114 protein-coding genes and 2 tRNA genes (2 of these 116 cut by a window edge) are annotated in these 111,921 nt (G+C 60.5%); 45 read left to right on the top strand and 71 right to left on the bottom strand.

What is annotated here, in order from left to right; genetic code table 11:
• Both LVY75_13685 and LVY75_13680 read left to right on the top strand, forming a co-directional pair.
• Nucleotides 1-378, top strand: the 3' end of a protein-coding gene (locus LVY75_13685) for a PA0069 family radical SAM protein (GenBank protein XAZ24265.1). It extends 780 nt beyond the left edge of the window; only the last 378 of its 1,158 coding nucleotides appear in the window; its start codon lies off the left edge, out of view; its stop codon occupies nt 376-378.
• 281 nt (nt 379-659) lie between these two features.
• Nucleotides 660-1,352 (top strand): ribonuclease HII, encoded by a 693-nt coding sequence (locus LVY75_13680; GenBank protein XAZ24264.1) that lies wholly within the window; start codon nt 660-662, stop codon nt 1,350-1,352.
• Between the two features lie 142 nt (nt 1,353-1,494).
• On the opposite strand, the gene LVY75_13675 is transcribed toward LVY75_13680, so the two are convergent.
• From LVY75_13675 to LVY75_13635, 9 genes are all read right to left on the bottom strand, one after another.
• Complete coding sequence (locus LVY75_13675; protein XAZ24263.1) at nt 1,495-1,986, bottom strand: F0F1 ATP synthase subunit B; 492 nt, start codon at nt 1,984-1,986, stop codon at nt 1,495-1,497.
• Nucleotides 1,987-1,989: 3 nt separating this feature from the next.
• Nucleotides 1,990-2,610 carry a F0F1 ATP synthase subunit B gene (locus LVY75_13670; protein XAZ24262.1) on the bottom strand — a complete coding sequence of 207 codons (621 nt, stop codon included), beginning with the start codon at nt 2,608-2,610 and terminating at the stop codon, nt 1,990-1,992.
• 78 nt (nt 2,611-2,688) lie between these two features.
• On the bottom strand, nt 2,689-2,916 hold the full coding sequence (locus tag LVY75_13665) for a F0F1 ATP synthase subunit C (protein XAZ24261.1): 228 nt from the start codon (nt 2,914-2,916) through the stop codon (nt 2,689-2,691).
• A 67-nt stretch (nt 2,917-2,983) separates the two neighbouring features.
• Nucleotides 2,984-3,736 (bottom strand): F0F1 ATP synthase subunit A, encoded by a 753-nt coding sequence (locus LVY75_13660; GenBank protein XAZ24260.1) that lies wholly within the window; start codon nt 3,734-3,736, stop codon nt 2,984-2,986.
• Nucleotides 3,737-3,796: 60 nt separating this feature from the next.
• Nucleotides 3,797-4,135 carry an AtpZ/AtpI family protein gene (locus tag LVY75_13655; protein ID XAZ24259.1) on the bottom strand — a complete coding sequence of 113 codons (339 nt, stop codon included), beginning with the start codon at nt 4,133-4,135 and terminating at the stop codon, nt 3,797-3,799.
• Between the two features lie 283 nt (nt 4,136-4,418).
• Entirely contained in the window at nt 4,419-5,597 is a 1,179-nt protein-coding gene (locus LVY75_13650) for a cell wall hydrolase (GenBank protein ID XAZ24258.1), read from the bottom strand.
• Nucleotides 5,598-5,966: 369 nt separating this feature from the next.
• Nucleotides 5,967-7,865 carry a potassium transporter Kup gene (locus LVY75_13645; GenBank protein XAZ24257.1) on the bottom strand — a complete coding sequence of 633 codons (1,899 nt, stop codon included), beginning with the start codon at nt 7,863-7,865 and terminating at the stop codon, nt 5,967-5,969.
• Between the two features lie 18 nt (nt 7,866-7,883).
• The gene (locus LVY75_13640; protein ID XAZ24256.1) at nt 7,884-8,861 is read right to left on the bottom strand and encodes a magnesium transporter CorA family protein; all 978 of its coding nucleotides are present in this window, start codon (nt 8,859-8,861) and stop codon (nt 7,884-7,886) included.
• 404 nt (nt 8,862-9,265) lie between these two features.
• Complete coding sequence (locus LVY75_13635) at nt 9,266-10,414, bottom strand: Mrp/NBP35 family ATP-binding protein (GenBank protein XAZ24255.1); 1,149 nt, start codon at nt 10,412-10,414, stop codon at nt 9,266-9,268.
• Between the two features lie 149 nt (nt 10,415-10,563).
• Here LVY75_13635 and LVY75_13630 point away from each other — a divergent pair, with 149 nt between their 5' ends.
• Nucleotides 10,564-10,956, top strand: a complete 393-nt coding sequence (locus LVY75_13630; GenBank protein ID XAZ24254.1) for a hypothetical protein — start codon at nt 10,564-10,566, stop codon at nt 10,954-10,956.
• A gap of 23 nt (nt 10,957-10,979) precedes the next feature.
• Here the strand turns inward: LVY75_13630 and LVY75_13625 are convergent, their stop codons facing one another.
• Both LVY75_13625 and LVY75_13620 read right to left on the bottom strand, forming a co-directional pair.
• Complete coding sequence (locus LVY75_13625) at nt 10,980-11,711, bottom strand: LuxR family transcriptional regulator (protein XAZ24253.1); 732 nt, start codon at nt 11,709-11,711, stop codon at nt 10,980-10,982.
• A 260-nt stretch (nt 11,712-11,971) separates the two neighbouring features.
• Nucleotides 11,972-12,787, bottom strand: a complete 816-nt coding sequence (locus tag LVY75_13620; protein ID XAZ24252.1) for an IclR family transcriptional regulator — start codon at nt 12,785-12,787, stop codon at nt 11,972-11,974.
• 112 nt (nt 12,788-12,899) lie between these two features.
• On the opposite strand from LVY75_13620, the gene LVY75_13615 reads away from it, so the two are divergent.
• From LVY75_13615 to LVY75_13595, 5 genes are all read left to right on the top strand, one after another.
• Nucleotides 12,900-13,661, top strand: a complete 762-nt coding sequence (locus LVY75_13615) for an SDR family oxidoreductase (GenBank protein XAZ25715.1) — start codon at nt 12,900-12,902, stop codon at nt 13,659-13,661.
• Nucleotides 13,661-14,578: a 2-dehydro-3-deoxygalactonokinase gene (locus LVY75_13610; GenBank protein ID XAZ24251.1), complete on the top strand. Its 918-nt coding sequence runs from the start codon at nt 13,661-13,663 to the stop codon at nt 14,576-14,578. Before LVY75_13615 ends, LVY75_13610 begins: the two co-directional genes overlap by 1 nt.
• A gap of 31 nt (nt 14,579-14,609) precedes the next feature.
• Entirely contained in the window at nt 14,610-15,242 is a 633-nt protein-coding gene (locus LVY75_13605) for a 2-dehydro-3-deoxy-6-phosphogalactonate aldolase (protein XAZ24250.1), read from the top strand.
• 4 nt (nt 15,243-15,246) lie between these two features.
• Nucleotides 15,247-16,134 (top strand): SMP-30/gluconolactonase/LRE family protein, encoded by an 888-nt coding sequence (locus LVY75_13600; GenBank protein XAZ24249.1) that lies wholly within the window; start codon nt 15,247-15,249, stop codon nt 16,132-16,134.
• A 224-nt stretch (nt 16,135-16,358) separates the two neighbouring features.
• Nucleotides 16,359-16,988 (top strand): PRC-barrel domain-containing protein, encoded by a 630-nt coding sequence (locus LVY75_13595; protein ID XAZ24248.1) that lies wholly within the window; start codon nt 16,359-16,361, stop codon nt 16,986-16,988.
• 61 nt (nt 16,989-17,049) lie between these two features.
• On the opposite strand, the gene LVY75_13590 is transcribed toward LVY75_13595, so the two are convergent.
• Together LVY75_13590 and LVY75_13585 are read right to left on the bottom strand one after the other, a co-directional pair.
• Nucleotides 17,050-18,417: an EAL domain-containing protein gene (locus LVY75_13590; protein XAZ25714.1), complete on the bottom strand. Its 1,368-nt coding sequence runs from the start codon at nt 18,415-18,417 to the stop codon at nt 17,050-17,052.
• A 128-nt stretch (nt 18,418-18,545) separates the two neighbouring features.
• Complete coding sequence (locus tag LVY75_13585; protein XAZ24247.1) at nt 18,546-20,258, bottom strand: response regulator; 1,713 nt, start codon at nt 20,256-20,258, stop codon at nt 18,546-18,548.
• A 183-nt stretch (nt 20,259-20,441) separates the two neighbouring features.
• On the opposite strand from LVY75_13585, the gene mutL reads away from it, so the two are divergent.
• Together mutL and LVY75_13575 are read left to right on the top strand one after the other, a co-directional pair.
• Complete coding sequence (gene mutL / locus LVY75_13580; protein ID XAZ24246.1) at nt 20,442-22,259, top strand: DNA mismatch repair endonuclease MutL; 1,818 nt, start codon at nt 20,442-20,444, stop codon at nt 22,257-22,259.
• Nucleotides 22,260-22,326: 67 nt separating this feature from the next.
• Nucleotides 22,327-22,554, top strand: coding sequence for a DUF2093 domain-containing protein (locus tag LVY75_13575; protein ID XAZ24245.1), 228 nt, complete (start codon nt 22,327-22,329; stop codon nt 22,552-22,554).
• Here the strand turns inward: LVY75_13575 and lpxK are convergent.
• The 6 genes from lpxK to LVY75_13545 all read right to left on the bottom strand — a co-directional run bounded on the left by lpxK (nt 22,551) and on the right by LVY75_13545 (nt 28,399).
• Nucleotides 22,551-23,594, bottom strand: a complete 1,044-nt coding sequence (lpxK, locus tag LVY75_13570) for a tetraacyldisaccharide 4'-kinase (GenBank protein XAZ24244.1) — start codon at nt 23,592-23,594, stop codon at nt 22,551-22,553. The two genes, LVY75_13575 and lpxK, sit on opposite strands and share 4 nt — an antisense overlap.
• 104 nt (nt 23,595-23,698) lie before the next feature.
• The gene (locus LVY75_13565; protein XAZ24243.1) at nt 23,699-24,421 is read right to left on the bottom strand and encodes an HAD family hydrolase; all 723 of its coding nucleotides are present in this window, start codon (nt 24,419-24,421) and stop codon (nt 23,699-23,701) included.
• A 9-nt stretch (nt 24,422-24,430) separates the two neighbouring features.
• Nucleotides 24,431-25,750, bottom strand: a complete 1,320-nt coding sequence (gene waaA / locus LVY75_13560) for a lipid IV(A) 3-deoxy-D-manno-octulosonic acid transferase (GenBank protein XAZ24242.1) — start codon at nt 25,748-25,750, stop codon at nt 24,431-24,433.
• Between the two features lie 166 nt (nt 25,751-25,916).
• On the bottom strand, nt 25,917-26,165 hold the full coding sequence (locus tag LVY75_13555) for a DUF4170 domain-containing protein (protein XAZ24241.1): 249 nt from the start codon (nt 26,163-26,165) through the stop codon (nt 25,917-25,919).
• 61 nt (nt 26,166-26,226) lie between these two features.
• Complete coding sequence (locus LVY75_13550) at nt 26,227-27,033, bottom strand: 3'(2'),5'-bisphosphate nucleotidase CysQ (protein XAZ24240.1); 807 nt, start codon at nt 27,031-27,033, stop codon at nt 26,227-26,229.
• A gap of 16 nt (nt 27,034-27,049) precedes the next feature.
• Nucleotides 27,050-28,399: a TldD/PmbA family protein gene (locus LVY75_13545; protein XAZ24239.1), complete on the bottom strand. Its 1,350-nt coding sequence runs from the start codon at nt 28,397-28,399 to the stop codon at nt 27,050-27,052.
• Between the two features lie 114 nt (nt 28,400-28,513).
• Between LVY75_13545 and LVY75_13540 the strand changes: the two genes are divergently transcribed.
• Both LVY75_13540 and LVY75_13535 read left to right on the top strand, forming a co-directional pair.
• The gene (locus tag LVY75_13540) at nt 28,514-30,325 is read left to right on the top strand and encodes a monovalent cation:proton antiporter-2 (CPA2) family protein (GenBank protein ID XAZ24238.1); all 1,812 of its coding nucleotides are present in this window, start codon (nt 28,514-28,516) and stop codon (nt 30,323-30,325) included.
• A gap of 68 nt (nt 30,326-30,393) precedes the next feature.
• Nucleotides 30,394-30,783 carry a hypothetical protein gene (locus LVY75_13535; protein ID XAZ24237.1) on the top strand — a complete coding sequence of 130 codons (390 nt, stop codon included), beginning with the start codon at nt 30,394-30,396 and terminating at the stop codon, nt 30,781-30,783.
• Between the two features lie 31 nt (nt 30,784-30,814).
• Here LVY75_13535 and LVY75_13530 read toward each other — a convergent pair whose 3' ends face one another.
• Genes LVY75_13530 through LVY75_13520 form a run of 3 tightly spaced genes read right to left on the bottom strand, consistent with a single transcriptional unit; the run spans nt 30,815 to nt 34,370 of the window.
• The gene (locus tag LVY75_13530) at nt 30,815-31,696 is read right to left on the bottom strand and encodes a patatin-like phospholipase family protein (GenBank protein XAZ24236.1); all 882 of its coding nucleotides are present in this window, start codon (nt 31,694-31,696) and stop codon (nt 30,815-30,817) included.
• A gap of 21 nt (nt 31,697-31,717) precedes the next feature.
• On the bottom strand, nt 31,718-32,278 hold the full coding sequence (gene rsmD, locus LVY75_13525; protein XAZ24235.1) for a 16S rRNA (guanine(966)-N(2))-methyltransferase RsmD: 561 nt from the start codon (nt 32,276-32,278) through the stop codon (nt 31,718-31,720).
• Nucleotides 32,259-34,370 (bottom strand): pseudouridine synthase, encoded by a 2,112-nt coding sequence (locus LVY75_13520; GenBank protein ID XAZ24234.1) that lies wholly within the window; start codon nt 34,368-34,370, stop codon nt 32,259-32,261. Before LVY75_13520 ends, rsmD begins: the two co-directional genes overlap by 20 nt.
• A gap of 90 nt (nt 34,371-34,460) precedes the next feature.
• Here LVY75_13520 and LVY75_13515 point away from each other — a divergent pair, with 90 nt between their 5' ends.
• Nucleotides 34,461-34,898, top strand: a complete 438-nt coding sequence (locus tag LVY75_13515) for a nucleoside deaminase (protein XAZ24233.1) — start codon at nt 34,461-34,463, stop codon at nt 34,896-34,898.
• 63 nt (nt 34,899-34,961) lie between these two features.
• On the opposite strand, the gene LVY75_13510 is transcribed toward LVY75_13515, so the two are convergent.
• Both LVY75_13510 and ileS read right to left on the bottom strand, forming a co-directional pair.
• Nucleotides 34,962-35,591, bottom strand: a complete 630-nt coding sequence (locus tag LVY75_13510) for a hypothetical protein (GenBank protein XAZ24232.1) — start codon at nt 35,589-35,591, stop codon at nt 34,962-34,964.
• A gap of 131 nt (nt 35,592-35,722) precedes the next feature.
• The gene (gene ileS / locus LVY75_13505; protein XAZ24231.1) at nt 35,723-38,629 is read right to left on the bottom strand and encodes an isoleucine--tRNA ligase; all 2,907 of its coding nucleotides are present in this window, start codon (nt 38,627-38,629) and stop codon (nt 35,723-35,725) included.
• A gap of 473 nt (nt 38,630-39,102) precedes the next feature.
• Here ileS and LVY75_13500 point away from each other — a divergent pair, with 473 nt between their 5' ends.
• Nucleotides 39,103-40,317, top strand: coding sequence for an MFS transporter (locus LVY75_13500; protein ID XAZ24230.1), 1,215 nt, complete (start codon nt 39,103-39,105; stop codon nt 40,315-40,317).
• A gap of 49 nt (nt 40,318-40,366) precedes the next feature.
• On the opposite strand, the gene LVY75_13495 is transcribed toward LVY75_13500, so the two are convergent.
• The 4 genes from LVY75_13495 to LVY75_13480 all read right to left on the bottom strand — a co-directional run bounded on the left by LVY75_13495 (nt 40,367) and on the right by LVY75_13480 (nt 43,262).
• Nucleotides 40,367-41,350, bottom strand: a complete 984-nt coding sequence (locus LVY75_13495; GenBank protein ID XAZ24229.1) for a bifunctional riboflavin kinase/FAD synthetase — start codon at nt 41,348-41,350, stop codon at nt 40,367-40,369.
• Nucleotides 41,351-41,364: 14 nt separating this feature from the next.
• Nucleotides 41,365-42,213: a TIGR01459 family HAD-type hydrolase gene (locus tag LVY75_13490; protein XAZ24228.1), complete on the bottom strand. Its 849-nt coding sequence runs from the start codon at nt 42,211-42,213 to the stop codon at nt 41,365-41,367.
• A 229-nt stretch (nt 42,214-42,442) separates the two neighbouring features.
• Entirely contained in the window at nt 42,443-42,931 is a 489-nt protein-coding gene (locus tag LVY75_13485; GenBank protein ID XAZ25713.1) for an SRPBCC family protein, read from the bottom strand.
• Nucleotides 42,906-43,262, bottom strand: coding sequence for a metalloregulator ArsR/SmtB family transcription factor (locus tag LVY75_13480; GenBank protein XAZ24227.1), 357 nt, complete (start codon nt 43,260-43,262; stop codon nt 42,906-42,908). Before LVY75_13480 ends, LVY75_13485 begins: the two co-directional genes overlap by 26 nt.
• A gap of 147 nt (nt 43,263-43,409) precedes the next feature.
• Here LVY75_13480 and LVY75_13475 point away from each other — a divergent pair, with 147 nt between their 5' ends.
• The 4 genes from LVY75_13475 to LVY75_13460 all read left to right on the top strand — a co-directional run bounded on the left by LVY75_13475 (nt 43,410) and on the right by LVY75_13460 (nt 47,599).
• A complete protein-coding gene (locus tag LVY75_13475) occupies nt 43,410-44,051 on the top strand; it encodes a dihydrofolate reductase family protein (GenBank protein ID XAZ24226.1) in 642 nt (213 codons plus the stop codon).
• 451 nt (nt 44,052-44,502) lie between these two features.
• Entirely contained in the window at nt 44,503-44,799 is a 297-nt protein-coding gene (gene groES / locus LVY75_13470) for a co-chaperone GroES (GenBank protein XAZ24225.1), read from the top strand.
• A gap of 56 nt (nt 44,800-44,855) precedes the next feature.
• Nucleotides 44,856-46,493, top strand: a complete 1,638-nt coding sequence (gene groL, locus LVY75_13465) for a chaperonin GroEL (protein XAZ24224.1) — start codon at nt 44,856-44,858, stop codon at nt 46,491-46,493.
• Nucleotides 46,494-47,152: 659 nt separating this feature from the next.
• Nucleotides 47,153-47,599, top strand: coding sequence for a hypothetical protein (locus LVY75_13460; protein XAZ24223.1), 447 nt, complete (start codon nt 47,153-47,155; stop codon nt 47,597-47,599).
• Between the two features lie 111 nt (nt 47,600-47,710).
• Here LVY75_13460 and LVY75_13455 read toward each other — a convergent pair whose 3' ends face one another.
• Nucleotides 47,711-48,421, bottom strand: coding sequence for a glutathione binding-like protein (locus tag LVY75_13455; GenBank protein ID XAZ24222.1), 711 nt, complete (start codon nt 48,419-48,421; stop codon nt 47,711-47,713).
• Between the two features lie 203 nt (nt 48,422-48,624).
• Here LVY75_13455 and LVY75_13450 point away from each other — a divergent pair, with 203 nt between their 5' ends.
• A complete protein-coding gene (locus LVY75_13450) occupies nt 48,625-49,074 on the top strand; it encodes a DoxX family protein (GenBank protein ID XAZ24221.1) in 450 nt (149 codons plus the stop codon).
• 72 nt (nt 49,075-49,146) lie between these two features.
• On the opposite strand, the gene hisG is transcribed toward LVY75_13450, so the two are convergent.
• Genes hisG through hisS form a run of 3 tightly spaced genes read right to left on the bottom strand, consistent with a single transcriptional unit; the run spans nt 49,147 to nt 52,476 of the window.
• Complete coding sequence (hisG, locus tag LVY75_13445; GenBank protein ID XAZ24220.1) at nt 49,147-49,842, bottom strand: ATP phosphoribosyltransferase; 696 nt, start codon at nt 49,840-49,842, stop codon at nt 49,147-49,149.
• Nucleotides 49,839-50,960 carry an ATP phosphoribosyltransferase regulatory subunit gene (locus LVY75_13440; protein XAZ24219.1) on the bottom strand — a complete coding sequence of 374 codons (1,122 nt, stop codon included), beginning with the start codon at nt 50,958-50,960 and terminating at the stop codon, nt 49,839-49,841. Before LVY75_13440 ends, hisG begins: the two co-directional genes overlap by 4 nt.
• 1 nt (nt 50,961) lies before the next feature.
• Nucleotides 50,962-52,476 carry a histidine--tRNA ligase gene (gene hisS, locus LVY75_13435; protein XAZ24218.1) on the bottom strand — a complete coding sequence of 505 codons (1,515 nt, stop codon included), beginning with the start codon at nt 52,474-52,476 and terminating at the stop codon, nt 50,962-50,964.
• 134 nt (nt 52,477-52,610) lie between these two features.
• On the opposite strand from hisS, the gene LVY75_13430 reads away from it, so the two are divergent.
• From LVY75_13430 to LVY75_13420, 3 genes are all read left to right on the top strand, one after another.
• Nucleotides 52,611-53,366: a hypothetical protein gene (locus LVY75_13430; protein ID XAZ24217.1), complete on the top strand. Its 756-nt coding sequence runs from the start codon at nt 52,611-52,613 to the stop codon at nt 53,364-53,366.
• A gap of 44 nt (nt 53,367-53,410) precedes the next feature.
• Nucleotides 53,411-53,794: a hypothetical protein gene (locus LVY75_13425; GenBank protein XAZ24216.1), complete on the top strand. Its 384-nt coding sequence runs from the start codon at nt 53,411-53,413 to the stop codon at nt 53,792-53,794.
• Between the two features lie 70 nt (nt 53,795-53,864).
• Nucleotides 53,865-54,224, top strand: coding sequence for a DUF305 domain-containing protein (locus LVY75_13420; protein XAZ24215.1), 360 nt, complete (start codon nt 53,865-53,867; stop codon nt 54,222-54,224).
• 62 nt (nt 54,225-54,286) lie between these two features.
• On the opposite strand, the gene LVY75_13415 is transcribed toward LVY75_13420, so the two are convergent.
• Entirely contained in the window at nt 54,287-55,336 is a 1,050-nt protein-coding gene (locus tag LVY75_13415; protein ID XAZ24214.1) for an aldo/keto reductase, read from the bottom strand.
• A 255-nt stretch (nt 55,337-55,591) separates the two neighbouring features.
• On the opposite strand from LVY75_13415, the gene LVY75_13410 reads away from it, so the two are divergent.
• On the top strand, nt 55,592-56,296 hold the full coding sequence (locus LVY75_13410) for an HAD family hydrolase (protein XAZ24213.1): 705 nt from the start codon (nt 55,592-55,594) through the stop codon (nt 56,294-56,296).
• A 17-nt stretch (nt 56,297-56,313) separates the two neighbouring features.
• Here the strand turns inward: LVY75_13410 and LVY75_13405 are convergent, their stop codons facing one another.
• Both LVY75_13405 and LVY75_13400 read right to left on the bottom strand, forming a co-directional pair.
• Nucleotides 56,314-56,811: a hypothetical protein gene (locus LVY75_13405; GenBank protein XAZ24212.1), complete on the bottom strand. Its 498-nt coding sequence runs from the start codon at nt 56,809-56,811 to the stop codon at nt 56,314-56,316.
• Nucleotides 56,808-57,437: a DNA-3-methyladenine glycosylase I gene (locus tag LVY75_13400; protein XAZ24211.1), complete on the bottom strand. Its 630-nt coding sequence runs from the start codon at nt 57,435-57,437 to the stop codon at nt 56,808-56,810. The genes LVY75_13405 and LVY75_13400 overlap by 4 nt, the downstream gene beginning before the upstream one ends.
• Nucleotides 57,438-57,647: 210 nt before the next feature.
• On the opposite strand from LVY75_13400, the gene LVY75_13395 reads away from it, so the two are divergent.
• The 3 genes from LVY75_13395 to LVY75_13385 all read left to right on the top strand — a co-directional run bounded on the left by LVY75_13395 (nt 57,648) and on the right by LVY75_13385 (nt 60,039).
• On the top strand, nt 57,648-58,400 hold the full coding sequence (locus tag LVY75_13395) for a L,D-transpeptidase (protein ID XAZ24210.1): 753 nt from the start codon (nt 57,648-57,650) through the stop codon (nt 58,398-58,400).
• Between the two features lie 136 nt (nt 58,401-58,536).
• The gene (locus LVY75_13390; GenBank protein ID XAZ24209.1) at nt 58,537-59,208 is read left to right on the top strand and encodes a L,D-transpeptidase; all 672 of its coding nucleotides are present in this window, start codon (nt 58,537-58,539) and stop codon (nt 59,206-59,208) included.
• A 120-nt stretch (nt 59,209-59,328) separates the two neighbouring features.
• The gene (locus tag LVY75_13385; protein XAZ24208.1) at nt 59,329-60,039 is read left to right on the top strand and encodes a porin family protein; all 711 of its coding nucleotides are present in this window, start codon (nt 59,329-59,331) and stop codon (nt 60,037-60,039) included.
• A 69-nt stretch (nt 60,040-60,108) separates the two neighbouring features.
• Here the strand turns inward: LVY75_13385 and LVY75_13380 are convergent, their stop codons facing one another.
• The 4 genes from LVY75_13380 to LVY75_13365 are packed head-to-tail and all read right to left on the bottom strand — an operon-like array spanning nt 60,109 to nt 64,554.
• Entirely contained in the window at nt 60,109-60,549 is a 441-nt protein-coding gene (locus tag LVY75_13380) for a hypothetical protein (protein XAZ24207.1), read from the bottom strand.
• Between the two features lie 51 nt (nt 60,550-60,600).
• Nucleotides 60,601-61,911 (bottom strand): glycolate oxidase subunit GlcF, encoded by a 1,311-nt coding sequence (gene glcF, locus LVY75_13375; GenBank protein ID XAZ24206.1) that lies wholly within the window; start codon nt 61,909-61,911, stop codon nt 60,601-60,603.
• 1 nt (nt 61,912) lies between these two features.
• Nucleotides 61,913-63,118, bottom strand: coding sequence for an FAD-binding protein (locus LVY75_13370; protein ID XAZ24205.1), 1,206 nt, complete (start codon nt 63,116-63,118; stop codon nt 61,913-61,915).
• A complete protein-coding gene (locus LVY75_13365; protein XAZ24204.1) occupies nt 63,115-64,554 on the bottom strand; it encodes an FAD-binding protein in 1,440 nt (479 codons plus the stop codon). The genes LVY75_13370 and LVY75_13365 overlap by 4 nt, the downstream gene beginning before the upstream one ends.
• Nucleotides 64,555-64,690: 136 nt before the next feature.
• Between LVY75_13365 and LVY75_13360 the strand changes: the two genes are divergently transcribed.
• A complete protein-coding gene (locus LVY75_13360; protein ID XAZ24203.1) occupies nt 64,691-65,587 on the top strand; it encodes a LysR family transcriptional regulator in 897 nt (298 codons plus the stop codon).
• Nucleotides 65,588-65,596: 9 nt separating this feature from the next.
• Here LVY75_13360 and LVY75_13355 read toward each other — a convergent pair whose 3' ends face one another.
• Entirely contained in the window at nt 65,597-66,448 is an 852-nt protein-coding gene (locus tag LVY75_13355) for a LysR family transcriptional regulator (protein XAZ24202.1), read from the bottom strand.
• A gap of 103 nt (nt 66,449-66,551) precedes the next feature.
• Between LVY75_13355 and LVY75_13350 the strand changes: the two genes are divergently transcribed.
• Nucleotides 66,552-67,538, top strand: coding sequence for a zinc-dependent alcohol dehydrogenase family protein (locus LVY75_13350; GenBank protein ID XAZ24201.1), 987 nt, complete (start codon nt 66,552-66,554; stop codon nt 67,536-67,538).
• A 112-nt stretch (nt 67,539-67,650) separates the two neighbouring features.
• On the opposite strand, the gene LVY75_13345 is transcribed toward LVY75_13350, so the two are convergent.
• Together LVY75_13345 and LVY75_13340 are read right to left on the bottom strand one after the other, a co-directional pair.
• Nucleotides 67,651-68,808 carry an adenosylhomocysteinase gene (locus tag LVY75_13345; GenBank protein ID XAZ24200.1) on the bottom strand — a complete coding sequence of 386 codons (1,158 nt, stop codon included), beginning with the start codon at nt 68,806-68,808 and terminating at the stop codon, nt 67,651-67,653.
• A 90-nt stretch (nt 68,809-68,898) separates the two neighbouring features.
• Complete coding sequence (locus tag LVY75_13340; protein ID XAZ24199.1) at nt 68,899-69,777, bottom strand: LysR substrate-binding domain-containing protein; 879 nt, start codon at nt 69,775-69,777, stop codon at nt 68,899-68,901.
• A gap of 267 nt (nt 69,778-70,044) precedes the next feature.
• Here LVY75_13340 and LVY75_13335 point away from each other — a divergent pair, with 267 nt between their 5' ends.
• From LVY75_13335 to LVY75_13315, 5 genes are all read left to right on the top strand, one after another.
• Complete coding sequence (locus LVY75_13335; GenBank protein ID XAZ24198.1) at nt 70,045-70,557, top strand: NUDIX hydrolase; 513 nt, start codon at nt 70,045-70,047, stop codon at nt 70,555-70,557.
• 62 nt (nt 70,558-70,619) lie between these two features.
• Nucleotides 70,620-72,116, top strand: coding sequence for an inorganic phosphate transporter (locus LVY75_13330; GenBank protein ID XAZ24197.1), 1,497 nt, complete (start codon nt 70,620-70,622; stop codon nt 72,114-72,116).
• A 14-nt stretch (nt 72,117-72,130) separates the two neighbouring features.
• Entirely contained in the window at nt 72,131-72,868 is a 738-nt protein-coding gene (locus tag LVY75_13325) for a 16S rRNA (uracil(1498)-N(3))-methyltransferase (protein ID XAZ24196.1), read from the top strand.
• Between the two features lie 141 nt (nt 72,869-73,009).
• A complete protein-coding gene (locus LVY75_13320) occupies nt 73,010-74,383 on the top strand; it encodes a glutamate--cysteine ligase (GenBank protein XAZ24195.1) in 1,374 nt (457 codons plus the stop codon).
• A 95-nt stretch (nt 74,384-74,478) separates the two neighbouring features.
• Nucleotides 74,479-75,369, top strand: a complete 891-nt coding sequence (locus LVY75_13315; protein ID XAZ24194.1) for a DUF937 domain-containing protein — start codon at nt 74,479-74,481, stop codon at nt 75,367-75,369.
• 86 nt (nt 75,370-75,455) lie between these two features.
• On the opposite strand, the gene LVY75_13310 is transcribed toward LVY75_13315, so the two are convergent.
• Nucleotides 75,456-75,755 (bottom strand): DUF1127 domain-containing protein, encoded by a 300-nt coding sequence (locus LVY75_13310; protein XAZ24193.1) that lies wholly within the window; start codon nt 75,753-75,755, stop codon nt 75,456-75,458.
• A gap of 206 nt (nt 75,756-75,961) precedes the next feature.
• Between LVY75_13310 and LVY75_13305 the strand changes: the two genes are divergently transcribed.
• Nucleotides 75,962-76,921 (top strand): LysR substrate-binding domain-containing protein, encoded by a 960-nt coding sequence (locus LVY75_13305; protein ID XAZ24192.1) that lies wholly within the window; start codon nt 75,962-75,964, stop codon nt 76,919-76,921.
• A 5-nt stretch (nt 76,922-76,926) separates the two neighbouring features.
• Here LVY75_13305 and LVY75_13300 read toward each other — a convergent pair whose 3' ends face one another.
• The 4 genes from LVY75_13300 to LVY75_13285 all read right to left on the bottom strand — a co-directional run bounded on the left by LVY75_13300 (nt 76,927) and on the right by LVY75_13285 (nt 80,091).
• Nucleotides 76,927-77,568: a TetR family transcriptional regulator gene (locus tag LVY75_13300; protein ID XAZ24191.1), complete on the bottom strand. Its 642-nt coding sequence runs from the start codon at nt 77,566-77,568 to the stop codon at nt 76,927-76,929.
• A 258-nt stretch (nt 77,569-77,826) separates the two neighbouring features.
• Nucleotides 77,827-78,702, bottom strand: coding sequence for a dienelactone hydrolase family protein (locus LVY75_13295; protein ID XAZ24190.1), 876 nt, complete (start codon nt 78,700-78,702; stop codon nt 77,827-77,829).
• Nucleotides 78,703-78,818: 116 nt separating this feature from the next.
• Nucleotides 78,819-79,235: an MAPEG family protein gene (locus LVY75_13290; GenBank protein XAZ24189.1), complete on the bottom strand. Its 417-nt coding sequence runs from the start codon at nt 79,233-79,235 to the stop codon at nt 78,819-78,821.
• 100 nt (nt 79,236-79,335) lie between these two features.
• On the bottom strand, nt 79,336-80,091 hold the full coding sequence (locus tag LVY75_13285) for an SDR family oxidoreductase (protein ID XAZ24188.1): 756 nt from the start codon (nt 80,089-80,091) through the stop codon (nt 79,336-79,338).
• Between the two features lie 100 nt (nt 80,092-80,191).
• On the opposite strand from LVY75_13285, the gene LVY75_13280 reads away from it, so the two are divergent.
• A complete protein-coding gene (locus tag LVY75_13280; GenBank protein ID XAZ24187.1) occupies nt 80,192-81,106 on the top strand; it encodes a LysR family transcriptional regulator in 915 nt (304 codons plus the stop codon).
• 3 nt (nt 81,107-81,109) lie between these two features.
• On the opposite strand, the gene LVY75_13275 is transcribed toward LVY75_13280, so the two are convergent.
• The 3 genes from LVY75_13275 to LVY75_13265 all read right to left on the bottom strand — a co-directional run bounded on the left by LVY75_13275 (nt 81,110) and on the right by LVY75_13265 (nt 84,362).
• Nucleotides 81,110-81,658, bottom strand: coding sequence for a hypothetical protein (locus LVY75_13275; protein XAZ24186.1), 549 nt, complete (start codon nt 81,656-81,658; stop codon nt 81,110-81,112).
• A gap of 2 nt (nt 81,659-81,660) precedes the next feature.
• On the bottom strand, nt 81,661-83,145 hold the full coding sequence (gene guaB / locus LVY75_13270; GenBank protein XAZ24185.1) for an IMP dehydrogenase: 1,485 nt from the start codon (nt 83,143-83,145) through the stop codon (nt 81,661-81,663).
• Between the two features lie 224 nt (nt 83,146-83,369).
• Nucleotides 83,370-84,362, bottom strand: a complete 993-nt coding sequence (locus LVY75_13265; GenBank protein ID XAZ24184.1) for an MBL fold metallo-hydrolase — start codon at nt 84,360-84,362, stop codon at nt 83,370-83,372.
• A gap of 253 nt (nt 84,363-84,615) precedes the next feature.
• Here LVY75_13265 and LVY75_13260 point away from each other — a divergent pair, with 253 nt between their 5' ends.
• Nucleotides 84,616-86,034 carry a DHA2 family efflux MFS transporter permease subunit gene (locus LVY75_13260; protein ID XAZ24183.1) on the top strand — a complete coding sequence of 473 codons (1,419 nt, stop codon included), beginning with the start codon at nt 84,616-84,618 and terminating at the stop codon, nt 86,032-86,034.
• On the opposite strand, the gene LVY75_13255 is transcribed toward LVY75_13260, so the two are convergent.
• The 3 genes from LVY75_13255 to LVY75_13245 are packed head-to-tail and all read right to left on the bottom strand — an operon-like array spanning nt 86,027 to nt 88,756.
• On the bottom strand, nt 86,027-86,425 hold the full coding sequence (locus LVY75_13255) for a VOC family protein (GenBank protein ID XAZ24182.1): 399 nt from the start codon (nt 86,423-86,425) through the stop codon (nt 86,027-86,029). The genes LVY75_13260 and LVY75_13255 overlap by 8 nt on opposite strands.
• Nucleotides 86,426-86,480: 55 nt before the next feature.
• The gene (locus LVY75_13250; protein XAZ24181.1) at nt 86,481-87,200 is read right to left on the bottom strand and encodes an RlmE family RNA methyltransferase; all 720 of its coding nucleotides are present in this window, start codon (nt 87,198-87,200) and stop codon (nt 86,481-86,483) included.
• Nucleotides 87,201-87,202: 2 nt separating this feature from the next.
• Complete coding sequence (locus tag LVY75_13245; GenBank protein ID XAZ24180.1) at nt 87,203-88,756, bottom strand: Ppx/GppA family phosphatase; 1,554 nt, start codon at nt 88,754-88,756, stop codon at nt 87,203-87,205.
• A 245-nt stretch (nt 88,757-89,001) separates the two neighbouring features.
• Between LVY75_13245 and LVY75_13240 the strand changes: the two genes are divergently transcribed.
• The 3 genes from LVY75_13240 (at nt 89,002) to LVY75_13230 (ending at nt 90,647) form a co-directional block, all read left to right on the top strand.
• A tRNA-Gln gene (locus LVY75_13240) sits at nt 89,002-89,075 on the top strand.
• Between the two features lie 134 nt (nt 89,076-89,209).
• Nucleotides 89,210-89,767: a hypothetical protein gene (locus LVY75_13235; GenBank protein ID XAZ24179.1), complete on the top strand. Its 558-nt coding sequence runs from the start codon at nt 89,210-89,212 to the stop codon at nt 89,765-89,767.
• Between the two features lie 232 nt (nt 89,768-89,999).
• Nucleotides 90,000-90,647 (top strand): hypothetical protein, encoded by a 648-nt coding sequence (locus LVY75_13230; GenBank protein XAZ24178.1) that lies wholly within the window; start codon nt 90,000-90,002, stop codon nt 90,645-90,647.
• Nucleotides 90,648-90,678: 31 nt separating this feature from the next.
• Here LVY75_13230 and LVY75_13225 read toward each other — a convergent pair whose 3' ends face one another.
• The 3 genes from LVY75_13225 to LVY75_13215 are packed head-to-tail and all read right to left on the bottom strand — an operon-like array spanning nt 90,679 to nt 92,662.
• Nucleotides 90,679-91,473 (bottom strand): anti-sigma factor, encoded by a 795-nt coding sequence (locus LVY75_13225; GenBank protein XAZ24177.1) that lies wholly within the window; start codon nt 91,471-91,473, stop codon nt 90,679-90,681.
• Nucleotides 91,474-92,076: an RNA polymerase sigma factor gene (locus LVY75_13220; GenBank protein XAZ24176.1), complete on the bottom strand. Its 603-nt coding sequence runs from the start codon at nt 92,074-92,076 to the stop codon at nt 91,474-91,476.
• A gap of 49 nt (nt 92,077-92,125) precedes the next feature.
• Complete coding sequence (locus LVY75_13215; protein ID XAZ24175.1) at nt 92,126-92,662, bottom strand: tetratricopeptide repeat protein; 537 nt, start codon at nt 92,660-92,662, stop codon at nt 92,126-92,128.
• Between the two features lie 174 nt (nt 92,663-92,836).
• Between LVY75_13215 and LVY75_13210 the strand changes: the two genes are divergently transcribed.
• The 3 genes from LVY75_13210 (at nt 92,837) to LVY75_13200 (ending at nt 95,713) form a co-directional block, all read left to right on the top strand.
• The gene (locus LVY75_13210; protein ID XAZ24174.1) at nt 92,837-93,889 is read left to right on the top strand and encodes a type III polyketide synthase; all 1,053 of its coding nucleotides are present in this window, start codon (nt 92,837-92,839) and stop codon (nt 93,887-93,889) included.
• Nucleotides 93,886-94,389, top strand: coding sequence for a hypothetical protein (locus LVY75_13205; GenBank protein XAZ24173.1), 504 nt, complete (start codon nt 93,886-93,888; stop codon nt 94,387-94,389). The genes LVY75_13210 and LVY75_13205 overlap by 4 nt, the downstream gene beginning before the upstream one ends.
• 76 nt (nt 94,390-94,465) lie before the next feature.
• Nucleotides 94,466-95,713, top strand: coding sequence for an FAD-binding oxidoreductase (locus LVY75_13200; GenBank protein ID XAZ24172.1), 1,248 nt, complete (start codon nt 94,466-94,468; stop codon nt 95,711-95,713).
• Here the strand turns inward: LVY75_13200 and LVY75_13195 are convergent.
• The 10 genes from LVY75_13195 to LVY75_13150 form a co-directional block, all read right to left on the bottom strand.
• The gene (locus tag LVY75_13195) at nt 95,703-96,239 is read right to left on the bottom strand and encodes a gluconokinase (GenBank protein XAZ24171.1); all 537 of its coding nucleotides are present in this window, start codon (nt 96,237-96,239) and stop codon (nt 95,703-95,705) included. The two genes, LVY75_13200 and LVY75_13195, sit on opposite strands and share 11 nt — an antisense overlap.
• A gap of 42 nt (nt 96,240-96,281) precedes the next feature.
• On the bottom strand, nt 96,282-97,124 hold the full coding sequence (locus LVY75_13190) for a dipeptide ABC transporter ATP-binding protein (protein ID XAZ24170.1): 843 nt from the start codon (nt 97,122-97,124) through the stop codon (nt 96,282-96,284).
• Nucleotides 97,124-97,975 (bottom strand): ABC transporter ATP-binding protein, encoded by an 852-nt coding sequence (locus tag LVY75_13185; protein ID XAZ24169.1) that lies wholly within the window; start codon nt 97,973-97,975, stop codon nt 97,124-97,126. The genes LVY75_13190 and LVY75_13185 overlap by 1 nt, the downstream gene beginning before the upstream one ends.
• A 1-nt stretch (nt 97,976) precedes the next feature.
• The gene (locus LVY75_13180) at nt 97,977-98,867 is read right to left on the bottom strand and encodes an ABC transporter permease subunit (GenBank protein ID XAZ24168.1); all 891 of its coding nucleotides are present in this window, start codon (nt 98,865-98,867) and stop codon (nt 97,977-97,979) included.
• A 9-nt stretch (nt 98,868-98,876) separates the two neighbouring features.
• Nucleotides 98,877-99,881, bottom strand: a complete 1,005-nt coding sequence (locus LVY75_13175) for an ABC transporter permease subunit (protein XAZ24167.1) — start codon at nt 99,879-99,881, stop codon at nt 98,877-98,879.
• 85 nt (nt 99,882-99,966) lie between these two features.
• Complete coding sequence (locus LVY75_13170; GenBank protein XAZ24166.1) at nt 99,967-101,562, bottom strand: ABC transporter substrate-binding protein; 1,596 nt, start codon at nt 101,560-101,562, stop codon at nt 99,967-99,969.
• A 349-nt stretch (nt 101,563-101,911) separates the two neighbouring features.
• Entirely contained in the window at nt 101,912-102,385 is a 474-nt protein-coding gene (rirA, locus tag LVY75_13165; GenBank protein ID XAZ24165.1) for an iron-responsive transcriptional regulator RirA, read from the bottom strand.
• Nucleotides 102,386-102,496: 111 nt separating this feature from the next.
• On the bottom strand, nt 102,497-103,552 hold the full coding sequence (locus LVY75_13160; protein XAZ24164.1) for a M48 family metallopeptidase: 1,056 nt from the start codon (nt 103,550-103,552) through the stop codon (nt 102,497-102,499).
• Entirely contained in the window at nt 103,542-104,600 is a 1,059-nt protein-coding gene (locus tag LVY75_13155; GenBank protein ID XAZ24163.1) for a DUF898 family protein, read from the bottom strand. Before LVY75_13155 ends, LVY75_13160 begins: the two co-directional genes overlap by 11 nt.
• Nucleotides 104,601-104,766: 166 nt before the next feature.
• A complete protein-coding gene (locus LVY75_13150) occupies nt 104,767-106,263 on the bottom strand; it encodes a CoA-acylating methylmalonate-semialdehyde dehydrogenase (protein XAZ24162.1) in 1,497 nt (498 codons plus the stop codon).
• A gap of 172 nt (nt 106,264-106,435) precedes the next feature.
• Here LVY75_13150 and LVY75_13145 point away from each other — a divergent pair, with 172 nt between their 5' ends.
• On the top strand, nt 106,436-106,750 hold the full coding sequence (locus LVY75_13145; GenBank protein XAZ24161.1) for an antibiotic biosynthesis monooxygenase: 315 nt from the start codon (nt 106,436-106,438) through the stop codon (nt 106,748-106,750).
• On the top strand, nt 106,747-107,628 hold the full coding sequence (locus tag LVY75_13140) for a LysR family transcriptional regulator (GenBank protein XAZ24160.1): 882 nt from the start codon (nt 106,747-106,749) through the stop codon (nt 107,626-107,628). Before LVY75_13145 ends, LVY75_13140 begins: the two co-directional genes overlap by 4 nt.
• Nucleotides 107,629-107,641: 13 nt before the next feature.
• Here the strand turns inward: LVY75_13140 and LVY75_13135 are convergent, their stop codons facing one another.
• From LVY75_13135 to LVY75_13115, 5 genes are all read right to left on the bottom strand, one after another.
• Nucleotides 107,642-107,800: a hypothetical protein gene (locus LVY75_13135; protein ID XAZ24159.1), complete on the bottom strand. Its 159-nt coding sequence runs from the start codon at nt 107,798-107,800 to the stop codon at nt 107,642-107,644.
• 30 nt (nt 107,801-107,830) lie between these two features.
• Nucleotides 107,831-108,268, bottom strand: a complete 438-nt coding sequence (locus LVY75_13130; protein XAZ24158.1) for a DUF4174 domain-containing protein — start codon at nt 108,266-108,268, stop codon at nt 107,831-107,833.
• Between the two features lie 111 nt (nt 108,269-108,379).
• A complete protein-coding gene (locus LVY75_13125) occupies nt 108,380-108,619 on the bottom strand; it encodes a helix-turn-helix domain-containing protein (protein ID XAZ25712.1) in 240 nt (79 codons plus the stop codon).
• A gap of 224 nt (nt 108,620-108,843) precedes the next feature.
• A tRNA-His gene (locus LVY75_13120) sits at nt 108,844-108,920 on the bottom strand.
• A 131-nt stretch (nt 108,921-109,051) separates the two neighbouring features.
• Nucleotides 109,052-109,501 (bottom strand): phasin, encoded by a 450-nt coding sequence (locus tag LVY75_13115; GenBank protein ID XAZ24157.1) that lies wholly within the window; start codon nt 109,499-109,501, stop codon nt 109,052-109,054.
• A 215-nt stretch (nt 109,502-109,716) separates the two neighbouring features.
• On the opposite strand from LVY75_13115, the gene LVY75_13110 reads away from it, so the two are divergent.
• A protein-coding gene (locus tag LVY75_13110; protein ID XAZ24156.1) for a PAS domain S-box protein crosses the window boundary here: on the top strand, nt 109,717-111,921 show its 5' portion. 1,518 nt of this gene lie beyond the right edge of the window; 2,205 of the gene's 3,723 nt are visible here — the first part of the coding sequence; it begins with the start codon at nt 109,717-109,719; its stop codon lies off the right edge, out of view.

The raw sequence follows: 111,921 nt of genomic DNA, 5'->3' as shown, positions 1-111,921 counted from the left end.
CCAATCATCCCCGCGCTCAACGATCATGAGCTGGAACGCATTCTCGATGCCGCCAAAACGGCAGGAGCGGAAGAAGCAAGTTATGTATTGCTGCGGCTGCCATTGGAAGTAAGCCCCCTGTTCCGCGACTGGCTGCTGCAGAACTATCCTGACCGCTACCGTCATGTCATGTCGCTGGTACGTTCGATGCGTGGGGGCAAGGATTATGACGCGGAGTTCGGCAAGCGCATGAAAGGCGCCGGACCCTACGCGTGGCAGATCGCCCGACGCTTCGAGATGGCGGCGAAGCGGCTGGAATTGACCCGTCGAAGCCTTGCCTTGCGCGACGATCTCTTCGTGCCGCCGAATGGAAGCGGCGTGCAACTTTCGTTGCTGTGACTTGATATTTTCGTGCAATTCCGAAAACGCAAAACCCCGATGCACTTTTGCTGGAATTGCTTTGTTTGTTTACGCAATTCCGGACGTAAAGCTGCGACGCACTGTTGCTGGAATTGCTGATGAGCTTGCGTAAGGCGTGAAGAAGACCTGCCCTGCGTCTTCTGTCTTGCGCAATTCCTGCGGATGGCCCTGACCGCACCATCTGCCGGACCGCCCCCGGCCGTCGCCGCCCTGATCCGGGGGCTTGCAGGAAATCGGGTTGGCGTGCGAGGTTCAACCGCATGAAACGTCGCACGTCACCCGATTCTCCTCTGCTCTTTGAAGAGGTCCCCCTCGTGCCGGATTTCCGGCTGGAGCTGAAGGCTCGCAAGGCCGGCCACTGGCCCGTCGCGGGCGCCGATGAGGCCGGACGCGGGCCACTGGCGGGCCCTGTCGTTGCTGCAGCCGTGATCCTCGATCCCAAGCGCATTCCTGAAGGTCTCAACGATTCCAAACAGCTTTCGGCGCAGAAGCGCGAGGAGCTGTTCGTCCAAATTCTTGCGACCGCCACGGTTTCCATCGCCTCTTCCAGCTCCACCCGCATCGACGAAACCGATATCCGCAAGGCAAGCCTCGACGCGATGCGCCGCGCGATCTGCGGCCTTTCCGTACCGGCAAGTTATGTGCTGACGGATGGGCTGGATGTGCCAGTTGGGCTCGACTGCCCCGGGCAGGCTGTGGTGAAGGGCGACGCCCGATCCGTTTCGATCGCCGCCGCGTCCATCGTGGCGAAGGTGACGCGCGACCGGATGATGGCGCGCGCGCATCTTGTGTTTCCCGAATATGGTTTTGCCGCCCATGCGGGATATGGCACCGCGCAGCATCGCTCCGGTATCGAGAAGCATGGGCCGTGCTCGCTGCACCGGATGACCTTCCGGCCGCTGCGCAAGGATGGCGTAGAGATTGAAGCGAACGGCGAGATGCTCGGCGAGTAGCCGCGGTCGTGACTCGCATCTCAGTACCGCTCGGTAGTTCGAGACCGCCATCGCCGGCATGCGCATCACGCCAGACAACCGACACAGATAAAACAAAAAGCCCCGCCGAAGCGGGGCTTTTCCAATTCTATCGAGCTGCGGCTCAGTTCAGGCGGGTCTTCACTTCGCCGACGGCCTGACCGAAGAGTTCGGACTGAACCTTGCCATCGGCCTGTTTGCCGATAACGGCTTCGGCGGCTGCGATGGCGAGATCGACTGCGGCAGAGCGAACGGCCTTCATCGCATCGACTTCGGCCTGCTTGATCTTCTGCTCGGAAAGAGCCGTGCGGTTGGCGACGAATTCTTCCGTCTTCTTCTTGGCTTCAGCGGTCAGCATTTCGGCTTCGCGCTCGGCAGCCGCCACGATGTGGGCAGCTTCGGCTTCAGCTTCCTTGCGCTTGCGCTGATATTCGGCGAGCAGGTGCTGGGCTTCCTCGCGCAGACGCTTGGCTTCTGCCAGCTCGTTGCGGATCTGATCGGCACGGTCGTCCAGCGACTTTGCCATCATGCCCGGAACCTTCAGGTAAACCATCAGGGCCAGGAAGATGACGAGGCCGACAAGGGCGAAGAAAGTTGCATCAAGAGCAAATTCCATCGATCAAGCCTCCTTCTCGGCTGCTGCGACGGCAGCGGCAACGTCAGTCTTGGCAGCGGAGCCGCCGATAAGCTGTTCAACCACAGCAGACGCGGTTTCCTCGGCGATGGCGCCGACATCGGCGAAAGCCTTTGCCTTCACATCGGCGATGCGGGCCTCGGCAGCCTTCAGCTTTTCGGTCAGGCTTGCCTCAACGGCGCGGCGGTCTTCCTCGGCCTTGACCTTGGCGGCATCACGAGCAGCAGTGCCGATCGAATTCGCCTTGGTGCGGGCAGCGGCAAGTTCGCCTTCATAGGTTGCGACGGCGGCGTCGGCTTCAGCCTTCAGGCGGCCGGCCTCCTCGACATCCTGCGAAATGCGGTTGTGACGCTGCTCGATGATGGCGCCGATGCGCGGTGCGATGACCTTTTGCATGAGCAGGTAGAAAATGACAAACGTGATCACCAGCCACAGAAGCTGGGATGCATAGGTCGACGAATCGAAAGGCGGGAAAGGCCCACGCGCGTGCTCGCCTTCGGCGACGCCGGTCTCGGTATGAACCTCGCCGGCAGCCGGAGCGGCATGCGCATCCGTCGCGGTTCCCGCCGGTGCCTCTTCAGCGTAGGCCGGGGTCACAAAGTACATGCTCACCTCCAGGTGTACTGCAAATGCAAAGGATCACGGCTCGCTGTTCGCAGGCCGTGATCCATCAATCCACCGATATTAGACGGCGAAGAGCAGAAGGAGAGCAACGAGCAGCGAGAAGATGCCCAGAGCTTCCGTAACGGCGAAGCCGAATACCAGACGGCCGAACTGGCTGTCAGCTGCAGACGGATTGCGCAGAGCGCCGGAGAGGTAGCTGCCGAAGATATTGCCGAGGCCGAGAGCCGTACCGGCCATACCAAAGCAAGCCAGGCCTGCACCGATGAACTTTGCTGCTTCCGCTTCCATGTTGAACTCCTTTGAAATGGTTGTTGCGGCGAATGACTGACGCCCTTTGACGTCGATGTCGTTATCCTTAGTGCCCGCCCGGATGGATCGCGTCATTGAGGTACATGCAAGTCAGTACCGCAAAGACGTAAGCCTGGAGGAAGGCGACGAGGAACTCGAGACCGGTCAGGGCGACGGTCATGATGAGAGGAAGAACGGCTCCGCCGACACCGACTGCACCGAGGGCTCCAAGCGAGGCGACGAAGCCTGCGAACACCTTCAGCGTAATGTGACCAGCGAGCATGTTTGCGAAAAGACGAACCGACAACGAAATCGGACGGGACAGGAAGGAAATGATTTCGATCGAGACAACCAGCGGCAACAGAATGCCCGGCACGCCCGAGGGCACGAAGACATTAAAGAAGTGGAAGCCGTGCTTATAGAAGCCGTAGACGAGAACCGTGCCGATGACGAGGATCGCCAGCGCGAAAGTGACGATGATCTGGCTGGTAATCGTGAAGAAATACGGGAACATGCCGAGCAGGTTTGCCGTCAGTACGAACATAAAGAGCGAGAAGACCAGCGGGAAGAACTTCATCCCCTTGGTGCCCGCCCCTTCCTTCAGCATGCCGGCGATGAACTCATAGGACATTTCGGCAAGCGACTGCGAACGGCCGGGAATAATGGCGCGGCTCGTGGTCGAGAAGTAGAGGAAACCAGCAGCGACAGCAGCCGAAGCCACCATGAAGAGAGATGCGTTGGTGAACGAGAAATCAATCCCGCCGATCTCGATCGGCACAATCTTGAAGATCTGGAACTGATGAGTCGGATCGTTTGACACCGGTTGCTCTCTCTCTTTGATCCGCCGGAAGGCGAAAATTGCACTGGACCAGAACGGCCCTTATTTCTCAGGTGTTCTGCGATCCAGGGGTTGGGAAACCTTCCCCGCGGCGCGCAGTACATTCAGTACGCCGGCACAGAATCCAAGAAGCAGAAGAACAATCAGCCCCCAAGGCGTCGTGCCAACAAAATGGTCGAAGAGCCAGCCGAGTACAGCACCAACAACAATGGCGGAAATGAATTCACTCGAGAGCTTCATCGCCTGTGCATAACCTTTACGGCTCTGCTCGGCGCTGGCCTCCCGCGCTTCTTCCTTCCTGTCATCGACACGCTTGGAGGCGAGTTCCGCTTCCAGCTGCCGACGGCGCTGCTCAAGACTTTCTTCGCGGTCATCCGCCATCGTGCTCTCCTCCGCTCCCGTCGCCCGCAATCCCGCTACCCCGGTTTTCCGAACCACGGACGCAAAGGTTAAAGAACCTTCCGGCCCGTTCTGAAGTCGCGCGCAACATAGTTTTAGGGATTAGCATAGTCAAGGCGTAGACAGCCCGTGTCCAGCCATAAAATAACCGCAAAGAATCAAATATTTAAGCGGAATCTGGCCACCTGCGCCCGATTTCATCCAAAGAATCCGTCTTCGAACGGTGCCGGTCTGCGTAAAATCCGCAATCAGCAGCCCTTTTGCCTCAGCTCCAACCGCCGCCGTAAGTCCGGTAGAAGACATGCATGCCGATGCGGCCTACCTTTTCCATGGTTCTGGCCCAATCGGGCCGGACGTAGACGGCATGGTAATGCGTGGCCGAACCAACCTGCGGCAGCCAGATCTTGCCGGCGGTCACGGCCATGGCAACGTCGCGGGCAACGCGCCAGTGATATTGTGAATTCACGCGGTCCTTGATGTTGTCGCAGGCGAAGGAAAACTGGCAGCGGTTGCGCCAGTCCTCGTTCTGGTAGACGACGCCGCAAATGGTCTTCGGATAGGCCGGGTTACGGACGCGGTTGAGGATGACCTGCGCGACCGCCGCCTGCCCCTTCACGGATTCGCCGCGCGCTTCGAAATAGATGCCCGAAGCCAGGCACTGCTGCTCACTGGCGGAGAAGACGCTTGGCGGCAGGATGCTGGCGGCCCAGGCATGGTCCTTTGGACCGATCTGCGGCACGAAGCGGCCTTCATCCTTGTCGGTCAGGATCGAATCGAAGGGGGACTGACGGGAATAATCCGGTGCGGCAGGTGCATAGGCTGTCGCCAATACGTCGGCCTTGTTGCTGGTCACGAGGCTTGCCAGCATTTCCGGTACGGCAGTGTCCTGCTGTTGCACCGGCTGTGTCTTGTAGAAGGCAGTCGCGATCTCGATCTCCTTGCCCCTGATCGCCGGCTTGACGAAGGCGGACTTGTCCTTGAGATCGAAGACCGGGCGGAAAAGGAGTTTCGTGCGCTCTAAGATGGACCCGGCGGAGAAATCCTTCGGCGGCTGCACTCTTTCAACGGCAACGACGCGGCCCTTCTTGGCATTGCGATTGACGCGATCCTCGTCCGGGATGCCCTCGTTGCCTTTTTTGCCCGAAACGAAGGCGACCTTTCTGCCGTCCGGCAGCACCATGCCGGCGCCTGACGGGATCGAACCGGTGACCGCAGGATCGGCAAAGGCGAGTTCCGCCTGGTGAATGGAGCCTGCCGGCGAATTGGTCAGAACCATGCGCCAGCTTTCGCCATCATTATCGAGACCGGCGAGCATGGTGGCAAGATCGGCATGAGAAGCGACGCTCGGAAAGATCAGCCATCCGGCCACGCCGAAAATCGCGGGAGAGACCCAGTTCTGGGGCAAGAGACGCAGCTTGCTGCGAGAACGACCATTTCGACGCAACGCGGACTCCAGGCATGGGACGCAGGAACAGTCCCAAGAAAATCTCGCATTAACCTTGATAGCTGGTTAACGACCCGTGCCGGAATATGACCATGAGGATTCTTGCATATGCTAAAGCTCTTGGGATTTTAGGGGGATGGGTGTTCGACCCGGCGAAAAGTCCCCTCCCCGACCCCTCCACAGGGTGGGAAGGGCTTAACCCGGAGAGAGCGCCTTGCCGCTTTCGAAAGGCTGAACACGTCGAAAACGTCCGCGGCAGCTTAAGCCCCTCCCCCTTGTGGGGAGGGGTTTGGGGCGGGGTCTTTGCAAGCTCATGAAAGAGCGCCGGCGCTGGATAAAGAGAGCGACGAAACCGCCCTCTCGACCCCATCAAATTATGACGTGCGAGCCCAGTTCCACCACACGGTTGGCCGGCAGGCGGAAATAGTCGGAGGGATTGGCGGCAGCGTTGGCGAGCGCGATGTAGAGGCGGTCCTGCCAGTAGGGCATGCCGGACTTCGCATCAGGCACCAGCTTGCGGCGGCCGAGATAGAAGGAGGTCGTCATGATGTCGAACTTCAGGCCGGTCTTGCGCAAGGCCGCCAGCGCCTGGGAGACATTCTGTGATTCCATGAAGCCGAAGAGCAGTTCCACGCGCGAAAAGCGTTCGGATATCTGCTCGACCTTGTAGCGCTCCTGCGGCGAGACGCGCGGCTTGTTGACCGTGCGGATCGTCAGGATGACGTTGCGATCATGGAGCACATGATTGTGCTTGAGATTGTGCAGCAATGCGGCGGGTGCCGAGTCCGGATCGCTGGTCAGGAAGATTGCGGTGCCCGGAACATGGGCCGGCGAATGCTCGCTCTTGCGCTCGATGGAGCTTACGAAAGAGGCAAGCGGAATATCCGTATGGCGGGTCTTTTCCGTCAGGATCGCCGTGCCGCGACGCCAGGTCCACATGATGACGGTGAAGGCCGTGGCAATCATGATCGGAATGTAACCGCCGTCATGAATCTTCAGAAGGTTGGCGCCGAAGAAGATCAGCTCGAGAATGACCAGCGGCAGCAGCGCGATGATGGCAACAGGAAGCGACCAGTTCCAGCGGGCGCGGACGAATTCGAAGGCCATGATCGAGGTGACGACCATCGCGCCGGTGACAGAGATGCCGTAGGCGGTGGCCAGTGCATCCGAAGTCTTGAAGCCGAGCACGAGGAAGATAACGCCGAAGAACAGCACCGCGTTGACCGAAGGCACGAAGATCTGCCCGGTATTGGTCTCGGACGTGAAGAGGATTTCCATGCGCGGCAGGAAGCCGAGGTTGATGCCCTGGCGCACGAGCGAGAAGGCACCGGTGATGACGGCCTGGCTGGCGATGATGGTGGCGGCAGTCGCAAGGATGACGACCGGCAGCAGCGCCCATTGCGGGTACATAAGGTAGAAGGGATCGGACATCGTCATCGGATTGCCGAGAACGAGCGCGCCCTGCCCCAGATAATTCAGCGTCAACGACGGGAAAACCAGCAGGAACCAGGCCCACTGGATCGGGCGACGACCGAAATGGCCGAGGTCCGCGTAAAGCGCTTCCGCACCGGTGACGGTCAGGAAGACGGCGCCAAGGACCACAATGCCGTAGAAGCCCTCATGCAGCAGGAAGCTGACGGCATAATAGGGGTTGAAGGCGGCGAGAATGCCGTAATCGTCCGAAATATGGGCAATGCCGGCGGCGGCCATAACCAGGAACCAGAGCGCCGTGATCGGGCCGAAGAAGCGTGCGACCGCGCCCGTGCCGTGAGATTGCACGACGAAAAGAAGCGCCAGGATCGCCACCGATATCGGCACGATATATTCCGACAGCCGCGGCGTGACCAGCTTGATGCCTTCGACCGCCGACAGGACTGACAGTGCCGGCGTGATCATGGCGTCGCCAAGGAAGAGTGCCGCACCCATCAGGCCGAGCAGCATGAGCAGCGCAGTGTGGCCATTGGCGGTCTTCATCAGGAGGGCCAGCAGCGACAGCGTGCCGCCTTCGCCGTCGTTGTCGGCGCGCAGCAGGAAGAGCACGTATTTGATGGTGACGATGATGGTCAGCGCCCAGATCATCAGTGAAATAAGGCTGATGACCTCGAAACGGGTGAGACCATCGTGAGCGACGGGCTTCAGCGCTTCGCGAAACGCGTAAAGCGGGCTCGTGCCGATATCCCCGTAAACGACACCTACGGAGCCTAGCGCAAGATAAAAGAGCTTGCGCGGCGTAAGGTCGCGTTCTTGAGAATGGCTTTCTTCAGACATGAAGCAATTACAGGCTCCTCAGAGCCAGCCTTTCCAGCGGAAAAAGAAGAAGGGAACGACGGCGGAGATCACCATGAGGCCGAGCGAGTAAGGATAACCCGCAGCCAGGTGCAATTCCGGCATGTATTCGAAATTCATGCCATAGATGGAGGCGACCAGCGTCGGCGGCAAGAACACGACCGAAGCAATGGAAAAAATCTTGATGATGGCATTCTGCTCGATGTTGATGAGGCCAAGCGAGGCGTCGAGCAGGAAGGTGATGTTGCCGGCGACGAAGGACGCGTGCTCCGAAAGGGACTGGATGTCGCGCGAGATCGTTCGGCAGAGTTCCTTGGTCTCCTGATCGTGCTGCACGACCGGGATCGTATAGAAGAAGGTGAGAAGGCGCGAGAGCGAACCGAGACTGTCGCGCAGCTTGCTGATCATCCGGTGATGGCCGGCAATGTCCTTCAGCTTTTCTTCCAGATAGTTCGAAGGCTTACGCACCTTCTTGGCGCGATCACCGAAGACGTGGACGGAGAGGATGTCCAGGCGGGACACCGACATTTCCAGAACTTCGGCGGTGCGATCGACAATCGTTTCCAGGAGCTTGGCAAGCAGAGCGCCGCCGCTGCGCCACTGCTCGGGTATGCGGTGCAGGGCGGCGATAAAGAGGGCGAAGGATTTCGGATGGGCGTAGCGTATGGTCACCAGCTTGTCGCCGGCAAGGATGAAGGCGACATCCGTCAGGGTGGGTGCTTCCGTTTCCGCTTTCCAGATCAGCGAAGCGGTCATGTATACGGCATTGCCTTCGACGTAGAGGCGGGCTGACGGCTCAATCGCCCTGAGGTCGTCCCGGGTCGGCACTTCGATGCCAAGGATCTTTTCGACATGCAGTTCTTCCTCGCGAGTCGGCTCGATCATGTCGATCCATACCATATCCGCCGGTAATTCCGGAGGATTGGCAAGATCACGGATCTCGACCGACTTGCAGTTGGAACAGTATGCTGTGATCACAGCCCGCATCTCCGGCGCCAGCGGCGCCCAACCGGTGTAACCATTTTTGTCGAAAGCCCTACCATGCCGTTGCGGGCGCGATGGCGCCTAGACGCACTCGCCATCGACCGAGACGGAAGGGGATAAAGAACGTTCATACAGCTCCGGTCATATCCGGCCTTTTCGGCCGGGTCGCTCCACCGCATCGCAGTCACCAATCCGTCGATCGACAAGCCAACTCCGAACATGCAGAGAGGCCGGAAACTTCATAAAGCAGCGGCCATACAGAGCATTTGCAGACGCGCCATCATGACGCCGGCGCGCATATGAAGCAAAGCCAGGAAATAATCAAGACATGTTACGTGAACTGCGCCGTTTCATCTCATTTCGCCCACAATTCGGGGTGATCGGCGCGTGATTCGTTTTTATTCGAATACGATCGCAGGCGCCTCACGCTGCGGCTTCTCGCCGACCTGCTCCCAGACCTTAGCAGCGATGGCGCGATAGATACCGGCGACGATGCCGTTCGGATCTGAGGCGACGAGCGGCGTTCCGGCATCGGACGTCTCGCGGATATTCATCGTCAGCGGCACTTCGCCGAGGAAGGGCACGCCAATGCGCTCAGCCTCCCTGCGGGCGCCGCCATGGCCGAAGATATCATAGCGAGTGCCGGTATCGGGCGCGACGAAATAGCTCATGTTCTCGACGATGCCGAGGACCGGCACTTCGACCTTGCGGAACATGTTGAGGCCCTTGCGGGCATCGATCAACGCGAGATCCTGCGGCGTTGAAACAATCACGGCGCCGGCGAGCGGCACCTGCTGGGCCATGGTGAGCTGGGCGTCGCCAGTGCCGGGCGGCATATCGACGACGAGAACATCGAGTTCGCCCCAGGCGACTTCACGCAGCATCTGCAGGAGAGCGGACTGAACCATCGGCCCGCGCCAGATCATTGCCGTTTCCTCATCGACGAGGAAACCCATGGACATGACCTTGAGGCCGTAATTTTCCATGGGATTGATGATGCGGCCGTCGATCTGGGTCGGCCGGCCGGAGATCTTCAGAAGCCGCGGCATGGAGGGGCCGTAGATATCGGCATCGAGAATGCCCACACGAAGACCATTGGCCTGCAGGCCGAGCGCCAGATTGACCGCCGTCGTCGACTTGCCAACGCCGCCCTTGCCCGATGCGACGGCAATGATGGCGCCGATGCCGGGAACGCCGATCTTGGCAGTGCGCGGCGGCTGTGGGGCATGGGCGTGGCCGTGATGGCTATGGTCAGCCTGCGCAGCGGGACGCGCAGCAGGCGCACTGGCGGCTGCCTTCTTATCTGCCGTCAGGGCCACGAGCGCACCCTTCACACCCGGCATTTCCTTGATGACACGCTCGGCAGCAAGCCGCAGCGGCTCCAGTTCCTTGGCACGTTCGGCAGGCACGGTGATGGAGAAATAGACCTTGCCATCGGAAATGAAGACGTCGGAAACCATGCCGAGTTCGACGATATTGTGCTCCAGATCCGGTCCGCGCACGGTCTTCAGCGTTTCCAGAACCTGTTCCTTGGTGACCTCGGTCATTCCGCCCTCACTGCTTCTACCTCTTCAGTAAATAGTGGAGGCTGACAGCTTCGCCAAACGAAATCGGGCAGCAGACATAACTTGCATCACGGATAGGCAATGCGTTCTCTCTCCGCTGCGGCCATCAAGTCCGCCGGGCTTTCGCCCTGATGGCCGCAACGGACTCCCCGAGAACCGACGCAATTCGAGGCGAACTAGCGCAAGCGGAGAAAAAGACCAGAAAAAATTTTAACGAAATCGTCCGTTTTCGGAACAGAGCAACAGGCGGTTGCCCAAACGCAACAACCACCGCCGATATCGGAACGCCGGGAGAAAAGCGGCGCGATATCAGACGGCGGCGTGTCGGTCGCGCCATTGAGCTGGCGCTGTTTCAAAGTCCCCTCTGGACCTCTGCCGATAACAATGCAGGAAGCGTGCCAAATGCTGAATTTGCGGAAAAGGATGGCAATCGTCAGTTCTGGCTCGCCTGTGAAGGGCCTGGCGCTCAGATATTGAGCAGCCTGGAGTCGACTGACGTAATTTTGGGCTGCAAGCCCTGCTAAACCGGCCTTACTAAATCAGGGCCTTACTTGATGAGGCCGATGCGCAGCGCCTTGGCGACAGCCTGCGTGCGGTTGACCGTATCCAGCTTCTTCGTTGCTCGGTTCAGGTAGTGATTGACCGTATGTTCCGAGAGATCGAGGATTTCGGCAATCTCCGCACTGGTCTTGCCGGCGGCGGTCCAGTTCAGGCAATCGATCTCGCGATCCGTCAGCGTGTCGGTTATGCGCGTATCGAGATTGCGGATTTCCGCCAGCCGATCGAAGACATGGATCGCGATATAGCTCAGTTCCCGCATCTCTACCGCGGTGAAGGGCTCGCGGTCACCGGCGAAAGAGACAGCACCCCGCGCACCTGATGGTTCGTGCGTCGGGAAATAGCCGCAGCGCACCATCTTGAAGCGTTCGAAAAGAGTCGCAACGATGCCTGCCTTGCCGTCATCGCGCGACCAGTTGGCGCGCGACGTGTCATGGAAGAACGGCAGCGTCGACGTTCGCAGCCGCCGCAGGACGGGGCTGTTCACCATCAGTCCTTCCTGATCGTAGATCGACAGCAATTCAGCGGGCCAGCTGGTGATGATCGTATTGGCCTGAAGGTCGAAGGAGGTAATCGGCGGCAGGTTCAAAACCATAAAGGCGCGGCTGCGATAGGCCTCCGTCACCCGCTTCATGAAGCGAAAAATGTCAAACTGGGTTTTTAGCCCGGCGACCTCCTGGACGTAGGCGTCTTCCACCGAAGTTTGCGGTAAACTTGCCATCAGATTTTTTCGCCTCCGAACCGGGCTTTGGGTAAACCGCTGGCAGCCTGTGTGGAAAAGAGGCAGGTACAGGGTGGGTTACACAACGCCCGTCAGATCAATAGGTTCAGCCTCGGCGTGCAGCGCGTTCGGCCGGTGAATTGTCGATGATTTCGCGGACGACCCCAGTTGGCGTGATTCGCCGTCAAATCTCAATAACACACACATCATAAGCATGCTATGTATCCGACGTCCAGCAATTGACTATGGTCAAGCCCGTTTCAACGCCTTGGCCCGAGGCGGATGCGCATTTCATCCATGATTTTCCGCGCCGTCACCTGAACCGGAACGGCCCATTCCTGGAGAAGTTCCATCGACAGGCGGTAAGCGGGACCGGTAACCGAGACCCCGCCGATGAAGGAGCGGTCGTCCGACCAGATCGGGGCCGCGACACAGCGGATGCCGGCCTCATGTTCCTCGCGATCGAAAGCATGACCGGCGGCAGCGATTTCGCCGATCTCCGCCAGCAGGCTCTCGGCATTCACATGCGTCGCCGAGGTAAAGCGGTTGAAATGCAGACCAGGCAGGAGTGCATCGATCTTCTCCGGCGGCAAAAGCGAAAGGGCGGCCTTGCCGACGCCGGTGCAGTAACAGGGCGAGGCATTGCCGATCTGTGAATACATGCGCACCGGCTGGTGCCCTTCGACCTTGTCGAGATAAATAATGGAGGAGCCGCGCAGCACGCCGAGATGGACGGTCTCGCCGGTCTCGCGGTGAAGGGCGGCGAGGTGCGGCGCGGCAATCAGGCGAAATTCGTTGCGCGCCCAGCTTCGTGAGGCGAAGTCGAGCAGCCGCAGACCCGGCGCGTAACGCCCTTCAGCATCGAGCTCGAGAAGCCCTTCTACGACGAGATGCCCGAGCTGCCGGTGCAGCGTACCGCGCGGCTGATCGGCACGTGCGAGAATATCGGTGAAGCGCAAGGGAGCGTCGGCATGGGTGACGAGATCAAGCAGCACCATGAGCTTGCCGAGCGTGCCGGTATCACGCGGCGCGCCCTTGTCATCTACATGCGCCATGCTGTCGCCGCTGGAGCTCATTGCCTTTACTACCCTTGACAGGAAAGCCAGCCTATTCGAATAATTCCATATAGTCAAATTAAGTTCCAAATAATGGAATTAGCGACATACGGGAGGAGAGACGGTGAGCGCTATGTCTGCACAATTTCCTGAATTCAGGGATCGCACGGTGCTGATCAGCGGCGGCGGCTCCGGGATCGGGGCCGCCCTCGTCGAGGGTTTCGCAAGACAGGGTGCAAAGGTTTCCTTCCTCGACATCGCCGAGGCGGAAAGCCGGGCACTGGCGGAGCGGCTTTCAAAAGAGAATGCGCACCCTGTCAACTTCTACCATACCGATCTGCGCGATATCGATGCGATCAGGCGCGCGGTCGACGCTGTCGTTGCAACATCCGGGCCGATCCGGGTACTTGTCAACAATGCGGCCTGGGACGACCGGCACGAATTCGATGATGTGACCGAGGACTATTGGGACAATAACCAGGCGGTCAATCTGCGCCATGTCTTCTTCACCTCACAGGCAGCAGCCGCGTCGATGCGGGCAGCCGGCGGCGGAGCGATCATCAACATGTCGTCGATTGCCTTCAAGCTGAACATGGGCGTCTTTCCTGCCTATGCCGCCGCCAAGGCGGCAGTCGTCGGCCTGACAAAGAGCATGGCCGGAAGGCTTGGCCCAGAGAATATACGCGTCAACTGCATTCTGCCAGGCATGGTGGTGACCGAGCGGCAGATGAAACTATGGCTGACGGAGGAAAGCATTGCCCGCTCCGTGCAGGAGCAATGCCTGAAGACCCCATTGAAGCCGGACGCGATCGTCGGTCCGGCTCTGTTTCTTGCATCCGACTGCGCAGCCGGCATGACCGCGCAGTCCCTTATCGTCGATGGAGGCGTTCTCTGATGGCAAATCCCGCTTATGTCGCGGTGGACTGGGGCACCAGCAGCTTCCGGCTCTGGCTTATCGATGCCGGTGGCGCCGTTCTCGCCGAGCGCCGCAGCGGCGAAGGCATGACGACCGCCGCCAAAACCGGCTTTTCCCAGGTTCTTGAAGGGCATCTCGCAGCCGTGGAAGCGCCTGATAACCTGCCGGTCATCGTCTGCGGTATGGCAGGCGCACGGCAGGGCTGGGTGGAGGCGGGTTATATCGACGTGCCCGCTTCGCTCGCTTCGATCCTGTCGGGCGCAGTTTCCGTGCCCGGCGAAAGCCGCGACGTGCGCATTCTGCCGGGCCTTGCACAGCGTGATGCGGCGACGCCGGATGTCATGCGCGGGGAGGAAACGCAGCTTCTCGGGGCACTCGGGCCTACGAGCCGCGGCACCCAGGCCGTCTGCATGCCGGGCACACATTCCAAATGGGTGCATGTCAGTGACGCCAAGGTCACCGGTTTTTCCACGTTCATGACGGGCGAACTTTTCGACGCCATTACCAAACATACGATCCTCATGCATGCGGTCGCCGGCGCCGAGGACCAGCCCGCCGATAACGCGGCCTTCGAGACGGCGGTTGCTGCCGCTTTCAAGCAGCCTGCCCTCGCGTCAAACCTGATTTTCACGGCCCGTTCCGGCCAGCTTCTGCACGGTATTTCAGCTGCCGCCGCCCAAGCCAAACTCTCCGGGACGCTGATCGGCCTCGAAATCGCCGGCGCGCTGCAGGACGCCGGCAAGGATACTCCCGTTACCCTCGTCGCGTCCGGACGCCTGCAGGCGCTCTACGAGCAGGCCTTCCATACGCTCTCCCTTTCCTTCACCGCCATCGACGCCGATGCCGCCGTTCGCGGCGGGCTTTCGGCCGCTGCCCAAGCCATCTGGCCGAATTGAGCCATCTCGGCGAACTGAGAAAGATATTCTGATGAACCGTGTCCCCTTCCCCAAGATGAAGCGTCCCCTGATTGCCATTCTGCGCGGCATCAAGCCCGAGGAAACCGAAGCCGTGGTCGGCGCGCTGATCGAAAATGGTCTGACGGCGATCGAGATCCCGCTGAATTCGCCGGAGCCATTCAAGTCCATTGAAATCGCCGCCAAGATGGCGCCGGCGGATGTGCTGATCGGCGCCGGCACCGTGCTGACGACAGAAGCCGTCGACAGCCTGCATGCCGCCGGCGGCAAACTGCTGGTCACACCGAATGTTGAGCCCGACGTCATCATCCGCGCCCGCGACTACGGCATGGTGACCATGCCGGGCGTCTTTACCCCGACTGAAGCGCTACAGGCGGCCCGCGCAGGTGCGACCGGCCTCAAGTTCTTCCCTGCAAGCGTTCTGGGGCCGTCCGGCATCACCGCAATCCGCGCCATCCTGCCGCCGGAATTGGTGATTGCTGCGGTCGGCGGCGTGTCGGACAAGAACTTTTCCGACTATACCAAAGCGGGCATTTTGGCTTTCGGTCTCGGCACCAGCATTTACAAGCCCGGAATGACCGATGCAGAGGTTGCCGAGCGCGCCAAGGCGACCATCTTAGCCTATGACGCAGCCATAGGAGCATAGTCATATGACTGATATTTATGAATTCGAGGGCAAAACACTTTGCAATACCAATTCGGTTCTCGGTGAAGGCCCCACTTACGATCCCGTTTCCAATTCCGTCTGGTGGTTCAATATTCTCGGCAAGGAACTGCACGAGCTCAATCTTTCGACAGACGAGAAGAAGGTACATCCGCTGCCTGTCATGGCGAGCGTTCTGGCCCGCGTCGATTCTGGCCGCCAGTTGCTGGCGACCGAGGAAGGGCTGTTCGTGCGGGATATCGCGAGCGGCAAGCTGACCTTCTATGCGGCGCTGGAAAACGACAAGCCGGAAAACCGCTCCAACGACGGGCGCACGCACCCCTCAGGCGCGTTGTGGATCAGCACGATGAGCAAGCGTGCCGAAAACCAGGCCGGCGCGATCTATCATGTTGCTGCGGGCAAGGTGACGAAGATCTTCAGCGGCATCAGCATTCCAAACTCCATCTGCTTTTCGCCCGATGGTACGATCGGCTACTTTACCGACACCCGGATCAGCCGCCTGATGCGGGTCATGGTCGATCCGCAGACCGGCCTACCGTCCGGTGAACCGATCGTCATGGTCGACAGCATGGACGAACCCGGCGGGCTCGACGGTTCAGTCTGCGATGCCGACGGCTATATCTGGAACGCGCGCTGGGGTGCCGGTGTCGTCGATCGCTACAGCCCGGATGGCCTGCGCATAGCTCGCTACAAGGTGCCGGCAGCGCAACCTTCCTGCCCGGCCTTCATCGGCGCCAATGCCGACCGGCTTGTCGTTACGACCGCCTGGGAAGGCCTGGATGAGGATGCCCGCTCCGCCCAGCCAAGCGCAGGCGCGCTGCTTGAGCTCGGCATCACGGTAAAGGGCGTTTTCGATCCTGCCTATGTGATCTGAACAGCGAAGCCCGCAATTTATAAAGGCGCTCCTTGCGGGGCGCCTTTTGTTTTTTTGGGGGTTTTTCCGGTCAAGGTTCCGTGAAAACTGTAAAATTTTCCGTGTCTTCGTCCGGAACCAATAAGCTGATCGGTCATTTCATTCTTGAACCGGCGCGGCAGGTATTCCTGAAAAAGAGGCCCTTTCGCGCCAGGGATCACTCAAGAAACGAAGGTAGGTTCGAAATGACACGCAAACTTCTGACGACCGTTGCCGCTGGCGCATTGTTTGCCACGGCTTTCGCACCGGCAGCATTTTCGCAGACAGCTCCCCAGCCGGCTAACCCTGCTGCTCCGGCGCAGTCTGCACCCGCTGAGCCGGCCGCTCCGGCACCGGCAGAACCAGTCAAGCCGATGGCACCTGCAGGTGATGCCGCACAGGCTCCGGCCCCGGCCGCGAGCACGGACACGGCCCAGGCAGGTGGCGACAGCTATCTGACGCAGCAGGCTCCGGACCAGATCAGTGCCAACACGTATATTGGCCAGTCGGTTTATAACGGCAACAATGAGAGCATCGGCAGCGTCAACGACCTGATCATGAAGAAGGATGGCGGGCTTGTTGCCGCCATTATCGGTGTCGGCGGCTTCCTGGGGATCGGTGAAAAGAATGTCGCCGTTCCCATGAATAAGATCACCGTCGCGCAGAATACGCAGGACGGCTCCGTCAAGCTGACGACGACGGAAACTGCCGAATCCCTCAAGGCGGCACCGGAGTTCAAGACACTTGCCATGCAGTCAGCCGAAAAGGCTCCGGCAGCTACCGGCACGGCCATGCCGACGGACAATACGTCGACAGGTTCGACAACCAACAAGTAATCCGTACGGAGAGTAGAGCGTAGGTGATGGCGTCCCATGGGGCGCCATTGCTTTTTTGCCCCTATGCGCTGACGCGATCCTGTGCGCTCGTTTCGTAATAGTAGTTCTCGTGGAGAAAGCGCAGCGTGGCGATGCCATCGGCCGGCCGGCCGAAATGATAGCCCTGCCCCATGCCGCAGCCGAGCGTACGCAGCTTGACCGCTTCGGAATAATCCTCAATCCCTTCGGCCACGACTTCCAGCTCAAGGCCTTCACACATCGCAAGGATCGCCTTGATGATGTGTTCGGAAGCGCGGTCGGAATTGATGCGCGAGACAAAGGCGCGGTCGATCTTGATCTTGTCGAAGATAAAATCGCGCAGGCGCCCGAGGCTCGACTGGCCGGTACCGAAATCGTCGAGTGAGATGCGCACGCCGGCTGCCCTGAGATCGGAAATGATCCGGTGCGCCGTGTCGGCAGAACTCATGACAGCGGTCTCGGTAATTTCCAGTTCGAGGCGATGCGGGTCGAAGCCCACTCGGCCGAGGATAGACAGGATGGAGGTGCTCGTGCCCGGATCCATCAGCTGGGCGGACGACAGATTAAAGGACAGGAACAGTTCGCGCGGCCAGGAAAGGGCCGCTTCCGCAGCCTTGCGCAAGAGCGCTTCCGACAGGGCGTCGATGAAGCCTCGCTCTTCGGCGAGCGGCACGAAGACGCCGGGCGAGACGAAGCCGAGGTCGGGATCGTTCCAGCGGGCAAGTGCCTCGAAGCCCACCACCTGATTGTTGGCGAGCGAGACGATCGGCTGGAAATGCACGTCGATCGCGTCCGATATGATGGCATTTCGAAGCGCCTGTTCGAGCTGGGTCGCCCGCTTCATTTCCTGCGCGATCTCGCGGGAATAGACGGTGATCTGCCCGCGCCCGCGACGCTTGGAACGATAGAGTGCGGTTTCCGCACTTTTCAAAAGCTCTTCGCAGTCTTCGCCGGCAAATGGATAGATCGCAAAGCCGAAAGAGGCGGAAAGGCGCACATTGCGGTCGCCGAGATCATAGGGGGCCGAGAGCACCTCACGGATCATCTGTCCGAATTTCTCCGCGCTCGCACGCTCGAAAATCAGCGGCAGAACGAAGGCGAACTCGTCGCCATCATGACGAGTGACCAAGGCACCATCCGGAATGCAGGCCTTGAGGCGATGGGCGACCTGACACAGGATTTCGTCACCGGCAGCAGAACCGAAGAGATCGTTGATGGGCTTGAAACTGTCGAGATTGGCGATACCGATGGTGAAGGGCGCCGGATCGCTGGCCCGCTCGGCCGAAATCTGCATCACCTTATCGCGCATGCGATTGCGGTTGCCCAATCCCGTCAGCGGATCGGTATAGGCCATCGCCTGTAGCTCATTCTGACTAACGGCCATGAATGGTATTTCCGGCGACACCATCAATCCAAACCCGAGATTTTCCTCCACACCCTGGTGAAGAATGACGGCCAAGTCTTAACAATTCGATAGTAAATCGAGCAGAATACAACCCCAAGCATTCCCAAAATCTGGGGAGTTGACCGGCCTGTTGTTTAGATTTGAGCTTTGATTGGCTCGTTCATCAGATGCTTCTGAAATACCGTTTCAAGGATGTCAGGGCTTACCGGTTTCATGATGACGTCATCCATGCCGGCATTGGCGCATTCTGCACGATCGCGTTCGAAGGCTTGCGTCAGCACCCCAATAATCGGCGTTCGCGTGCCCTGTCCCTCTTCCATCTGGCGAATGAGGCGCGAGGCTTCAAACCCGTTGAAGACCGGAAGCGAAATATCCATCAGCACGATCTGCGGCCGATATTCTGCCCAGAGACGAACGACCTCTTCGCCGGTCGCTGCGATCCGATGGCGGTAACCGAGTCCTTCTAGGATCTGCGTGAAGACGATCTGGTTGATGTCGTTATCCTCGGCGACGAGAACCTGAAGACCTACGTTTTCTTCGGTCGTGGTAATTTCCCAGTCACCCTCCGTGCCGCCGCGTCCGTTGCGGTTGAAGTGGCGGGCAATCTGGAAGGTCAGTTCGTTGGCGATCTGAAAGCCATCCATGACGAGAGTGGGAATGCCGTACTGTTCACCAAGCTCCAGACAGCGCAAGCCCATCTGGTTGTCGATGATCAGAAGATCGAGCGAGATTCCCGAAGAGCTGGCAATCTCGAGGAAACGCTCCTCCTCATCCTCGCCGCGGACCGAGCAGGATTCGAAGCCGTATTTGGCGAGCGTGCGCAGTGCGGCAGTCTCGGCAGCGAGATCCGACGTGACGACGAGGATCTTTCGGCCGGAGAAATTTTCCGGAACGATCGCCTCCATCGCTGCCGGCTCGCGGCGCTGCGATGCGTTCGGCACCGGCACATAGGCACGGCGGTAGGTCTGGTTGCTGGACGTGGTGATCTCGGAGGCCCGATGGAATTCGTCGAGATCGTCGCCGTCGCGCGGCAGGTCCTGCATGGTCGAGACGAGGAAATAACGTCCGGGCTTGCCGATCCTGTGCTTGCGGCTGACGATGTCGCGCTCGGTGCCGTCGCGGGCGATCTGGCGCTGGCGGGAGACCGACATTTCGCCGGTTTCCAGCACGTGGCGGTCGCTTTCCTCGAAGCGCTTGGCAATGTCAGGCGAAAACAGATCACCGCTCTTGCGGCCGAGAACCTCGTCGGCCGTCGTCTGGTATTTTTCGCAGAAAGCCTTGTTGACGGCGACATAGGCGAGGTTGCGATCCTTGACGAAGAGCGGGAACGGCAGGTGGTCGAGAATGTCCTCGGTCAGCTGCACGCGCTCAAGATCGTACCGCCACTGTTCCTCGCGCTTACGCACCTCGGAAATATCGGAAATAACGGTCACGCCGTAACCGCTCGGCAGGCGGCGCTTGAGGAAGCGCACCCAGCGGTCGGCACCGTGGCGCTCGACGGATTCAAAACGTTCGCGCCAATGGGAGGCGATGCGCTGGGATAACCAGTCCTCGCGGCTGAGCAAACCCGGCTGCCGCTCGAGGGTCTGCTCGCGAATGCCGGTATCGTAGACCGCACCCAGGAAATCACGAAGGCGGGCGCCCGGGCGCAGCACGTCCTCCGACACTGGAAAGAACTCCAGGACCTGACGGCTGGCAAAGAGAAGAAGATCGTTTCGGTCATAGATGACGAATGCAGCAGAAAGACTGTCGCAAACCGCATCGAAAAGCACCGCCTGAAGATCAGCTTCAGGCGGCAGTGCGTCACTCACAGATGATGTGTCCGCCTTTTCGAAGCCGGCACTCATTCATTCACATCCCACATCTGTCCGATTTTCGCAGTCTCGGAGGTATATGAATAAAATGCCGTTTTTGTCTTAAAGGCCGCTTAACAGTAACGACCCCCAAATTTGGGGGAGAGGTCTTGAGTCATTGTCTACAGCTCGATGAAACCCCTTCCCTCCGGGCCGCGAATCCTCGAAAATAAGCCCATGGCCATCAGACAGCTCTCCGAAACGCTCATCAACCAGATCGCTGCCGGCGAAGTCATCGAACGTCCGGCAAGTGCTGCCAAGGAGCTGATCGAAAACGCGCTCGATGCAGGCGCGACCCGTATCGAAATCGCAACCGCCGGCGGCGGCAAGGCGCTGCTGCGCGTCAGCGACAACGGTTCCGGCATGGACGTCACCGATCTTGAACTTGCCGTCAAGCGACACTGCACATCGAAGATATCGGATACGCTCGACGATATCCGAACGCTCGGGTTCCGGGGCGAGGCATTGCCGTCCATCGGTTCGGTGGCGCGGCTCAGCATCGCAAGCCGCAAACGTGACAGCACGGCGGGCAACGAAATTTCCGTTGCCGGAGGCAAGATCGTGCATCTGCGCCCGGCAGCCGCCAATCCGGGAACAATCGTCGAAGTGCGCGATCTGTTCTTCGCGACGCCGGCGCGGCTGAAATTCCTGAAGACGGAGAAGGCGGAAGCGGCGGCCATCACCGAGATCGTCAAACGCATGGCGATCGCCTTTCCGGGCGTGCGTTTTGTGCTCTCTGGCCCCGATCGCTCAACGCTGGAATTTCCGGCAACCGGCGAGGATCATCTGGCGCGCATGGCGCAGGTGCTCGGAAAGGAATTCCGTGACAATGCCATCGCCCTGGATGCCGAGCGCGAAGACGTGCAACTGACCGGCTTTGCCGGCGTGCCGACCTTCAATCGGGGCAATTCGGCTCATCAATATGCGTTCGTCAATGGCCGCCCGGTGCAGGACAAACTCATCCTCTCGGCGATCCGCGGGGCCTATGCCGAAACGATTCCCTCCGGCCGTTATCCCGTCGCAGTGCTGTCTATCACGCTCGATCCGGCGCTTGTGGACGTCAATGTGCATCCGGCGAAATCCGACGTCCGCTTCCGCGATCCGGGACTGGTGCGCGGGCTGATCGTCGGCGCAATCCGCGAAGCGCTTGCGCGTGACGGCAGCCGCGCCGCAACGACGGGCGCAAGCGACATGCTGCGCGCCTTCCGGCCTGGCTTCCAGGCGGCGCCGCAGCGACCGCAGGCACCTTGGTCGGCGGCAACCTCCCCATCCCGGCCTTATCAGCCGGCCACCGGTCTCAGCGAAAGACCGCAAGCCTCCTTCGATGGGCTTGCCCATCCGACGGCGCGTTCAGAGCCGGTTTTCGATCCCACCGCGCAAGTGCCGGCAGCAGCTGCGAGCGAACCGGCGGTACGCTATCCGCTCGGAGCCGCGCGGGCGCAGGTCCACGAAAACTATATCATTGCGCAGACAGACAACGGCATCGTCATCGTCGATCAACACGCTGCCCATGAGCGGCTGGTCTTCGAGGCCATGCGCAAGGCGCTGCATTCGAAGCGGCTGCCGTCGCAGGTCTTGCTGATCCCCGAGATCGTCGACATTCCCGAAGAGGATTGCGACCGGCTGATGGTGCATGCGGCGGAATTTTCCGAACTTGGCCTTGCGATCGAGCGCTTCGGCCCGGGCGCCATTGCCGTGCGCGAAACGCCAGCGATGCTCGGCGAGGTCGATGCGTCTGGGCTGATCCGGCAGCTTGCCGACGAGATCGCCGAATGGGATACAGCCTCCGGCCTCTCGGCCAAGCTCGAATATGTGGCGGCAACAATGGCTTGCCATGGCTCGGTGCGATCAGGACGGCGGCTACGGCCTGAAGAAATGAACGCGCTGCTGCGCCAAATGGAAGTGACCCCAGGCTCCGGCCAATGCAATCACGGGCGTCCCACCTATATCGAACTCAAGCTTGCCGATATCGAGCGACTATTCGGCCGGAGCTGAAAAAGCTGGCAAAAGGACGTTTCGGGGAGTATGGCAGACAGATGACAGACTGCGGGGAATGGAGCGCATGAACTTGTTCGAAGGATACGGAAACCGCGAGGCGAAGATCCGTTATCTGGACGGCGATTTCCAGATTCTGTCGCCCGGTTCCTATGTCGTCTGCGCACTGACAGGCAAACAGATCCCGCTCGATGAACTTCGCTACTGGAGCGTGGCGCGGCAGGAACCCTATGCCGATGTCGCCACCGCGCTTGAAGCCGACAAACGCGCCGGCATTCTGCCGAACCAGCGCTAGGCTTTCTTTTTCGCTTCCCTGAGCCGCCGCTGGCGGCAGGCTTCAAAGGCGCGATCGATAATGAGCCCGGGCGCAAGTGGATCTGTAAACGCCATCTCCACCTCTACTACGCGGCAGCGGGCCGCGAGCTGTGCCGCCTTGCCGTGATGGCCGGCGAGCCTGACAAAATCTTTAGAGGTGGTGACGATCGTCAGATTCTGCTGGTCTGCTGTCATCAGAAGACCGTCGATCTCTTCCTCGCTCAAATGCTCGTGATCGCCGAAGGAAGTCGCGACCTCGATGCTCGCACCAAGCGAACGGACGGTGCGAAAGAATTTTTCCGGATCGGCAATACCCGCAAAGGCGAGCACTTTGAGGCCCTCCAGATAATTCTCTCCGGACACTTTCAGCCGGGCGGTGAAATAGGGTTTGGCAGCGCGCGCTGCGATCCGGACGATGCGGTCGGCCGCATTGCCTTCTCCGACCTTCAGAAGGGCGGTCGCCTCGCGCAGTTGCAGACGGATCGGCGCGCGCACCGGGCCGCCCGGCACTATATGGCCGTTGCCAAGGCCGCGTGTCGCATCGATTACCAGAAGCGCATAGTCGATTGCGAGGCGCGCGCTCTGGAAACCGTCATCCATGATTATGAAATCGGCGCCCTCTTCGACCAGCCTTGCCGCACCCTCGACACGCCTGCGGGAGATTACCGTCAGTGCTTCCTGAGCCAGCAGAAGCGGCTCGTCGCCGACAGCGACTGCACGGTGATGAGAGGGATCGACGACGGTGGTGACATCGAGCGAGCCGCCATGGCCGCGACTTAGAAAACCAGGCTTGAGACCCTTTGCTTTGGCAGCACGGGCAATGGCGATTGCCGTCGGCGTCTTGCCAGCTCCGCCGACCGTGAAATTTCCGACGCAAATGACCGGGATCGGCACTGAAGCGCGGCTCGCATGGACCATGCGGTAGCCCGCCACGCGGCCATAAAGGAAAGAAAGGGGCGACAGAGCCCATGCCTGCCAACCTGCCCGCCTCCACCAGAAAGGCGGTGCTTCGGATATCATGATGCCGTCCGTTTCCCTTGCCCTCACCCCCCGTGGCGAGGTCTCACATAATCGACCGGGCGGATTGAGAAGCCAAAACGCGTGAAAATGCAAGTCTTTGGGTGTCAGGCCGGCTGCAGGTCCGGCAGCAGGGCCTCGATATGCGTGATGTCGTCGAAGACATGGTCGGCGGAGGCCGAGAGGGATTCCCGCGACCCTGTGCCAGTCAAAACCGCAATCGTCAGGCCGGTTTTCGCGTTCCTGCCCATATGGAGATCGTGGTTGTTATCCCCGACCATGGCGACCTCTTCCGGCTGAAGGCCCGTTGCCGCGCAGAAGCCGAGCACCATGCCCGGCTCCGGCTTGCTGCCGAAGCCGCTGTCATAACCGGCGATGTAATCGACAAATTCAGAGATGCCGAAACGCTGGGCGGTCTGGCGGATCGAACGCTCATTGTCGCTGGAGGCAATGCCAAGCTTGAAGCCGCGCCCGTGCAGCCGCCCGAAGAAGGCGGCAAGGTCCGTCACCGGCACGGAAAATTCGGCGGCATTGGCAAAGAGATTGTCGAGCTTGATCGTCAGCTCGATCATATCGACCTTCGAGCCGGCAGCAACGAGCCCTTCGGCGATCTGGCGGGTATTGCCGGCAGCAAGCAGGCTGTCTGGAATGATATGGCCGGTGACCGGGTCCATGCCGCATTCGGCAAGAAGGTGGTCGGCAAGAACAGCGTCATCTTCGGCGGCGATCCGGGCAAGCTCACGGTTCACCGGCAACCAGCTTTCGTCGTAGTCGAGCAGCGTGCCGTCCTTGTCGAAGAGGATGCCCCTGATCTTCGTCTGCGCCGACATGGCTGCTCCTCAGGCTTGCGCCACGGCCTTCGGCAGAAGGCGCGCCTTCACCGTCAGCGGATTGATATAGGGCTCCAGCCCCTTCAACGTGGCGCTCAACGCACCGCGCATTTCATGCACGGCGGCGATGCCGGCCTGGATCATCTTGCCGCGCGCCTCGTCATTGGTCAGCAGATAATGCACGCCCTTCGCCAGCATCTCGGTATCGCGCACCATGCGGGCACTGCCGCTACGAGCGAGCTTCTGATAGGCCTCGCGGAAATTCTGGACATTGCCGCCCGACAGGATGGCGCAGCCGAGCATGGCCGGCTCCAGCGGGTTCTGGCCGCCCTCGGCAAAGAGCGAGCGGCCGACGAAAGCGACTTCCGTCAGACGAAGATAAAGGCCCATTTCGCCGATCGTGTCGCCCAGGAAGATATCGACGTCGGGGGTCAGGACATCGTCCCGCGTGCGGCGGGCGACCTTCAGACCCTGCTTTACAAGGGCTGCCTCGATCTCGTCAGCGCGCTCGGGGTGGCGCGGGACGATGATGGTCAGCTGTTTGTCGCGATCGCGCAGGGCACGATGGACGATACCGGCGGCATTTTCTTCACCGTCGAAAGTGGAGATCGCCGCCCATGTCTTGCGGTCGCCGATCTGCTTCTTGTAGCGAGCGAAAACAGCGCTGTCATATGGCGGTGCATCCGTATCGACCTTCAGGTTGCCCGACGTGATGACCGGCACGGCGCCGAGATCGCGGAAACGTTCGGCATCGACATCCGACTGTGCAATGACGAGCGCGAGATTTTCGAAGAGTGCTTCGGCAAGCGAGGGCCGTCGCCGCCAGCGGGTGAATGAGCGATCCGACATCCTGGCATTGACGAGGATCTGCGGGATGCGGCGATGGCCGAGTTCAAGCACCGTCGCGGGCCAGATCTCGGATTCGGCGATGATGGCGCAATCCGGCTGCCAGTAATCGAGAAAGCGGCCGACGGCGGGCTTCAGGTCGAGCGGCACATATTGATGGATCGCATCATTGCCGAGGCGCTCGGCGGCAAGCCTTGCCGAGGTGATGGTACCTGTCGTCAGGATGACATGGATGTCGCGGCGGCGGATTTCACGGATCAGGGGAATGACGGCGTTGGTTTCGCCGACACTTGCCGCGTGAAACCAGACGAGCGGGCCCTGCGGGCGATTGGCGCTCGCATAGCCGAAACGCTCCAGCCGGCGAGCGCGGTCTTCCTTGCCCTTGGCGGTGCGATAGGTGATGTAGAGGCCGACGACCGGCGACGCCACAGTTCCCGCCAGACGGTACGCGTTCAGACCGATCCGCGCCATCCGAGAGCTCATTCAGCAGACCTCCGATCCATGCAGACCGACATCAATTCAATTCCCTAATTATCGTTGCGGCCGCCATGACCGATCAATTTGTTCAGAATGCGTCGAACGAGGGCGAGAACCGATGCACGAAGGCCTCCGCTGTGGACAGCGGAGGACAAGCCGATTGCTGCGCGGGTCACTTGCTCCCGGTCGTATCCTGCGGATCGAGCAAACGATGCATGTGGACGATGAAATAGCGCATATGCGCATTGTCGACCGTCTGCTGCGCCTTCGACTTCCAGGCCGTCAGTGCCGTGGCATAGTCGGGGAAAATACCGACAATATCGAGATCCTTCAGATCACGAAACTGGATGCCATCGAGGTTTTCGAGTTCGCCACCGAAGACGAGGTGCAGGAGCTGCTTTTTACCGCCGGAGTCCGTCATTTTTATTCTCTTTCTGCCTATTCTCCTCCGGCCCCTCATCTGAGGGATTTTGACGGAAACGTCAACCGTCTCTTAGCTGAGTGAACAAGTCCAGATATTCGCGGAGACGCGGGACCGGTGAAGCGCAGAGCGCATCGTGGTTGACTTTCTCTCTATTATAGGTTGTCGGATGCCCCGAAAGGTCGACAAGACCGCCACCGGCACGCTCGAGGATAAGGTCGGCTGCCGCAATATCCCAGTCATGGGCATTGCGCCCGACAAACGTCGTGTCCAACCGGCCATCGGCCACCATCGCGATGCGGTAGGCGAGTGAGGGGATATATTTGACTCGCTCGCTGCGGTCGCGAACCGCCGCCGGCAAGACCCTGAACAGCTCCTCGCTGACGGCAAGCTGGCTGAGATCGGCTTCGCCGCGCGTAGAGACGGAAATCGGTTCGCCGTTCTTCAGCGCCGCACCACCCTCCACTGCCTCGTAAAGTTCATCGAGCGCCGGCGCGTAAAGGACGCCGGCAACGGGGCGGCCGCGATGGACGATGCCGACGCTGACGCACCAGAGATCCTTGCCGGCGAGGAAAGCCCGGGTGCCATCGATCGGATCCACGATGAACAGCGTCTCGTATTCCAGTCGGCCTGCGTCGTCGTCAGTCTCTTCCGACAGCCAGCCATAGGCCGGCCGTGCGCTGCGCAAGATGGCTTCGAGCCTTTCATTCGCGGCGAAATCGGCGGCACTGACGGGAGAGCGATCCTCGTTCTTCCACCAGACCTCCGGCGACTTGTTGAAATAACCGAGTGCAACGGCGCCGGCCTGTCTTGCAGCATCAGCGATCAACGCGAGATCGCTCTGCCAGCGGTTTTCAGGGTCGCTCATCGTATAGATCCGTTTGTCAGCGGCCGGCAAGCGTCATGCCTTCAATCGCGAAAGTCGGAGCCGCCACACCGAACTTGCGATCGATGTCGTTGGCAAGCGTCAGCCGCATGAACATGTCCTTGAGGTTCGAAGCGATCGTCACTTCCGATACCGCGAAGGTGAGCTCGCCATTCTCGATCCAGAAGCCTGTCGCGCCGCGGCTGTATTCGCCGGTGATCATGTTGACGCCCTGGCCGATCAGTTCGGTGACGTAGAAACCGTTGCCGACGCTGCGGATCAGCTCTTCCGGCGAGATGTCGCCAGGCTCCAGCGCAAGATTGGTCGAGGCCGGCGTGACCGAGGTGCCGCCACGGACGCCGCGGCCGTTGGTCTCGAAACCGCCGATCTCGTTTGCGGTGGAGGTGGAGAGGAACCAGTGCTTGAGCACACCGTCCTCGATCATGACCAGCTTCTCGCCGGAGACGCCTTCGCCATCGAAGGGACGCGAGGACGGGCCGCGCACGATCAGCGGATCGTCCGTGATCGAGAGGCCGGATTTCAGCACCTGCTGGCCCATCTTGTCGCGAAGGAAGCTCGTCTTGCGGGCAACCGAGGCGCCGTTGATGGCACCGGCAATATGGCCAACGAAACCCCGCGCGATGCGCGGATCGAAGATGACGGTGATGTCCTTGCCTGTCGGCACCTGGCGCGGATTGATGCGCTTGATGGTGCGCTCGCCGGCCCGGCGGCCGATTTCGGCGGGATCGTCGAGCTCGGCATAGTAAAGGCGGCTGTCGAAATCGTAGTCGCGTTCCATGCCAGTACCTTCGCCGGCGATGACGCTGACGGAATTGCCGAAGCGCGAGGCCATGTAGCTGCCTTCGAAACCGTGCGACGTGGCAAGCACCAGCCCGCCCATGCCGGCCGAAGCGCCGGCACCCGAAGAGTTGGTGACGCCTTTGACCGCAAGGGCAGCGGCTTCGGCCGCAAGGGCCGCCTCGCGCAGCTGGTCGGCGCCGACCTCGGTCGTATCGAGAAGCTGCAGGTCGGGATAGGTCTTTGCGAGCCTGTTCTCATCGGCCAGGCAGGCGAACGGGTCTTCCGGCGAGACCTTGGCCATGGCGACGGCGCGTTCGGCCAGCGCCGTAAGGTCGAAGCCCGGATTGGCGGAAACGCTTGCCACGCGCTTGCCGACGAAGACTCGAAGCGAAAAATCGTCGCTCTCGGAGGACTCGGTGCCTTCGACCTTGCCGAGGCGAACGCTGACGGATTGGGCGCGCGAGCGGACGACGACGGCGTCGGCGGCGTCAGCGCCTGCCTTTTTCGCCAGATCGATCAGTTGACTTGCGCGGGAAAGAAGTGTCGAGGAATCGATTTCAGAGGACATGATTTGGCCTTTCCTTCCCGTTCCATTTATTGTGCACTCCTGAAAGCATCAAGGCCGTGGATGCCGATTCTTTTCCTGGCTGCCTGCTTGCCCCGCCATCGAAAGAAATGAAGCATGTCCGCACCCAACGCGCTTTTCACGGAAACCATCCTGCTGCTCGGCGGCGCGGTCGTCGCTGCGCCGATCTTCAAGAAGCTTGGGCTCGGCACGGTTCTCGGTTATCTGGCGGCCGGCATCGTCATCGGCCCGATCTTCCACGGCATCACGGATGGTGAGCAGATCCTCGATGTTGCCGAACTCGGCGTCGTCTTCCTGCTCTTCATCATCGGGCTTGAATTGAAGCCCACCCGCCTCTGGCAGATGCGGCGCGATATCTTCGGCCTCGGCACGGCGCAGGTGGCGGTGACGGGTCTGGCACTGACGGCACTCGCATGGGTCTCCGGCGCCCTCGACTGGCGCGGCAGCATCGTCGCGGGCTTCGGCCTGGCGCTCTCCTCAACCGCCTTCGCCATGCAGATCCTCGAAGGCGATGGAGATGTGAACACTCGCTACGGGCAGCGCTCCTTCTCCATGCTGCTCTTTCAGGATCTGGCGATCGTGCCACTTCTGGCAGTCGTCACCATTCTCGATGGAAACAAGGGCAGCGGCAATCCACTGGTCGATTTCGCTATCTCGGTGGCCGCCGTCGGCGCGATGATCATCATGGGCCGATACCTGCTGACACCCCTCTTCCAGATCATTGCGCGCACCGGCGCGCGCGAAGCGATGATCGCGGCCGCGCTTTTCGTCGTCATGGGATCGGCGAGCCTGATGCAGCTCGCCGGGCTTTCGATGGCGATGGGCGCTTTCCTCTCCGGCGTCATGCTGGCGGAATCCTCCTACCGGCACGAGCTGGAAGCCGATATCGAACCCTTCCGCGGCGTGCTTCTCGCTATCTTTTTCATTGCCGTCGGACTGTCGCTGCAGCTTCAGGTCCTGCTCGACAACGTGATCTTCATCATCATTGCCGTGCCTATCATCATGGCCGTGAAAGCGCTCATCATCTATGCGCTCTGCCGCGCGACACGCTCCTCGCACAACGATGCCGTTCGCATCGCCTTCCTGCTGCCGCAAGGCGGTGAATTCGGCTTCGTCCTCTTCACCACGGCCGCCGTCGCGGGGCTTATGTCCAGCAGCACGGCTTCGCTGCTGGTGGCGATCGTCACCCTTTCCATGGCGCTGACGCCGCTCGGCGCCGCGCTTTCCAAGCGGATGCTTTCGGGAGAGGAGCATGAGGAGCTCGACGAGGATTTCGAGGGTGCGGGTGCCGACGTGCTGATGGTCGGTTTCTCGCGTTTCGGCCAGATCGCCGCGCAGATCCTGCTTGCCGGCGGCCGGAGCGTGACCGTCATCGACTTCTCCGCCGACCGCATCCGGCAGGCATCCTCCTTCGGTTTCCGCATTTATTTCGGCGACGGCACCCGCAAGGACGTGCTGCGTTCGGCCGGCATCGACCGGGCCAAGATCGTGCTCGTCTGTACCCAAAAGAAGGAGATCACCGACAAGGTGATCGAGCTGATCCAGGCCGACTACCCGCAGACGACGCTTTTCGTGCGCTCCTATGACCGCATCCACTCGATCGAACTGCGCAACAAAGGCGTCGACTACGAACTGCGCGAAACGCTGGAATCCGGTCTGCTCTTCGGCCGACGCACTCTGGAAGCGCTCGGTGTGTCCGAAGTCGCGGCCTATGAGATCGGCGAGGACATCCGCAAGCGCGACGAGGCGCGACTGGTGCTGCAAGTATCCGAGGGGTTGCAGGCGGGACGGGATCTGCTGTTTTCGACACCGATCCATCCGGAACCGTTGGTCAAGCCGAAGCGGGCAGCCGATCCTTACAAAGGCGATCCGCTGGCAAATTCGGCCGATGTAACAGCGGATGCTTAGTTTCTTCGCAATTTCGAACCCAATTGCGCTATCGCTTTTTGCGCCAATATCTCTTGGATAACACGCTTATGAACGCGAGAATTCGAGCAAAAAGAATACTGAAGAATACCAAGCGATATGAATCCATGCCATCGCCTATCCAGCAGCAAAGGGAGGAATTTGGCCTCTTGATAGGAGTATATTCCAATCCAAGCCCAATCGAAGACAGGATATTTATAGCGGACAAGGGCCTGTTCTGGGGTGATGGCGAAGAGGGGAGGTCATTTCTATACACTGAAGTAAAGTCGGTGTCCGCTTCAGAAGGACAACATAGCGTTGAGATTGTTATCTTGACCAACCAGGATAGAGAGTTGCGAATCCCGGTCTATGGCCGGGACGGAAAATACTCTGACTGCATGGTGATGCTTCGCTTCGTCGATAGAATTACTGAGGATGCGAAGAAATATCCACACGAGTGACCCGCCCACCGATAGCCTTAGTCACGATAACCTACCGTTTCAGTCGCGCCTCGATCTCCCGGTCGAGGGCATATTTCAGCTCGTCCTTCACGCCTACTGACATGGCAAGCACGTCGCGCGCCTTCAGGAAATCCATGACGCCGGTGCGGCCAACGATGGGCCGCAGGAAGATATGTGGCCGCATGAGCTTCAGCTTCAGGGAAATCGCCGCCTGCATCATAAGCTGGCCGGACCCGAAAATGCTTTCCATGCGGTTCGGAATGTGAGTGCCGTCGCCTTCGGGCGCGCCGACGACGTCGATGCCGATGACGATATCGGCAAGGTCCATCAGGCATTCATAAGGAACGGGATTAGCGATGCCGCCATCGATCATGACCCGCCCATGCAGCCGGACCGGCATGAAGACGGCCGGAATGGCCGATGACGCGGCGAGCGCCGGGAAGAGCTCGCCATGTTCGGCAATGACCTCGGCCTGGCCGTAATAATCCGTGGTGATCACCTTCATCGGGACCAGCAGATCCTCGAATTTCTGCGGAAGCTCCGATGGGAGGAAGGCTTTCAGAATACGTTCAAGATTGAACTGGCCGATGCGGATGCCCTTGGCGACGGCGTCGCGCACGGTTGTCGGCCTCAGGCCCCAGATGCGGCTGACGACGGCAGCCTTGTTGCCCACGGTTGCCAGCGCATGTTCGCGGATTTCAGCACCCGACATGCCGGCCGCCATGCCGGCGCCCATGATGGCGCCGATGGAGGACCCTGATATTGCTACCGGGCGGATGCCGAGTTCATCCAGCGTTTCGATGATGTGGATGTGGGAGAGGCCGCGGGCACCGCCCCCACCGAAGGCGACGGCAACCGTCGGCAGATCGCTGATCGCAGGCGATTTCGGACTGATGATTTCCGCCTGCGGCACGATCTGCTCCCAACGTGCCGGCTACTGCGGCTGATACCGGAAGAAATGCACTCTTGTATCGCCGAATATCCGGCTTTCGAGGAAAACATAGGAAGGATGCACCGAAACGGCAACATCGGCGCGTTCTTCCAGAACGGTAATCGCGCCAGGCTTGAGCCAGCCGCCGTCGGCAGCAGCCGCAAGCGCCTTCTCACCCAGCCCCTTGCCATAAGGCGGATCGGCAAACAGCATGTCAAAAGGCTCGAGATTGCCGACGCTGCCGAGATCGGTCGCGTCACGGCGCAACATGCGCGTCCTGCCATGCAGGCCGAGCGCATCGATATTTTCCCAGAGGAGCGCCCTGCCCTCGACGCTGTTTTCGACGAATAGCGCGTGACGACAACCGCGCGAGACGGCCTCGAGACCGACTGCGCCCGTACCGGCGAAAAGATCGAGTATCCGGGTGCCATCTATGCATTCCGGATAGGCATGGCTCAGAATGTTGAACAGGCTCTCGCGCGTCCGGTCCGCAGTCGGCCGGATATCGCTGGATTTTGGTACGGCTAGCGGCCGTCCGCGAAACTCACCGCCGACGATCCGCACCGCGCGTCATTCCCTTGCCTTTCGCACCACCTCTGGACGGCCCGCCGGAAGGCTTGCCGCCGCCATCGGGCCGATCGCCCTTCGGCTTGCCCGAGAAATTCTTTGCTCCACGCGGCTTATCGCCGAAGGGCTTGTCGCCCGAGGATCTTTCGCCACGAGGACGTTCCGAACGACCTTCGCCGCCGAAGCTGCGGGCCGGACGCGAGGAGCGTTCGCCGCCCTCTTCACGAGCGCGGAAGGGAGGTGGACCTTCTTCACCCTCTGCCCTGGGACGGCGTTCGCCGCGAGGCTTCGCACCGAAAGGCTTGTCGCCACGCGGGCGTTCCGAGCGACCTTCGCCGCCGAAGCTGCGGGCCGGACGCGAGGAGCGATCGCCGCCCTCCTCACGCGAGCGGAAAGGACGTGCACCTTCTTCACCCTCTGCCCTCGGACGGCGCTCACCGCGGGGCTTGGCACCGAAGGGCTTGTCTCCACGCGGACGGTCGGAGCGGCTTTCGCCGCCGAAACTGCGGGCCGGACGCGACGAGCGTTCGCTATCCTCACGCGGACGATCACGGAAGGAACGCGGACGCTCCTCCCCATCCGTGCGCGGACGACGCTCACCGCGGGGCTTGTCTCCAAATGGCTTGTCACCGCGCGGACGCTCGGAGCGACCCTCACCGCCAAAGCCTCGGGCCGAGCGCGGACGATCGCCACCCTCACCACGCGGCGGGCGATCGCCGAAAGAGCGCTTGCGGCCGAAACCTTCGTCCTCGTCGCGCTTGCGGGGCTGCTCCTCGCTGGAACGGATCCACTCGCCATCCTCTTCGTGGACGCGATTGATCTGCGGGCGCGGACGATCCGGGCCGCGATCGAAGCGTTGTTCCTTCGCCGGGGAAGCCGTCTCGCCGCGACGACGCGCGGTCTGGGCATTCTTGGCAGCCTTTGCCGCCGCCTTCTCGCCGAGCGGACGCGCGCCGGGCGCCATCCAGACATTGGCGTTGCGACGGGTACCGAGCGCCGGGCGCTTCGGTTTGTCATCGTCGCCACGGCGATCGTCACGACGGTCATCCCGCCTGTCGTCTCGCCTGTCATCACGCTTGGTGTCGAGGCGGCTCAGCGCACGTTCGCGCTTGTCTTCGTCGCGGCGCGGGCGTTCGCGGCGCTCGGGCGCCGGTTCCTCGGCCTCTTCGGCGGCAACGGCGGGCGCATTGTAGAGCGGCGCATCGAAATTCGCCTTGGCGTCTTCAATCAGGCGCGGGCCGAGCTGGTCGCGCAGCGTGCGGCCGCGCACCTCAATCACATGCCCTTCGGGCAGATCGCCGAGCTGGAAGGGGCCGTAGGAAATACGGATCAGGCGGTTGACCTCGAGGCCGAGCGCGCCGAGCACATTCTTGATTTCGCGGTTCTTGCCTTCACGCAGGCCCATGGTGATCCAGACGTTGGATCCTTGGGTGCGATCAAGCGTGGCTTCGATCGAGCCGTAGAGAACGCCATCGACGGCAATGCCGTCCTTCAGCTTGTCGAGTGCATCCTGATCGATGTCGCCATGAGCGCGCACGCGGTAGCGGCGCAGCCAGCCGGTGGTCGGCAGTTCCAGGGCGCGGGCGAGGCCGCCGTCGTTGGTCAGCAGCAGCAGACCTTCGGTATTGATGTCGAGACGGCCGATCGACATGACGCGCGGAAGCTCTTCCGGCAGATTATCGAAGACGGTCGGGCGCCCCTCAGGATCGGCATTGGTCGTTACCAAGCCCTGGGGCTTGTGGTAGAGCCAGAGGCGCGTGCGCTCGATGCCGCGGATCGGCACGCCGTCCACTTCGATCTTATCTTCGAGCGTGACGTTGACGACGGGCGTGTCGAGGAGCTTGCCGTTCAGGGTGACGCGGCCATCCATGATCATGCGTTCGATGTCGCGGCGGGAGGCGACGCCGGCGCGCGCCATCACCTTGGAAATGCGTTCCGCCTTGGCGTCGCTGTCCGCTTCATTGGCTACCACTTTCGCGGAAGCTGCCTTCGATGGCTTGCCGATACCGGCCTTCGGGCCGCCTTTCGGCCGCGCGTCGCGCGCAGGGGGCCGTGCGCCCGGGCGTTTTGGCTTGTCTTTGGGTGTCATTTGCTGTTTGCCTGCCTTTTGCGCCTGTCTATCAGGTCATGCACCTGCGGTTAAGTGGAAATTCTCGCGAACGTGAAGACAAATCGATTTATGGAAATGGCGTTAAAGGAAGCGCGCGCTGCGGGAGATCGCGGCGAAGTGCCGATCGGCGCCGTCGTCGTCGTCGATGGCGTGGCAGTCGCGAGCTCCGGAAACCGTACGCGCGAACTCAACGATGTGACCGCGCACGCCGAGATCGCTGCGATCCGCATGGCTTCGGACAGGCTCGGCCAGGAACGGCTTGCCGGCGCTGATCTCTATGTGACGCTGGAGCCCTGCACCATGTGCGCGGCGGCTATTTCCTTTGCCCGTATCCGCCGGCTCTATTACGGCGCGGAAGATCCGAAGGGCGGCGCGGTCGACAATGGTGTGCGCTTCTATACCCAGCCGACCTGTCATCATGCACCGGAAGTCTACTCCGGCTTCAACGAGACGGAATCGGCGGATATGCTGAGGGCATTCTTTTCGGAGAGACGAGACACGCAATAGTGCCGGTCGCAAGCGCCGCTATGCTGACGCCAGGCAGTTGATCGACGCTACGCCGCTAAAGTCCTACTGAAGGATCTGCCACCACTTTGTGCCGCTATTGGCGACGGCTGCATCCTTCTTGCGCTGCTTCGCCTTCTTCTGTTCCGGCGTGCCGAGATCGTCGAGCTTTGCCGGATCTTCGACAGCGCGATATTCGGTCGGCGGATCGGAAATGTAGCGGCGCTGGTCGATATAGGCGCCCTTCTGCAGGGCGCGCGCTTCGCGATAGGCTTTGGTCTGGGCTTCCGTCGTCTGGCGCCCGCCCTCGATGGCGGAGCTGGCGAGCGGCGAACGATAGCTCGGATTATCCGAGTTCTCGTCGGCTTCCTTGACGAGGCGCGTACGGGCTTCTTCCGGGGATTCAACCCACTGCGGATTGTCCTTGTTGGCAACAGTTTCCTGCGGCTGAACGAGGGTTTCCTTCTGGTCCTTCGCGGGCATGACGAGCGTCGGACGCGGCGTATATTTCACGCCGGCATTTTTCGGGCCGGCGCCGGTCAGCGAAACCGACTGGCCGAGGTCGTCGGCAAGCTGCTCCATGGCGGTCTTGTCGGTGCCGTAAGTCGGGCTGCTGGCGCAGCCGGACATTGTGGAGCTCGCCGCCAGAACAACAGACAGGCAGGCGCCCAAACGGAACCAATGCGTCGCTAACATGAAAACCCTTCCCGCATGCCGGAATCAGTACTGCCCACCGGACAATCGTCCCCCTGACGCAAAAATCCGGCCATTTTCAGGCAGCTTTTACCGGATGAACACCATAAAGGCAATTCACCCGGCAAATATCTTCAGACCTGGGTGCCGAGTTCGCGCAATGCGGCCGCATCGCGCGCCGAAACATCCGGGTAGTCAGGATCGGAACCGACATCGGTGGTGATGCGCCAGGAACGGGCGCATTTCACCCCTTCGGCAAGCTTCGGAACGACAGCGACTTCAGGCACTTCCGGCAGGCGGAAGGCATCAGCCGGGCCGGCGTCCGCCTCGATTGTGATACCGGAGGTGATGCAGACTTCGCTGAAATCCTGTCCTTCGAGCGCCTTGCGCAATTCCGCATCGGCAACATGGACCACAGGTGCCGCTTCCAGCGACGAGCCAATGCGCTTGTCCTTGCGCTCGATTTCGAGCGCGCCGGTCACGACGCTGCGGATCGCGCGGATCTTCTTCCACTTTTCGGCCAGCGCCTCGTTGCGCCATTCCGTGGCGACCGGGGCAAACTGCTCCAGGTGCACAGAGACGGCTGAAGGATTGCGCGAGAGCCATGCCTCTTCCGTCGTGAAGGGCAGCATCGGCGCAAGCCAGGTCACCATGCAATCGAAGATCGTGCGGATGACATAGAGGGCCGAACGGCGGCGAAGGCTGGAGGGCGCGTCGCAATAGAGCGCATCCTTGCGGACGTCGAAGTAGAAGGCCGAAAGCTCGACATTGGCGAAGTCGATGAGCGCGCGGGCAATCTTCTTGAAGTCGAAGGCGTCGTAGTTTTCGCGCACGAGCTGGTCGAGCTCGGAGAGACGGTGCAGCATCAGCTGCTCCAGCTCCGGCAGATCGGCGAGCGCGATGACCTCGCCCTTGTCGTGGGCCAGCGTGCCGAGCATCCAACGGATCGTGTTGCGCAGCTTGCGATAGGCGTCGACATTGGTCTGGATGATCGTCTTGCCGACGCGCAGGTCGTCCGCATAGTCCGACGTCATGACCCAGAGGCGCAGGATATCGGCGCCGGCATCCTTCATGACTTCTTGAGGTGCGGTGACGTTGCCCTTCGACTTCGACATCTTCTCGCCCTTCTCGTCCATGGTGAAGCCATGGGTGAGGACGGCGTCGTATGGCGCCCGGCCGCGCGTCGCCGCCGATTCCAGGAGCGAGGAGTGGAACCAGCCGCGATGCTGGTCCGAACCTTCGAGATAGAGATCGGCCGGCCATTTCAGGTCGGGACGGTCTTCCAGCGTGAAGGTATGGGTGGACCCCGAGTCGAACCAGACATCGAGAATGTCCATGACCTGCGACCACTTGGCCGGATCATGCTCGTTGCCGAGGAAACGCTCCTTGGCGCCTTCGGCAAACCAGGCGTCGGCGCCTTCGGCGTCGAAAGCGTCAAGGATGCGCTGGTTGACGGCATCGTCCTGCAGCACCTGGCCCTGTTCATCGACGAAGACGCAGATCGGCACGCCCCAGGCGCGCTGACGAGAAAGTACCCAATCCGGGCGCTGCTCGATCATGGCGCGCAGGCGGTTCTGGCCGGCAGCCGGCACGAAACGGGTGTCGTCGATCGCCTTCAGCGCACGGGTGCGCAGCGTCGTACCATCTGCCAGCGTCTTGTCCATATAGACGAACCACTGCGGCGTGTTGCGGAAGATGACCGGCTTCTTGGAACGCCAGGAATGCGGATACTGGTGCTTCAGGCGACCGCGGGCAAAGAGCGCGTTGCGCTCGATCAGCGCCTTGATGACGCGGTCGTTAGCATCACCCTTCTTGCCGTTGTCGTCGATGACGCGGGCGCCTTCGAAGCCGGGCGCGTCGGCGGTGTAGAAGCCGCCATCGTCGACCGGGAACGGGATCTTGGTTTCGATGCCGCGCGCCTCGATCTCGCGGCCATGCGCCATCCAGACATCAAAGTCTTCGCGGCCGTGGCTCGGTGCGGTGTGCACAAAGCCGGTACCGGCATCGTCGGTGACGTGATCGCCATCGAGCAACGGCACCAAAAACTCGTAGCCGCCTTCGAGGCCCTTAAGCGGATGAGCGCAGGCGGCGCCGGCGAGATCTGCAGCAGTGACGTCGGCGAGACGCTTGTACTGCAGCTTTGCCTTGGCGAAGGATTCCTCAGCGAGATTATCGGCAAAGATCAGCTTTTCGCCCGGGCGCGGACCAAAATCGTTCTCGGCGGCCGTGACTTCATAGAGGCCGTAGGCAACGCGCGAGGAATAGGCGATCGCCCGATTGCCGGGGATCGTCCAGGGCGTGGTTGTCCAGATGACGACGAAAGCGTCCTTGAGGACGTCGGAGCCCTTCACCACCGGGAATTTCACCCAGATCGTGTCGCTCTCATAGTCATGATACTCGACTTCGGCTTCCGCGAGCGCCGTGCGCTCGACGACCGACCACATGATCGGCTTGGAGCCGCGGTAGAGTTGGCCGCTCTTGGCGATCTTCAGCAGTTCGCCTGCGATACGGCTTTCCGCGTGGAAGTTCATCGTCAGGTACGGGTTTTCGAAATCGCCAACGATGCCGAGGCGCTGGAATTCGCCACCCTGGATGGCGATCCACTTTTCGGCATAGGCGCGGCATTCGCGGCGGAATTCGATCATCGCCGACGGCTCGGTCAGGTCAGGCTTGGCCTTGCCCTTGGCGCGATAGTTCTCTTCCTCGATCTTCCATTCGATCGGCAGGCCGTGGCAGTCCCAGCCGGGAACGTAGTTGGAGTCGTAACCGCGCATCTGGAAGGAGCGGGTGATGACATCCTTGAGGATCTTGTTCAGCGCGTGGCCGATATGGATGTTGCCATTGGCATAGGGCGGGCCGTCGTGCAGGACGAACTTTTCGCGGCCGGCGGCGGATGCGCGCAGCTTCTTGTAAAGATCCATCTTCTGCCAGCGCGCAACGAGCTCCGGCTCCTTCTGCGGCAGGCCGGCGCGCATCGGGAAATCCGTTTCGGGCAGGTAGAGGGTCTTCGAGTAATCGATCTTTTCGGCTGTTTCGGTCATGTGTGACAATCGCTTCTGGCGGCCCGAAAAGGGCACGCGGACATGAAATCTGTGGTGACGGAAAGCGCTCGCTCAGCTCAAGCGCCAAAAACCCGGACCTTCCGGCAACTTAGCGTGCGCGGAAGACCGGGCCGATAATTCGTATCGAATGCGCCAGCCGGAATTTACTCATCGCGCCGGTTCATAGGCGCTTTTAGGCGGAAAAGGAAGAGGGATTTCAGAGCCGCGACCTCACGGAAAGCTGCAAGGGGAATGCTTCGCCCCAACCGAATTCAGGAACGACACTCAGGCTCTCGCAGTTGCCTGCGCCGGTCGGCAAGTGCCGGAAACAGGCGGGAGCTGCAATATTGTTGTTCCCGAGGCAAAAAACCCAACACCCCGTGTCGATTTCCCGATTGCCCGAACGTCTTTGACTTGCGGGCATCAGAAATCCATCATGCCGATCAAACCCGCTCGCAAGGAGTGATGAGGATATGAGCAGTTCCTATCGTTGGGTTATCGTCGCGGCCGGCGCACTGATGACGTGCGTTGCGCTCGGCGCCATGTTTTCTCTCGCAATCTTCCAGCAACCGATCGCCGATGCGACGGGTTGGTCGCATGCCGGTATCGCCAGCGCCATGACGCTCAATTTCATCGTCATGGGCATCGGCGGCTTCTTCTGGGGTGCGGCCAGCGACAGGTTCGGGCCACGCCCGGTGGTGCTGATCGGCGCCGTCATCCTTGGGCTGGCGCTGATGCTTGCCAGCCGCGCGGAAACGCTGCTGCAGTTCCAGCTGACCTATGGCGTGCTCGTCGGCCTCTCGGCCAGCGCCTTCTTCGCGCCGATGATCGCTGCGACGACAGAGTGGTTCGACGAGAACCGCGGCCTTGCCGTCTCGCTGGTTTCGGCAGGCATGGGTGTTGCTCCGATGACGATCTCGCCATTCGCGCGCTGGCTGATTACAGCCTATGAATGGCGCCCGGCGATGATGATCATCGGCATCGGCGCGCTGATCCTGATGATCCCGGCGGCACTTCTCGTGCGCCGTCGCCCGTCGCCGCCTCAGGATATGCATGAGGCCATGGTATCTGCGGATGGCGGCGCTCCCAATCTCTGGAAGGTTTTCCGCTCGCCGCAATTCATCGTTCTCGGACTGACCTTCTTTGCCTGCTGCGCGGCCCATTCCGGACCGATCTTCCATATGGTGAGCTACGCGACACTCTGCGGCGTCGCGCCGATGGCTGCCGTCAGCATCTACAGTGTCGAGGGCCTAGCCGGCCTTGGCGGACGCCTGCTCTATGGCACGCTGGCGGACCGGATCGGCGTGAAGCCGGTCATCATCGCAGGACTGCTGGTGCAGGCCGCCGCCCTTGCCACCTATCTTGCCGTCAGCAAGCTCGGGGAATTCTATGCGCTCGCCGTCATCTTCGGCAGCGCCTATGGCGGGGTGATGCCGCTCTATGCGTTGCTGGCGCGTGAATATTTCGGCCCGCGCATCATCGGCACCGTCTTCGGCGCGGCAACGATGCTCTCCAGCATCGGCATGGCATTCGGCCCGCTGATCGGCGGCTGGATCTACGACACCTATGCCAACTATTCGTGGCTGTTCATCGGCTCCGCCCTGGTCGGGCTCGGTGCGGCAGCGATTGCGCTCGCGTTCCCGCCGCTACCCCGGCAGAAGGCACAGCCTGCGCTTGGCACTGCCTGACGGTTCTTCGTTTTTACGCAAAACGCTCAAGCAGTTTTGCTGGAATTGCTCAGCCGAAACAGAGCTTCCGGTCGAGCTCGCCGAGCGGCCTCACACCTGCGAGAAGAGCCCTCGCCTCCTCCTCGTCGCGCTTGATCTGCGCGACGAGCGGATCCAGCCCGTCAAACTTCAATTCGGGGCGCAGATAGCCGAAGAAGGAGACTGAACAGGTCTGGCCATAGAGATCGCCGCTGAAATCAAAAAGGTAGGTTTCGAGCAGCGGCGCACCATTTTCCGTCACCGTCGGGCGGCGGCCGTAGCTTGCCACTGCATCGTAGAGCCTGCCGCTTTCGGGGCGGAAGCGGACGGCATAAATGCCGGCTGCAAGTTCCGCCTCCGGCGGCAACTGCATGTTGGCGGTCGGGAAGCCGAGCTGGCGGCCGAGCTTTTCGCCATCGATCACCTTCGCCTGCACCGTATAGTGATAGCCGAGCATGGCGGCGACCGAGGAGACATCGCCTTCCTTCAGCAGTGCGCGGACATGGCTCGATGAGACGACATCGGTGTTCTCATCGCGGAAGGCGTCGATCAGGGTGACGCCAAAGCCATATTTGTTGCCGGCATCCATCAGGAAGGCAGGGCCGCCTTCCCGGCCGCGGCCGAAGTGGAAGTCGAAGCCCGTCACAACTTCGGAAGCGCCGAGCCAGTCCTTCAATATGGAGTGGATGAAATCCTCGGCCGAGCGCTGCGAGAATTCGTAATCGAAGGGGTATTCAATGACAGCGTTGAAGCCCAGCTCTTCCAGGATACGGGCCTTGAAGGGCGCCGGTGTCAGGCGGAAGACCGGTGCATCCGGCTTGAAGACAGTGCGCGGATGCGGCTCGAAGGTCAGCACCAGAGCGGGAATACCGCGCTGCCGTGCAATATCGAGAGCCCGGTTCAGCACCGACTGATGGCCGCGGTGGACACCATCAAAATTGCCGATGGCAATGACGCCGCCCTTCAGATGTTCGGGCAGCGGCTCGCGGGTTTCGTTACGGTGGAACACGGTCATCGGCTTCAATTCTCTTATGCGAGGCGCGGCATCCACCACTTGGGGGCAGCTTTTTCCCGTTCGAGATAGGCGTGCAGGATCGCTTCGTCGGTCTCGCCGTTCAGCGTATATTCCTTAGCGTGGATACCGCCGCTGATGTAGAGAAGATCGAGGCCATAATTCAAGGCGCCGCGAACATCGGTCGGCATGCCGTCGCCGATCGCCAGCACACGATCGATCGGAAATTCGCCGTGCACTTCGCGGGCGGCGGCAAGGGTCGCCTCATAGATCGGCCGGTGCGGCTTGCCGGCGATGCGGGTGGAACCGCCGAGCTGCTCATAATAGGCAGCCATCGCGCCGGCGCAGGGAATGATGCGGTGGCCGCGCTCGACGACGAGATCGGGATTGGCGCAGATCATCGGCACGTTGCGGGCTTTGAAGTCCAGCAGCATGTCGGTGTAGTCCTCGGGCTTCTGCGTTTCGTCGTCGAAGAAACCGGTGCAGACGACCGACGTGGCCTCACCGGCCGCCGCACGCTCGATATCGAGGCCTTCCAGGATCGGATTGTCGCGCTCGGGACCAAGCAGGAAAACTTCACGCGGTCCTTCGGCAATCAGCGCGCGGGTGACATCACCAGAGGTGACGATGCGGTCATAGGCGTCGTCGGGCACTCCGATCTGGCGCAACTGCTCGACGACCTGCCAGGAGACGCGAGGCGAATTGGTGATGAGAACGACCGTCAGACCGGCAGCGCGAGCGGCCTGCAGCGCCTCGCCCGCTTTCGGAAACGGATCGACGCCGTTATGCACGACACCCCAGACATCACAGAGCACCGCGTCATATTGATCGGTGATCTCGGAGAAGTTCGCAATCCGCTTTGCCATTCCGCTTTCCTGCTTCGCTTTCGATCCCCGGTGACATTGCAAAGGCAGGCTTCATTGGCAAGGCATTTCCGCAGCGACGTGACAGATACAGCCAATGGCGGCTTTCGGCACGACTTGGCTTTTCGCTGACCCCACCGAAACATGTTCATTCGTTGAAGGTGAGCCTGGCATGCCGGCTTCGGCGCATCGTCGAAACCGGCAAGGCATATTACAGGCACCTCTGATGACATCAGCCGTCCAGCCAGGCGGCAAGGCCCTCGAGCGTCTGCAGCCCGTATTCCACCGCGCCGAAACCGATGACCACCTGACGCCGCTTGGCACTGGGGTGGAGCTGGCGCAGGGTCAACACGGTCTTGCCGTCGGCCTGCTCATCAAAGGTCACGGTAACGCGGAAACGGTCGGGGTCATCAGGATCGGGCGTGCCGTAATCCATGACGATCCGCTCGTTCGGCACGATCTCCAGAAAGCGCATGAGGTTCGCGAAACGATGCTCCTTGCCCTCGAACATGCCCACCATATCGAAGCGCCAGATCCCGCCCTCGCGGATATCGGCCTCGTGGCTCTCGATGCTGAGGCCGGTCGGGCCGTACCATTTGGCCAGTGCCTTTGGATCCATCCAGGCGGCAAAGACCTTGTCGCGTGGGTGATTCAGCAGCTTGACCAGCACGATTTCGCGATCGAGCGACCAGGTCTCAAACGGGTTTGCCATGTCCTTCATCATCCTCTTGCGTCTCGTCCAAATAGGCTTCCAGCCGATCCAGCCGCTCGGTCCAGCGCCGGCGCTCCGCTTCCATCCAGTCCGCCGCCTCGTCGAAGCGCGCCTGCACCAGCCTGCACCAGCGGCTGCGCCCGCGCTTCTCGCTGGCGATCAGCCCGCAATCCTCCAGCACCTTGAGATGCTGGGCGAAGGAGGGCAGCGCCATGTCGAAAGGCTCGGCCAGGACGCTGACCGGTACCTCGCCGGCAGCCAGGCGCGAGACGACCGCGCGGCGGGTCGGGTCGCTGAGAGCGTGAAAGGCAAGGTCGAGCGGTGTCGAGTGGTAGGGCATGTGGCCTATTAGAACGTCACCGATTGCCAGTCAAGGACAATAAGGTACTTGCCTTAGTGTTCGGCCCTCGATACAAAGGCACATGCCTTAGTGTCTGACCTACAGATGGAGGCTGTCATGGTGCAACCACTCGCAAGGAGAACAACAGTGGTAGTTCGTGTCGATCTCATGATCTCGCTCGATGGTTTCGCGACAACGACGGACCAGACGCCGGAAGTCCCGTTCGGAGAGGACTGGTCGCGTCTCGTCGGCTCATATGTAGCAACCCGCACCTTCCGCGAGCGCGTATTCAAGGATACCAGCGGGGCTGGGACGACAGGCATCGACGACGACTACGCGAAGGCGTATTTCGAAAATGTGGGGGCCGAGATCATGGGCGCCGGCATGTTCGGTCTCCACAATTTCCCCGACGATCCGGACTGGCGCGGCTGGTGGGGTGACGAGCCGCCGTTCCAGTGTCCGGTTTTCGTCCTCACCCACAAGCCACGCCCCTCCCTGGAGATGGCTGGCGGGACAATTTTCCATTTCCTCGCCACTACACCTGCCGATGCGCTACAGCGGGCTGTCAGTGTGGCGGGCGGCAAAGACGTGCGGGTTGGCGGCGGTGCTACCGTTGTTCGCGACTTCCTCAAGGCGGGCCTTGTCGATCGCCTTCATGTCGCTATCGCTCCGATCCTGCTCGGGCGCGGCATACGCCTGTGGGACGATCTGCGCGGCCTGGAAGCCGGCTGCACGGTGACGTCGGAAACCGCGCCGAGTGGCACCATCCACCTCACCTTCCAACGCTAGGCATTTTCTTGCGACTGGGGCGACCATGGCCGCGCACAGCGGTCATGATGTCGGCTTCCGTGCAGACCCTGACAATCTGCCTTGCCTGTCCAACCCGAGGCAAATGTCGACTTCCGCTGTAAAGCGGTCAACCTTGGAAGCAGGCGGGCAACGATATCGCCACGCATTGGCCAGATGATGCGTGGCGAGTTGGCCGGCCCGCCAGCCGCACCCCATGTTCGCCCGGGCAGGCAAGGCTCGGAAAGGCAGGCTGTGGCAAAGGCTCGGCGCCACGCGGGACAAATCCTGCATGTCTCCACAATTCCGGCACAAAAATCCGTGAAGGCTCTTCTTGACTCCTTCTGGAGCCATCCCTAAATGCACGGCGCTAGCACTCACGGGAGTTGAGTGCTAACATCCACCTTGTGGGCCACCCCGGTCCGCGAATGTCATTTGATCGAGGGATTAGACAATGGCAAGCACCAATTTCCGCCCGCTTCACGATCGCGTCGTTGTCCGTCGCGTTGAATCCGAAGAGAAGACCAAGGGCGGCATCATCATCCCGGATACCGCTAAGGAAAAGCCGCAGGAAGGCGAAATCGTCGCTGTCGGCTCCGGCGCTCGTGACGAGTCCGGCAAGGTCGTAGCACTCGACGTCAAGGCTGGCGATCGCGTTCTGTTCGGCAAGTGGTCGGGCACCGAAGTCAAGATCAACGGCGAAGACCTTCTGATCATGAAGGAAGCCGACATCATGGGCATCATCGGCTAATCAGCCGGTTGTCTTTCATCCGATATCGCTGACACCCCTTTTCAGGAGTTCTCAAAATGGCAGCTAAAGAAGTAAAGTTCGGCCGCGGCGCGCGCGAAAAGTTGCTGCGCGGCGTCGATATCCTCGCTGACGCAGTGAAGGTCACGCTTGGTCCGAAGGGCCGTAACGTCGTTATCGACAAGTCCTTCGGCGCTCCGCGCATCACCAAGGACGGTGTTTCGGTCGCCAAGGAAATCGAACTCGAAGACAAGTTCGAAAACATGGGCGCCCAGATGGTCCGCGAAGTTGCTTCGAAGACCAACGACGTCGCCGGCGACGGCACCACGACTGCAACGGTTCTCGCACAGGCCATCGTTCGCGAAGGCGCTAAGGCAGTTGCTGCCGGCATGAACCCGATGGACCTGAAGCGCGGTATCGACCTCGCTGTTGCTGAAGTCGTCAAGGATCTCCAGGCCAAGGCCAAGAAGATCAACACTTCGGAAGAAGTTGCCCAGGTCGGCACGATCTCCGCAAACGGCGAAAAGCAGATCGGTCTCGACATTGCTGAAGCAATGCAGAAGGTCGGCAACGAAGGCGTCATCACCGTCGAAGAAGCCAAGACCGCTGAAACCGAACTCGAAGTCGTCGAAGGCATGCAGTTCGACCGCGGCTACCTGAGCCCGTACTTCGTCACTAACCCGGAAAAGATGGTTGCTGACCTCGAAGACGCCTTCATCCTCCTGCACGAAAAGAAGCTTTCGAACCTGCAGTCCATGCTCCCGGTTCTCGAAGCTGTCGTTCAGACCGGCAAGCCGCTCCTCATCATCGCTGAAGACGTCGAAGGCGAAGCTCTTGCTACGCTCGTCGTCAACAAGCTGCGCGGCGGCCTGAAGATTGCTGCTGTCAAGGCTCCGGGCTTCGGCGATCGTCGCAAGGCCATGCTGGAAGACATCGCTATCCTCACGGGCGGCACTGTCATCTCCGAAGACCTCGGCATCAAGCTTGAGTCTGTCACGCTCGACATGCTCGGCCGCACCAAGAAGGTCTCGATCTCCAAGGAAAACACCACGATCGTCGACGGCGCTGGCGCCAAGTCCGACATCGAAGGCCGTGTTGCCCAGATCAAGGCCCAGATCGAAGAAACCACCTCCGACTACGATCGCGAAAAGCTGCAGGAACGTCTTGCCAAGCTCGCTGGCGGCGTTGCCGTTATCCGCGTCGGCGGTTCGACGGAAGTCGAAGTGAAGGAAAAGAAGGACCGCATCGACGACGCTCTCAACGCGACGCGCGCTGCTGTTCAGGAAGGTATCGTACCGGGCGGCGGCGTCGCTCTGCTGCGTTCTTCCACGAAGATCACCGCAAAGGGCGAAAACGACGACCAGGAAGCTGGTATCAACATCGTTCGCCGCGCCCTGCAGGCTCTGGTTCGCCAGATCGCTGAAAACGCAGGTGACGAAGCTTCGATCGTTGTCGGCAAGATCCTCGACAAGAATGAAGACAACTACGGCTACAACGCCCAGACTGGCGAATATGGCGACCTGATCCAGCTCGGCATCGTCGACCCGGTCAAGGTTGTCCGTACGGCTCTGCAGAACGCAGCTTCGGTTGCTTCGCTGCTGATCACCACGGAAGCCATGATCGCCGAGCTGCCGAAGAAGGACGCTCCGGCAATGCCGGGCGGCATGGGCGGCATGGGCGGTATGGACATGATGTGATAGGCGTAAGCCGTCACTGACATCCATTCCGGTCTCCGGAATAGAGAGGGCGGTCTTCGGGCCGCCCTTTTTTTGCCGATTCGAAAAATACCTGCGGCTCAAACCCTTAGGCTGGCTCCTGAGGCCTCTTCTTTGGCCCGAAGCTTTCGCGAGGCTTGCGCGCCGCGCATTTTCCCCTTCAGCGCAATTCGGTTTCCAAGCTGTCTAATTTACGGAAGCTGCATGCTATGGTGTGTGTGAAACCGTTTCCACAACGCATAAATGAGACTTTTGACCACAAAATTAGCGGATAACGCGCAGTCCGGGTGAAAATCCAATCATAACGTCAGCCTAACGCCCCGGAAAAAGCCGTTGCCGTTTGCGCAAAAGTTCCTATAAATCCGCGCTGCAATTGACGTTCGCACCGGAAGAATTCTCGCAACAGACGAGACCGGATACGCCAAAGGCCACGCGTGAACATTCGGGCTTTCGAAGGTCTCCGCGAACATACGAGATGACATCTTGCGGGGAAATATTCGAGCGGCGACCGTCAGAGGCGCAGCCGACTAACTGTTTCCGCAGGATGAAAGCACAGGCATGACGCCTGGTGCTACGTGATCCTGTTTCTTTGTGTTTGCCGAGCGTGTGGCAGGGGAGCCGCACCTGAACTGGGGAACGCCTTGTTTAAGATCGCCAAAGCCAATGCTGCCGCACCATTGCTGCCCGGCTCGCTGGATTACAACAATCACAACCACGACATGTTGGCACAGTTCTCGGTCTCCGAAAGCTGGATCGGAGACTTTTCGACGGGCGTGATAAAGCTCGGAGAGTGGAGCGCAATGCTGCACGGTCTCTCGGCCCAGGAATGTGGCCTGTTGAGCCTGGTGCGCTGTTACGACGCCAAGGATCGCAACCACGTCCTGCAACTCTTCGAACAGGCGGCAACGCTTTCCTCATCCTTCTGCTTCTCGACGACCATCATCATGCCGAACGGCTTCCGCCAGCCGCTTTTCTGCATGGGTGAATCCAATGGACTGGAAGAAAAGTACAGTGGCAGCATGGTCGGGGTTTTCATCTTCCCGCGTTTCAAGCTGGAAGGCGCCAGCCAGATCACCAGCCGGCAATAATCGTCCGAACGGCTCGAGGTAAAAAGGCCGGTCTCACGACCGGCTTTCCTGTTACTTCGCTCAATTCCGGTCGTGAAACCGCTGCACGATTTTACTGGAATTGCCTCGTGATCAGGCCGGCTTCACCGGGATGTTCAGCCCCTTCTCGCTTGCAGGGCGGGCGATGCAGCGCTGCAGCCAGTCCATGACGGCGGGGAATTTCGCGTAGTCCAGGACCTCGCGGCCACCATAAAAAATGTCGGCGCCGCGGATCCACGGGAAGGTAGTGATGTCGGCGATCGTGTACTCGTCGCCCATTATCCACTGGCGGCCCTTCAGGCGGCTTTCCAGCACGCCGAGCAGGCGCTTCGCTTCATCGCGGTAGCGCTCCACCGGGTAGGAATTGTTAGCGACCTTGTCGGCGGCGAATTTATGGAAATGACCGAACTGACCGAACATCGGGCCGATGCCTGCCATCTGGAAAAAGACCCACTGGATTGTTTCATAGCGGCCTGCGGCATCGCCCGGGATCAGCTTGCCGGTCTTTTCCGCCAGATAGAGCAGGATAGCGCCGGATTCGAAGAGACCGATCGGCTTTCCGTCCGGGCCATTGGGATCGATGATCGCAGGAATGCGGCCGTTCGGATTGAGCGAAACGAATTCCGCAGTCTTCTGATCCGTCGTTGCGAAAGAAACATAATGGGGCTCATACGGCAGAGCGAGTTCCTCCAGCGCCACGGAGATCTTCACGCCGTTCGGCGTCTGAAGGGAGTAGAGCTGGATAATATCGGGGTTTTTCGCAGGCCAGCGGCTGGTGATCGGAAATGCGGAAAGATCTGCCATGGGTTTCTCCTTGGGTAGGGCGGCGACCATAGAAGATGGTCGCCATGCAAGGCAAGCCGCCCCATCGTTTCATATTAGTGAACAAACCGTCCGCTAGTGTTTATCTTTCCCTGACACCGAAAAAAGGCGAAATAGGTTGCATCCGAGGTCAACACGGTGCCGGGGCATCAAGACCTCAAGAGCCATTCAACGGAGCAACGTCCATGTCGAATACGAACAACGCCCTCATCCTTCTCGTCCGCATTCTTCTGTCCTTCATGTTCATCTTCGCCGGCTTCGGCAAGGTCACCGATCCTGCAGCCACCGCCGGCATGGTCATGGGTGCCGGCCTTCCGGCCGCAACCGCGCTGACCTATCTCGCCGGCCTCTTCGAACTCGTCATGGGTATTTCCGTGCTCATCGGCTATCAGGTTCGTTACACGGGCTGGCTGATCGCTGCCTTCTGTGTGTTCACCGGCATCGTCTTCCACCTGCCGACTGTCAATGTTCCTGACTTCCCGGCTGCTGCGAACGGCTGGATCAACAGCCTGAACTTCGTGAACTTCCTGAAGAACGTCACGCTTGCCGGCGCCTACATCATGCTCGCCACCAATGGCGCTGGCGCCTACTCGGTCGACGCTCGCCGCGGCCCGCAGGCGGTCGCTGCCCGCTAATTTCATACCCTCCCAAGCATGCAAAACCCGCCGTCGAAAGACGGCGGGTTTTCTATGTCACCAAGTTCGGTCTCAGAGAACCGAGCGTACGGCCTCGACGATTGCCGTCACCGTGGGCGTATCGGCATGGGCATCTTTGCGGGCACGCACAAGGCAGGCTTCCGAGCGCAGGATGACACCGTCGGACAGCACCTTAAGATGGTTGGCGCGCAGCGTCGATCCAGTCGAGGTGATATCGACGATGATATCCGCCGAGCCGGATGCCGGCGCGCCTTCGGTGGCGCCCAGGCTTTCCACAATGCGATAAAGCTGGATGCCGTGCTGGCTGGAGAAGAACTGCTGGGTCAGGCGCCAGTATTTCGTGGCGATTGCCAGGCGCCGGCCATGACGGGCGCGAAAATCGGCGGCGACGTCGACAAGATCGGCCATCGTATCGACATCCAGCCAGATTTCCGGCACGGCAACGACGACATCGGCATGGCCAAAGCCGAGCCGGGCGCAGAATTCCACCCTCTTGTCGGCCTCCGCCAATCCCTCGCGCACGAGATCTTCGCCGGTCACGCCGAAATCGATCGAGCCATTGCCGAGTTCACGCGAAATCTCAGAAGCCGACAGGAAGGCGATTTCCACATCGTCCCAGCCTTCGACGCGGCCGCGATAGGAGCGGTCATTGCCGACGGCATAGATTTTCAGGCCGGCACGCTCGAAGATCGCGGAGCAGTCGTCCTTCATGCGGCCCTTGGAGGGAAGCGCAATGGTGATCGTCATGCGGCTGCCCTTTCGGTTTCGATACGGTCGAGCCAGAGGGAGAAGCCGACGGCGGGAATGCGGTCCTTCGCGCCGAGGAAGGTCATCAGCCTGTCGAAACGGCCGCCACCGGCGAGAACCGCCGGGGAATCTTCCGCCGTCACTTCGAAGACGAGGCCGGTATAATAATCGAGCGGGCGGCCGAAAGCGGCACGGTATTCGATGAGCGAGAGATCGACGCCGGCATTGGAGAGTGCTGCCACACGGCCATCGAAACGCGCCAGCGCATTGCCTAGCTTCAGCCCCGCCGCATCGGCGAAATGCGAGAGTGCCGCAGACGCGTTGACGAGCGGTACGTTGAGCGAAAGAAACTGCTCCAGAACCTGGAAGGCCGCGTCATCCAGTCGGGTCTCGGAGAGAACGAGCTTTTCCTTGAGCCGCCGGGCAATTTCCTGCGGCGAGCGGCTGGCATTTGTGGAATAGCCGGTCGCCTGCATCGTCTCGTCGATATAGGCAATCAGCGCCGCCTCATCCTCGAGACCGACCAATTGCGCGATCTTGTCATTAAGACCGGTCACGAATTGCGGGCTGACGAGGCTCGCCAGCAGGCTCTCAAGCTGGGTCATGTTGCCGAAGGCATGGATCAGGCGCTTCTGCCAGCCGAGCGGCAGGCCGAGCGCCTGTACCACGGCCTCGAACACTGCCTGATCGCCGATGGTGACGGAGAGCGGCCGGCCGGGCAGCAGGCGCGAGAGGATGCCGACAGCATCACCGATCGCGCGGGCGTCGGCGCTGGCGATGTTGATATCGCCAAGGTCTTCGATGCCAGCCTGATAGAATTCGTTGCTGCCGTCACGTCGCTGGCGGAAGACCTCTCCGAGATAGGAGTAGCGCTTCGGCGTACCCGTGGCGCTTTCGATATGGCGCAGGCAGACGGGAATGGTGAATTCCGGGCGCAGGCAGAGGCTGGCGCCGGTTTCGCTTTCCGTCATGAAGATACGCCGGCGAAGATCTTCGCCGGCGATATCGAGAAAGGGTTCGGCCGGCTGGATGACCGGCGTGTCGATGCGTTCCGCCTTGCGGGCGGAAAACTCGTCCAGAAGCTCGCCGGAGAAATCAGGAAGGTTGATAAGGGCCATATCAGCCCGCCCTCTTCCGGTCCTCCGCCTGGGCGGCGAGGATTTCCTTCACCTTGGCGATGAGGTCGGCTTCCGCAACGGTTTCCTGCGCGACACGCGCTTCGCGCCAAGTCGTGTTGTCCTCGATCTCGCCCGACAGGCGCTTGCCCTCGATCAGGTCCTTGATCTGCACAACACCCTGCGCACGCTCGTCGCCACCCTGGATGATGGCGATCGGGCAGCCGCGGCGGTCGGCGTATTTCAGCTGGTTGCCGAACTTCTTCCAGTTGCCCTGGAACATTTCGGCGCGGATACCGGCGGCGCGAAGTTCCTGCGTGAAGCGCTGGTAGCGGCCCATGGCCTCGACATCGCCATCCATCACGGTGACGAGAACAGGCTCGATAATGTCCTGCTGGCCGAGTTTGCCGAGGTTCTTCAGCGCCGTCATCAGGCGCGAGACGCCGATGGAAAAGCCGGTTGCCGGAACCGGCTGGCCCATGAAGCGGGAGACGAGACCGTCATAACGGCCGCCGCCGCCGACGGAACCGAAGACGACCTTCTCGCCCTTTTCGTTGGTGACGTCGAAGAGCAGTTCGGCCTCATAGACCGGACCGGTATAATATTCGAGGCCGCGCACGACGGAGGGATCGATCTTGATACGGTCCGACTGATAACCGGCGCTGGTGACGAGCGCGCCGATAAAATTCAGCTCCTCGACGCCTTCGACACCCTTGCTTGTGCCGGCGACCAGCTCGGCGAGCTGGGCCGCACTTTCGGCATAATCCTTGATGCCGACGAAGAAGAGAACCTTCTCGATCTGGCTCTGGTCGAGGCCCGCACCCTTGGTGAAGTCGCCTGACTCATCCTTGCGGCCGGGGCCGAGAAGCAGGGCCACACCTTCGGGGCCGAATTTGTCGAGCTTATCGATGGCGCGCAGCACGTTGAGGCGCTGGCCGGCCTTGTCGTCGCCGCCGAGGCCGATCGCTTCCAGCACGCCGTCCAGAACCTTGCGGTTGTTGACGCGGATGACATAGTCGCCGCGTTTGATGCCGAGGGCTTCCAGCGTATCGGACATCATCATGCACATTTCGGCATCGGCCTGGACGCCCGGTGCGCCGACTGTATCGGCATCGAACTGCATGAACTGGCGGAAACGGCCCGGACCCGGCTTCTCGTTGCGGAAGACGTAACCGGCACGATAGGTGCGGTAGGGAAGCTGGATCTCGTTGAAATTCTCGGCGACATGGCGGGCAAGCGGCGCCGTCAGGTCGTAGCGCAGCGACATCCACTGCTCGTCATCATCCTGCAGCGAGAAGACGCCCTCGTTCGGGCGGTCGCTGTCGGGCAGGAACTTGCCGAGCGCATCGGTATATTCAAGCAGCGGCGTTTCGACCGGATCGAAACCATAATGCTCGTAGACCTCGCGGATCTTCGCAGTCATTTCGTTGACGGCGCGGAGATCGGCTGCGGAGCGGTCGACAAAGCCGCGCGGAAGGCGGGCCTTGAGCTTTTGCGGTTTCTTCTGCTTGTCGTTCATTTCGGGGGATTTCCACATATGTGACAGTGGCGGTTTCCTAGCGGATTGGGCGGGGAGCGGCAAGGGCAAGGGCCTTGATCTGGCGCCCAGAATCGATGGATCGATGCGGAAAGACCTGTCGTCAGGATATCGCCATGATCGCGGAAGCGCTTCAATATCTCGCCACAGCAGCGCTTACGGGCAGCGCGCACCGCCGCTTCGTGCGCTATTCAGTCAATCTCTGGTCGCGCGCTGGCCGCTGCAGCCGGGATTGGGCAGCCCATGAGGCCAACAGCAAGGAGGCCATTTCCACCGCGATATCAGGCCTCACGCAGCAGCGGACCGCTGTCGTGCTCGGCTCCGGATTGCTCCGAGACGTGCCGATCGAGCAACTGGCCGCGAGCTTCGATACGGTGGTTCTCGTCGACCTCGTGCATCTGGCGTCCGTGCGCCTGCGGCTGAAGGGCAAGCGCTATCGGAACGTGCGGCTGATCGAACGCGACCTCTCGGGCTATGATGACCTGGAGGCAGGGCGAAAGCCCGAGCCGCTCGGCTTCCTCAGAAGCGTGCCCTATCTCGATTTCGTCGTGTCCGCCAACCTGCTCTCGCAGATCGGGCGGGGCGTCAAACGGCGATACGAGGCCGAAGCCTCTCCCGGAATGCCGGCGGATACAGTGGAACGACTGATCGCGGCCCATATTCATGGACTGGCCGACCTGCCCTGCCGGACCTGTCTGGTCACCGATATCTCCTACGCCGTCATCGATCGCACCGGCAAGGTGCATGAGGAAGCCGATCTGCTGCACGGCGCTAAGCCACCTCAAGGGAAAGCCGGCTGGGACTGGCCCGTCGCGCCATTCGGCGAGGAGAGCCGCGACTACCAGATCGTGCACAAGGTCATTGCCGCCTGATCAGGCCGCTTGGCTTTTCGCCTGCAGCTGCCTATGTTTCTCCCATGCGCGCTTTCGCCCTCATAACGATGTTCTTCGGCTGGCTGGTCTACAGCACCATGTCCGCATGGGCGGGTTGCCCGACCTGCGCGTCGATGAACATGGCGGTTCAGGCCGAAATCGGCGCGGCGCATCTCCACACCGATGGCATGGACATGGGCGGCATGATGTCGAAGAGCGACATGGCCGCCAAAAACAATTCCGCAAAAGATCCTTGCGCCACGGGTGCCGCCCATATGCCGCTCTGCGCCGCCTGCATGGTGATGCCGCCGGCCTATTTCATTGCCGATGACGGCAAGGCGGCTTTTGCCTATCCGGCTCCGGCGCTCGACCGGGCATTGAGGGACAACAGGCCCGCGCCTCAGGCGCCGCCTCCCCGCTTGATCTGACCAATACTTTGCAGAAAGGCAGCTGCTGGCTGTCACCGGAACCTATTGTCAGACAGAGGAAGGAATACTCATGTCTCTGAAAATTATCACCCTTTCCGCACTCGTCGCCTTGGCGGCGCCGGCCTTTGCCGAAGATATGTCAACGATGGACATGTCCAAGCACATGGGTGGCCATGGTCCATCCAGCCAGGCCTTCACAGAGGCCAATGACAGGATGCACAAGGACATGACGATCAAACTGAGCGGCGATACCGATGTGGATTTCGTCCGCAGCATGATCCCGCACCATCAGGGCGCGATCGACATGGCGAAGATCGAGCTGCAATACGGAAAGGATCCCGAGATCCGCAAGCTCGCCGAAGACGTCATCAAGGCACAGGAGGCAGAAATCGCCGAAATGAACGCCTGGCTGAAGAAGCACGCCAAGTAAGCGCGCGAGGAATGCGAGGGCCGCCGTCGGAAGCGGCGGCCCTTTTGTTCCGGCCTGTTTTATTAGGCCTTGGGCTCGAAATCGACCGGCCGGCGGCCGGCGGCCTGGCGGGAAAGCATCCAGCCCGGATATTCCGAAGCGAGCGCGCTGACCTCGTCGAGGCGCTTGATGTCCTCACCATCGAGCTTCAGCTTGACGGCTGCGAGGTTCTGGTCGAGTTGGTCGACACGCTTGGCGCCGATGATCACGGTCGTCACGAAGGGCTTGGCAAGAATATAGGCAAGCGCCACGGTGGCGACACTCACGCCATGCTTTTGAGCGATTTCGCGCATGACGGCGACACAGGCCCAGGCCCGGTCCTTGTCGACAGGCGGAAAATCGAAATTGGCGCGGCGTCCTTCGCCATTGCCCGGTGCGCCCGGACCATATTTGCCCGAGAGGAGGCCGCCGGCGAGCGGCGACCAGACCATGAGGCCGAGCTTTTCTTCCTGCAGCAGCGGCACGATATCGCGTTCGAGGTCGCGGCCCGCAATCGAATAATAGGCCTGGACGGTTTCGAAACGCGCATAATCCTTGCGCTCGGAAATGCCGAGCGCCTTGGCGATGCGCCAAGCCTGCCAGTTGGACACGCCGACGTAACGCACAAGCCCACGGGACACGAGATCGTCGAGAGCGCGCAATGTCTCGTCGATCGGGGTAACCGGATCGGTGGCATGGATCTGGTAGAGATCGATATGGTCCGTCTGCAAGCGCTTCAGGCTCGCCTCGACGGAATCCATGATGTGGCCGCGCGAGGCGCCACGATCGTTCGGCTTGTCGCCCATGACGCCATAGACCTTGGTGGCGATGACGACATCCTTGCGCGGAACACCGAGGTTCTTCAGCGCCTGGCCGAGCAGCCGCTCGGATTCACCGAAGGAATAGACGTCTGCGGTGTCAATGAAATTGACGCCTGCATCCAGCGAACGCTGGACGATCTCATCGGCCGCCTTCTGGTCAACATCGGCTATGGCGCCCCAGGGGGTCCCTTCCTTGGCCTCCCCGAATGTCATGGTGCCAAGGCAGATTTCAGATACGAAAAGTCCTGTATTTCCGAGTTGATTGTAACGCATGTCGAGAAATTCCCTTGTGTCTGCCGCGATAGGGGCTTGCGGACTGCTGAACTCTATTTTTGATTATTGGCCTGCGCGCAGCAGGAACAGCCGGGGCTGGCTGCAAGGTGAGGCATTTTTCATCTAGGTCGCCGACCCGCGTTTTTCAACGGAGCCCGGCTCTGTCCAGCGCTGCGGCTACGCCCTTGTCTCGACACAGGCGAGGAATAAATTGCTTCTCGTATTTCTAGAGGGCGCATTTCAAGAGGTGCGCATATGACCGCCCGACCATTGACGACGATCGGCTTCGATGCCGACGACACACTCTGGCAGAACGAACATTATTACAGGCTGACGGAAGAGCATTTTACCAGACTTCTTGCCGATTTCGCCGACGGCGTGAAGATTTCCGAACGGCTTCTCGAGGCGGAGAAACGCAACCTTGCCCATTACGGCTTCGGCATCAAAGGCTTCACGCTATCGATGATCGAGACGGCGATCGAGGTCACCGAAGGCAAGGTGCCGTCGAGCGTGATTGCCAAGATCCTCGATACCGGGCGCGACCTTCTGTCCCATCCGGTCGAAACCCTGCCGCATGTGCGCGATACGCTGGAAACGCTCGCCGGAAAATATCTGCTGGTCTTGATCACCAAGGGCGACCTCTTCGACCAGGAGCGCAAGCTCGCCCAGTCCGGGCTTGGCGATTATTTCGATGCTGTCGAGATCGTCTCAGACAAGACGGCTGTCACCTATCGGCGCATCTTTTCCAAGGTCGGCGATGGGCCGGAGCGAGCGATGATGGTCGGCAATTCGCTGAAGTCCGATATCGTCCCGGCCATCGCCGCCGGCAGCTACGGGGTCTTCGTTCCGCACGAACTGACCTGGGTGCTCGAGCATATCGAGGAACCGAAAGAAGCGCCGCGCTTCCGCAAGATCGTCCATCTTGGCGAACTGCACGGGCTGATCGACGGTCTCGGCTGAAGCAGCTTTTGCTTTAACTACTTTCGTTTCGGAAAGAGCGACGGCTGCTCCGGCTGTTCGGTCGCCGGCTTGGCCGGTTGCGGGGCGGCCGCGAGCGGCTCGATCAGAATGCTGTAAGGCGCGCCCAGCCCGCGCCGCGGCGAAACCTTGGAATAGTAGGGACGCAGCAGCCACGTGGCGTTTTCCTTGACCGTCGTCTCATAGCTGGTGCCATCCTCGTCCGTGCCGAAGAAGGCCTCGTCATCGGGCTTCGACAGGTCGAAGATCGCCAGAAAAGCAAATTTGCTTTTCGTCTCGAAGCTGATCTTCACATGCTGGCCGGCACGCACCGGAAGAGTATAGACATCGCTATTGCCGAACTTGGTCCAGCCCTTCAGCTGCATGGTTACGGCCGGGAACTGCAGCTTTTCCAGCTTCTCGCCGGGATCGAGTTGCGGCGTCTGCGCAAGGGCAGCCGGAGCGAAGAGAAAAAGCGCTGCGGCAAGGGTGGCAATTGACTTGATCGGCGATTTCATGGGCGCACCAATGCTGCGCGCATCGCCTCCACTTCGGCGCGGCAGAAGCAGCCTTCGAGATGATCGTTAACGAGACCCATTGCCTGCATGAAAGCATAAACTGTGGTCGGTCCAACAAAGGTCCAGCCGCGCTTCTTCAAATCCTTGGATATCCTGACAGACGTCGCCGTTGTCGGATTGGCAACGATATGTTCCCGATCAACCACGGCTGGCCGATCTTCTGCGCGCGGCTCGTAACTCCAGAAATAGCGGGCCAGAGAGCCGAATTCGCCTCTGAGATCAATCGCACGCCGCGCGTTGTTGATCGTGGAGACGATCTTGCCGCGGTGACGGATGATGCCGGCATCGGCAAGGCAGCGGGCGATATCCTCGTCGCCGAAGCGTGCCACTTTCTCGAAATCGAAACCGGCGAAGGCAGCGCGGAAATTTTCCCGTTTGCGCAGGATCGTCAGCCAGGAAAGACCGGACTGGAAACCTTCGAGACAGATCTTCTCGAAGAGCCTGATGTCATCGGTCACAGGCCTGCCCCATTCCTGATCGTGGTAACGCAGATAGTCAGGGAGATTCGCGTGCCAATGGCAGCGGCTCTTGCCATCCTCGCCGATGATGATGCCGGTTTCGCTCATGCTTTTATCTCTTTTTGCGGCTTCGAATCCGGCTTTACCATTTGCAAACCTTCTTTCCAAACCGAACGATAACCCTGACGAAAAGTTTATCCGGTCCTTCGTCTTTTAATGAATCCACATTTACCATTCGCTGGCTGACGCGGTGGCAGCATGACCGCAGGCGGACAATTTCGCCAGCGCATTTTCGGTCATTTGTAGAGAGTTCGTCCGATGATGAAACCCCTTGTTCTTGCCGCAGCCATGCTCGGCATTCTGTCCACGGCCGCCCTTGCAGACGACCGCTATGCTTCCCGTCCACCCGTGGTGCTGAGCCCTGACTTGACCGCCCCCTGGATCAATCAGCTCGGCGGCGGCCGGGTCCGTCCCGTCGTTTACCAGCGTCCCGTCGTCTATCAGCAGCGCGGCCTTTTCCAGCAGCGCCGGACATACATCCAGCGCGCGCCTCAGCCGGCGCCGCAAACCGTTTCGGCCGTCCGTCCCGGTATTCCCGTCATCCGCGGGCAGGTCGAGCCGCAGTTCCTGCCGCAGATCGTCGATTACGATAACAAGGAAAGACCCGGCACGATCATCATCGATACCAATAATCGCTTCCTCTATCTCGTGATGGATGGGGGCAAGGCGCGCCGCTACGGCGTCGGCGTCGGCAAGCCCGGCTTTGAATGGGCAGGCGCCCACAAGATTACCCGCAAGTCGGAGTGGCCGGACTGGACCCCGCCTTCGGAAATGGTGAGCCGTGAAGCCGCCAAGGGCCATTATCTTCCCGCTCGCATGGATGGTGGGCCGGAAAATCCGCTCGGTGCTCGCGCCATGTATCTCGGCTCCACTCTCTACCGCATTCACGGCACAAACGCGCCCTGGACGATCGGCAGCGCCGTCTCCTCCGGCTGCATCCGCATGCGCAACGAGGACGTGGTCGACCTTTTCGACCGCGTCAATGTCGGCACCCGCGTCATCGTGATGTAATGACCAAATAACACCGGCGGGCGACAAGAACAGCCGTCCGCCGGATAACAAAAAACCGTGTCCCTCGCCTCTCCGACTTGAAATTCAAACCGATTTGACTAGCCTCTACGCAGTCCTGAAGGAGAGGGTATCGAATATGAAGCAATTTCTGAGGCTCGCAGCGGCGGCGGCCGTTGCGTTGTCCTGTACGGTTGTGACCGTCAGCGCTGAACCGGTCATGACGGCAACGGACGCCGTGCGTGGCGTCAAGCAGACCCGCGAGATCAAGCCGCAGTTCCGCAAGCGCGTGGTTCGTCTATCCACCAGCGAGAAGCCCGGCACGATCATCGTCGATACGAACAACAAGTTCCTTTACCTCGTGGAAGGCAACAACCGCGCCACGCGCTATGGCATCGGCGTCGGCCGTGATGGTTTCGGCTGGTCGGGTGTGGTCACGGTCGGCCGCATGTCGGAATGGCCGAGCTGGACACCGCCGGCGGAGATGCGCGCCCGCGAGGCCCGCGAAGGCCACAATCTTCCCGCCGTCCAGCCCGGCGGCCCGGACAATCCGCTCGGTGCACGCGCCATGTATCTCTACAAGGGCGGCCGCGACACGATCTTCCGCATTCACGGCACCAACCAGCCCTGGACGATCGGCCTCAACATGTCCTCCGGCTGCATCCGCATGATGAATGACGACGTTTCGCACCTTTACAGCCGCGTTTCCGTCGGCACCAAGGTCATCGTCGTCGGCCCCGGCAACAAGCAGGGCAACGTCGCCTTCCAGGACAAGGGTATCGACATTCTGCGGACCATGTTTGGCGGTTGAGCAACACATTCAATAAAAATAAAGGCGCACCCGGTGCGCCTTTTTCTCCTTTAAGATTGTGACACAGAACTCTGCCACAGAATTGAACCGATAACCTTTCTGGTATTTCGGGGATATTCAATGGCATATGCATTGCGTCTTTCCACCTCGCTCGTGGCCACCTCGCTTCTGGCCCCCTCGCTTCTGGCAGGCCTTGCGTTTTCCGCTCTCGCATCGATGGCCGGCACGGCTTCGGCTGAAGATCTGGAATTTTCCATCTATGGCGGTTACCAGACGGCACCGCATAGCCATATCGATGTATCCGATGGCACCTCCTTCAGCGCCGGCTGGGAAGGCAAGTCGTTCGGCAGCCCGCCTTACTACGGCGGTCGCGTCACCTGGTGGCTGGGCGATTTCAATCTGCCGAACTGGGGCGTGTCTCTCGACTACACCCATGACAAGGTTTATGCCGACGACGAGACCATGGCGCGTTCACCGGGCTGGACGCATTTCGAATTCACCGACGGCCTGAATCTCCTGACGGTCAACGGCCTCTATCGCTTCAAGGACCCGGCTCGCCGCTGGACCCCCTATCTTGGCGCCGGCGTCGGCGTGAACATTCCGCATGTCGAAGTCACCCGTCCCCAGGGCACGACCTTCGACTACGAATTCGGCGGCGTAACCTTCCAGGCGCAGGCCGGCGTCGACTTCCGCGTCACCGACAACTGGTCGACCTTCGTGGAATACAAGGGTACCTATTCGCGCGTCGATGTTCCGATCGATAGCGGCGACCGCCTGAAGACGAACATCGTCACCAACGCGGTCAATGTCGGTATCTCCTATCACTGGTGATCCGGAGCAATTCCAGCAAAAGTGTCAGCGGTTTCGCTGGAATTGCGTCAAACGGAGAGAGGTCCGGGACTATTTCTTGCCGCAGCTCACCTTGCCTTCGACGACGAAGAAGCTTGTGCTGCCTTCGATCCGCAAGCTGTAGGTGCCGCCGAAATCCGGCGAGGTCTTGCCGTGCTGGCTTGCGAGAACCGCGAGATCCAGTGACTCGCTTTCGGCGTCGGCCCCTTCTGTCGTGAAGACTTCCAGGCGCAGATCGCCATCACGCGACCAGCGGTTCGTCAAATCCTTCGATTCGAGGATCCGCTTGCCGAAATTCTTGGATTTATTGTCGTCCTTGAGCATCAGCGCACCGCGGAAATGGATCAGCTGATGGCCGCCTCCATCTTCAAAAGCGCTTTCGAGCGTGAAGCGCACATCCTTGTCGTCTGCAGAACAGAAATAGCGGCCGTCTGCGTGCGCCGCACCAGCCGCGCCGAGCAATACGGCAAGCACCATCAATCCACGCCACATAGCCAGAACTCCTGAGATCGGCCCACGAAATCGGCCAATGAATCGGTGTATTCAGGCTAGCGGCAAATCCCTTAATTTTTCAGGCACAGCACCACCGTACGCCCAGTCCAGAAGCTCGACAGTGTGCAGGATCGGTATTGATGTGCCCGACCTGATCTGGGTGATACAGCCAATATTGCCCGTGGCGATGATATCCGGTTTCGTCGCTTCGATATTCCTGACCTTGCGGTCCCTAAGGCTTGCGGAAATATCCGGCTGCAGAATGTTGTAGGTGCCGGCGGAGCCGCAGCAGAGATGGCCTTCGGCCGGATCGCGAACGGTGAAACCGGCCGCCTTCAGCAGGTGCTTCGGCGCGGTGGTGATCTTCTGGCCATGCTGCATCGAACAGGCTGAATGATAGGCAACCGTAATGCCTTTTGGCGTGTGAGCGGGCAGTTCGAGGCCGGCCAGATATTCGGTGATGTCCTTCGCAAGCGCCGACACGCGCGCCGCCTTGCCGGCATAGGCAGGGTCGAGGCGCAGCATGTGACCGTAATCCTTGATCGTCGTGCCGCAGCCGGAGGCGGTGATGATGATCGCGTCGAGGCCGCCAGCCTCGATCTCGCGGATCCAGACATCGATATTGGAACGCGCCGAGGCGAGCGCCTGTTCTTCGCGGCCCATGTGGTGAACCAGGGCGCCGCAGCAAGCCTCGCCTTCCGGCACGACGACCTCGACGCCCAGGCGCGTCAGCAGCCGAATGGTTGCCTCGTTGATGGCGGGATCGAGAACAGGTTGCGCGCAACCTGTCAGGATCGCGACGCGGCCGTGACGCTCGGTCTGAGGCTGATGACGACCGGGCCGGGCGAAAGGCGATTGTGCCGGAACGCTTGACGGCGCAAGCGCCAGCATGGCTGCAAAAGGCTTCCGCGCCTCGCCGCGCAGCATGCCGGCAAACGGACGGCCGATGCGGGCAAGCGCAAGGGCCGCGCGAAAGCGACCGGGATAGGGTAGCACCGCCGCCAGAATGGCGCGCGTCAGCCGGTTCATGACCGGCCGCTTATAGGTCTTCTCGATGTGAGCCCGCGCATGGTCGACCAGATGCATGTAGTCGACGCCGGAGGGACAGGTGGTGGTGCAGGCAAGGCAGGAAAGACAGCGGTCGATATGGGTGACGACCTCGGTATCGGCCGCACGGTCGTTCTCCAGCATGTCCTTGATCAGATAGATGCGTCCGCGCGGGCTGTCGAGCTCGTTGCCGAGGGTGACATAGGTCGGACAGGTAGCGGTGCAGAAACCGCAATGGACGCATTTGCGCAGGATCTGCTCGGATTCGGCCACATGCGGATCGGCAAGCTGGGCGAGAGTGAAGTTGGTCTGCATTTCAGTGTCTCGCCATCTTGCCCGGATTAAGTATCCCCGCCGGGTCGAAGCTTTCTTTCACCCGACGCGACAGCAAGGCCACGGCCTCTTCCTCGGGATGGAAGGCCGATATCGCGGCTCTCGCACCGGCCGGGGCGCGGATCAGCGTCGTGTGGCCACCGCCGAGCGCCTTGACGAAACGGCGGAGGAGATCGGCCTCGGGATCGGCCTCCATGCGCATCCAGACGAGCCCCCCCTGCCAGTCGTAGAACGCATCGACCCCAGCTTCGAGCCTTAACGCCGCGACCAGCTGGTGGCCGATATCAGGTGCGACCGACACGCGCCAGACAGGTCGCTGCGTTTGATCGGCATAGGGGGCGACATCACGGATTTCCTGCCAGAGCTGACGGCTCGCCGTCTGCCCGAGCCTTGCGGCGTGGCCGAAGGGCACCATGGCCGACAGGAGCTTGTCCGCCCGCGCGTCTACAGAACCAGGCAGGCCCTCGATGCGCAGCACTGTTGCCTCTCCCTCCGGCAACTCGCCGCCGAGGAATTTCCAGGTGACGGTCAAGGGTAGATGAGCAGCGCCCGAGACTTCCATGGGCAGGGCCATGGCTGCCGCCATCGCATTTGCGGCTTCGGCATCATTGAGGCCGGAGATGACGACGGTTTCCTCGGCCTTGGGGCGTGGCGGCACGCGGAAGGTCACTTCAGTGAGGAAACCGAGCGTGCCGTGCGAGCCGGAAAGCAGCTTCACCAGGTCGAGGCCGGTGACATTCTTCATTACGCGGCCGCCGGCCTTGACGATCTCGCCCTTGCCATTGACGAAACGGATGCCGAGCAGGCTGTCGCGCGCCGCTCCCGCCACGAGCCGGCGCGGACCTGAGACATTGGCGGCAAAGACGCCGCCGATCGTCGGTTCGCCCGACGTGCCCATCAGGGCGCGGTGGTCCATGGGCTCGAAGGCCATCATCTGGCCGTTTTCGGCAAGGGCCGCCTCGACCTCGGCGATCGGCGTGCCCGCTCTTGCTGTCATCACCATCTCGCCGGGATTATAGGCGACGATGCCGGAGAGGGCGATCGAGCGCATGCGGGCCTCCGCCTCGACTGCATTGCCGAAACCCGAGCGCGTATCGCCGCCGCTGATGGCAAGCGCCCTACCCTCTTGCGCATGCGCGCGGATGATGGCCGCAGCTTCCTCTTCGCTTGCCGGCACCAGATCGATCATGCGGCCGAACGCCCCTCGAGCGGGAAGACTTTTGACGGGTTCAGCAGCCATTGCGGATCGAAGGCTGATCGCGCTGCCATCTGCTGGGCGAGATCGACATCGGAATATTGATGGCGCATCAGGTCGCGTTTTTCGATGCCGACGCCATGTTCGCCGGTCAGGCAACCACCGGCATCGACGCAGAGCCTGAGGATATCGTTGCCGGCCGCTTCGGCCCTGGCGGCATCCTCGGGATCATTGGCATTGAAGAGGATCAGCGGGTGCATATTGCCATCGCCGGCATGGAAGACATTGGCGACGCGCAGGCCATAAGAGGCAACGATTTCCGAGGTGCGCTGCAGCACGAAAGACAGTTGGCTCAGGGGCACGGTGCCATCCATGCAGATGTAATCGGCAATGCGACCGGTGGCGCCGAAGGCCGACTTGCGTCCCTTCCAGATCAACGCCGCTTCGGTGGCCGACTGGCATTCGCGCACGGTCCTGACGCCGTGTTTGCGAGCGATCTCCACGATGCTTTTCAGCATATCGTCCATTTCCGCTTCCGATCCCTCGACCTCAACGATCAAGAGCGCGCCGACATCGAGGGGATAGCCGGCGTGGGCGAAGGCTTCGCAGATCTCGATCGCCGGCTTGTCCATGAATTCGATGGCGACGGGGATGATGCCAGCGGCGATGACATCGGCGACACAGCGGCCGGCCTCTTCCGAGCTTTCGAAACCGAACAGCACAGGACGGGCGCCCTCCGGCTTGGCGATCAGGCGCACCGTCGCTTCCGTGACGATGCCGAGCTGGCCCTCATGGCCACAGACCAGGCCGAGCAGATCGTAGCCTGCGGCATCGAGCGCCTTGCCGCCGAGTTCGATGACCGTGCCATCGGTCAGCACCATCTTGACGCCGAGCAGGTTGTTGGTCGTGACACCGTATTTCAGACAGTGCGCACCACCGGAATTCATGCCGATATTGCCGCCAATCGTGCAGGCAAGCTGCGAGCTCGGATCAGGCGCATAGAAGAAACCGTCCGCCGAGACTGCTTCGGAGATATTGAGATTGGTCACACCGGCCTGAACGACAGCGCAGCGGTTGGCAAAATCGACTTCGAGGATGCGGTTCATCTTCGACAGGCCGAGCACGACGGCATCTTCCTGCGGGATGGCGCCGCCCGAGAGTGAGGTGCCGGCGCCGCGCGGGACGACCGGGATGCCATAGCGATGACAGTATTTCATCACGGCCGCCACTTCCGCGGTCGAACGCGGCAAGGCAACGGCGAGCGGCAGGCGGCGATAGGAGACGAAAGCATCCGTCTCGAAAGGCACGAGTTCGCGCGCTTCGTGGATCAGGCATTCCCGCGGCAGGAGATCGACGAGATCGGCAACGATTTCCTTGCGGCGCGCCAGAACGTCAGGACGCGGAGCGAGGAACGAAATGGCGTCGGACATGGCGTTCTCCCTCGGCCAACATGACGGAAACCGGTGACAAATCCTCCCTGCAACCGGTTCTTTCGGCTTAGCACTTTCCCGATACTGGCGCAAATGTTAAGCACTTATGCCAAAAGGGAAAAAGTTATAAAAGCTTATGACCAATCTGGGTGATCTCGAAATCTTTGCCAAGGTCGTTTCAACCGGCAGCATGTCGCTCGCCGGCCGCGCGCTCGGCTTTTCCCCTGCTGTCGTTTCCAAGCGCATCAAGCGGCTGGAGGACCGGTTGGGCACGCGGCTTTTGCAACGTACGACGCGACAGATTTCGCTGACTGAAGCCGGCCAGGGTTTCTACGACCGCGTCCTCGGCATTCTGGCGGGGCTGGAGGAAGCAGAATTCTATATATCCGGCCGCTCGGCGCAGATGCACGGCACGCTGAAAATTTCCGCCCCCACTTCCTTCGGCCGCATGCATATCGCGCCATATCTGAAAGCCTTCATGGAGGCGCATCCGGAGCTGGCGATCAATCTGGTGCTGACCGATGAATTCAGCGACATCGTCGGCGGCGGCTTCGATCTCGCCATCCGGATCGCGGAACTCACCGATTCCAGTCTCGTGGCGCGGCGGCTGGCCCCTGTGCGCCGCGTGCTCTGCGCCTCGCCCGACTACATCGCCGCTCATGGCATGCCCAAACATATCGAAGAGCTGAAGCAGCACCGCTGTCTGCCCGCCCATAACAATGACGTCTGGCGGCTGGATGGACCGGACGGCGCCTTCAGCCTGCGGCCCGAGGGCATGCTGATCACCAATTCCAGCGAAGTGATCCGCGAAACTGTCATTGCCGGGCTCGGCATTGCGCTGCGCTCCACATGGGATATCGGCGAAGAGCTGAAAAACGGCAAGCTCATACAGGTGCTGCCGGCCTACGAGGGCTCGCACAATGTGACCCTCTCCGCAGTCTATCCGAGCCGCCAGTTTTTGCCGGCCAAGGTTCGGTTGTTCATCGATTTTCTGGCCGAGCTTTACGGTCCGGTCCCCTATTGGGAGCGCTGAAGCGGGCGACTATTGTGCCAGCCTCTCGATGACGAGATCGAGAAGCGCCCTCAGCCGCGCCAGCCGCTTCATATCGCGGTGATAACCAACCCAGGTATCGCGACCTGGCGGCGGCTCGCCGAGATCGACAGGTTCGATCGCCGGGATGGCGTCTCCAAGCGGGCGCGGCAGGACGGCAAGACCGGCGCCTCTGGCACAGAGTGTCGCCTGCACGTCGCGGTTATTGCTGCGCATGGCGATATCCGCCTTTGGCAACTGCCGCTGCAACCAGCCGACATCGGGCATGCCGCCGAAGGCCTCGTCCATTGTGACGAGCCGGGCGCCTTTACCATCGCCCGCCTCAGGATGCGGCAGACCGCGGCGGATATAGAGACCATAGTCGATATGCAGCAGCTTGCGGGATATGACCTCGGCCTCGGTGAAAGGCGCAATCCGGAAGACGATATCGGCTTCCCGGCGTGAGAGGCTGAGAAGCCGGCTGTCAGTCAGCAGTTCGATGACGACCTTGGGATAGGCAGCAGAGAACTCGGCAAGCACCGGTGAAAGAACATGGGCGCCGAACCAGTCCGACGAGGAAAGCCGCAGCAAGCCGTCGAGCTGCCTGCTCTGGCCGGCGAGCTCGCGCTCCAGCCCGAGTGCTTCCTCTTCCATGCGCTCGGCATGGGCGAAGACAGTCGTGCCTTCATCGGTCAGGACAAAACCGTCGGCTGTGCGCTGGAAGAGCGTCTGGCCAAGCGAGGTCTCAAGCGCTCGGAGACGGCGACCCATGGTGGGCTGCGTCAGCCCGAGGCTGCGCGCCGCGGCACCGAGTGTTCCGAGGCGTGCGATTGCGAGGAAGAGTTTGAGATCGCTCCATTCCAACAGCCTATCCTCAAACAAAATTGCATGATCTTCATTCTGTATCTTTCATTTTCATTCATAATTCAATGAGGCATTCTGCGTCCAACAAACCAAGGAGAGTTCCATGAGCACGATGAAAGCCGCGCTTATCGAGGCGCAGAATTCAGAATTCAAGATTGCCGATATCGCAAGGCCATCGCCCCAGGCCGGCCAGATCCTCGTCCGCATCAAGGCGGCCGCACTCAATCCGCTGGATCTGAAGATCCGGGCCGGCGAGGCCGCGCATGCCCGTCACCCCCTGCCCGCCATCCTCGGCATCGATATGGCAGGTATCGTGGAAACGGTCGGCCCAAGCGTCGAAGGCTTTCGCCCTGGTGACGAAGTCTATGGCATGACCGGTGGTGTCGGCGGCCTGCAGGGATCGCTTGCCGAATTTGCGGCCGTCGATGCCGATCTCGTGGCCCTCAAGCCGCGCAATCTCTCCATGCGTGAGGCAGCGGCCTTGCCGCTGATTGCAATTACCGCCTGGGAAGGCCTGGCGGAACGTACCCAGGTGAAAGCCGGACAAAAGGTGCTGGTCATCGGCGGTGGTGGCGGCGTCGGCCATATCGCCGTGCAGATGGCGGCTGCTGCCGGTGCCCAAGTCTTTGCCGTCGATGGCGGTTCGAAGGCCGAATATATCCGCAGCATCGGGGCAACGCCGATCGACCATGCCAAGGAGACTACGGAAGATTATGTTGCCCGGTACACCGACGGAAAAGGCTTCGACATCGTCTATGACACGATCGGTGGCAAGGGGCTCGACGCCGCCTTCCAGGCTGTCGCCAAGTTCGGCCATGTCGTCACCAGCCTGGGCTGGGGCACGCATTCGCTGGCACCATTGTCGTTCAAGGGCGCGACCTATTCCGGCGTGTTCACGCTGGCACCGCTGCTGACGGGTGAAGATCGCGCCCATCATGGCGAGATCCTGAAGCAGGTCGCATCACGCGTGGAAGCGGGCTCGCTGATGCCGAATCTCGACCGGCGGCAATTTGCGCTTGGAGACGTGGACGAAGCCTACCGGCTGCTCGAAAGCCGGCAGGCTGAAGGCAAGGTGGTCGTCGACATCTGACGATCACCGCAATTCCGGACGCAAAACCACGATGCACTTTTGCTGGAATTGCTAGCCTGGTTTTGACGCAATTCCGGACGCAAAACCACGATGCACTTTTGCTGGAATTGCTCTAGCGCGCCAGATCGAGATAGGCGCTCGCAACCATCGCATCGATATCCGCCGGAACCGGCACGATGCAGGATTCGGCGCCGACGCCACGCTTTGCGACCCGCTCCAGGCAGCGGGCCTGCAGGGTGAAGCCGAGGTCCATGGATTCCACGGAATTGCCAAGCGGACGCGGGCCGGCCAGGTTGGCCATATGACCGCCGCCGAGAACGTGGAATGACCTGCCGTTCTTGAGATGGAAGGTCTCGATGAAATCGGCATCGTAGCGATCGATATCAACGACATCGGGATGGCTGCGGAAGGCGGCCACATCGATCTCATGCGGGAAATGTCCGCCATTCATGAGGATTGCACCGTCCTTGATCAGCGCCAGATCGGCTGCTGTGACGATACCGGGGAAACCGGTAACGGTGGCGATCACGTCGGCCGAGCGGATCGCCTGTTCGCGGAGCGGCGTGATGAAACCGTCGAGATGCGCCTCGAGGCTGGTGACGGGATCGATATCGACGACGCTAACCGTCGAGAAGGCATTGCGGAAGGCAGTTGCCGTGCCCTTGCCGCAGGCGCCGTAACCGAAGACGGTCACGCGTTTGCCGTTGGTGGAGCGGTTGGTGAAGCGCATGTAGCTTTCGAACAGGCTCTGGCCGACGGCGTGCTTGTTTTCTGCGAATTGCTTGATCGGGCTATCATTGATGACGAGGATCGGCATGGCGAGCCTTTCGCGCATCGGCAGCAGGCGGGTTCGGCCAGATGTCGTTTCTTCGGTGCCGCCGAGCAGATTGGTATAGGGCTTGTCGGCGGCAATGGCGAAAAGATCGCCGCCATTGTCCAGCAGGAGATCGGGCTTCTCGGCAACGACGGCTTCAAGGCTCTGATGGTGGGCGACAGGATCGGTCGTCTGGGTTGCGAAGACGGTGATGCCTTGCGCGCGCAGGAATTCCACGGTTGCCGGCTGCGTACTATTCAGATTGCCGGTGCAGATCAGGCGCGCCCCTCCGGCCCGCAGTGTCGTCAGGAGAGCGACGGTCTTCGGCTCCAGATGGATGCCGGTGCCGATCGAAAGACCGGCAAAGGGGAGCGTCCTTTCGAATTCCGCAGCCGTTGCCTTCAGCAGGCGGCAGCTATTGCCGATCCAGTCTATGCGTGTCGCAGATTTTTCCATCTCATGCCCTTTCGTTCCCTCTGTTCTAGCGAGGCAAAGATAGGGCGGGCATGGAGATATTTCTGATGAAAGGGTAGAAAAACTGCCCTTTCAGGACACCCCGCCTGAGCCCAGCAGCCAGTTTCGGAGTGCCGCAATGGCCGGCCGTTTCGCGTCTGATGTCCGGCAGCAGAGGCTGTAGCCTGCCGGCCGCCGGATGAAGCCGTAAGGGGCGACCAGGATGCCGCGGTCGAGATCGTCTTCGATCGAGGCCTTCGGCGCCAACGCAACGCCGAGGCCGGCCCGGGCGGCGCCAACAGCCAGAAGAATATCTTCAAATTCCCGAAGACGGGAAAAGGCAACCGGCGGCGTGCCGCTTTCCGCAAACCATTCCGTCCAGAGTTTCGGCGCGCTGCGGCTGACGAGGATGTTGGATTGCGCCAAGGCCGCGACATCGTCTGCAAGTCTTGCGGCGATTGCAGGTGTTGCAACCGGGCCGAATTCATCCTCCATGAAGCGCGTCTCTGTGATACCGGCAGAGGATCTGATCTCGCCGCCCATGATCACGGCATCGAAATCCGGATGTTGCGACAAGGGTTCGACCACAGACATCGGCACAATATCGATCTCGATATCGCCAAGGCTTGCCTGCATGTCGCCCACCCGCGGCATCAGCCACCAGATAGCGAAAGCCGAGGGCACGCCGAGACGGATGCGCTGGCTGCCCGCCTCCTCGAACGCATCGGCAGCGCGCCTCAAGATGGTAAAGGCGGTTCCCGCTGCCTCGGCAAAGGCACGCGCCTTTTCGGTCGGAACCAGTCTGCGGCCGTCGCGCACGAAGAGCTTGCTGCCGAGATGATCTTCCAGCGTCGATATCTGCTGGCGCACGGCGCCGCGCACCACACCCAGCTCTTCGGCAGCCTTCAGAATGCTGCCGTGGCGACAAACGGCTTCAAAGGCGCGGATCGCATTAAGGGGCGGAAGTCGCATGGTTACCACACTTCGAAAAATACCGTGGAACAAATGGGCGCGGCATTGATTGGGATGCCGGACAGGCCCATATTGTACAGCTGTGCAAGACGACGCATTCGGGACAGAAAATGGCGGAATTTCCAAACCTGCCCGGCTTCGATTTTTTCTATGTAAGATGAAATAAATCGCGTCCCGGTTCGTTTTGCACGTATGGATCGCGCAAGCTTTTCATACCATGCTAATATAATAACGACTCAGCTCGACGATCTAAAGGTGACCCGACAATTGACTCTTCTTGCCCGCCTGGCTTCCGATGTGCAACTCATGTTTCGGCGTCCGCCGCGACAGCAGTATGCTGCACTCTGTTACCGGGTCAAGAAGAAGACCGGCAATCTCGAAGTTCTGCTGATGACCAGCCGCGACACCGGTCGCTGGGTAATCCCCAAGGGCTGGCCGATGGCGCGTAAATGCGCCTATGAGGTGGCAGCCCAGGAAGCCTTCGAGGAGGCTGGCGTGCACGGCACGGTGGAGATGGAATCCCTCGGTTATTACACGTACCGCAAGGTTCTGCGCGACGGCCTGAAAGTGACCTGCAAGGTGCAGGTCTATGCTCTCGAAACGACGAACGTGGCGAAGAACTTCAAGGAAAAGGGCGAGCGCGTCGTCGAGTGGGTTTCCTGCGATGAAGCGGTGAAGCGCGTCCAGGAGCCCGAACTGCGCAATCTCTTTCTCGCCTTCAAGCAGCGCATGACCGAGCGCCTTTCCGACGGCATTTCGAAACAAATTCCGGCAGAATAAGTCTTGCCATCTTGTGCGGCTAGAAAAGGCAGCGCAAAAGCAGGACTTGGCCAGGAAACAGAATGCCGCAACGCAACCCCGTCCTTACGAAACGCACGCTTGATAAGGATCTCGACAAGGTTACCCATGTCGAGGATGCGACCAAATATGTCTCGCGACGGCTGGTGGCACCGGGGCTTGGCCTGATCTTTCTCGGCCTGGCAATGCTTTTTGCCGGTGTCTATGTCTTCGACAGGCCGGGTGCGGTGCTTGTCATTGCGGCTGCAGCACTTGCCGCCTATATGGCGATGAATATCGGCGCCAACGACGTGACCAACAATGTGGGCGCAGCGGTCGGCGCACGCGCCATCACAATGAAACAGGCGCTCATCGTCGCCGCGATCTTCGAGGTGCTGGGCGCGACGATTGCCGGCGGCGAAGTCGTCAAGACGATTTCCTCAAGTATCGTCGATACGGTGCAAGTGCCGCAAGCAATGCTCGGCTGGATCATGATGGCGGCGCTCACGGCTGCCGCACTCTGGATCAACCTCGCCACTTGGATGAATGCGCCGGTTTCGACGACGCATGCGATTGTCGGCGCGGTGATCGGAGCAGGCGTGGGAGCGGTCGGATTAGAGCCGGTCAATTGGCGGGTGATGCTGGAAATCACCGCGAGCTGGGTGACATCGCCGCTGATCGGCGGGCTGATCGCTGCGGGGCTCCTTTATCTGGTCAAGACACTGATTGTCTATCGCGAGGACAAGATCGCCGCCGCCAGACAATGGGTGCCGGTCATGATCGCCGTGATGGCCGGCGGTTTCATGGCCTATATGGTGCTGCAGCTCGCGCCGCGGGAACGATATCCTTCACTGACGATCCTCCTGATCGGCATCGGGATCGGTCTTGTCAGTTGGCTGGCCGCTCGGCCGATCATCCAGCGGCAGGCAGAAAATCTCGAAAACCGCAACAGCTCGCTGCGCACACTGTTCCACTTTCCGCTGATCGGCTCGGCCGCCCTGCTTTCCTTCGCGCATGGCGCCAACGATGTGTCCAATGCGGTCGGCCCGCTTTCGGCGATCGTTCATTCGGCCGGTATTGCCGATAACAGCACGGTCGGCCATCCGCCACTCTGGGTGATGCTGATCGGCGCCCTTGGAATCTCGGTCGGTCTCCTGCTTTTCGGGCCGCGCCTCATCCGGCTTGTCGGCGAGGAGATCACCAAGCTCAATCCGACGCGCGCCTATTGCGTGGCGCTCTCGACCGCTTTCACCGTTATCGTCGCCTCATGGCTCGGCCTGCCTGTCAGTACGACCCATATCGCCGTCGGCTCGGTGTTCGGCGTCGGCTTTTTTCGCGAGTGGTACACGCGCCATTCGAAGCGACGTATCGAGTTCATACGTCGCAAGACCGAAAGCTTCGAGATCGACGAGCCGGAAGCGAATGTCCATGAAGCCCGGCGGCGCTATCTGGTCCGCCGGTCGCATTTCATGACGATCATCGGGGCGTGGGTGATCACCGTGCCGGTTTCAGCCGCGCTTGCGGCGGTGATTTATTGGGCTATGTTCGCGCTCTTCATGTGAATCAGGGTCTTAAGATGCGCGCCAATTTCCGCATGCAGCGGCTTTTCATCGATGCTCCCTTGTCAAGAGATGCCGCCGTCGAGGCCAATTCCGACCAGTTCAACTATCTCGCCAACGTGCTGCGTATGGAAGAGGGCGCGGAAATCCTGCTCTTTAACGGCCGCGATGGGGAGTGGAAGGCGAGCCTCTCGTTCCCGACCCGCAAGCGTATCCTGCTGACGGCGATAGAAGAGACCCGGCCGCAGCCTGCTCCTGCCGATCTTCACTATCTCTTTGCGCCGCTGAAGGTCGGCCGCATGGATTATCTGGTGCAGAAGGCAGTGGAAATGGGAGCCGGCCTGTTGCAGCCGGTCATGACCCAGCACGTGCAGGGCAAGATCACCAATCTCGACAAGATCCGCGCCAATGTCATCGAAGCGGCGGAACAGTGCGGCATTCTCGGCATTCCCGATGTAACCGAGCCCATGCGCCTTGCCGACCTGCTCGACCGCTGGCCTTCGGACCGGCGCATCATCTATTGCGACGAGGGCGATGCCGGACAGAACCCGCTGCCGCTGCTTACCAGGGTGGCGGAAAGGAAGCTCGCGCTGCTGGTCGGCCCGGAAGGCGGCTTCTCGGAAGAGGAACGGACGCGGCTGCGCAGCCTCGATTTCGTGACCGCTATTCCGCTCGGGCCGCGCATCCTGCGCGCCGACACGGCGGCTGTCGCAGCAATGGCGGTGATACAGGCCGCCATCGGTGACTGGAATTGACTACCCCATGCCGAATGCGCGGAAGTGCCGCTATTTTTTTGATGACTTGTTGAAACAATTTCACTTGCAACTTAGCTGGCTTGCGCACTAATCACCCTTCCAATTGCCCCGGCCCCGGCGCCTTCGAATACAGGTACTTTCATGGCTCGCGATACTACCGACCAGACGCCGATCTCTTCGGTTCAGGAGCTGACCGATTATCTCGCCGCCGGCAATAAGCCGAAGGAGCGTTTCCGCATCGGCACCGAGCATGAGAAGTTCGTCTTCTTCCGCAAGGACAACAGCCCGGTTCCCTATTTCGGCGAGGCCAGCATTTCGGCGCTCTTGAAAGGCCTGCAGGCCAAGAGCGGCTGGGAGCCGATACTGGACGGCGACAATATCATCGGCCTTGGCGAGCAGAGCGGCATGGGCGCCATCTCGATCGAGCCCGGCGGCCAGTTCGAGCTCTCGGGCGCCCCGCTCGAAAACATCCACCAGACCTGCAAGGAATCCAACCAGCATCTGGCGCAGGTGCGCGAGATCGCCGAGCCGATGGGCATCGGTTTCCTCGGGATCGGCGGCAGCCCGACATGGACCTATGCGGAAACCCCGCATATGCCCAAGTCTCGCTACGAGATCATGACCAGCTACATGCCTGAGGTCGGCACCCGCGGTCTCGACATGATGTACCGCACCTGCACGATCCAGGTGAATCTCGACTTCTCGTCGGAAGACGACATGCGCCGCAAGATGCGCGTGTCGATGAAGCTGCAGTCGCTGGCAACCGCGCTCTTCGCCTCTTCCCCCTTCACCGAAGGCAAGCCGAACGGTGCTCTTTCCTGGCGCGGCGATGTCTGGCGCGACGTGGACAACCAGCGCAGCGGCCTGCTCGACTTCACTTTCCGCGACGATTTCGGTTTCAAGGATTATGCCGAATGGGCGCTCGACGTGCCCATGTATTTCGTCATGCGCGACGGCCACTATCACCGGGCGACCCACGTCACGTTCCGCCAGTTCATGAACGGCGCGCTGAAGGGCGAAATCGCCGCGTACGAGCCGACGATGGGCGACTGGACGAACCATCTTTCGACGCTGTTTCCGGATGTACGCTTGAAGCGCTTCCTCGAAATGCGCGGTGCCGATGGCGGCCCATGGCGGCGCATCTGTGCCCTGCCGGCCTTCTGGGTCGGCCTGCTCTATGATGACACCGCTCTGCAGGCGGCCGACGAACTGACCAAAGACTGGGGCTTTGTGGAAGTGAACGCGCTGCGCAATATGGTGCCGGACGAAGGCCTCAAAGCCACCTTCCGCGGCCATGCGCTGATCGAGACGGCGCGTGAGGTCGTCAATATTTCCCGGGCCGGTCTCAAGGCGCGCAACAGGCTCAACGGCGACGGCGTCGACGAGAGCATCTTCCTGGCGCCGCTCGACGAGGTTCTCGCCAAGAAGGCGACGCTCGCGGAGGACCTGCTCGCGCTCTATCACGGCCGCTGGAACGGCTCTGTCGAGCCGGTCTTCCAGGAATATCAATACTAAGAGGCGATTGGCCCCTTCCAAAAAGCCGTTTGCGCATTCCCATTTCGAGCTATAGTGGCGCGAACATGCGCTGCGAATCTGGGAGAGGGACTTTCATGCTGCCGCTTTTCGACATGATGATGCAGGCGCAGAACGGCGCGGCGATGGATGCCATCGCCAAGCAGTACAACCTCGCACAAGAACAGGCGACGAAGGCGATGGCGGCGCTGATGCCGGCATTTTCCGCCGGCCTGAAGCGCAGCACCAGCAACCCCTATGATTTCGTCGGTCTCATGCAGGCGGTGGCATCCGGCAATTATGCCAGATATTTCGAGGACATGAGCAAGGCCTTCACCCCTGAAGGCATTTCCGACGGGAATAACGTCCTTTCACAGCTTTTTGGATCGAAGGAAGTCTCGCGCGCCATCGCCGCGCAGGCCGCGCAGATGACCGGCATCGGACAGGAGATCTACAAGCAGATGCTGCCGGTCATGGCCGGTACGTTGATGGGCGGGCTCTTCAAGCAATCGACGGGACAGATGGCCTCGCCGGTCAATCCCTTCGTCAATACCGCCATGGGCGAGACGATCCAGAAATGGCTTGAAAGCACCGGTTTTGCGCCGAAGCCGAAGGTCGCACCCGAACCCAGCATTTTCGATAATCCGTTCACCCAGGCCATGCAGCTGATGTTCAGCGTACCGAAGCCGGAACCTCAGCCGCAACCCGCCAATCCCTTCCTCGACAATCCCTTTGCCAAGGCATTCCAGGAGATGATGGCAGGGCTCCAGCAGCCGGCAGCCAAGGCTCCGGAACCGCCGAAGGACGCGCCGAAAGCCGGAAATGACAGCTATACCGAGATGCTGAACGCCATGTTCGACAGCGGTCTCGAAGTGCAGAGAAGCTATCAGAAGAGCCTCGAGGCGATCTTCGAGGCTTATCGGCCCCAACCTGCCGCCTCCCCCGAAGATCCCGCTTCCACAGGCGGCTCAACAGCGGGCAAGAAATAAAAAAACCCGGAGATGGCTTGGGAAAGCCGATCACCGGGTTAAGCAGCAGGGCTATTGGCTATCACCCTGCGGGGAAACGCGTGCATTCAGTCCCTGTAGGGGCGCATGACCGCAATATGCCAGCGGCGCTTGGCCGCCTGCGTCAGGTGCTCCGACGGATCTTCAAAGAAGGTCGAGGCGAGAAAAGCGGAGGTGACATCGGCCCGCGTCAGGCCGATATCCCGCAACTGATTGTCATCGAGCTCATGCAGCCCGTTCACCTGCGAGCGATTGCGCACAATGCGAAGGGCGTTTGCCAGCGGTGCAAGGCCAGCCATAAGACGTTGCATGAACGTCGGGGCGAGCTTGCCGCAGTCGAGTTCTAGTGTCTGTTCATGAGTGCGCATCGAACTCTCCTTTCTTCGGGGCGCAGAACAGCCCACCCCGCCTGCGAGGTCGTGCAGGAAGGGTCAAGCTGGTCACAGGCGGACAGGCAGGGTGTCTGTCCTTCACTTTGCTTGATTTGCATCCCGAAGATGCCAAAGAGCTATTGATCAGTCCAACGAATGTTTCTAATGATTAACATCAGAGATCTTTATGGGTGGATGGGATCATGGCGGCGCCTCTTGATATCGACCAGTTGCAGACCTTCATCGCAATCGTAGACTCCGGCAGTTTCACCAAGGCTGCCGACAAGGTCTACAAGACGCAGTCTGCCGTCTCCATGCAGATGCGCCGTCTGGAAGAGCGCATCGGCAAGCAGCTCTTCATCAAGGACGGGCGCGGTAACCGCCTGACGGTCGAGGGCGAAAAGCTGCTCAACTACGCGCGCCGTATCATCCGCCTGAACAATGAGGCTATCGCCGCCTTCGACGACAACCGGCTGGAAGGCACGCTGCGCATCGGCACGCCTGACGATTATGCCGATCGCTATATGCCCGAGATCATCGGCCGTTTCGCCAAGACGCATCCGAATGTGGAACTCTACATCGTCTGCGAGCCTTCGGTCGATCTTGCCGAGCGCATGCACAAGGGCGAGCTCGATATCGCGCTTGTCACCCACAATCCGCGCGAGCGCATTTCGGATGTGGTTCGAACAGAGCCGCTTTGCTGGGTGAGTTCCGCCAACCATCCGATCCGCGACGATGCGCCGGTGCCGCTTGCCGTCGGCCGGCGCGATTGTCAGTGGCGCCAGCTCGCCTGTTCAGCACTCGATGCCGTTGGCCGCGAATATCAGGTCCTGTTCACGAGCTGGTCCTGCACGGTGGTTGCCTCGGCCGTTCTCGCCGGCATGGCGGTTTCGGTCATGCCGGAATCCGCACTTCGGACCGGTATGAAGGTCCTGAGCCAGGCAGACGGCTTCCCTGCCCTGCCCCCGGTGCAGATCGGCATCATGAAGCGGCCCGGCGTTTCGCTGTCGCTGATGAACGCGATCACGGCGCATATCACCGCCTGCCTCGACAACATCACGCCGACCGTCATCGAAGACGGGCTGGAGCAGGATGTGAAGACAGGCTATGCCCGTCACTATCCGCGGCTGAAGGCTGCGGCGAGCATGATGCCGAGCTGGTAAAAGGTTCAGGCCGCCGACGCGGATGTCGGAGCAAAGAGGGAAGCGCGGATGACGCGCTTCCATTCGTCGAGAATACGCTCGCCAAGGCCATCTTCGCTCAAGACCGCAAGGCGAATTGCCGCGCCGATCAGGTGGCTGAAAAGGTAAGTGCGCGCTTTCATCTGCTCATCGCAGTATTCCGGCGCCTGACGACGCACAGCTTCCTGGAAGATCTCCGCAACCCGGCCGCTATGCTCGATGTTCAGGCGCAGCAGGTCCTGATCTGTCTCCGTACCCATCCAGACGCCGAGATAGGCAGCATCATTGCGGTATTCGGTGTAATACCAGTCGATCATCGCCGAGATCAGGTCGAGCGCTTCATCCAGGGAACGAACATCCGCGAACATCTCAGCCGTCTTCTGCTGGATTGCCTGCGCATGACGGTCGAACAGCGCTTTGACGATCGCCGCTTTCTCGGGGAAATACTGATAGACCGAGCCGATCGGAACGTTTGCGGCGACGGCAAGTTCAGTCATCCGCATGGCGCTGACGCCCTTTTCGGCAATGAGAGTGGCGGCGGCGTTGAGGATAAGGTCCAGCCGCTGGATGCTGCGCTCCTGTTTCGGCTTTCTGCGAAGAGCAATACGATCCGAAATGTCCGCGCCCATGTGGTTCCCATCTGTCTTGTTATTCAGCGGCGCAAGCGATCTGTCATACCGGCGCTTCGGGCCGATATGACATGCAGGTATTCATCCGTCGTAAATGGAAATGGTCGGATTTTAGGCAATGGCAAGAGCCAATAAAAAACGGGGCATTACGCCCCGTTTTGGTCTGTGCAAAAAGAGCGCTTAACACTTCGTTCAGCAAGCGGGCTGGGCACACCTCACCAAGCCCGTTTCGTCCTGCGACACTCTGCGGAAGCCTGCTCAGGCAAGGTTCTGCTTCAGGAACGCGACCGTGCGGCTCCAGGCGAGATCGGCCGCTGCCTTGTCATAGCGGGCAGCCGAGGTATCGTTGTTGAAGGCGTGGTTGACGCCATCATAGACGTAGATCTCGAATTTTTTACCATTCTCCTCCAGCGCCTTCTTGTAGGCATCGATGCCGGCATTGATGCGATCGTCGAGGCCGGCATAATGAAGCAGAAGCGCCGCCTTGATGTTCGTAACCGCCGAGGCCGGCGGTTGTGCTCCATAGTAGGCCACGCCCGCTTTCAGTTCGGGCGATTTGGTGGCAAGGGTGTTGACTGCGCCACCACCCCAGCAGAAGCCGATGGCGCCGACATTGCCGTTTGTCGTATCGAGCTTGGAGAGGTAAAGGACAGTCGCCTCGCCATTTGCGGCGACAGTGGCCGCATCGAGTTTGCTGAACATATCGCGCGCCTGATCCTCATTCTCGGGCGTGCCGCCCTGCGGCGATAGGAAATCCGGTGCGAGCGCCACGAAACCTTCGAGCGCCATACGGCGGGCGACATCGCGGATATGCGGATTGAGGCCGCGGTTCTCATGGATGACGATGACCGCACCGAGCTTGCCGGATGCATTCTTCGGCTGCACCAGATAGCCTTTCATGTCGCCGCCGCTGCCCGGATAGGTAATATTCTGGCCGGTCAGTCGATCGTCATTTTCGGCGACGACCTCGGCGGCTGCCTTGTTGGCGGCAAGCAGCGGCGCGATTGCGGCTGCCGCGGTTGCAGAGCCTGCAAGCTTCGTAAGCTTGTCCATGAAGCTGCGGCGATCCAGCGTCAGATGCGTATATTCATCATAGGCGTTGATCATTGCCTGCGTAATGACGGGCTTTTCCATGACAGACCTCCTCTGTTCCCACCCCATGCCCAATCGGCAAGGGGGAACATAGGTCAGCGGCCGATAACGCAGGAACAAAACTGTGTTACCGGCCTACCTGGAGAAAATCGCGGGGATCAGGAGAATAGCATCCAGCCGGCAAGCCAGGCCCACATGCCAGCCAACACGACGAAGCCGGCGGCAAAGAGCGGGCTGCGATAGCGCAGGTCGTTGCTGGTGACGTGCACATAGGCATGCGCATAGCGCAGGGCGACGAAAAGCCAGGCAAGCACGACCGCCACCAGGTTATCCGCCTCGGTGATATAAAGAAGAATGCTGCAGGCATAGAAGAGTACCGGCAGCTCGAACTGGTTGGCGAGGCTGTTCTTGACGCAGAGACTTTCGACGGGTTCGTCGCGGTTTTCGCGATAATCGGATTTCTTCATCCGGCCCTCCTGGACCACCTTGCGGCGGCGCAGGCCAAGCAGCCCGTAGAGAATAAAGACCAGCAGAACATGGGCAAGCAGAGGCCAGAACATCTCGAAGCCGGTCATCAATCATTCCTTCGTTTACGCGACTGCGCGACCAGTAGCGGAAAGGCCGGATGGATGCCAGAGCCAAGACGGCCCGCCATGGAGCGGGCCGTCTTCAGGGTCAGACCTGGGCAATACCGCCGTCGACAAAGATCTCGGCGCCGGTGATGAAGCTCGAGTCATCGGAGGCGAGGAAGAGCGCCGTTGCAGCGATTTCTTCCGGACGCCCGACGCGGCCAAGCGGAACCTGCGAGGCCAGATAGTCCAGCAGGCCCTGCTGCTGCGCCTTGTCCTGGCCGGCGAGTTCGACGAGGCCGGTCGTCTCCGTTGGGCCGGGGCTTAGCGTGTTGATGCGGATGCCGCGATCTTTGAGATCGAGGATCCAGTTGCGGGAGAAGTTTCGGATTGCAGCCTTCGAGGCCGCGTAGACGCTGAAGGCCGGCGTGCCGGTGGCGCCTGCCGTCGAGCCGGTCAGGATGACGGAGGAACCCCTGCCGAGCAGGGGCAGCGCCTTCTGCACGGTGAAGAGCACGCCCTTCACATTGCGGCCGAAGGTGTCGTCATACTGTTCTTCGGTAATGGCGCCGATCGGAGCGAACGAGCCGCCGCCGGCATTGACGAAGAGCACGTCGATACGGCCGGCCTCTGCCTTTACCTGATCATAGAGACGGTCGAGATCGGCAAGATTTGCGGAGTCGGCCTGAATGCCGGTGACATTGCCGCCGATTTCGGCGACGGCCGCATCCAACACTTCCTTGCGGCGGCCGGTGATGAACACGCGCGCGCCTTCGGCTGCAAAGCGCTTTGCGGTGGCAAGGCCGATGCCAGAAGTGGCACCAGTGATGACAGCGATCTTTCCATTCAGTCTGTTTGTCATTGTCGTCGTCTCCTGTTGTGTTCGACTGAGCTGAAGATGTGGACGGCGATATCGTTTCGGAATAGAAAGAAATGAAAGACATCATTGCAGGAATGAAACAATGAGTATTCCGGATTTCGAAGGCCTGGCGATGTTTGCCAAGGTGGCCGAGGAGCGCTCCTTCGCTCGTGCCGCCAAGACGCTCGGCGTTTCGGTACCGACGGTTTCGCGGGCGGTAAGCCGACTGGAGGAACGGCTCGGCGCACGGCTCTTCAATCGCACTTCGCGGCAGCTGGCGCTGACTGATTTCGGGCTGCGGCTGGTTGATCGGGCCCAGCACATTTACGCGGAGGCAGAGGCCGCGGAGAATGCGGCGCGCGAGCTTTCGAGCCAGCCGCGCGGGCTGATCCGTCTTGCCGTGCCGATGGTCTTCGGGCGCCAATGGCTGGCGCCGATCCTGCCCGATTTCTTCGAGGCCTATCCCGAGGTCTCGATCGATATGCATATGAGCGATGCCGTAGTCGACCTCGTCGGCGAGGGTTTCGATGCGGCTCTGCGGATTGCCGTGCTGCCGGATTCCTCGCTGGTGGCAAAGAGGCTGACGCCGGTGGCGCCCTTCATTCTGGCGGCACCCGCCTATCTCGAAAGATACGGCTGCCCGCGGCATCCCCGAGAACTCGCGGCGCATCATTGCCTCGGTTATGCCTACCGGCCGCGGCAGGATATCTGGCGTTTCAGTAACAAGGCAGGAGAAGAGGAAATCGTGGTGCCGACCGGGCCACTGCGCGCCACCAATTCGGAGGCCCTGATCCCGATGGCATTGCGTGGTCTCGGCATTGTCGAACTGCCGGAGTTCATGGCCTACGAATATCTTGACGACGGGCGCCTGAAAGCGATCCTCACCGACTGGACCCTGCCGAAAGGCGCCGTCTATTTCGTCACGCCATCGGCGCGTGCCCGGCCGGCAAAGGTGGAAGTGCTCGGTGATTTCCTTGCAGCGAGGCTCTCGCACCCTGTGTGGCGCTGGCCGCGATAGGGTTCAGCTTTCGTGCGATTGGTGAAGAAGCGCGCTACGCACAAGCAGGATGGCGCAGACGGCAAGGCTCGCGAATTTCAGCTTGGTCATCCACGGCAGGATCTGGGCAGCAAAGCCCGCGGCACCGCTATTGCTGAACGCAACGAGGCTCGAGATGTTTTCGCCATAATCGGCAAAGCCGTAAAGGAAGGGCAGAATATAGGTGATCCGGCCCAGAAGACGCGGCGCCTGCTTGCCGCGCCATGTCTCGATCGGCCCGAGCCGCAGGAAGATCAGGAATAGAAGGGCTGTCAGCAGGGCGGGAAAGAGGAGTTCCGGGCCGAAATACATGGCCCGGAGAATGCGGTTTGCCGTCTCGTTCTGATCGAGCAGCGTCTGCATGTGGAAGACGGCGGACACGTCGTAGCCGGAGAAATAGGTATCGAGCATCGCCTGACCGGTCTCATGCTCGAAGGGCACGGTGTAGCCAAAGGTTGTCCAGCCGAGAACGACGAGGCAGAGGGCTGCGAGCAGCGCGATGATCCAGAGTGGAATTGCGCCGCCCGCTTTCATTGTCAGACGCCGACGCCCGGATAGTTCGGGCTTTCGCGGGTGATCGTCACGTCATGCGGATGGCTTTCGCGGAGCCCGGCACCGGAGATGCGCACAAAGGTGGCACGCTCCTGGAACTCCTTGATGTCCTTGCCGCCGACATAACCCATGGCAGCTTTCAGGCCGCCGGCGAGCTGATGCAGGACGCCGGATACCGGACCCTTGTACGGGACCTGGCCTTCGATGCCTTCCGGCACGAGCTTCAGCGTGTCGCGCACTTCCGCCTGGAAGTAACGGTCTGCCGAGCCGCGTGCCATGGCACCGACGGAACCCATGCCGCGATAGGCCTTGAAGGAGCGACCCTGGTAGAGATAGACCTCGCCCGGGCTTTCATCGGTGCCGGCAAGCAGCGAGCCCACCATGACGGCGGAAGCACCTGATGCGATGGCCTTGGCCACATCGCCCGAGAACTTGATGCCGCCATCGGCGATAACAGGAATATCCTGGTCCCTTGCGGCCTCGACTGCCGACATGATCGCAGCGAGCTGCGGAACGCCAACGCCGGCGACGATACGTGTCGTGCAGATCGAACCCGGTCCGATACCGACCTTGACGGCGTCAGCACCGGCATCGATCAGTGCCTTCGTGCCATCATAGGTCGCGACATTGCCGGCCATGATGCGAACGGAGTTGGAAAGCTTCTTGACGCGGCCAACCGCTTCCAGAACGCGGGCGGAATGTCCGTGCGCCGTATCGACGACGAGCAGGTCGACGCCGGCATCGATCAGCCGTTCGGCACGCTCGAAACCATCGTCGCCGACGCCGACGGCAGCGGCAGCACGCAGGCGGCCCTGCGCATCCTTGGAGGCGTTCGGGTTCAGCTGGGCCTTTTCGATATCCTTGACGGTAATGAGGCCGACGCAGCGGCCTTCGCCGTCGACAACCAGCAGCTTCTCGATACGGTGAGAATGCAAAAGGCGCTTGGCCTCCTGCTGATCGACGCTCTCCTTGACCGTCACGAGGTTTTCGCGGGTCATGAGTTCGTAGATCTTCTGGCTCGGATCGGAGGCGAAGCGGACATCGCGGTTTGTAAGGATGCCGACGAGGCGGCCGGATTTTTCGACGACCGGAATGCCGGAGATGCCGTGCATCTTCATCAGCGCCAGGGCATCGGCAAGCGTCGCGTCCGGGCCGATGGTCACGGGATTGACGACCATGCCGCTTTCGAACTTCTTGACCTGGCGAACCTGTTCGGCCTGCTCGATCGGCGTCAGGTTCTTATGAATGACGCCAAGGCCGCCAGCCTGTGCCATGGCGATCGCCAGTCGGCCTTCGGTCACAGTATCCATCGCGGCAGAAATGATCGGGATATTCAGCTCGAAGTCGGGTGCGAGGCGCGTTGCGACGCTCGTCTGGCCGGGGAGGACTTCGGAATGACCGGGTTGCAGCAGCACATCATCGAAGGTGAGTGCGTCCAGTCCGGTTGGCGTTTCTATGATGCGAGCCATGGCCAAATTCCTTCAAGAAAGAAAAATGCGACCCACCCGGTACGAATCGTCCGCACCGGCGGTGTGCATGAGTTTATGGAAGTTGGCGAGGGCTGGTAACACGTCTATGACAGGAAGGAAATAGCAAAAAGGCCCGGCACGGGGCCGGGCTCGGTATGGCAGCCATGCAGAGAACGCGTGTCGCATGTCGTTCTCGCAAAACCGCGACGCACTTTTGCGCGACCTCAGATGTCGAACTGATAGGTCTTCGGCACGAAGCGGTAACCGGTCTCCTGTTTCTCCACGAAACCGACCGCCGGGAACGGCATGTGATAGCCGAGGAAGGCGATCTTGTCGCTGGCGATCATGTCGAACACCTTCTTGCGGGTCGCGGCCGCCTGAGCCTTGTCCATGTCGAAACGCACTTCCCAGTCCGGACGCTGCAGCGACAGGATGTAGTGGTTTGCCGTGTCACCCGTCATGATCAGCCGTTTGCCGTCGGATTCGACGTGGAAGATCATGTGGCCGGGTGTGTGGCCTGTCGCGAGCATCGCGGTCAGGCCAGGCGCGATGGTGTCGCCTTCCTTGACGAAGGTCGCCTTTTCGGCGAGCGGCACGACATTCGCAAGCACCGCCTTGTGACCGCCCTCCGCCGGCGTGCCTTCACGCGCCTTGTCCGACCAGAAATCATATTCGGCCTGGCCGATAACATAGCGGGCATTCTTGTAGGCGGGTGCGCCATTTTCCATGAGGCCGCCGATATGGTCTCCATGGAGATGCGTCAGCGCCACGACCGTGACGTCGTCAGGCGAATAGCCGGCGGCCTTAAGGCCGGCGCTGAACTGGCCCATGCCCCGCTCGCGACCGCCGGCCCCAAAGCCGGTATCGACGACGATGACATCGGAACCCGTATCAACGACCACAGGCGCATAGCTGTTTACGAACTTGTCGGTCGGCAGGAAATTGGCGGCGAGAAGCGCCTGAACGGCCTGCGGATCCTGATTGGAACCGAAGGTTTCATTCGGCTTTTCAATGACATTGAAACCATCGCGGACGGCAGTGAACTTGATTGAGCCGAGCTTGAACTGATTGATCTGCGGCTGCGGGGTGACTTCCATATTGCCTGTTTCTCCAGTTGCGGCCGCCTGGGCCGTTACTCTCAAGATGACCGGCGCGGCCAGCAGACCAAGGCCTGCGGCAAAAAGCGTGCGCCGCTTTATTCCATCAGATGTCGTCATATATCCATCCTCCATACTGTGCGGTGCGTCGCCGCACGACCCCCGATATATCCTGCCGTTCCAGCGAGATTTCTTGCTCCGGCCGGGTAAGCATATGTCAATCTTGAGAGATGAAAGTGTCGAGCAAGTCGTCTCACGCAGTCGTGATCCAAACGTGTCACCGGGATCGATTGAGGGATTGGCAGAGCCCCTATCTGGGACTACACAGCACGGGCCTCCCAAGCCCCATCCGCAGCCATCAAGGCATTCGCCTATGAACCGCATCGTCCCCCTGATCCTCGCCGTTGCCCTCTTCATGGAACAGATGGACTCGACAGTCATCGCAACGGCCTTGCCGGCGATTGCGGCCGATCTTCATGTCGGACCAATTACCCTGAAACTGGCGCTCACCTCCTACATGGTGGCGCTTGCGGTGTTCATTCCGATCAGCGGCTGGATGGCGGATCGCTTCGGCGCCAAGAAAATCTTCCGGCTGGCGATCTGCGTCTTCGTCGTCGGCTCGATCTTCTGCGCCTTCTCTTCGAGCCTCGTCGAATTCGTCATCGCACGCTTCCTGCAGGGCATGGGAGGCGCGATGATGACGCCTGTCGGACGCCTCGTGCTGGTGCGGACGACGCAGAAGAGCGAACTGGTCTCGGCCATGGCGCTGTTGACGATCCCGGCCCTTGTCGGTCCGCTTGCCGGCCCGCCGCTCGGCGGCTTCATCACCACCTATTTCAGCTGGCACTGGATCTTCCTGATCAACGTACCTGTCGGCGTCATCGGCGTATGGCTGGCGACGATCTTCCTGCCGGAAATAGAAGCGACGGCTCCGCCGAAGCTCGATTTCAACGGCTTCATCCTGACCAGCCTTGCGGCCGCCGGCGTCGTCTTTGGCCTGTCGGTCGTCAGCCTTCCGGCCCTGCCGCCGATCATCGGCATCTCGGCCACGGCAATCGGCATCATCTGCGGCGTGCTCTATGTGCGCCATGCCCGGCGCTATCCGACGCCGATCCTTGACCTCAAGCTGTTCAAGAATTCGACCTTCCGCGCCTCGACGAGCGGCGGAACTCTGTTTCGCATCTGCGTCGGCGCCATGCCGTTTCTGACGCCGCTAATGCTGCAGCTCGGATTTGGCCTGACGCCCTTTCAATCGGGCCTTATCACATTTGCCGGCGCGATCGGCGCCATAACGACGAAGTTCATCGCGCGCCGCGTCTACAAGGCTATCGGCTTCCGCACCACGCTTCTGTGCGCCGGCGCCGTCACCACGGTCGTGACGGCCGTAACCGGCCTCTTCACGCCGGAGACACCGCATCTCGTCATCATCGGCGTGCTGCTGGTCGGCGGCTTTTCCCGTTCCTTCATGTTTACCGGTGTCAATGCGCTGGCCTTTGCGGATATCGACGATGCGCAGGCGAGCCAGGCGACATCCATGGCCTCGGTGATGCAGCAGATCAGCCTGGCGCTCGGCGTTGCCCTCGCCGCCTCGATCCTGGAAACCTCGATCTATTTCCGCGGCGCCGAACTGCAGGTCATCGATTTCCACATCGCCTTCTTTGTCATCGCCGGCCTGACCGTCATCGCAACCATCCCCTTTGCCCGCATGGCGAAGGACGCGGGGGCTTCCGTTTCCGGCCACCGCGCCAAGCGCGTGCCGCCGACGATCAACGCCGAACAGGCCGTCAAATAAAGGGCGGTTCTTCGGCTTTTTCACAGACGGCGCACAGCTTGTTGCCGTCGAGATCCCGGACATAGGCCGCGTAGAAATGCGCATGATAAGAGCGCAGCCCCGGCTTACCTTCGTCGATAGCGCCAGTGGCCATTGCCGCCGCATGGAAAGCATCCACCGCCGCTCGCGTCTCCGCCTCGAAAGCCACCATGGATCCGTTGCCGTTCGTCGCGCGGCGCCGGTTGAAGGGAGTTACCACCCAGAAGCGGCAGCGCGTGTCGCCATCGGCGGCATAGCCGATTTCCTCCTCCGAATTGCGCTGGCGCCGGTAGCCGAGCGCCGGCAGAACGGCATCATAGAAATGCCGCGCGCGATCGAGATCGTTGGTGCCGAATGTAACGTAGAGAAGCATGGGATCGATAGTATCCAGTCCTGGGAAATCATCATCCGCAGGACTGGCGCAATGATCAAGCGTCCTCAGGCTCCGCCTCGGCCTTGCGGCCTTTGAAACCCTTCGCCAGCAGGAACATCTCGACCGATTCGGCACGAGATGACGCAGGTTTGACGTGCACGACCTGGCGGAAATGCTGCTTCAGCATGGCGAGCAGATCTCGCTCGGTGCCGCCTTGGAAGGTCTTGGCGAGGAAGTGCCCGCCCTCCCCCAGCACCTCGACGGCAAAGTGCGCTGCGACCTCACAAAGGTGCATGGTGCGCAGGTGATCGGTGCGGTGATGGCCGGTCGTGGGTGCCGCCATGTCAGAGAGCACCAGATCCGGCGTACCGCCAACGGCTTCCATCAGCTTTTCCGGGGCCGTCGGATCAAGGAAGTCGAGCTGCAGTACCGTGACGCCGGGAAGCTGCGTCATTTCCAGAAAGTCGATTGCGGCGACGCGGATATCCTCATCCGTCGATCCGGTCACTTTTGCGGCGATCTGCGACCAACTGCCGGGAGCGGCCCCGAGGTCGATGATGCGCCTTGCGCCCTTCAGGATGTTGTATTTCTCATCGATCTCCAGCAGCTTGAAGGCCGCGCGGGCGCGATAGCCTTCCAGCTGGGCGCGCTGCACATAGGGATCGTTGATATGGCGCTCCAGCCACTGGCGTGAGGAGGCCTTGAGCTTCTTCTTCTTAACGCGTTGGCCGAGCTTGCGGCCGGTGCGGCTTCCCGCAATCGTTGGCTTGGTCATGCCTACCCCTTGTTTCCCCGCTGGCCGCGGCGGTTGCGATGGCGCCGCCAGACGCCGTCATCCGCCATCATGTCGGTGAGCAGGCCTTCCCTCAAGCCGCGATCGGCAACACGCATGCGCGGGCTCGGCCAACGGCGGCGGATCGCCTCCAGGATGGCGCAGCCGGCAAGCACCAGATCGGCGCGATCCGGCCCTATGCAAGGATTGGCGGCGCGGCTTTCGAAATTCCAGGAGAGAAGCTTCGCCTGCATGGCGGAAACCTCATCATCCGACAGCCATATGCCATCGACCTTGCGGCGGTCGTAACGCGGCAGGTCGAGATGCACGCCGGCAAGCGTCGTCACTGTGCCTGAGGTGCCAATCAGATGGAAATCGCCATCTTCGGCAATCTCGATCTCGGGGCAATCGAAACTCGACAGCATGCCCGCAACCTCGCTCACCATGCCCTCGAAAACATCGGGCGTCACATCCCGGCCACCGTGCCGTTCCGAGAGGGTGACGACGCCGACGGGCAGCGAGGTCCAGTGGGTGATGTGATTGGCAAGGCGGGCGAAGCGGTTATCGCCGATGCGGATAACGGCAATTTCCGAGGAACCGCCGCCGATATCAAAGAGGACGACGGAGCGCGTCTCGCGGCCGACCAGAGAGGAGCAGCCGGAAACGGCAAGCCGCGCCTCGGTTTCGCGATCGATGATCTCGAGCTCCAGTCCGGTCTCGACTACAACGCGCTGCAGGAATTCCTCGCCGTTGGCCGCCTGGCGGCAGGCCTCGGTCGCAATCAGCCGCATACGGCGGATCTCGCGGTTCCGGAGCTTGGAGGCGCAGATTCTGAGCGCATCGACGGCCCTTTCCATCGCCTCGTCGGACAGCCTGCCGCTGGCGGCAAGCCCTTCGCCAAGGCGCACGATACGGGAAAAGGCATCCACGACGCGGAACTGGCCGGGGCGCGTCGGCTGGGCGATCAGCAGGCGGCAATTGTTGGTGCCGAGATCGAGCGCGGCATAGAGCTCGTCCGGCCAGGGATGTTCACCCCCTGCCCGCGCCTCTTCATGACCTGGCTGACGGCCCCTGCGAATCGCCGCTTCACCATCGTGCACCTCGCGCGGCAGAGGACGCGACGGCGCTTCAGCGCGATGTTCAGACCTTGCGGACGGCGTCGGCTGCACGGGAGCGAGCGGCCTACCCTGCAGGCCGCGCTTGCTGCGATGCTTGCGTCGGTTACGCCGGCTGGAGGACGAATCACCATCCGGCCGCGGACCATGGCCTTGACTGACCACCTGAACCACAGGCTGCGGCTGGACAACAGTATCGGATTGGGATGCGCCACGCCCACCACGACGACGGCGTTTCCGCTTGCGGGCCGGGCTTTCGGCGTCTTCCTTCGGGCGCGCTGCCTCCCCGGCGTGGCCGGAGAGATCATGCGAAGCGGGATGAGCGGCGCCGCGGGATTGCCCGCCACGCTTGCCCTTGCGACGCCTGGACTTTTTGCCGTCCTTGCGCCCTTCCGCCGACGCCCCGTCAAATTGCGGCTTCAAGCCGCCTTCGGGGTCTTCCACGTTCGTTTTCCATCGCGCCGCGCAAGTCCAGAAAGGTATGCAGCAGGCGCTCATTCGATTTTTGCGTTGGCGCGAAGATATCAGCGAGTGGCGAAATCACCAAATTCTTTTTGATTCCGGATTTTAACCACCTGATTTTCACCCGCCGTGGAGGGATCGAATTTTTTCAAAACGGGTATTTGCATTCGGCGTCGTTTTGGTTATAAGCGCCGCACAGCAGCCAAGCCATGCTTCGGCAGCGCTGCTGGGGAATAGTTCAATGGTAGAACGACGGACTCTGACTCCGTTAATCTTGGTTCGAGTCCAGGTTCCCCAGCCAAATTTTCTCTCCCGCTAAACTCTGCGATCTTCAGTTCATATCTTTTCTGCGCCCAATCTTGCGCCAACCGCAGTAGCAAAACCTCAACCTTCCGCCGCTAGAATCACCCCAGCTCCCTGGAGACGATTCGAGCCATGAAGACCTTTTCTGCGATATTGCTGGCGGCACTTCTCCTTCCGGTCACCGCCCGAAGCGAGACGGCCCAGAGCGAGACAGAATGGATGGGCGAGGCGCGGCAGTGGTCGGTCGGGTTCGTCGGTGAGAAACCATCTTATTGCCGGCTGGTCTGGAACAACGAACTCGGCAAGACGGTCGAATTCCGCCAGAGCCTCGATAATGCCATGTGGCTGGTTTCGAAGGATGGCTGGGATATTCCCGAGGGCACGACGACCAAGGTGACGCTCATCGGCTATTCCGGCACCAAGGCTATTGCGGCCGAAGCCTTCGACAGCAAAACGCTTCGCATCCTGCCGGCAACCGAGAAGACGGGCGTAGCGCAGATCAAGAAGGTCCTGAAGAATTCCTTTGTCGGCACGCCGGATATGGAGCTGGATTTTGCCGGAAATGAAGAGCCTTGGGTGGTGCCTTTCTCGCGGTTGCAACAGATGTATACGACCTATGTCAACTGCCTGAACCGCCTCGTCCCGGTCAATCGGGCCAGCCAGGTTTCGGACAAGACCCAGCCGTTCTAGAGCGGGTTGCGATCACTCGGATTCGCTTGCCAGGCTTTACCTCCTCATCTCCCCCGCAAAACTGCCGAACACTTTTGCGCGATATGCTTTCGATGCCCGCGTTCTGCGTCGCCACGCCGCAGCAGCGCGCCACAAATTCGGCCTGCGCCACAATGATCCTCACGGTCGTGCCCGCCGCATTTCGTTCGTGCGGACAGTTAGATTGGTGTTCTTCCCATCTCAGGAGGCCCTTATGCAAAGGCTTCGTATCGCATTTCTCATGAGCGCCGCGGCAATCGCCGCCGCACTTACCGGCCCGGCTGTGGCCGAGAGCCTCGATCACAAATCACCCGATACCCATGTCCTCGTCGTGCGATTACCCGATGGTTCGCTCGAGCGCATTCGTTACGCCGGTGACCGACCGCCGCAAATCCGGTTCGACAGTGAGCCGGATTCGGGCCTTTTCGATCCCTTCTGGCCTTCCGCTCCCTTTGCCGATCTGGACCGAATATCCGCGGCCATGGACCACCAGGCTGCCGCGATGATGCAACAGGCAGACAGCATGATGCGGACATCGCCGGGCAATCAGACTGATGTCGACCTCAATGGGCTGCCGGCCGGCATGCAGGGCTATTCGATGGTTTCGACGATGTCCGGCAACGGCGTCTGCACCCGCAGCGTCCGTTACTTCGGCGGCGCTGACGGCAAACCGCATGTCGAGAGCAGCACGTCCGGAAATTGCTCGGCCGGCAAGGCAACGGGCGCACCCTTGCCCGCCAAGGCGCCGCGACCGACCCTGAAGCCGAAAACCTCTGGTGTCATCGAGGTCAACGCTCAGCCGCCGGAATCGGATGGCGGCGCATCACGGGCAAATCTTCTGCTTGCCAGCACGGCGAATTGACGGATGACGGCCAGAAGCCGTCAGCTGCTCGTCAGACGGAGATCTTGCTCCGTACCGCATCGGCGATCTCGGTCATGCGGTCGACAGGTGCGTGGCCAATGAGCATGAAGGCATGGGTGGCGTTCGCCCAATAGACGACATTCATGCCCTTGCGGCCTTCGATATCGGGGGCCTTCGGGCCGCCGTCGGAGGCGACGATGCAGAGCGCCATTGGGCCGGTCTCGGGATCCAGATAGGCGATCTGGGCGAGCGGCTTGCCATCATATTGCAGGATCTGGGCGCGCTTGAAATCGATGTCCGGCAGGGCGACCTGCTCCGGCGAGAGTTGCAAGCCGAGGTTGCCGTCCAGGCTGGCGAGCTGCGCTGCCTGCACATCTCTGGCCGGAACGGGACCGGCGAGCGTCTGAGGCGTATAGAGCGAGATATATTCGGCAACGACGGCGCGCCATTCGCTGTTTTCATCCTTGCGCGAGAAACTTGCTCCGACACCGATCATGGCGCGGTCGACGGCGACGCCGGCAACGACCGACGCGGCAAGCGCGCCGAGAAAGCCTCGACGGCTCACGAAGGCAGCCGGCCTTGCAGGTCGGGCGGCGGGAATGGCTGATAACATGGCTACGAGCCTTGCCCGCGGAGCGGCATCGAGCAGCGGCGCAAAGGCTTGCTTGTAAGGCAGGCTTGCCCGCGCCAGGAATTCCAGCCGTTCGACGACAGCCTCGTCTTTCTCGACCATGGCCTCGATGCGGGCAGCTTCTTCAGGCCCAAGTTCACCGTCGATGAAGGCGGTCAGTTCCTCGTCGGAGGGCATTGAGTGCTTCGTGTTCATTCAAATCCCCCCTGCCGGTACGGCCTCGGAGAGCTTCGCGCGGGCAGCTGCCAGCCGGCTCATCACGGTGCCGATCGGAACATCGAGTATGGCGGCGACCTCGCGGTAGGAAAGCCCTTCCACATAGGCGAGGAAAACCGCCGAACGCTGCGCCTCGGGCAGCGCGTTCACCTGTTTCAAAACCTGGTTCGCCATGACATGCGTTTCGGTGTCGCGGGCGCCGTCAAAGGTGAGCGCCTCGTCTGCATCGACGAACCCTTGACCCTGGCGCACGCGACGGGCGCGGATTTCATTCAGCCAGATCGAATGCAGGATCGAAAACAGCCAGCGGTCGAGCCTTGTGCCTGCTACGAACTGATCGACCCGCTCCAGTGCGCGAACACAGGTTGCCTGCACGAGATCGTCAGCCACGTCGCGCTGATGCGAAAGGACGAAACCATAGCGCCACAGACGGTCGAGATGTTCCGCCAGGCCGCTCCTGATATCCGCTTCGCTCGCGATGGTCGCCTCCGCGCTGACTGGCTGTTTCAGAACCGCCGGTCGGACCGGCGATTCTGTTCTGGCGCGACTATAGGCAGGAAATGTGGTATGTGCGACCGACATCCGGAAATACCCTTCAATCAACCTTGCCTCTCTCCTGCCTCGCGCAAGCTCAGATCTTCGACGGATCGATGATGGCAGCGTTGAGGTCCTGATACTCCTCGCATCCGGTGCCGCAGATCGCCTTGATTGTCGTCAGTTGCTCCTTGGCGAGGTCGAGCTCACCCTTGATGACATAGGCTTCGCCGAGATATTCGCGGACCTTGGCGTATTGGGGATCGAGCTTCACCGACTGCAGATAGTAGGAGATGCCCTCGTCCGTGCGGCCGAGCTTGCGGGTGGCATAACCGCGATAGTTCAGCCATTCGGCGTTGTTCTTGTCCTGGACCGTGTCGAGCATGGCGAGCGCTTCTTCATAGCGGCCGGCCTTGGCGAGCGAGTAGGCGTAATCGGTACGGTTGTCGTCCGTTACATTGGCGCTCTGCTGCTTGACGCATTTCTTTGCCTTCTTGTCGTAGATCTCGCCCTTCTTGCAGACCGGCATGGTGCTGCTGTCGTCTCCGATCGCGAAGACGGGGCCGGAGAAGACAGAAGCGGCAATGCAGCTGCCGAGCACGAGGGAAGCAATGCGGACAGTCTTGGTCGTCATGGGATAACTCCTCGGAAAATGACGTTGCGAGGAGTGAACACCGCTGCCAGTAACTTTATTCGGCCGTCTCCAGAATTTTTCGGATCACTGCTTCGTGAAATGCATCAAGTCGAATAAACTCGCCAGCCGGCGTGTTTTCCGCTTGTTCCGCCGGGAACGACCAAGGAGAATATTGTGTCGCAATCCGTTAGACTCTTAAGTCTTGTCACCGCAGTTCCAGACCATATCATCCCGCAGAGCCAGGCTGCCGAGGCCTCAGCCCGCCTGTTTGCCGACCGCTTCAAGGAATTCCGTCACCTCGCGCGCGTCTTCGAGAATGCCGGCATCGCAAAGCGTCATGCCGCCCGCCCCCTCTCCTGGTTCGAAGAGACGCATGGCTGGCAAGACAGGATGGAAGCCTATGAAGAGGTCGCCGGCGCGCTGTTCGTTGCAACGGCAAAGCGCGCGCTTGATCAGGCCGGGCTAACCGTCGATCAGGTCGATTGCGTGGTGACGGTCTCCTCCACTGGCATTACTACGCCCAGCCTCGATGCGCGGCTCGCCGGCCGGCTCGGGTTTCGCGCGGATATCGAGCGCGTGCCCGTCTTCGGTCTCGGCTGCGCTGCCGGCGTTTCCGGTTTCGGCATCGCCTCGCGGCTGGCGCGCAGCCGCCCGGGTGCCGTCGTGCTCTTCGTCGCCATCGAGCTTTGCACGCTCGCCTTCCGTCTGGACGAACTGACCAAACCGAACATCATCGCAACAGCGCTTTTCGGCGATGGGGCTGCAGCCTGCGTGCTGCGATCGGGCGAAGGCGGCGTGGCGGAAGTGGAATCGGCCGGCGATCACCTGTTTCCCGATACGCTCGATATCATGGGCTGGAAGATCGACGACACCGGACTCGGCATCCTGCTGGCGCAGGGACTACCGCCTTTCGCAGAAAAGGAACTCGGCCCGGCAATCGATGGCATTCTGGCGCGCAGCGGGCTAAAGCGCGGCGATATCGACCGTTTCATCTGTCACCCCGGCGGCACCAAGGTGCTGACTGCGATGGAGAGCACGCTTTCGATGGCGCCCGATACGCTCGACATCGAGCGTTCGGTGCTTGCAGATTACGGCAACATGTCCTCGCCGACAGTGCTCTTCGTTCTGGAGCGCGCTATCAACAAAGGCCTGCCTGACCGGGCGGCGATGATCGCCATGGGGCCGGGATTTACAGCAAGCTGCGTAACATTGCGGAGGGTCGCATGATGTGGCCTTCCATCGCTCTCCTGACCTTCGTGACCGCCCAGAGGCTCGCCGAACTCGTCATAGCGCGCCGCAACACGATGGCACTCTTTGCAAGGGGAGCGCGCGAGATCGCGCCTGACCATTACCCCTATATGGTGGCGCTCCATACGGGCTGGCTCGTCGGGCTCTGGATGCTGGCGGCGGGACAGCCGATCCAGCTCTTCTGGTTCTGTGTTTTCATGCTGCTGCAGGTGTTGCGGCTATGGGTGCTGGCGACGCTCCGGGAGCGCTGGACGACGCGCATCATCATCCTGCCTGGCGCCCCGCTCGTCGAAGGCGGCCCCTACCGCTTCTTCAAACACCCGAACTACATGATCGTGACAGGCGAGATCGCAGCCCTGCCTCTTGCCTTCGGCATGCCGTTTTATGCGCTGGTCTTTTCACTCCTTAATGCCGCCATCCTGACGGTGCGCATCAGGGCTGAAAATGCCGCACTGAAAAGCGCAATGATTTTGAAATGAAATGCGATTTTTCGTTTGCGCCGCCGCATCGAGATGGGCATTTTAGCTCTCAAAATGCAGTGGAATGCAGGCGAAAATGACCAAAAACGCAATCGTGCTCGGCGCTGGTATTGTCGGGGTTTCGACGGCCATTCATCTTCAACGCCGCGGTCGGCAGGTGACGCTCATCGACCGCAGGGAGCCGGGTCACGAAACCTCCTTCGGCAATGCCGGCCTGATCCAGCGTGAAGGGGTCATGCCCTACGGTTTTCCCCAGCAGCTCGGGCTGCTGCTGCGCTATGCGCTGAACAACCGCATCGATGCGCATTATCACCTCAAGGCACTGCCGAGCCAGCTCGCCTTCCTCGCCCGCTACTGGTGGAACTCCAATCCGAAGCGGCACGAGATGATTACCAAGGCCTATGCGCCGCTGATCGAGAATTCGATCATCGAGCACAAGGACCTGATCGAGGCGTCGCATGCCGAGGCTCTGATCCGCAGGGACGGCTGGATGAAGATCTTCCGCACCGAGGCCAAGCGCGATGAGGCCTTCGTGGAAGCTGCGGGCTGGAAGGATCAGTTCGGCGTCAGCTACGAGAGCCTGACATCTGCCGATATTGCCCGGCTGGAGCCGAGCATCACCGGGAATTTCGTTGGCGGTTTGCGCTGGGTCGATCCCTGGTCGGTTCTCGATCCGCATGCGCTGACACGCGCCTATCGCAGTTACTTCGAAAGCCTCGGCGGCCGGTTCCTGACCGGCGATGCGGCATCGCTCGGGCCGGTCGGATCCGGCTGGAAGATCATGACGTCAGAGGGCTCGCTGGAGGCCGATGATGCCGTACTGGCGCTCGGTCCCTGGGCAGCCGTCGCAACGCGCCGTCTCGGCTATTCCTTCCCGCTCGGCGTCAAGCGCGGCTATCACATGCACTACGGTGTGCAGGGCAATGCTGTGCTCAACAACTGGACGCTCGATTCTGAGCGCGGCTACTTCCTGGCCCCGATGAACCGTGGCGTGCGCCTGACGACCGGGGCCGAATTCGCAACGCTGGAGGCACCGAAAACGCCGGTGCAGCTCGACCGCGCCGAAGCGGTGGCGCGAACGATATTCCCGTTGGGTGAAAGACTGGATCCGGAACCCTGGATGGGAGCCCGCCCCTGCACGCCGGATATGATGCCCATCATCGGCAAGGCACCGCGCCATCAGGGCCTATGGTTTGCCTTCGGCCACGCCCATCACGGGCTGACGCTCGGGCCTGTGACTGGACGGGTGCTGGCGGAACTGATGACCGGCGAAAAGCCGTTCATCGACATCTCGGCCTATTCGCCTGATCGTTTCAACCCGTAACGCCAAGAGCGGCGAGAGCCTTGAGCGCATTCGCCGCGATATCGTCGATCGTATCGTCGATATCGACGGTCACGACACCCTTTTCGCCTGTCGGCACTTCCAGTGTCTGCAGCTGGCTTTCCAGCAGCGACGTCGGCATGAAGTGGCCCTTGCGGTGCACCATACGATCCGTCAGCAGTTCTTTCGAGCCTTCGAGATAGACGAAATAAAGGTTGTCGCCAGCTGCCGCCCGCAAACGGTCGCGGTAGATACGCTTCAGCGCAGAGCAGGAGACGATGATGCCTTCGCCCTTGGCAAGCGACGCGTTCATCGTCTCGCCGATACGGTCGAGCCATGGCATCCGGTCCTCATCGGTCAGCGGAATACCCTTCGACATTTTCTCGACATTGGAAGCGGGATGCAGCGCGTCGCCTTCGACGAACGGCAGGCCGAGGCCTGCCGCTATCTTTTCGCCGATCGAGGATTTGCCGGAACCACTGACCCCCATGACGATGACTGCATGGAGGGTTCCGCTATTCTCGGTCATCGCTGATCTCGCTCATCGTTGCTGCGTGGAATGCCTACGGGTTTATGAAGCCGCAGGCAACGCAGCATTCTTGCGTGCAAGACGCGCCCTGATCGTTTCGACATCCGCGCGCGGCGTCGCTGCAAACAAGGTCTTGGTATAGTTGTGCTGCGGGTCGCTGAACACCTGATCCCGCGTGCCGTATTCGACCGCCTCGCCGAAATACATCACCATCACTTCGTCCGCCATGTAGCGCACGACCGAAAGGTCATGGCTGATGAAGACATAGGTGAGGTTCAGCTCGTCCTGCAAGTCGGCGAGCAGGTTCAGCACCTGTGCCTGCACCGACAGGTCGAGTGCGGAAACCGGTTCGTCGAGAACCAATAGCCGCGGCTTCAGCATCAGTGCGCGGGCAATCGCGATACGCTGGCGCTGGCCGCCCGAGAACATGTGCGGATAACGATTGAAGTGGACGTCCTGCAGGCCGACCTTCTTCAGCATCGCCATCGCCAGGTCGCGGCGTTCGGCCGCCGGCGTATTGGTGTTGATGAGCAGCGGTTCCATCAGGATATCGCCGATCTTCTTGCGCGGGTTCAGCGATCCGTAGGGATTCTGGAAGACGATCTGGACCTTGCGGCGGATTTCCGGCGTCAGGTCGCCCTTGAAGATATCGACCTTCTTGCCGTCGATCATGAGATCGCCCGAGGTTGCCGGGTCGATCATCGTGACGATACGGGCGAGCGTCGACTTGCCGCAACCACTTTCGCCGACGATTGCCAGCGTCTTGCCCTGCTCGACGGAGAAGCTCACGCCCTTGACGGCATGGACCGTTCTCGCCTTCTTGAACATGCCGCCTGGCAGGTAATAGTCGCGAACGATGTTCTTTGCTTCGAGGACTGGCGTCATCAGGCCGCTCCCTCCACAGTGTTGTTCGGATTGAAAAGTTCGCCGATGGTCGGCAGCCGGTCGCCCGTCGCATTGTCGGGAAGTGCTGCAAGCAGGGCCCGCGTGTAATCGCTCTTCGGGGATTCGAAGAGCGAGAGAACATCGGCCTCTTCCATCTTGCGGCCCTTGTACTGAACGATCACCCGGTCGGCCGTTTCGGCAACCACGCCCATATTGTGGGTGATCATTATCAGGCCCATGCGATGTTCCGTCTGCAGGCGCATCAGCAGATCGAGGATCTGCTTCTGGATGGTCACGTCGAGCGCAGTGGTCGGCTCGTCGGCGATCAGAAGCTTCGGGTTGCAGGCGATCGCAATGGCGATCATGACACGCTGGCACTGGCCGCCCGACATCTGGTGCGGGAAATGGCCGAGCCGCTCTTCCGGATCGGGAATGCCGACGGCCTGGAAAAGCTCGATCGCGCGCTTGCGGCGGGCCGCCTTGTCGAGGCCGAGATGGATTCTCAGCACTTCCTCGATCTGGAAGCCGACCGTGAAGCAGGGATTGAGGCTGGCGATCGGCTCCTGGAAGATCATCGACATATCCTTGCCGATGATCTCGCGCCGCTTGGCGCCGGACATGCCGAGCAGGTTCTGGCCGTCAAAGAGCATCTTGTCGGCCGTCACCTTTGCCGTCCAGGGCAGAAGGCCCATGGCAGCCAGCATCGAGACGGACTTGCCCGAGCCGGATTCGCCGACGATCGCCAGAACTTCGCCGGCATCGACCTTCAGCGAGACGCCGTCGACGGCGCGGAAAGGCCCGGTCGAGGTCTGGAATTCGACGACGAGATTTTCGATTTCGAGAAGCGCCATCTCAGGACCTCTTCATCTTGGGATCAAGCGCATCACGCAGGCCATCGCCCATCAGGTTGATGGCGATAACGGTGATCAGGATGGCAAGACCCGGAAATGTTACGACCCACCAGGCGCGCGAAATGAACTCGCGGGCTTCGGCAAGCATCGTGCCCCATTCGGGTGTCGGCGGCTGGGCGCCCTGCCCAAGGAAGCCAAGGGCGGCGGCATCGAGGATCGCCGCGGAGAAGGCAAGCGTCGCCTGGACGATCAGCGGTCCCAGGCAGTTCGGCAGGATCGTCTTGAACATCAGCCGGAACGTACCGGCGCCTGCGACGCGGGAGGCGACCACATATTCCTTTTCACGCTCGGCCATGACGGCAGCGCGCGTCAGGCGCACGAAATGCGGCTGGTTGACGATCGAGATAGCGATCATGGCATTGAGCAGGCCAGGCCCGAGAACCGCAACGAGCACGAGGGCCAGAAGCAGCGACGGGAAGGCCAGGATGATATCCATGAGGCGCATGATGACGATATCGACGCGACCACGGAAATAACCGGCAACGAGGCCGATCAGAACGCCAGCAACCACCGACAGCGTCACGACCACGACGCCGATGAACAACGAGAAGCGTGCGCCGAAGATCAGACGCGACAGGATATCGCGGCCGACGGCATCCGTGCCGAGCGGATAGGAGAAGCTGCCGCCATCCATCCAGAAAGGGACGGAGAGCAGGAGCTGGCGGTTCTGCTCGTTCGGCGCATGCGGGGAGACGAGCGGTGCGAAGATCGCCAGCAGAAGGATGATGAGGAAAACGAAGAGACCGATGACGGCGCCCTTGTTTCGCGAGAAGTAATACCAGAATTCCGTGAGGCCGGAGGGCTGGTCGGATTTTGCAGTAACCGTGCTCATGAACCGCTCCTAGTGCCTGATACGCGGATTGATGAAGCCGTAGGCCAGGTCGACGATCAGGTTCACCAGCATGATGATGCCGGCGATCAAGAGGAGACCACCCTGGACGACTGCATAGTCGCGTTTGAAGACAGCATCGACCATCCACTTGCCGATACCCGGCCAGGAGAAGATCGTTTCGGTCAGAATGGCGCCTGCGAGCAGCACGCCAACCTGCAGGCCGATCGTGGTGATAACAGGGATCATGGCGTTTCTGAGTGCATGAACACCGACGACACGGAGCGGCGCGAGACCCTTGGAGCGGGCCGTGCGCACATAATCCTCGCCGAGCACTTCGAGCATGGCCGAGCGGGTCTGGCGGGCGATCACCGCAAGTGGGATCGTGGCAAGCACCACGGTCGGCAGAATGAGATAGCTGACGGCCGAGGCGAAGGCGCCCTTCTGGCCGGACAGAAGACTGTCGATCAACATGAAACCGGTGACCGGCTTGAAGAAATACATCAGCGAGATGCGGCCGGAGACCGGCGTCCAGCCCAGATAGCCGGAGAAGAAGATGATGAGCAGCAGGCCCCACCAGAAGATCGGCATCGAATAGCCGATGAGGGCAACACCCATTACACCCTGGTCGAACCATGTGCCGCGTTTGACGGCCGCAAAGACACCCGCCGGCACGCCGAGAAGGACAGCCACCAGGATGGCGCAGAGCGACAGCTCGAGCGTTGCCGGGAAAAGCGTGAAGAACTCGCCGAGTACAGGGCGCTTGGTGACGATCGAGGTGCCGAGATCGCCATGCAGCACTTTTCCGAGATAGTCGAAATACTGCGCATACATGGGCCGGTCGAAACCGAGATCGTGCATGATCTGTGCGTGACGTTCAGGTGCCATGACACGTTCGCCCGACAATAGCATGACGGGGTCGCCAGGAAGCAGGCGGATGAACGAGAAGGCAATGAGCGAAACGCCTAGGAAGGTCGGTATCAGGACTGCGAGGCGCCCGATGAAAAATCGCAACATAGCAGGTTGTCCAATAGTTTCCGGCGGTCAGGTGGAACCTGACCGCCGGTCAAGCCCGGTTTTGCCGGGCAGTTTATCATTTTTCTTATTCGGCGATATCAACGCCGTCGAAGCGGTGAATGCCGAGCGGGTCCATGAAGAAGCCCGACACCTTCTTGCTGACCGGTACGAAAACCAGCGAGTGGTCGAGTGCTGCCCAGGGAGCTTCCTTCTTGAAGATCACCTGTGCTTCTTCGTAGAGCTTCGTACGCTCAGCAACGTCAGCCGTCTGCTTGGCCTTGGTCATCAGAGCGTCGTAGTCCTTGTTGCACCACTGAGCGCGGTTGTTGCCGCCGACAGCGTCGCAGCCGAGCAGCGTGTCCATGAAGTTGTCCGGGTCGCCGTTGTCGCCGGTCCAACCGAGGATGACGGCGCCATCGCGCTTCACATCGGAGGAGAGCTTCAGATATTCAGCCCATTCATGGGTGACGATCTCGACGTTGACGCCGATCTTGGCAAAGTCGGCCTGCATCAGTTCGGCGGCGCGGCGAGCGTTCAGCATGTACGGACGCGAAACCGGCATTGCCCAGATCTTCATCGACAGATCCTTGACGCCAGCGGCTTCGAGAGCCTTCTTGGCACCGTCCGGATCGTACTTGTCGTCCTCGACCTTGTCGTTATAGGACCACATGGTCGGCGGGATCGGGTTCTTGGCAACCTGGGCTGCGCCCTGGAAAACGGCGTCGATGATCGCCTGCTTGTTGATCGCCATGTTCAGCGCGCGGCGAACTTCCGGCTTGTCGAACGGAGCCTGCTGGGTGTTGTAGGCGAGGAAGCCGACGTTCAGGCCCGGCTGTTCCATAACCGTCAGGTTCGTGTCCTTCTTCAGCTCGGCAACGTCGGCTGCGTTCGGATACGGGATCAGGTGGCATTCGCCGGCCTTGAGCTTCTGGGCGCGAACAGCAGCGTCGGGGGTGATCGCGAAAACGAGATCGTCGATCTTTTCCTTGCCCTTGAAATAGGCTTCGTTGGCCTTGTAGCGGATAACGGCATCCGGCTGATAGGCGACGAAGGTGAAGGCGCCCGTGCCGACCGGCTGCTGGTTGAACTGGGCCATCTTGCCGTCAGCAGCAAGCTTGTCGGCATATTCCTTGGAAACGATGGAAGCGAAGTCCATCGCGAGGTCGGCCAGGAACGGCGCTTCCGGATGGTTCAGCGTGAACTTGACCGTCAGGTCGTCAACCTTCTCGACCGACTTGATGAGGTCGGGGAAGCCCATGCCGGCAGCGTATTCGTAGGAACCGCCTTCGACATACTTGTTCCACGGATTGTCGGACTTGATCTGGCGCTCGAAGGAGAAGACGATGTCGTCAGCGGTCAGATCACGCGACGGGGTGAAGAAATCGGTCGTCTGGAACTTCACGCCAGGATGCAGCTTGAACGTATATTCCTTGCCATCCGGGGAAACCGTCCAGCTGTCGGCGACGCCAGGCTCGATCTCCGTACCACCGTGCTTGAATTCAACGAGGCGGCTGTAAACCGTGCGCGAAGACGCGTCAAAGGTCGTGCCCGCCGTGTAGAGGCTCGGATCGAAGCCTTCCGGCGATCCTTCGGAGCAGTAGACAAGCGTCTTGGAATACGCGGCGGTGGCCATGACCGAAGCCAGGGCTGTCGCTGTGAGCAGGACAGAGAACTTTTTCATGATGTCGTTTCCCAGGTTTGTTCTTTTTTGATCTTTAGAGATCGGGAGCTCATTACCCCGATCAACGGGCCGATGGAACGATATTTATTTGCTGAAAGCAACGGCATCCGCAGAAAATTTTTCCAGAAAAGTAATTTTAGAAATTTTCGGTCAAAAATAGGCCAAAATTTGCAAGATTGAGGCAGATTTCATCCGATTCCCGTCGCTTTTGGTATAATTTCGCGTCGCGAAACGGCTTTGAAAGCGGTTTCAAGCTGACCTGATATATCACTACTCCGTGAGCGCCAACAAAAAACCACGGCCATCGAAAGCGACCGTGGTTCATGAGGCAATCGGAATAATTCTGATATCAGGCAGCTGGTGCCGGAACAGCCGGTTTGCGCAGATCACCGGTGAGGCCAAGCAGAAAACCGATCTGCGGCCGCGCCTTGACCAGATCGTCAATCGAATATTCGGTCAACACGTCGAAGAAAGCATTCAGCGCCTTGCGCAGCGCAGAGTTGAGGCCGCAACTGTCCACCAGAGGGCATTCGATGGCACCATCCTCAAAGCATTCCGCCATGGCGAAACTGTCTTCGGTGACCTTCACGACATCGAAAAGGCTGATATCAGTCGCCGGCCTGCCAAGGCGCACGCCGCCGTTGCGGCCGCGCACGGTTTCGACCAGGCCCGCCTTGTTGAGAGGCTGCAGGATCTTGAACAGGAAGAGTTCGGAAACACCATATGCCCTGGCAATCTCCGGGATCCGGCTCAACTGTCCTTCATTGGCTGCACAATACATCAACATGCGAACCGCATAGTTGGTCTGCTTCGTCAACCGCATGCCAATCTCCTGAATCGTCTTTGCAAGGGGTATATAGTGGCATTCGCAGTTTTGAACAATTCCAAAATATGAAATTCACATTCAGCTTAACTGAGGCCGATTGCCGCTGGCTTACCGGACTTCGAGGCTTCTGGCATAGTCGAGGATAGCCTGCCGGCGCTCGGGTGTTCCGGGGTGGGTCGATAGCATGCTTGTTCCGGAGTGATCTTCAAACTTATCTTCCAGTTTTTCAAAAAACCGGGCGATCGCAAGAGGGTCCATGCCGCCTGCCCGCATCAACTCGACCGAACGTTGATCCGCCTGTCGTTCAGCGCTGCGTGAGTAGGAGAGCGCCAACAGACCGCCGCCTTGGGTCAGGATATCTTCGACACCAGAGCCCACATCGCCTGCGATCAACATCACGAGAGCGGCCATGCCAGCGGCGCGATAAAGCTGCCGAAGGCTGTGCTTGTATTCGACATGACCGATCTCATGGGCAAGAACGCCCGAAATCATTTCGTCATCGCCGTCGGCGAGTTGGATCAACTGATCGGTGATGACGATGTTGCCATCAGGAAGCGCGAAGGCATTCGGACCGATTGCACCGCCATCACGGAAATTCAGAGTGTAGGCCGCAGCCCCCTCCTTCGTCTCGCCGGCAATGCGTGCGAAGCGTGCGGTAATTTCTGTCTGGCGCTCCTGTGGCACCTCGCTTTTCGACAGGACGGTCGTATCAAGCGTGCTGAGCGTGCCCGACGACATCATCTGTGGCACGACAGGCGGCGTCACCAGAACGGCAATCTCAACCAAAAGCGGCAACGCATAGCGATAGATACCGATGGCAAGAAGCACGACGATTGCCGCAAAAGCGAAGATGCGCGGATGGAATTGTTCGAGCCGGTGAACCCAGTCGGCATGTCGACGCCCGTTCTTCTTCACAAATGTGTCGATGGCCGCATTGTCAGTCGTTTCGAAGAGCGAGCCATCCGAGAAGTTGATCCGGCGCGGAATGTCCCCCACTCTTGCGCTGATCGACAGGCTCGAGAGCGCACCTTTGGAAAGCTGGTTTCCATCAGCAGAGACCGCGGAAATGCCATCCGCGCGGAAGACGAGGGTCGCGATGACGCGACCGCTCGACCCTGGCGGATACCACTCTCCGCTGGCGATGACTTCGCGGTCAGAAGCCAAAATCGAAGCCTTCCATGCTCATATATTCCGCGCCGATCGCGCCTCCGCTCTGCTGAACCGCAGTGACGACATCACCGATATCGCCATCGACGGCAATTGCGGTGTGTTCCACGACATAACGGGTCAGACGCACAGCCGCCCAAGGGCGCATCAGACCAAAGGTGCAGATCGTCACCAGCAGGTTCGACAATGTGATCCAGGCGTAACGGCCACGCGACAGATCGCTCCTCAGCCGGTGACGACCATCGATCACCATCGACGACCATACGATGTTATGGACAGCCGCGCGGTAAACGATACCGGCAAGCGCGTAGGCTATAAGGACGCCGAATGTGACGGAATAGATCGAACCGATCAACACGGCCCCAGGCAGATCACCGGAGGACTGGGTCGCAATTGCTCCAGCTATCAGGACTCCCAGAATTGCGATACCAATGATCGTGATGATCGCCGGGATGATAAGCGCGAGATAGAGCAATCCAATACGTGGATCGACAAGGAACTTGCGATCACCATAGCGAAGATTGTTGAACACATAACGGTTCAGCCACCGGCTGGCGAAAGGTGCCAGCAGACCAAACGAGATAGCGGCCAAAAAACCGCCGACCATGACAGCGACAAACGCACCGCCAACCGTACCGACGAAATCAAATCTGACATTGCGATAGCTCGTCACCCGCGCGTTAAAGCGGATGCCGCGCATAACCAACCACGGCATTGCGATCAGCGCGAGGACCAGCGTGACGAATCCGAAGAGAGGATGAAGGCTCGCCAGAATATTGAGAACGATGACCACGCCAAAAACAATCAGTCGACCGATGAAAATCTGTTTGCCGGTGGCGTGATATTCGAAGCTGCTGCCGAGCAGGACGGTATTTCCATAAAAATACCGGTTACGGCGAACCTTCGCCCAGGCCGAATAGATGCCAAGCGTGACGACTGTCAGAAGGATGTTGACGATCCAGATGCCAAAATATTCCGATGCACTACCGGTAAATTTCGCGCGTTCAAATGAATTTACGGCGGGCTTCGCCGTTCCAAAGTCCATGATGTTTCCCCCAAACCCGACATTTGCAGCTGCGCCACGGAATCAGCCGTGGGACGATGCGCGTGTTCATAGCTTGAGAAGCAAAACTTCACGGAATTAACAACCAGTAATCGAACAAAAAGAGGGCCTTCCAGCCCTCCAATTGCAAATCTCTGTGGCTTTCGCGTCACTTCATCGTCGGCATGACGAATTCGGCGTCGCCCTTGATACCCGAGGGCCAGCGCGCGGTGATAGTCTTGGTCCGGGTCCAGAACTTGATGGAATCCGTACCATGCTGGTTGAGGTCGCCGAAGCTCGAAGCCTTCCAGCCGCCGAAGGAATGGTAGGCGAGCGGCACCGGGATCGGAACGTTGATGCCGATCATGCCAATATTGATGCGGGAGGCGAAGTCGCGGGCCGCATCGCCGTCACGCGTGTAGATCGCAACGCCGTTGCCGTATTCATGCTTCATCGGCAGGGACAGCGCTTCTTCATAGTTATGAGCGCGGACGACCGAAAGGACCGGTCCGAAGATCTCGGTCTTGTAGATGTCCATCTCAGGCGTGACGTGGTCGAACAGGCAGCCGCCGACAAAATAGCCGTCTTCATAACCCTGAAGCTTGAAATCGCGGCCGTCGACGACGAGCTTGGCGCCTTCTTCGATGCCCTTGCTGATCAGGCCCTGGATGCGGTTATAGGCATCCTTGGTGATGACGGGACCCATATCGGCCTTGTCGTCGGTGTAAGGGCCGATGCGCAGAGACTCGATCTTCGGCACCAGCTTTTCAACGAGGCGGTTGGCGGTTTCCTCACCGACCGGGACGGCAACGGAGACGGCCATGCAGCGCTCGCCGGCCGAACCGTAGCCGGCGCCCATCAGGGCGTTGACTGCCTGGTCCATATCGGCATCGGGCATGATGATCATGTGGTTCTTGGCACCGCCGAAGCACTGGGCGCGCTTGCCGTTCGATGCAGCCGTTCCATAGACATAACGGGCGATCGGCGTGGAGCCGACGAAAGAGACGGCACCAATATCGGGATCAGTGAGGATCGCATCAACGGCAGTCTTGTCGCCGTTGACCACGTTGAGGATGCCAGCCGGCAGACCAGCCTCGATCATCAGTTCGGCAAGGCGGATCGGCAGAGAGGGATCGCGCTCGGAGGGCTTCAGGATGAAGGCATTGCCGCAGGCGATCGCCGGAGCAAACATCCACATCGGGATCATGCCCGGAAAGTTGAAGGGCGTGATGCCCGCGCCAATGCCGACCGGCTGGCGGATCGAATACATGTCGATCGCAGGACCGGCACCTTCGGTGAACTCACCCTTGGCAAGATGCGGGATGCCGCAGACGAATTCACAGACTTCGAGGCCGCGGATCACATCGCCTTTGGAATCCTCGACCGTCTTGCCGTGCTCGCTGGAGAGCAGCGTCGCAAGCTCATCCATGTGCTGGTTCAGGAGATCGACGAACTTGAAGAAGACGCGTGCACGACGCTGCGGGTTGGTGGCAGCCCATTTCGGCTGCGCGGCCTTAGCGTTTGCAACGGCGGCGCGCAGTTCCTCGACGCTTGCGAGCGCCACCTTTGCCTGCACTTCGCCGGTCGCTGGATTGAAGACGTCGCTGGTGCGGCCGCTGGTGCCGGCAACCTTCTTGCCGCCAATGAAATGACCAATCTCACGCATGGGTATTCCTCCTGATCTTCTGGATGGCGCAATAATCGCACTTCAATTTTCACAAATCAATGCGCTATAATAAGCAACCGTTGTGCGTATATTATAGTTCGACGACTGCAGTGAGCGCTCCTGCTACAAAACTGGCATCACATAGGAACAAGTCAAAGGGAAGATCGAACCGATGAGGGAGAAACCTATTGTCAGAATGGCGGAGCTGGAGATCGATCCAGATACGATCGAAACCTACCGGGCGCTGCTGATCGAGGAAATCGAGGCATCAGTCGCGCTGGAAGACGGTGTCCTTTCTCTGAATGCCGTCTCCATCAAGGATCATCCGAACATAATCCGTATCCTTGAGGTCTACGCCGACCGGGACGCATACGAGGCTCATCTGCAGACGCCGCATTTCCTCAAATACAAGAAGGAGACATCAGGCATGGTGACATCGCTGACGCTCATCGACGTCGATCCGATTGCGATGCGCTCAAAACCATGAACTGGGATGATGTACGAATTTTCCTGGCCGTCGCCCGCACCGGACAAATCCTTGCGGCATCGAAGCGGCTGGGGCTCAATCACGCCACACTCTCGCGCAGGCTGACCTCGCTGGAAGAGGCGTTGATGACGCGGCTTTTCATCCGTCGCACAAATGGGTGCGAGTTGACCGCAGAAGGCGACATATTTCTTGCCTCGGCAGAACGGATGGAGACGGAAATGCTAGCCGCGCAGGCCAATCTCGGCCACACCGATACGGCCATTGCGGGGACAGTGCGCGTCGGCGCGCCTGACGGCTTCGGTGTTTCTTTTCTTGCGCCACGCATGGGCAGGCTGATCGAGCGCCATCCGGCACTGAAGATCCAGCTGGTGCCGGTGCCGCGCTCCTTTTCGCTGTCGCAACGCGAAGCGGATATCGCCATCACGCTGGAACGACCGGAACAGGGCCGGCTGGTTTCCTCCAAGCTTACCGATTACACGCTTGGGCTCTACGCATCGGCGGAGTATCTGACGCAACACAAAAAGCCCGGCGATATCGATGACCTGAAAGCCCATCCGCGCATCGGCTACGTCGAAGACCTGATCTTCACTGCCTCGCTGAATTTCTCCGGCGAAGTGATGCGCAGCTGGGATGCCGGGTTCGAGATCTCGACGGCGATCGGCCAGACGGAGGCCGTGCGCTCCGGTGCGGGTATTGGCATTCTGCACGACTATATCGCCCGGCAACATGAGGAACTGGTCCGCATCCTGCCGCAGGTTTCCATTCGCCGCGCCTATTGGACGACCTATCACGAAAGCGCACGCGATCTGGTGCGCGTGCGCAGCGTCATCGACTTCCTGCAGGAACTCGTCGACGAGGAGAGGCAAATCTTCCTTTGAAGCCTTTTCTGGTTCAAAGATGCTTCGCCGGTTCCTCGTTCTCATCAGGATTGGGAAGCGGTGTTTCATCCGGCAACCGGTCAGGCTCCGGCTCCTTGATCGGCGGCACCGGTTTCCAGCCCGGTGAAGGCATCGGCGGTTGGTCGGGATTGGGTTCGTTCGGGACGGACATGGCCGGCTCCTTTACGATTACAATATCCGGTTATTTATCTTGGCTGACGGCTTCGGCAGCACGCATCGGCATGCTGTCGATGATCGCGAAAAGTTCCGATGATGTGATCGGCTCGCTGACTTTCAGCTTCACCGTGCCGTCCTTGCCGAGCAGGAAGGCGGCGAATTCACCCGGGTCAGGCGCACCGAGTTCTTTCCGGAGCGCTTCGCCATCCAGCCCGTCGCCGCTTCCGAAGACCGGTTTTATGCTCGATCCAACGAGCATGAGGACGACCATATCGCGTTCGTCGAGCGCATTGCGATCGGCAAGCAACTGGTTTTCCTGTCTTGCTGCGCGGGAATTATCCCGGTCGGCAATCACAACGAAGACGCGGTTCTTCCACTGGAACTGTTCGAGGCTGGCGACGGCTGCGTAAGCCGCATTGGTCTCGTCGATCTTCGTTGCGCCGTAAAGAAGGGTCTTGGACATACACATACTCCCGTCACCGGTGAACGGTGCGGGAGCCGCAAGAGTTCCAACCATGTTGCTTTAAAAGGGACGACGGCCGATCAGAAAATGCTGATCGGCCCCGTCGCTACGTCAGATATGCAGAAACGCAGAAATCGGAACCTGCAGGGCTGCAGCAATACGCCTCAGCTTTGCGGGATCGGTGCTTTCGCCGTTTTCAATTTCGAGGATTTCGCCATTGGCCAGACCGCAGGTCACTGCGAGGTCTTCAATACTGTAGCCAACCGCACTGCGTGCGCCCTTAACCGCAGCTGCCACGTCAATCGGGGAAACAGCGGTCGATTCCTCTATATTCTGAACAGAAATGGACATCAAATTCTCCTTAATGCCTCGGTGGACTGTCCCTACCCCCAGGCGGCAAGCCGCCAGCATTTCGCGACGCAACGAAAACATTGGGCAATTGCTGCATCGCACCGCACATAAATAGGTAAACTAATGTTAACGGCAATAGCAAAATGCGAGGAGGCATCATTTTGACGTCAAAAAGCGCCGATGCCGTGCACTGCCGAACAGGAATACCAACTTATGGGAGAGAATGGTACGGTTGGGGGGTCTCGAACCTCCGACCTCAGGTGCCACAAACCTGCGCTCTAACCAACTGAGCTACAACCGCACAATTGCCGCGCTCGGCGCGACGGGGGTCACATACGAGGACTTGAACTTTAATTCAAGCCCCGATTTGCCTTCAATATACAAAAAGGCCAAACACGCGGTCCAGCCTTTATTGCATATGACGATTGTCGATCAGGCAACCTTGAAGGATGCCATGGCCTTTTCAGCTGCTTCCTTGGAAGGCTTTGCAACCTTCTCGGCAACCTGCTTGGTAGTTTCCTGCAGCGCCTTCGCCTGCTCGACGGTCACTTCAGCCTGCTTGCGCAGGAAGGAGGTCTGCAGCTCGAAGAATTCGGCGACGGACTTGACGCCGAGAAGCGCTTCCATGTGGGAGAGCGAGCTTTCGGCGTTGACGCGTAGCGCGTCGATCGCCTTGAGGCCGATTTCAACGCTGCCGGCCTGCGCGGTCTGCACCGTTGCTTCCAAGGTCTTGCCGGCTTCTTCGCCTGCGGACTTCAGCTTGGCGTAGGCTTCCTTGGACTGCTGAGCACCCTTTTCGGCGAAGTCGCGGAAGGACTCAGCCAGCTTGCTCGGGTCGAAAGAGGCAATTGAAAAAACGTCATCGGTCTTTATGGTAGCCATCGGATCGCGTTCCTTTAAGATGGGCAAAGCTTCTGCCCGCGATAAATTGGATGGATCTTATATAAGGCATTTCGTTGTGCATTGCAACATTATTGTGCGACGCACAATGCGTTAACCTTTCCGGCCGAAAGCTCCCGGCTCTTCTGGACCGGTCGCAGACCTGCAGTTATTAATAAGCAGTTAATTTGAAGAGGCCGAAAGCGACAGGTTCGATCATGCCCGCAGTCCAGTATCCGTTCATCGATATTGCCGTTCATGCGCGGGTTCGTGAACGATTTTCGCGTGGCGAGGCCATGGTCCTGTTCTCGTCCGACCTTTCCCGTCTGCTGTGGGCAAACGGTGCGGGAGCCGAGCTTTTTGGCCATACTGCGGTCTATGATCTGCTCGACCAAGGTATCAGCCACGCCGATATCACCTTTCGCCAGCTCGAAGCGACTGCCCGCCAGCTCAACGAAGTCGGCGACCAGAAAACCTTTGTCATCCGCATCGCCAAGGGCTTCCAGCGCGTTCAGGCTCCGGCTTCATCGGAGCTCATCCGTCTCGCTTCGGGCGAGAAGGCAATCCTGTTTTCCGTCCCGGTTTCCACTCGTCCACTGACAGCGGGCGCAAGCGCTGCGCAGATGCTGCAGGGACTCGATGATCCGGACACGCATATGGCGGTGATCGGGGCCGAAGGTGACGTCATAGCCGCTTCGCCAGGTTTCGCCTCGCTCGGCATCACTCAGCAGGCGGCAAGGACACTCATCACGCTTGCCGGAGCCCATCCGGACCGGCTGGTGAAGCGACCGGTCGCAACCGGTCGTGGTTATCTGCCGGCTGCCGTCGGCAAACTCAACGACGAGCCCGCACTCCATCTTCTCTTCGCCGTCGAGACGGCAATCGGTCATCTCGACCCGATCGAGCCCTCCGCCAATGTCGAAGAGCCTGCGCCGCAGGAAATTGCATCGGCAGAAACCGCAGTGGCTGATATCGCCGGTGTCGCGGCGCCCGCAGCCGGCTTCACCGAAGCCGAGGCGATCGATGCCGTTTCCGGCATCGAAGAAGTCGAGGAAACGCTGGAAGACATTACCGGCGAGACGGAGGGCTCAGTCGAGGTCAGCGAACCGGCAGCAATCGAAGCCCAATCCGAGCCGCAGGTGGATGACGGCGTTTCCGGTCCTGAAGTCGACGTCGAGAATACCCGCGGGCAGATGGAGCAGCCGATCGAGGCGTCTGCTGCAACGGAAGCAACCGTGGAGACAGATGCAGAAGCTCCGGTTGCCGAACAGATCGAGCCGTCCGCTTCCGTCGCCGAAAACTTCGCGGCAGCACCCGTGGTTCCGGATGAGCCTGACAGCGCCCTGAAAAGCAGCTTCGTCTTCAAGCCGAACAGCCGCGCCACCCGCTTCGTCTGGAAGATCGATGCGGAAGGCCGTTTCAGCGAAGTTTCGCATGAGTTCGCCGAAGCTGTCGGCCCGCACGCGAGCAACATCATCGGCAGCGCTTTCTCGGACATCGCTGCCCTCTTCAACCTCGATCCGGAATCAAAGCTCTCCGAGGCCCTGGCACGTCGCGACACCTGGTCCGGCAAGACGATCTACTGGCCGATCGAGGGCACGAGCCTCGTCGTACCGGTCGATCTTGCCGCCCTGCCGACCTACACACGCAACCGCGACTTCGATGGTTTCCGCGGCTTCGGGGTGGTGCGTCTGTCGGACGCTCAGGAAGATCCTCTGGCGCTCGGACTGACGCTGGGGCCAGACGGCATCGGCCATGATGCCTCCTATCTTGGACCGGCCAACGAAACGGTGCCGGAAGAGGCTGAACTGCCGCGAGAGCAATCTGACGAGGTTGCCGAGGCTGCGCCGCAGGGCGAAGATGCAGTAGCTGCCGTCGACGAAAACACCGGCTCGGACGTGGAAGCAGCAGAAGAAGAAACCGTCCCGGAAGAGACGGTTGCTTCGGAACCTGTCGACGAGGAGCAATCTGCCGCCGAGCCAGTTGCCGAGCATCGTCACGAGCCGCGCGACGGGCAGGACGAGCCGCCAGCGCTGCGTCTTTCCGAGACGCCGAGCCGCCGCTTCACCGACAAGATCGTACAGTTGCACAGTGCGGGCAGCGGTCTGACAGCTGCCGAACAGGCAAATTTCCGTGAAATCGCCAAGCGCCTCGAGGCCTTCGGCGCGCGCAACGACGAGCCGGTCACGCCGCCGCAGCCGGAGCCTGATGCCGAACAGGCATCCGCCCCAGAAGAGACAGTTAACCAGCCTTCCGTCTTCGAACCGACAGTACCTCAGGAAGCAATCTACGAAGCCGCGGCAGAACCGCTGGCGGAAGAGGCTGCCGCCGAAGTGGAAGAAATTCCTGCAGCTGAAGCGGAAGACGAGGTGACGGAAGGTCTGCAGGAGACGGTCAGCCAGATCGAGGTCTTGACCAGCTTC

The sequence above is a fragment of the Sinorhizobium sp. B11 genome (assembly GCA_039725955.1).
GTDB lineage: Bacteria > Pseudomonadota > Alphaproteobacteria > Rhizobiales > Rhizobiaceae > Rhizobium.
Note: the sequence above shows the minus strand (reverse complement) of the source record. Positions and strands in the feature narration are given on the sequence as shown.

Excerpts from the sequence above, each read along its gene's own strand:
- LVY75_13680 (XAZ24264.1), top strand. The coding sequence starts at position 660 with ATGAAACGTCGCACGTCACCCGATTCTCCTCTGCTCTTTGAAGAGGTC.
- LVY75_13675 (XAZ24263.1), bottom strand. The coding sequence starts at position 1,986 with ATGGAATTTGCTCTTGATGCAACTTTCTTCGCCCTTGTCGGCCTCGTC.
- LVY75_13670 (XAZ24262.1), bottom strand. The coding sequence starts at position 2,610 with ATGTACTTTGTGACCCCGGCCTACGCTGAAGAGGCACCGGCGGGAACC.
- LVY75_13665 (XAZ24261.1), bottom strand. The coding sequence starts at position 2,916 with ATGGAAGCGGAAGCAGCAAAGTTCATCGGTGCAGGCCTGGCTTGCTTT.
- LVY75_13655 (XAZ24259.1), bottom strand. The coding sequence starts at position 4,135 with ATGGCGGATGACCGCGAAGAAAGTCTTGAGCAGCGCCGTCGGCAGCTG.
- LVY75_13645 (XAZ24257.1), bottom strand. The coding sequence starts at position 7,865 with ATGTCTGAAGAAAGCCATTCTCAAGAACGCGACCTTACGCCGCGCAAG.
- LVY75_13635 (XAZ24255.1), bottom strand. The coding sequence starts at position 10,414 with ATGACCGAGGTCACCAAGGAACAGGTTCTGGAAACGCTGAAGACCGTG.
- LVY75_13630 (XAZ24254.1), top strand. The coding sequence starts at position 10,564 with ATGGCCGCAACGGACTCCCCGAGAACCGACGCAATTCGAGGCGAACTA.
- LVY75_13625 (XAZ24253.1), bottom strand. The coding sequence starts at position 11,711 with ATGGCAAGTTTACCGCAAACTTCGGTGGAAGACGCCTACGTCCAGGAG.
- LVY75_13620 (XAZ24252.1), bottom strand. The coding sequence starts at position 12,787 with ATGAGCTCCAGCGGCGACAGCATGGCGCATGTAGATGACAAGGGCGCG.
- LVY75_13615 (XAZ25715.1), top strand. The coding sequence starts at position 12,900 with ATGTCTGCACAATTTCCTGAATTCAGGGATCGCACGGTGCTGATCAGC.
- LVY75_13610 (XAZ24251.1), top strand. The coding sequence starts at position 13,661 with ATGGCAAATCCCGCTTATGTCGCGGTGGACTGGGGCACCAGCAGCTTC.
- LVY75_13605 (XAZ24250.1), top strand. The coding sequence starts at position 14,610 with ATGAACCGTGTCCCCTTCCCCAAGATGAAGCGTCCCCTGATTGCCATT.
- LVY75_13600 (XAZ24249.1), top strand. The coding sequence starts at position 15,247 with ATGACTGATATTTATGAATTCGAGGGCAAAACACTTTGCAATACCAAT.
- LVY75_13595 (XAZ24248.1), top strand. The coding sequence starts at position 16,359 with ATGACACGCAAACTTCTGACGACCGTTGCCGCTGGCGCATTGTTTGCC.
- LVY75_13585 (XAZ24247.1), bottom strand. The coding sequence starts at position 20,258 with ATGAGTGCCGGCTTCGAAAAGGCGGACACATCATCTGTGAGTGACGCA.
- mutL (XAZ24246.1), top strand. The coding sequence starts at position 20,442 with ATGGCCATCAGACAGCTCTCCGAAACGCTCATCAACCAGATCGCTGCC.
- LVY75_13575 (XAZ24245.1), top strand. The coding sequence starts at position 22,327 with ATGAACTTGTTCGAAGGATACGGAAACCGCGAGGCGAAGATCCGTTAT.
- lpxK (XAZ24244.1), bottom strand. The coding sequence starts at position 23,594 with ATGATATCCGAAGCACCGCCTTTCTGGTGGAGGCGGGCAGGTTGGCAG.
- LVY75_13565 (XAZ24243.1), bottom strand. The coding sequence starts at position 24,421 with ATGTCGGCGCAGACGAAGATCAGGGGCATCCTCTTCGACAAGGACGGC.
- waaA (XAZ24242.1), bottom strand. The coding sequence starts at position 25,750 with ATGAGCTCTCGGATGGCGCGGATCGGTCTGAACGCGTACCGTCTGGCG.
- LVY75_13555 (XAZ24241.1), bottom strand. The coding sequence starts at position 26,165 with ATGACGGACTCCGGCGGTAAAAAGCAGCTCCTGCACCTCGTCTTCGGT.
- LVY75_13550 (XAZ24240.1), bottom strand. The coding sequence starts at position 27,033 with ATGAGCGACCCTGAAAACCGCTGGCAGAGCGATCTCGCGTTGATCGCT.
- LVY75_13545 (XAZ24239.1), bottom strand. The coding sequence starts at position 28,399 with ATGTCCTCTGAAATCGATTCCTCGACACTTCTTTCCCGCGCAAGTCAA.
- LVY75_13540 (XAZ24238.1), top strand. The coding sequence starts at position 28,514 with ATGTCCGCACCCAACGCGCTTTTCACGGAAACCATCCTGCTGCTCGGC.
- LVY75_13535 (XAZ24237.1), top strand. The coding sequence starts at position 30,394 with ATGAACGCGAGAATTCGAGCAAAAAGAATACTGAAGAATACCAAGCGA.
- LVY75_13520 (XAZ24234.1), bottom strand. The coding sequence starts at position 34,370 with ATGACACCCAAAGACAAGCCAAAACGCCCGGGCGCACGGCCCCCTGCG.
- LVY75_13515 (XAZ24233.1), top strand. The coding sequence starts at position 34,461 with ATGGAAATGGCGTTAAAGGAAGCGCGCGCTGCGGGAGATCGCGGCGAA.
- LVY75_13510 (XAZ24232.1), bottom strand. The coding sequence starts at position 35,591 with ATGTTAGCGACGCATTGGTTCCGTTTGGGCGCCTGCCTGTCTGTTGTT.
- ileS (XAZ24231.1), bottom strand. The coding sequence starts at position 38,629 with ATGACCGAAACAGCCGAAAAGATCGATTACTCGAAGACCCTCTACCTG.
- LVY75_13500 (XAZ24230.1), top strand. The coding sequence starts at position 39,103 with ATGAGCAGTTCCTATCGTTGGGTTATCGTCGCGGCCGGCGCACTGATG.
- LVY75_13495 (XAZ24229.1), bottom strand. The coding sequence starts at position 41,350 with ATGACCGTGTTCCACCGTAACGAAACCCGCGAGCCGCTGCCCGAACAT.
- LVY75_13490 (XAZ24228.1), bottom strand. The coding sequence starts at position 42,213 with ATGGCAAAGCGGATTGCGAACTTCTCCGAGATCACCGATCAATATGAC.
- LVY75_13485 (XAZ25713.1), bottom strand. The coding sequence starts at position 42,931 with ATGAAGGACATGGCAAACCCGTTTGAGACCTGGTCGCTCGATCGCGAA.
- LVY75_13480 (XAZ24227.1), bottom strand. The coding sequence starts at position 43,262 with ATGCCCTACCACTCGACACCGCTCGACCTTGCCTTTCACGCTCTCAGC.
- groES (XAZ24225.1), top strand. The coding sequence starts at position 44,503 with ATGGCAAGCACCAATTTCCGCCCGCTTCACGATCGCGTCGTTGTCCGT.
- groL (XAZ24224.1), top strand. The coding sequence starts at position 44,856 with ATGGCAGCTAAAGAAGTAAAGTTCGGCCGCGGCGCGCGCGAAAAGTTG.
- LVY75_13455 (XAZ24222.1), bottom strand. The coding sequence starts at position 48,421 with ATGGCAGATCTTTCCGCATTTCCGATCACCAGCCGCTGGCCTGCGAAA.
- LVY75_13450 (XAZ24221.1), top strand. The coding sequence starts at position 48,625 with ATGTCGAATACGAACAACGCCCTCATCCTTCTCGTCCGCATTCTTCTG.
- hisG (XAZ24220.1), bottom strand. The coding sequence starts at position 49,842 with ATGACGATCACCATTGCGCTTCCCTCCAAGGGCCGCATGAAGGACGAC.
- LVY75_13440 (XAZ24219.1), bottom strand. The coding sequence starts at position 50,960 with ATGGCCCTTATCAACCTTCCTGATTTCTCCGGCGAGCTTCTGGACGAG.
- hisS (XAZ24218.1), bottom strand. The coding sequence starts at position 52,476 with ATGAACGACAAGCAGAAGAAACCGCAAAAGCTCAAGGCCCGCCTTCCG.
- LVY75_13430 (XAZ24217.1), top strand. The coding sequence starts at position 52,611 with ATGATCGCGGAAGCGCTTCAATATCTCGCCACAGCAGCGCTTACGGGC.
- LVY75_13425 (XAZ24216.1), top strand. The coding sequence starts at position 53,411 with ATGCGCGCTTTCGCCCTCATAACGATGTTCTTCGGCTGGCTGGTCTAC.
- LVY75_13420 (XAZ24215.1), top strand. The coding sequence starts at position 53,865 with ATGTCTCTGAAAATTATCACCCTTTCCGCACTCGTCGCCTTGGCGGCG.
- LVY75_13415 (XAZ24214.1), bottom strand. The coding sequence starts at position 55,336 with ATGCGTTACAATCAACTCGGAAATACAGGACTTTTCGTATCTGAAATC.
- LVY75_13410 (XAZ24213.1), top strand. The coding sequence starts at position 55,592 with ATGACCGCCCGACCATTGACGACGATCGGCTTCGATGCCGACGACACA.
- LVY75_13405 (XAZ24212.1), bottom strand. The coding sequence starts at position 56,811 with ATGAAATCGCCGATCAAGTCAATTGCCACCCTTGCCGCAGCGCTTTTT.
- LVY75_13400 (XAZ24211.1), bottom strand. The coding sequence starts at position 57,437 with ATGAGCGAAACCGGCATCATCATCGGCGAGGATGGCAAGAGCCGCTGC.
- LVY75_13395 (XAZ24210.1), top strand. The coding sequence starts at position 57,648 with ATGATGAAACCCCTTGTTCTTGCCGCAGCCATGCTCGGCATTCTGTCC.
- LVY75_13390 (XAZ24209.1), top strand. The coding sequence starts at position 58,537 with ATGAAGCAATTTCTGAGGCTCGCAGCGGCGGCGGCCGTTGCGTTGTCC.
- LVY75_13385 (XAZ24208.1), top strand. The coding sequence starts at position 59,329 with ATGGCATATGCATTGCGTCTTTCCACCTCGCTCGTGGCCACCTCGCTT.
- LVY75_13380 (XAZ24207.1), bottom strand. The coding sequence starts at position 60,549 with ATGTGGCGTGGATTGATGGTGCTTGCCGTATTGCTCGGCGCGGCTGGT.
- glcF (XAZ24206.1), bottom strand. The coding sequence starts at position 61,911 with ATGCAGACCAACTTCACTCTCGCCCAGCTTGCCGATCCGCATGTGGCC.
- LVY75_13370 (XAZ24205.1), bottom strand. The coding sequence starts at position 63,118 with ATGATCGATCTGGTGCCGGCAAGCGAAGAGGAAGCTGCGGCCATCATC.
- LVY75_13365 (XAZ24204.1), bottom strand. The coding sequence starts at position 64,554 with ATGTCCGACGCCATTTCGTTCCTCGCTCCGCGTCCTGACGTTCTGGCG.
- LVY75_13360 (XAZ24203.1), top strand. The coding sequence starts at position 64,691 with ATGACCAATCTGGGTGATCTCGAAATCTTTGCCAAGGTCGTTTCAACC.
- LVY75_13350 (XAZ24201.1), top strand. The coding sequence starts at position 66,552 with ATGAGCACGATGAAAGCCGCGCTTATCGAGGCGCAGAATTCAGAATTC.
- LVY75_13345 (XAZ24200.1), bottom strand. The coding sequence starts at position 68,808 with ATGGAAAAATCTGCGACACGCATAGACTGGATCGGCAATAGCTGCCGC.
- LVY75_13340 (XAZ24199.1), bottom strand. The coding sequence starts at position 69,777 with ATGCGACTTCCGCCCCTTAATGCGATCCGCGCCTTTGAAGCCGTTTGT.
- LVY75_13330 (XAZ24197.1), top strand. The coding sequence starts at position 70,620 with ATGCCGCAACGCAACCCCGTCCTTACGAAACGCACGCTTGATAAGGAT.
- LVY75_13325 (XAZ24196.1), top strand. The coding sequence starts at position 72,131 with ATGCGCGCCAATTTCCGCATGCAGCGGCTTTTCATCGATGCTCCCTTG.
- LVY75_13320 (XAZ24195.1), top strand. The coding sequence starts at position 73,010 with ATGGCTCGCGATACTACCGACCAGACGCCGATCTCTTCGGTTCAGGAG.
- LVY75_13315 (XAZ24194.1), top strand. The coding sequence starts at position 74,479 with ATGCTGCCGCTTTTCGACATGATGATGCAGGCGCAGAACGGCGCGGCG.
- LVY75_13310 (XAZ24193.1), bottom strand. The coding sequence starts at position 75,755 with ATGCGCACTCATGAACAGACACTAGAACTCGACTGCGGCAAGCTCGCC.
- LVY75_13305 (XAZ24192.1), top strand. The coding sequence starts at position 75,962 with ATGGCGGCGCCTCTTGATATCGACCAGTTGCAGACCTTCATCGCAATC.
- LVY75_13300 (XAZ24191.1), bottom strand. The coding sequence starts at position 77,568 with ATGGGCGCGGACATTTCGGATCGTATTGCTCTTCGCAGAAAGCCGAAA.
- LVY75_13295 (XAZ24190.1), bottom strand. The coding sequence starts at position 78,702 with ATGGAAAAGCCCGTCATTACGCAGGCAATGATCAACGCCTATGATGAA.
- LVY75_13290 (XAZ24189.1), bottom strand. The coding sequence starts at position 79,235 with ATGACCGGCTTCGAGATGTTCTGGCCTCTGCTTGCCCATGTTCTGCTG.
- LVY75_13285 (XAZ24188.1), bottom strand. The coding sequence starts at position 80,091 with ATGACAAACAGACTGAATGGAAAGATCGCTGTCATCACTGGTGCCACT.
- LVY75_13280 (XAZ24187.1), top strand. The coding sequence starts at position 80,192 with ATGAGTATTCCGGATTTCGAAGGCCTGGCGATGTTTGCCAAGGTGGCC.
- LVY75_13275 (XAZ24186.1), bottom strand. The coding sequence starts at position 81,658 with ATGAAAGCGGGCGGCGCAATTCCACTCTGGATCATCGCGCTGCTCGCA.
- guaB (XAZ24185.1), bottom strand. The coding sequence starts at position 83,145 with ATGGCTCGCATCATAGAAACGCCAACCGGACTGGACGCACTCACCTTC.
- LVY75_13265 (XAZ24184.1), bottom strand. The coding sequence starts at position 84,362 with ATGACGACATCTGATGGAATAAAGCGGCGCACGCTTTTTGCCGCAGGC.
- LVY75_13260 (XAZ24183.1), top strand. The coding sequence starts at position 84,616 with ATGAACCGCATCGTCCCCCTGATCCTCGCCGTTGCCCTCTTCATGGAA.
- LVY75_13255 (XAZ24182.1), bottom strand. The coding sequence starts at position 86,425 with ATGCTTCTCTACGTTACATTCGGCACCAACGATCTCGATCGCGCGCGG.
- LVY75_13250 (XAZ24181.1), bottom strand. The coding sequence starts at position 87,200 with ATGACCAAGCCAACGATTGCGGGAAGCCGCACCGGCCGCAAGCTCGGC.
- LVY75_13235 (XAZ24179.1), top strand. The coding sequence starts at position 89,210 with ATGAAGACCTTTTCTGCGATATTGCTGGCGGCACTTCTCCTTCCGGTC.
- LVY75_13230 (XAZ24178.1), top strand. The coding sequence starts at position 90,000 with ATGCAAAGGCTTCGTATCGCATTTCTCATGAGCGCCGCGGCAATCGCC.
- LVY75_13225 (XAZ24177.1), bottom strand. The coding sequence starts at position 91,473 with ATGAACACGAAGCACTCAATGCCCTCCGACGAGGAACTGACCGCCTTC.
- LVY75_13220 (XAZ24176.1), bottom strand. The coding sequence starts at position 92,076 with ATGTCGGTCGCACATACCACATTTCCTGCCTATAGTCGCGCCAGAACA.
- LVY75_13215 (XAZ24175.1), bottom strand. The coding sequence starts at position 92,662 with ATGACGACCAAGACTGTCCGCATTGCTTCCCTCGTGCTCGGCAGCTGC.
- LVY75_13205 (XAZ24173.1), top strand. The coding sequence starts at position 93,886 with ATGATGTGGCCTTCCATCGCTCTCCTGACCTTCGTGACCGCCCAGAGG.
- LVY75_13200 (XAZ24172.1), top strand. The coding sequence starts at position 94,466 with ATGACCAAAAACGCAATCGTGCTCGGCGCTGGTATTGTCGGGGTTTCG.
- LVY75_13195 (XAZ24171.1), bottom strand. The coding sequence starts at position 96,239 with ATGACCGAGAATAGCGGAACCCTCCATGCAGTCATCGTCATGGGGGTC.
- LVY75_13190 (XAZ24170.1), bottom strand. The coding sequence starts at position 97,124 with ATGACGCCAGTCCTCGAAGCAAAGAACATCGTTCGCGACTATTACCTG.
- LVY75_13185 (XAZ24169.1), bottom strand. The coding sequence starts at position 97,975 with ATGGCGCTTCTCGAAATCGAAAATCTCGTCGTCGAATTCCAGACCTCG.
- LVY75_13180 (XAZ24168.1), bottom strand. The coding sequence starts at position 98,867 with ATGAGCACGGTTACTGCAAAATCCGACCAGCCCTCCGGCCTCACGGAA.
- LVY75_13175 (XAZ24167.1), bottom strand. The coding sequence starts at position 99,881 with ATGTTGCGATTTTTCATCGGGCGCCTCGCAGTCCTGATACCGACCTTC.
- LVY75_13170 (XAZ24166.1), bottom strand. The coding sequence starts at position 101,562 with ATGAAAAAGTTCTCTGTCCTGCTCACAGCGACAGCCCTGGCTTCGGTC.
- rirA (XAZ24165.1), bottom strand. The coding sequence starts at position 102,385 with ATGCGGTTGACGAAGCAGACCAACTATGCGGTTCGCATGTTGATGTAT.
- LVY75_13155 (XAZ24163.1), bottom strand. The coding sequence starts at position 104,600 with ATGGACTTTGGAACGGCGAAGCCCGCCGTAAATTCATTTGAACGCGCG.
- LVY75_13150 (XAZ24162.1), bottom strand. The coding sequence starts at position 106,263 with ATGCGTGAGATTGGTCATTTCATTGGCGGCAAGAAGGTTGCCGGCACC.
- LVY75_13145 (XAZ24161.1), top strand. The coding sequence starts at position 106,436 with ATGAGGGAGAAACCTATTGTCAGAATGGCGGAGCTGGAGATCGATCCA.
- LVY75_13140 (XAZ24160.1), top strand. The coding sequence starts at position 106,747 with ATGAACTGGGATGATGTACGAATTTTCCTGGCCGTCGCCCGCACCGGA.
- LVY75_13135 (XAZ24159.1), bottom strand. The coding sequence starts at position 107,800 with ATGTCCGTCCCGAACGAACCCAATCCCGACCAACCGCCGATGCCTTCA.
- LVY75_13130 (XAZ24158.1), bottom strand. The coding sequence starts at position 108,268 with ATGTCCAAGACCCTTCTTTACGGCGCAACGAAGATCGACGAGACCAAT.
- LVY75_13125 (XAZ25712.1), bottom strand. The coding sequence starts at position 108,619 with ATGTCCATTTCTGTTCAGAATATAGAGGAATCGACCGCTGTTTCCCCG.
- LVY75_13115 (XAZ24157.1), bottom strand. The coding sequence starts at position 109,501 with ATGGCTACCATAAAGACCGATGACGTTTTTTCAATTGCCTCTTTCGAC.